Source organism: Pedococcus cremeus (genome assembly GCF_900111375.1).
Taxonomy (GTDB): Bacteria; Actinomycetota; Actinomycetes; order Actinomycetales; family Dermatophilaceae; genus Pedococcus_A; species Pedococcus_A cremeus.
The window spans coordinates 334,841-450,183 of record NZ_FOHB01000004.1; the positions used below are offsets into that span (position 1 = coordinate 334,841).

General features: G+C 71.8%; 97 protein-coding genes and 1 pseudogene (2 of these 98 running past the window's edge). 37 read left to right on the top strand and 61 right to left on the bottom strand.

Annotated features, from left to right (window positions below; genetic code table 11):
• From BMW78_RS10090 to BMW78_RS10110, 5 genes are all read right to left on the bottom strand, one after another.
• Positions 1-90 carry the 5' end (the start) of a sugar ABC transporter permease gene (locus tag BMW78_RS10090; protein ID WP_091758856.1) on the bottom strand. It extends 1,179 nt beyond the left edge of the window, so the window shows 90 of its 1,269 coding nt (coding positions 1-90); it begins with the start codon at positions 88-90; its stop codon lies off the left edge, out of view.
• A complete protein-coding gene (locus BMW78_RS10095) occupies positions 87-890 on the bottom strand; it encodes an ATP-binding cassette domain-containing protein (protein ID WP_091758858.1) in 804 nt (267 codons plus the stop codon). Before BMW78_RS10095 ends, BMW78_RS10090 begins: the two co-directional genes overlap by 4 nt.
• A 104-nt stretch (positions 891-994) precedes the next feature.
• The gene (locus BMW78_RS10100; protein ID WP_245735771.1) at positions 995-2,089 is read right to left on the bottom strand and encodes an ABC transporter substrate-binding protein; all 1,095 of its coding nucleotides are present in this window, start codon (positions 2,087-2,089) and stop codon (positions 995-997) included.
• A gap of 133 nt (positions 2,090-2,222) precedes the next feature.
• Positions 2,223-3,419, bottom strand: a complete 1,197-nt coding sequence (locus BMW78_RS10105; protein ID WP_091758860.1) for an ROK family transcriptional regulator — start codon at positions 3,417-3,419, stop codon at positions 2,223-2,225.
• 83 nt (positions 3,420-3,502) lie between these two features.
• The gene (locus tag BMW78_RS10110; RefSeq protein WP_091758862.1) at positions 3,503-4,735 is read right to left on the bottom strand and encodes an MFS transporter; all 1,233 of its coding nucleotides are present in this window, start codon (positions 4,733-4,735) and stop codon (positions 3,503-3,505) included.
• Positions 4,736-4,891: 156 nt separating this feature from the next.
• Here BMW78_RS10110 and BMW78_RS10115 point away from each other — a divergent pair, with 156 nt between their 5' ends.
• Positions 4,892-5,344, top strand: coding sequence for a MarR family winged helix-turn-helix transcriptional regulator (locus BMW78_RS10115; RefSeq protein WP_091758864.1), 453 nt, complete (start codon positions 4,892-4,894; stop codon positions 5,342-5,344).
• 129 nt (positions 5,345-5,473) lie between these two features.
• Here the strand turns inward: BMW78_RS10115 and BMW78_RS10120 are convergent, their stop codons facing one another.
• The 7 genes from BMW78_RS10120 to BMW78_RS10150 form a co-directional block, all read right to left on the bottom strand.
• Positions 5,474-7,318, bottom strand: a complete 1,845-nt coding sequence (locus tag BMW78_RS10120; RefSeq protein WP_091758866.1) for a glycoside hydrolase family 3 protein — start codon at positions 7,316-7,318, stop codon at positions 5,474-5,476.
• Entirely contained in the window at positions 7,318-8,901 is a 1,584-nt protein-coding gene (locus BMW78_RS10125; RefSeq protein ID WP_091758868.1) for a glucoamylase family protein, read from the bottom strand. Before BMW78_RS10125 ends, BMW78_RS10120 begins: the two co-directional genes overlap by 1 nt.
• Positions 8,902-8,929: 28 nt before the next feature.
• Positions 8,930-9,754 (bottom strand): carbohydrate ABC transporter permease, encoded by an 825-nt coding sequence (locus tag BMW78_RS10130; protein WP_091758870.1) that lies wholly within the window; start codon positions 9,752-9,754, stop codon positions 8,930-8,932.
• Between the two features lie 9 nt (positions 9,755-9,763).
• Entirely contained in the window at positions 9,764-10,711 is a 948-nt protein-coding gene (locus BMW78_RS10135) for a carbohydrate ABC transporter permease (protein WP_091758871.1), read from the bottom strand.
• A gap of 4 nt (positions 10,712-10,715) precedes the next feature.
• A complete protein-coding gene (locus tag BMW78_RS10140; protein WP_091758873.1) occupies positions 10,716-11,993 on the bottom strand; it encodes a sugar ABC transporter substrate-binding protein in 1,278 nt (425 codons plus the stop codon).
• A gap of 40 nt (positions 11,994-12,033) precedes the next feature.
• Positions 12,034-13,137 (bottom strand): LacI family DNA-binding transcriptional regulator, encoded by a 1,104-nt coding sequence (locus BMW78_RS10145; protein ID WP_091758875.1) that lies wholly within the window; start codon positions 13,135-13,137, stop codon positions 12,034-12,036.
• Positions 13,138-13,266: 129 nt separating this feature from the next.
• Positions 13,267-14,805: a PucR family transcriptional regulator gene (locus tag BMW78_RS10150; protein ID WP_091758877.1), complete on the bottom strand. Its 1,539-nt coding sequence runs from the start codon at positions 14,803-14,805 to the stop codon at positions 13,267-13,269.
• Between the two features lie 105 nt (positions 14,806-14,910).
• On the opposite strand from BMW78_RS10150, the gene BMW78_RS10155 reads away from it, so the two are divergent.
• From BMW78_RS10155 to BMW78_RS20795, 7 genes are all read left to right on the top strand, one after another.
• Positions 14,911-16,185 carry an NAD(P)/FAD-dependent oxidoreductase gene (locus BMW78_RS10155; RefSeq protein WP_091759182.1) on the top strand — a complete coding sequence of 425 codons (1,275 nt, stop codon included), beginning with the start codon at positions 14,911-14,913 and terminating at the stop codon, positions 16,183-16,185.
• 184 nt (positions 16,186-16,369) lie between these two features.
• Complete coding sequence (locus tag BMW78_RS10160) at positions 16,370-16,690, top strand: hypothetical protein (protein WP_143056208.1); 321 nt, start codon at positions 16,370-16,372, stop codon at positions 16,688-16,690.
• 98 nt (positions 16,691-16,788) lie between these two features.
• Positions 16,789-17,109, top strand: coding sequence for a rhodanese-like domain-containing protein (locus tag BMW78_RS10165; protein ID WP_091758881.1), 321 nt, complete (start codon positions 16,789-16,791; stop codon positions 17,107-17,109).
• A 75-nt stretch (positions 17,110-17,184) separates the two neighbouring features.
• Positions 17,185-18,543 (top strand): MBL fold metallo-hydrolase, encoded by a 1,359-nt coding sequence (locus tag BMW78_RS10170; RefSeq protein WP_091758883.1) that lies wholly within the window; start codon positions 17,185-17,187, stop codon positions 18,541-18,543.
• Between the two features lie 82 nt (positions 18,544-18,625).
• A complete protein-coding gene (locus tag BMW78_RS10175; protein WP_091758885.1) occupies positions 18,626-19,204 on the top strand; it encodes a rhodanese-like domain-containing protein in 579 nt (192 codons plus the stop codon).
• Positions 19,205-19,301: 97 nt separating this feature from the next.
• Positions 19,302-19,664 (top strand): thioredoxin, encoded by a 363-nt coding sequence (gene trxA / locus BMW78_RS10180; protein WP_091758887.1) that lies wholly within the window; start codon positions 19,302-19,304, stop codon positions 19,662-19,664.
• 100 nt (positions 19,665-19,764) lie between these two features.
• Positions 19,765-20,031: a metal-sensitive transcriptional regulator gene (locus tag BMW78_RS20795; protein ID WP_160145230.1), complete on the top strand. Its 267-nt coding sequence runs from the start codon at positions 19,765-19,767 to the stop codon at positions 20,029-20,031.
• A 72-nt stretch (positions 20,032-20,103) separates the two neighbouring features.
• On the opposite strand, the pseudogene BMW78_RS21190 reads toward BMW78_RS20795, so the two are convergent.
• From BMW78_RS21190 to BMW78_RS10195, 3 genes and pseudogenes are all read right to left on the bottom strand, one after another.
• Positions 20,104-21,081, bottom strand: a pseudogene (locus tag BMW78_RS21190) (lysylphosphatidylglycerol synthase domain-containing protein); the annotation flags it as partial.
• Between the two features lie 110 nt (positions 21,082-21,191).
• On the bottom strand, positions 21,192-22,292 hold the full coding sequence (locus BMW78_RS10190) for a lysylphosphatidylglycerol synthase transmembrane domain-containing protein (RefSeq protein ID WP_091758891.1): 1,101 nt from the start codon (positions 22,290-22,292) through the stop codon (positions 21,192-21,194).
• Between the two features lie 97 nt (positions 22,293-22,389).
• Complete coding sequence (locus BMW78_RS10195) at positions 22,390-23,352, bottom strand: hypothetical protein (protein ID WP_091758893.1); 963 nt, start codon at positions 23,350-23,352, stop codon at positions 22,390-22,392.
• Between the two features lie 61 nt (positions 23,353-23,413).
• Here BMW78_RS10195 and BMW78_RS10200 point away from each other — a divergent pair, with 61 nt between their 5' ends.
• Positions 23,414-24,403 (top strand): cation diffusion facilitator family transporter, encoded by a 990-nt coding sequence (locus tag BMW78_RS10200; protein ID WP_091758895.1) that lies wholly within the window; start codon positions 23,414-23,416, stop codon positions 24,401-24,403.
• On the opposite strand, the gene BMW78_RS10205 is transcribed toward BMW78_RS10200, so the two are convergent.
• Positions 24,369-25,238, bottom strand: coding sequence for an SMP-30/gluconolactonase/LRE family protein (locus tag BMW78_RS10205; RefSeq protein WP_091758897.1), 870 nt, complete (start codon positions 25,236-25,238; stop codon positions 24,369-24,371). The genes BMW78_RS10200 and BMW78_RS10205 overlap by 35 nt on opposite strands.
• Positions 25,238-26,284 carry a GNAT family N-acetyltransferase gene (locus BMW78_RS10210; RefSeq protein ID WP_091758899.1) on the bottom strand — a complete coding sequence of 349 codons (1,047 nt, stop codon included), beginning with the start codon at positions 26,282-26,284 and terminating at the stop codon, positions 25,238-25,240. The genes BMW78_RS10205 and BMW78_RS10210 overlap by 1 nt, the downstream gene beginning before the upstream one ends.
• Positions 26,285-26,441: 157 nt before the next feature.
• Between BMW78_RS10210 and BMW78_RS10215 the strand changes: the two genes are divergently transcribed.
• The 5 genes from BMW78_RS10215 (at position 26,442) to BMW78_RS10235 (ending at position 32,693) form a co-directional block, all read left to right on the top strand.
• Positions 26,442-26,915, top strand: a complete 474-nt coding sequence (locus BMW78_RS10215) for a VOC family protein (protein ID WP_091758901.1) — start codon at positions 26,442-26,444, stop codon at positions 26,913-26,915.
• A 107-nt stretch (positions 26,916-27,022) separates the two neighbouring features.
• A complete protein-coding gene (locus tag BMW78_RS10220; RefSeq protein WP_091758903.1) occupies positions 27,023-28,006 on the top strand; it encodes an LCP family protein in 984 nt (327 codons plus the stop codon).
• Positions 28,007-28,111: 105 nt separating this feature from the next.
• Positions 28,112-29,110, top strand: a complete 999-nt coding sequence (locus tag BMW78_RS10225; RefSeq protein WP_091758905.1) for a hypothetical protein — start codon at positions 28,112-28,114, stop codon at positions 29,108-29,110.
• Positions 29,111-29,245: 135 nt separating this feature from the next.
• Complete coding sequence (locus BMW78_RS10230) at positions 29,246-30,637, top strand: magnesium chelatase ATPase subunit I (RefSeq protein WP_091758907.1); 1,392 nt, start codon at positions 29,246-29,248, stop codon at positions 30,635-30,637.
• Positions 30,638-30,647: 10 nt separating this feature from the next.
• The gene (locus tag BMW78_RS10235) at positions 30,648-32,693 is read left to right on the top strand and encodes a vWA domain-containing protein (protein ID WP_091758909.1); all 2,046 of its coding nucleotides are present in this window, start codon (positions 30,648-30,650) and stop codon (positions 32,691-32,693) included.
• A gap of 16 nt (positions 32,694-32,709) precedes the next feature.
• On the opposite strand, the gene BMW78_RS10240 is transcribed toward BMW78_RS10235, so the two are convergent.
• The gene (locus BMW78_RS10240; protein ID WP_091758911.1) at positions 32,710-33,219 is read right to left on the bottom strand and encodes a 2'-5' RNA ligase family protein; all 510 of its coding nucleotides are present in this window, start codon (positions 33,217-33,219) and stop codon (positions 32,710-32,712) included.
• Between the two features lie 36 nt (positions 33,220-33,255).
• Here BMW78_RS10240 and BMW78_RS10245 point away from each other — a divergent pair, with 36 nt between their 5' ends.
• Positions 33,256-33,726, top strand: coding sequence for a hypothetical protein (locus BMW78_RS10245; RefSeq protein ID WP_091758912.1), 471 nt, complete (start codon positions 33,256-33,258; stop codon positions 33,724-33,726).
• 114 nt (positions 33,727-33,840) lie between these two features.
• Positions 33,841-34,236, top strand: a complete 396-nt coding sequence (locus tag BMW78_RS10250) for a hypothetical protein (RefSeq protein WP_218144309.1) — start codon at positions 33,841-33,843, stop codon at positions 34,234-34,236.
• A 44-nt stretch (positions 34,237-34,280) separates the two neighbouring features.
• On the opposite strand, the gene BMW78_RS10255 is transcribed toward BMW78_RS10250, so the two are convergent.
• The 4 genes from BMW78_RS10255 to BMW78_RS10270 form a co-directional block, all read right to left on the bottom strand.
• Positions 34,281-34,667 carry a VOC family protein gene (locus BMW78_RS10255; protein ID WP_091758916.1) on the bottom strand — a complete coding sequence of 129 codons (387 nt, stop codon included), beginning with the start codon at positions 34,665-34,667 and terminating at the stop codon, positions 34,281-34,283.
• A gap of 103 nt (positions 34,668-34,770) precedes the next feature.
• On the bottom strand, positions 34,771-35,058 hold the full coding sequence (locus tag BMW78_RS10260; RefSeq protein ID WP_091758918.1) for a DUF1905 domain-containing protein: 288 nt from the start codon (positions 35,056-35,058) through the stop codon (positions 34,771-34,773).
• 91 nt (positions 35,059-35,149) lie between these two features.
• A complete protein-coding gene (locus tag BMW78_RS10265; protein WP_091758920.1) occupies positions 35,150-35,755 on the bottom strand; it encodes a phosphatase PAP2 family protein in 606 nt (201 codons plus the stop codon).
• Between the two features lie 159 nt (positions 35,756-35,914).
• The gene (locus tag BMW78_RS10270) at positions 35,915-36,196 is read right to left on the bottom strand and encodes a hypothetical protein (protein WP_091758921.1); all 282 of its coding nucleotides are present in this window, start codon (positions 36,194-36,196) and stop codon (positions 35,915-35,917) included.
• 454 nt (positions 36,197-36,650) lie between these two features.
• Between BMW78_RS10270 and BMW78_RS10275 the strand changes: the two genes are divergently transcribed.
• On the top strand, positions 36,651-36,956 hold the full coding sequence (locus BMW78_RS10275) for a hypothetical protein (protein ID WP_218144310.1): 306 nt from the start codon (positions 36,651-36,653) through the stop codon (positions 36,954-36,956).
• Between the two features lie 497 nt (positions 36,957-37,453).
• Here the strand turns inward: BMW78_RS10275 and BMW78_RS10280 are convergent, their stop codons facing one another.
• Complete coding sequence (locus tag BMW78_RS10280) at positions 37,454-37,801, bottom strand: hypothetical protein (protein WP_091758925.1); 348 nt, start codon at positions 37,799-37,801, stop codon at positions 37,454-37,456.
• 270 nt (positions 37,802-38,071) lie between these two features.
• Between BMW78_RS10280 and BMW78_RS10285 the strand changes: the two genes are divergently transcribed.
• Complete coding sequence (locus BMW78_RS10285; RefSeq protein ID WP_218144311.1) at positions 38,072-38,494, top strand: hypothetical protein; 423 nt, start codon at positions 38,072-38,074, stop codon at positions 38,492-38,494.
• Between the two features lie 421 nt (positions 38,495-38,915).
• Here the strand turns inward: BMW78_RS10285 and dnaB are convergent, their stop codons facing one another.
• On the bottom strand, positions 38,916-40,277 hold the full coding sequence (gene dnaB / locus BMW78_RS10290) for a replicative DNA helicase (RefSeq protein WP_091759184.1): 1,362 nt from the start codon (positions 40,275-40,277) through the stop codon (positions 38,916-38,918).
• 551 nt (positions 40,278-40,828) lie between these two features.
• Here dnaB and BMW78_RS10295 point away from each other — a divergent pair.
• The gene (locus BMW78_RS10295; protein WP_091758929.1) at positions 40,829-41,101 is read left to right on the top strand and encodes a DUF2277 domain-containing protein; all 273 of its coding nucleotides are present in this window, start codon (positions 40,829-40,831) and stop codon (positions 41,099-41,101) included.
• 150 nt (positions 41,102-41,251) lie between these two features.
• Here BMW78_RS10295 and BMW78_RS10300 read toward each other — a convergent pair whose 3' ends face one another.
• Complete coding sequence (locus BMW78_RS10300; protein ID WP_091758931.1) at positions 41,252-42,619, bottom strand: fatty acid desaturase family protein; 1,368 nt, start codon at positions 42,617-42,619, stop codon at positions 41,252-41,254.
• An 8-nt stretch (positions 42,620-42,627) separates the two neighbouring features.
• Complete coding sequence (locus tag BMW78_RS10305; RefSeq protein ID WP_245735772.1) at positions 42,628-43,716, bottom strand: ferredoxin reductase; 1,089 nt, start codon at positions 43,714-43,716, stop codon at positions 42,628-42,630.
• A gap of 86 nt (positions 43,717-43,802) precedes the next feature.
• Here BMW78_RS10305 and BMW78_RS10310 point away from each other — a divergent pair, with 86 nt between their 5' ends.
• Genes BMW78_RS10310 through BMW78_RS10320 form a run of 3 tightly spaced genes read left to right on the top strand, consistent with a single transcriptional unit; the run spans position 43,803 to position 46,576 of the window.
• The gene (locus BMW78_RS10310) at positions 43,803-45,065 is read left to right on the top strand and encodes a helix-turn-helix domain-containing protein (protein ID WP_091758935.1); all 1,263 of its coding nucleotides are present in this window, start codon (positions 43,803-43,805) and stop codon (positions 45,063-45,065) included.
• Positions 45,066-45,124: 59 nt separating this feature from the next.
• Complete coding sequence (locus BMW78_RS10315; RefSeq protein WP_091758937.1) at positions 45,125-45,817, top strand: DNA alkylation repair protein; 693 nt, start codon at positions 45,125-45,127, stop codon at positions 45,815-45,817.
• A gap of 60 nt (positions 45,818-45,877) precedes the next feature.
• Positions 45,878-46,576: a cobalamin B12-binding domain-containing protein gene (locus tag BMW78_RS10320; RefSeq protein WP_091758939.1), complete on the top strand. Its 699-nt coding sequence runs from the start codon at positions 45,878-45,880 to the stop codon at positions 46,574-46,576.
• Here the strand turns inward: BMW78_RS10320 and BMW78_RS10325 are convergent.
• The gene (locus tag BMW78_RS10325) at positions 46,553-47,350 is read right to left on the bottom strand and encodes a PIG-L deacetylase family protein (RefSeq protein ID WP_091758941.1); all 798 of its coding nucleotides are present in this window, start codon (positions 47,348-47,350) and stop codon (positions 46,553-46,555) included. The two genes, BMW78_RS10320 and BMW78_RS10325, sit on opposite strands and share 24 nt — an antisense overlap.
• Positions 47,351-47,588: 238 nt before the next feature.
• On the opposite strand from BMW78_RS10325, the gene BMW78_RS10330 reads away from it, so the two are divergent.
• From BMW78_RS10330 to BMW78_RS10340, 3 genes are all read left to right on the top strand, one after another.
• Positions 47,589-48,890 (top strand): MFS transporter, encoded by a 1,302-nt coding sequence (locus BMW78_RS10330; protein ID WP_091758943.1) that lies wholly within the window; start codon positions 47,589-47,591, stop codon positions 48,888-48,890.
• 1 nt (position 48,891) lies between these two features.
• Positions 48,892-51,360: a beta-glucosidase gene (locus BMW78_RS10335; protein WP_091758945.1), complete on the top strand. Its 2,469-nt coding sequence runs from the start codon at positions 48,892-48,894 to the stop codon at positions 51,358-51,360.
• Between the two features lie 144 nt (positions 51,361-51,504).
• Complete coding sequence (locus BMW78_RS10340; protein ID WP_091758947.1) at positions 51,505-52,158, top strand: TetR/AcrR family transcriptional regulator; 654 nt, start codon at positions 51,505-51,507, stop codon at positions 52,156-52,158.
• A gap of 48 nt (positions 52,159-52,206) precedes the next feature.
• Here the strand turns inward: BMW78_RS10340 and BMW78_RS10345 are convergent, their stop codons facing one another.
• A complete protein-coding gene (locus BMW78_RS10345; protein WP_245735773.1) occupies positions 52,207-53,019 on the bottom strand; it encodes a class I SAM-dependent methyltransferase in 813 nt (270 codons plus the stop codon).
• 59 nt (positions 53,020-53,078) lie between these two features.
• Here BMW78_RS10345 and BMW78_RS10350 point away from each other — a divergent pair, with 59 nt between their 5' ends.
• On the top strand, positions 53,079-54,428 hold the full coding sequence (locus tag BMW78_RS10350) for an MATE family efflux transporter (RefSeq protein WP_425439051.1): 1,350 nt from the start codon (positions 53,079-53,081) through the stop codon (positions 54,426-54,428).
• 63 nt (positions 54,429-54,491) lie between these two features.
• Here BMW78_RS10350 and BMW78_RS10355 read toward each other — a convergent pair whose 3' ends face one another.
• Entirely contained in the window at positions 54,492-56,018 is a 1,527-nt protein-coding gene (locus tag BMW78_RS10355) for a gamma-glutamyltransferase (protein ID WP_245735775.1), read from the bottom strand.
• A gap of 59 nt (positions 56,019-56,077) precedes the next feature.
• Entirely contained in the window at positions 56,078-57,562 is a 1,485-nt protein-coding gene (locus BMW78_RS10360; RefSeq protein WP_177180348.1) for a DUF3352 domain-containing protein, read from the bottom strand.
• Positions 57,563-57,754: 192 nt separating this feature from the next.
• On the opposite strand from BMW78_RS10360, the gene BMW78_RS10365 reads away from it, so the two are divergent.
• A complete protein-coding gene (locus tag BMW78_RS10365; protein WP_091758951.1) occupies positions 57,755-58,480 on the top strand; it encodes a sulfite exporter TauE/SafE family protein in 726 nt (241 codons plus the stop codon).
• Between the two features lie 130 nt (positions 58,481-58,610).
• Here the strand turns inward: BMW78_RS10365 and BMW78_RS10370 are convergent, their stop codons facing one another.
• From BMW78_RS10370 to BMW78_RS10405, 8 genes are all read right to left on the bottom strand, one after another.
• Positions 58,611-61,298 (bottom strand): WD40/YVTN/BNR-like repeat-containing protein, encoded by a 2,688-nt coding sequence (locus BMW78_RS10370; RefSeq protein WP_091758953.1) that lies wholly within the window; start codon positions 61,296-61,298, stop codon positions 58,611-58,613.
• Between the two features lie 209 nt (positions 61,299-61,507).
• Positions 61,508-62,557 carry a Gfo/Idh/MocA family protein gene (locus tag BMW78_RS10375; protein WP_091758955.1) on the bottom strand — a complete coding sequence of 350 codons (1,050 nt, stop codon included), beginning with the start codon at positions 62,555-62,557 and terminating at the stop codon, positions 61,508-61,510.
• Positions 62,554-64,518 carry a 3D-(3,5/4)-trihydroxycyclohexane-1,2-dione acylhydrolase (decyclizing) gene (gene iolD / locus BMW78_RS10380; RefSeq protein ID WP_091758957.1) on the bottom strand — a complete coding sequence of 655 codons (1,965 nt, stop codon included), beginning with the start codon at positions 64,516-64,518 and terminating at the stop codon, positions 62,554-62,556. Before iolD ends, BMW78_RS10375 begins: the two co-directional genes overlap by 4 nt.
• Positions 64,515-65,432 (bottom strand): 5-deoxy-glucuronate isomerase, encoded by a 918-nt coding sequence (iolB, locus tag BMW78_RS10385; RefSeq protein ID WP_091758959.1) that lies wholly within the window; start codon positions 65,430-65,432, stop codon positions 64,515-64,517. Before iolB ends, iolD begins: the two co-directional genes overlap by 4 nt.
• Entirely contained in the window at positions 65,429-66,334 is a 906-nt protein-coding gene (locus BMW78_RS10390) for a Cgl0159 family (beta/alpha)8-fold protein (RefSeq protein ID WP_091758961.1), read from the bottom strand. Before BMW78_RS10390 ends, iolB begins: the two co-directional genes overlap by 4 nt.
• Complete coding sequence (gene iolC / locus BMW78_RS10395) at positions 66,334-67,329, bottom strand: 5-dehydro-2-deoxygluconokinase (protein WP_091758963.1); 996 nt, start codon at positions 67,327-67,329, stop codon at positions 66,334-66,336. Before iolC ends, BMW78_RS10390 begins: the two co-directional genes overlap by 1 nt.
• Before the next feature lie 2 nt (positions 67,330-67,331).
• Complete coding sequence (locus BMW78_RS10400; RefSeq protein WP_245735776.1) at positions 67,332-68,240, bottom strand: TIM barrel protein; 909 nt, start codon at positions 68,238-68,240, stop codon at positions 67,332-67,334.
• Complete coding sequence (locus BMW78_RS10405; RefSeq protein WP_091759193.1) at positions 68,237-69,241, bottom strand: Gfo/Idh/MocA family protein; 1,005 nt, start codon at positions 69,239-69,241, stop codon at positions 68,237-68,239. Before BMW78_RS10405 ends, BMW78_RS10400 begins: the two co-directional genes overlap by 4 nt.
• Positions 69,242-69,444: 203 nt before the next feature.
• Here BMW78_RS10405 and BMW78_RS10410 point away from each other — a divergent pair, with 203 nt between their 5' ends.
• The 6 genes from BMW78_RS10410 (at position 69,445) to BMW78_RS10435 (ending at position 76,226) form a co-directional block, all read left to right on the top strand.
• On the top strand, positions 69,445-70,185 hold the full coding sequence (locus BMW78_RS10410) for a GntR family transcriptional regulator (protein WP_091758965.1): 741 nt from the start codon (positions 69,445-69,447) through the stop codon (positions 70,183-70,185).
• Between the two features lie 188 nt (positions 70,186-70,373).
• Entirely contained in the window at positions 70,374-71,666 is a 1,293-nt protein-coding gene (locus BMW78_RS10415) for an ABC transporter substrate-binding protein (protein ID WP_091758967.1), read from the top strand.
• Between the two features lie 93 nt (positions 71,667-71,759).
• Positions 71,760-72,728 (top strand): carbohydrate ABC transporter permease, encoded by a 969-nt coding sequence (locus BMW78_RS10420; protein WP_091758969.1) that lies wholly within the window; start codon positions 71,760-71,762, stop codon positions 72,726-72,728.
• The gene (locus BMW78_RS10425; RefSeq protein ID WP_091758971.1) at positions 72,725-73,681 is read left to right on the top strand and encodes a carbohydrate ABC transporter permease; all 957 of its coding nucleotides are present in this window, start codon (positions 72,725-72,727) and stop codon (positions 73,679-73,681) included. The genes BMW78_RS10420 and BMW78_RS10425 overlap by 4 nt, the downstream gene beginning before the upstream one ends.
• Positions 73,678-75,201, top strand: a complete 1,524-nt coding sequence (locus BMW78_RS10430; RefSeq protein WP_091758973.1) for a GH1 family beta-glucosidase — start codon at positions 73,678-73,680, stop codon at positions 75,199-75,201. Before BMW78_RS10425 ends, BMW78_RS10430 begins: the two co-directional genes overlap by 4 nt.
• Positions 75,198-76,226, top strand: a complete 1,029-nt coding sequence (locus BMW78_RS10435) for a LacI family DNA-binding transcriptional regulator (protein ID WP_091758975.1) — start codon at positions 75,198-75,200, stop codon at positions 76,224-76,226. The genes BMW78_RS10430 and BMW78_RS10435 overlap by 4 nt, the downstream gene beginning before the upstream one ends.
• A gap of 92 nt (positions 76,227-76,318) precedes the next feature.
• Here BMW78_RS10435 and rplI read toward each other — a convergent pair whose 3' ends face one another.
• The 9 genes from rplI to BMW78_RS10480 all read right to left on the bottom strand — a co-directional run bounded on the left by rplI (position 76,319) and on the right by BMW78_RS10480 (position 87,043).
• Complete coding sequence (rplI, locus tag BMW78_RS10440) at positions 76,319-76,765, bottom strand: 50S ribosomal protein L9 (protein ID WP_091758977.1); 447 nt, start codon at positions 76,763-76,765, stop codon at positions 76,319-76,321.
• 23 nt (positions 76,766-76,788) lie between these two features.
• On the bottom strand, positions 76,789-77,025 hold the full coding sequence (gene rpsR / locus BMW78_RS10445) for a 30S ribosomal protein S18 (protein ID WP_013494395.1): 237 nt from the start codon (positions 77,023-77,025) through the stop codon (positions 76,789-76,791).
• Positions 77,026-77,172: 147 nt separating this feature from the next.
• Entirely contained in the window at positions 77,173-77,724 is a 552-nt protein-coding gene (locus BMW78_RS10450) for a single-stranded DNA-binding protein (protein WP_091758979.1), read from the bottom strand.
• Between the two features lie 74 nt (positions 77,725-77,798).
• Positions 77,799-78,086 carry a 30S ribosomal protein S6 gene (gene rpsF, locus BMW78_RS10455; RefSeq protein WP_091758982.1) on the bottom strand — a complete coding sequence of 96 codons (288 nt, stop codon included), beginning with the start codon at positions 78,084-78,086 and terminating at the stop codon, positions 77,799-77,801.
• A 282-nt stretch (positions 78,087-78,368) separates the two neighbouring features.
• Positions 78,369-80,543 (bottom strand): peptidoglycan-binding domain-containing protein, encoded by a 2,175-nt coding sequence (locus BMW78_RS10460; protein ID WP_091758984.1) that lies wholly within the window; start codon positions 80,541-80,543, stop codon positions 78,369-78,371.
• A gap of 108 nt (positions 80,544-80,651) precedes the next feature.
• Positions 80,652-82,139, bottom strand: coding sequence for a hypothetical protein (locus BMW78_RS10465; RefSeq protein ID WP_091758986.1), 1,488 nt, complete (start codon positions 82,137-82,139; stop codon positions 80,652-80,654).
• Positions 82,140-82,348: 209 nt separating this feature from the next.
• Positions 82,349-83,131 carry a peptidoglycan-binding domain-containing protein gene (locus tag BMW78_RS10470; protein WP_091758987.1) on the bottom strand — a complete coding sequence of 261 codons (783 nt, stop codon included), beginning with the start codon at positions 83,129-83,131 and terminating at the stop codon, positions 82,349-82,351.
• Between the two features lie 205 nt (positions 83,132-83,336).
• On the bottom strand, positions 83,337-84,824 hold the full coding sequence (locus tag BMW78_RS10475) for a glycosyltransferase 87 family protein (RefSeq protein WP_091758989.1): 1,488 nt from the start codon (positions 84,822-84,824) through the stop codon (positions 83,337-83,339).
• Positions 84,821-87,043 carry a transglycosylase domain-containing protein gene (locus BMW78_RS10480; RefSeq protein WP_091758991.1) on the bottom strand — a complete coding sequence of 741 codons (2,223 nt, stop codon included), beginning with the start codon at positions 87,041-87,043 and terminating at the stop codon, positions 84,821-84,823. Before BMW78_RS10480 ends, BMW78_RS10475 begins: the two co-directional genes overlap by 4 nt.
• 347 nt (positions 87,044-87,390) lie before the next feature.
• Between BMW78_RS10480 and BMW78_RS10485 the strand changes: the two genes are divergently transcribed.
• The 3 genes from BMW78_RS10485 (at position 87,391) to BMW78_RS10495 (ending at position 89,994) form a co-directional block, all read left to right on the top strand.
• Positions 87,391-87,990, top strand: coding sequence for a PadR family transcriptional regulator (locus tag BMW78_RS10485; protein WP_091758993.1), 600 nt, complete (start codon positions 87,391-87,393; stop codon positions 87,988-87,990).
• A gap of 17 nt (positions 87,991-88,007) precedes the next feature.
• Positions 88,008-89,099 (top strand): inositol-3-phosphate synthase, encoded by a 1,092-nt coding sequence (locus BMW78_RS10490; RefSeq protein WP_091758995.1) that lies wholly within the window; start codon positions 88,008-88,010, stop codon positions 89,097-89,099.
• 193 nt (positions 89,100-89,292) lie between these two features.
• Complete coding sequence (locus tag BMW78_RS10495) at positions 89,293-89,994, top strand: DsbA family oxidoreductase (protein ID WP_091758996.1); 702 nt, start codon at positions 89,293-89,295, stop codon at positions 89,992-89,994.
• A gap of 80 nt (positions 89,995-90,074) precedes the next feature.
• Here BMW78_RS10495 and BMW78_RS10500 read toward each other — a convergent pair whose 3' ends face one another.
• The 14 genes from BMW78_RS10500 to BMW78_RS10565 form a co-directional block, all read right to left on the bottom strand.
• Complete coding sequence (locus BMW78_RS10500) at positions 90,075-90,548, bottom strand: hypothetical protein (protein ID WP_091758998.1); 474 nt, start codon at positions 90,546-90,548, stop codon at positions 90,075-90,077.
• Between the two features lie 54 nt (positions 90,549-90,602).
• Positions 90,603-91,781 carry a WXG100 family type VII secretion target gene (locus BMW78_RS20800; RefSeq protein ID WP_091759000.1) on the bottom strand — a complete coding sequence of 393 codons (1,179 nt, stop codon included), beginning with the start codon at positions 91,779-91,781 and terminating at the stop codon, positions 90,603-90,605.
• A 154-nt stretch (positions 91,782-91,935) separates the two neighbouring features.
• The gene (locus BMW78_RS10510; RefSeq protein ID WP_091759002.1) at positions 91,936-92,235 is read right to left on the bottom strand and encodes a hypothetical protein; all 300 of its coding nucleotides are present in this window, start codon (positions 92,233-92,235) and stop codon (positions 91,936-91,938) included.
• Positions 92,236-92,341: 106 nt separating this feature from the next.
• Positions 92,342-92,611: a WXG100 family type VII secretion target gene (locus tag BMW78_RS10515; RefSeq protein WP_143056211.1), complete on the bottom strand. Its 270-nt coding sequence runs from the start codon at positions 92,609-92,611 to the stop codon at positions 92,342-92,344.
• Positions 92,612-92,776: 165 nt separating this feature from the next.
• Positions 92,777-97,291: a type VII secretion EssC family protein gene (locus tag BMW78_RS10520; RefSeq protein WP_143056212.1), complete on the bottom strand. Its 4,515-nt coding sequence runs from the start codon at positions 97,289-97,291 to the stop codon at positions 92,777-92,779.
• Positions 97,288-99,840 (bottom strand): transglutaminase TgpA family protein, encoded by a 2,553-nt coding sequence (locus BMW78_RS10525; RefSeq protein ID WP_091759007.1) that lies wholly within the window; start codon positions 99,838-99,840, stop codon positions 97,288-97,290. The genes BMW78_RS10520 and BMW78_RS10525 overlap by 4 nt, the downstream gene beginning before the upstream one ends.
• Positions 99,837-101,219, bottom strand: coding sequence for a DUF58 domain-containing protein (locus BMW78_RS10530; protein WP_091759009.1), 1,383 nt, complete (start codon positions 101,217-101,219; stop codon positions 99,837-99,839). The genes BMW78_RS10525 and BMW78_RS10530 overlap by 4 nt, the downstream gene beginning before the upstream one ends.
• Before the next feature lie 34 nt (positions 101,220-101,253).
• On the bottom strand, positions 101,254-102,222 hold the full coding sequence (locus BMW78_RS10535; protein ID WP_091759011.1) for an AAA family ATPase: 969 nt from the start codon (positions 102,220-102,222) through the stop codon (positions 101,254-101,256).
• 139 nt (positions 102,223-102,361) lie between these two features.
• Complete coding sequence (locus BMW78_RS10540; RefSeq protein ID WP_143056213.1) at positions 102,362-108,718, bottom strand: Ig-like domain-containing protein; 6,357 nt, start codon at positions 108,716-108,718, stop codon at positions 102,362-102,364.
• A gap of 3 nt (positions 108,719-108,721) precedes the next feature.
• Complete coding sequence (locus BMW78_RS10545) at positions 108,722-109,438, bottom strand: FHA domain-containing protein (protein ID WP_091759015.1); 717 nt, start codon at positions 109,436-109,438, stop codon at positions 108,722-108,724.
• A gap of 4 nt (positions 109,439-109,442) precedes the next feature.
• Positions 109,443-111,119: a serine/threonine-protein kinase gene (locus tag BMW78_RS10550; protein ID WP_091759017.1), complete on the bottom strand. Its 1,677-nt coding sequence runs from the start codon at positions 111,117-111,119 to the stop codon at positions 109,443-109,445.
• Positions 111,116-112,846 carry an FHA domain-containing protein gene (locus tag BMW78_RS10555; protein WP_091759019.1) on the bottom strand — a complete coding sequence of 577 codons (1,731 nt, stop codon included), beginning with the start codon at positions 112,844-112,846 and terminating at the stop codon, positions 111,116-111,118. Before BMW78_RS10555 ends, BMW78_RS10550 begins: the two co-directional genes overlap by 4 nt.
• Positions 112,843-113,634, bottom strand: a complete 792-nt coding sequence (locus tag BMW78_RS10560; RefSeq protein WP_091759021.1) for a PP2C family protein-serine/threonine phosphatase — start codon at positions 113,632-113,634, stop codon at positions 112,843-112,845. The genes BMW78_RS10555 and BMW78_RS10560 overlap by 4 nt, the downstream gene beginning before the upstream one ends.
• Positions 113,634-114,161, bottom strand: coding sequence for a hypothetical protein (locus BMW78_RS10565; protein ID WP_143056214.1), 528 nt, complete (start codon positions 114,159-114,161; stop codon positions 113,634-113,636). Before BMW78_RS10565 ends, BMW78_RS10560 begins: the two co-directional genes overlap by 1 nt.
• 345 nt (positions 114,162-114,506) lie before the next feature.
• Between BMW78_RS10565 and BMW78_RS10570 the strand changes: the two genes are divergently transcribed.
• On the top strand, positions 114,507-115,343 hold the start of the coding sequence (locus BMW78_RS10570) for a stealth family protein (RefSeq protein ID WP_143056215.1). 894 nt of this gene lie beyond the right edge of the window; 837 of the gene's 1,731 nt are visible here — the first part of the coding sequence; it begins with the start codon at positions 114,507-114,509; its stop codon lies off the right edge, out of view.

Here is a 115,343-nt window from a genome sequence, read left to right on the forward strand (position 1 = left end):
GCCCTGCTGGGCGATGAGCCGCTCGTCCTGGAGGTCGGCCGGCAGCGCGGCGGTGGTGTCCTGCGGCGCGTTGGGGGTGGCGGTGCTCATGACTGCTCTTCCTTCTGGACCCGGCGGGAGGCCCGCTCGGAGACGGCGTTGGTCGTCGCGCCGGTGATGGCCGCGATGATCTCCTGCGTGCTGGTCTGGCTGACGTGGAAGGTGCCGTTGTTGCGCCCGAGCCGCAGCACGTGCACGCGGTCGGCGACCGCCATGACGTCGGACATGTTGTGGCTGATGAGGATCACGCCGTGGCCGTTGTCGCGCAGGCGCTCCACGAGGTTGAGCACCTCGGCGGTCTGGGCCACGCCGAGCGCCGCGGTCGGCTCGTCGAGCATGACGACCTTGGGGTCGCCGAGCAGGGAGCGGGCGATGGCCACCGTCTGGCGCTGCCCCCCGGAGAGGCTGGCCACCGGAATGCGCACCGAGGGGATCTTGGCGCTGAGCTGGCGCAGCAGGCGCCACGACTCCTGCTCCATGCGCACCTCGTCGAGGGCGCGGCCCCGGTACAGCTCACGGCCCAGGAAGAGGTTGCCGACGACGTCGAGGTTGTCGCACAGCGCGAGGTCCTGGAAGACGGTGGCGATGCCGAGGCGCTGCGCCTCGGCCGGCGTGGAGACGGAGGTGGTCCGGCCGTCGAAGGTCATGGTGCCCTCGTCGGGCGTGTAGACGCCGGCGATGGTCTTGACGAGGGTGGACTTGCCGGCGCCGTTGTCGCCGACCAGCGCCACCACCTCCCCCGCGTTGACGTCGAAGTCGATGTCCTTGAGGGCCTGCACCGCGCCGAAGCGCTTGGAGACCCCCTTGAGCGACAGCACGGCGGTGGTCGCGGGGGCGGCGGTGGCGGTCATCTGTGTCCTCTGCTGTGCGGTCGGGCCCACGGGCCCGGGGTGGTGCGTATGCCGGGTGCGTCCGCGGGCGGGTGGCTCACCCACCCGCCCGCGGACGCGTTGGGTCAGCTCAGGCCTGCAGCCGAGCACGCCTTCGCGAACGTACCGGAGCAGATGTCCTCGACCTTGTAGAAGCCGTCCTTGACGACGGTGTCCTTGACCTTGTCCTTCGTCACGGCGATCGGGTCGAGGATCGTCGACGCGACGCCCTTGACGTCCTTCGTCGACTCGGGCTTCTTCTTGTTCGCCAACGCCAGGGCGGCCTTGGCGGCCGCCTCGGCCTCGGGCTTGATCGGCTTGTAGATCGTCATCGACTGGTCGCCGGCGATGATCCGCTGGATGGCAGCCAGCTCGGCGTCCTGGCCGGTCACCGGGGGAAGCGGGGTGACGCCGCCACCCTTGAGGGCGGTGATGGCGCCACCGGCGGTGCCGTCGTTGGCAGCGTAGACGCCGACGAGGCCCGACTTGACCGCGGTGATCTGGCTCTCCATCCACTGCTGGGCCTTGTCGGGGCTCCAGTCCGGGGTGTCGTACTCGGCCGCGACCTTGTAGCCGCTGCCGTCGATGACGCTGTGCGCGCCCTTCTTGAAGTCGGCGGCGTTCGGGTCGGTGGGCGAGCCGTTGATCATGACGAGGTTGCCCGAGGACTTGCCGCCCTTCTTGAGGAGGTCGACCAGCGTCTGGGCCTGCAGCTTGCCGACGGTCTCGTTGTCGAAGGAGACGTAGTAGTCGGCGCCGTCGATGAAGCGGTCGTAGGCGACGACCGGCACGCCCTGGCTCTTGGCGTTGTTGACGACCGCGGCAGCGGCCTTGCCGTCGACCGGGTCGAGGACGAGGACTTTGGCGCCCTGGGTCAGCGCGGCCTCCGCCTGCTGCTGCTGCTTCGAGGCGTCCTGGTCGGCGTTGCTGTAGATGATCGTGCAGTCGGAGCAGGAGGCCTTGATCGCCGACTCGAAGAGCGGGCGGTCGAAGCTCTCGTAGCGGGTGGTCTTGGACTCGGGCAGCAGCAGGGCGATCTTCTTGGCGCCGCCCCCGCCGCCGCTCCCGGTGTCCTTGCCGCTGCCAGAGGCCGCGCCGCCGCCACCACACGCGGCGAGGCTGGCCATGCCGAGGCCGGCCACGAGGGCGGCGCCGGCGAGACGGGTGAAACGAGTGGTCATGCTGAGCTCCCGAAGTGTCTTCGCCGGCAACCCCGTTGGTGCGGCTCCGCTGAGTGTGGCGGCGGTGAACTCTTGGCGTCAAGAGTTGAATTCAAGAAGTTGATCCAATTGCGATCTCGGCGCCCGGGGGGCGTCACGTCGGAGCGGCCAGGGCGGCGGTCAGCCCCTCCGCCGCCGCGTGGCGCTCCTCGGCCACGGCGATGGCACCCACCACGTCGGCGTCGGTGTCGAGCTGGGGCGGGCGCAGGCTCACCGACGCGGCCGCGCTCGGGATGGCGCACCGCTCGAGCGAGGCGAGCATGGGGGCGGTGATGACCTCGCCGACCCGGGACAGCAGCCCACCGAGGACGATGACCTCGGGGTTGACCAGGTTGACGAGGCCGGCCACGGCCACGCCGAGGTGGCGCCCGGCGTCGGAGAGGACCCGCCGGCAGCCGGGGTCGCCGTCGAGCGCCCGGGCGACGACCTCTCGCAGGCTCAGGGCGCCGTGCGTCGGGGTGAGCGCGTCGAGCAGGGCCCGCGAGCCGATGAAGGTCTCGAGGCAGCCCCGGTTGCCGCAGCGGCAGACGGGGCCGTTCTCGTCGATGGTGAGGTGGCCGATCTCCCCCGCGGTACCCGCGCTCCCCCTGAACAGCTCACCCCCGAGGATCAGCCCGGCACCGACGCCGTAGGAGAGCTTGATGTAGACACCGTGCTCGATGCCTTGCAGCGCACCGCATTTCAGCTCGCCGAGCGCCGCGAGGTTGGCCGTGTTGTCCAGCACCACCGGTGCACGGAGGTGGCCCTCCATCTCGCTCGCCACCGCGACGCCGCGCCAGCCGGGGAGGATCCCCTCGGACCCGACCTGGCCCGACACGCTGTCCACCGGGGCGGGGAGCCCGAGGCAGACGGCCTTGACGTCGGGCATGGACTTGCCGACCTTCTCGACAAGGTCGTGCACCAGGCGGGCAGCTCGTTCCATGCCCTCGTCGGCCGGGTGGTCGGCCGGCAGCGGCATCCGCTGGCTGGCGAGCACGTCCCGCGGTCCGGTGCCGATCGCGACGCGCACGTCGCGGTCGCCGAACGCGATGCCCGCGAGCAGGGTGTTGCCGGTCGCCAGGGAGACCAGCACGGCCCGCCGGCCGTTGCGGATGCTCGGCGCGAGCTCGACGGCACCCGAGGCGTCGAGCTCCTTGACCATGTTGCTGACGGTCGCCGGGCTGAGGCCGGTCTGCCCGGCGATCTCGACCTGGGTCATCGCCCCCTGCACGCGCAGGGCGTCGAGGACCCGCAGGCGGTTGGACTCGCGCAGTGACGCCTGAGACCCGGGCGCCGGCTGTCCTGAGTTCACGGCCCAAAGATAAGGGGTCGGACGGCCGATGGGTAGGAGCCGACCCGACCGGTTTCGCCTCCCGGTCGGGCCGCTCCCTGCGTTCACCGGGTGGACGCGCCCATCGGCCCGTCCACCACCACGGTCTGCCCGTCCAGGGCGTCGGCGGACTCGGCACCAGCCATGACCGGTCGGCGGCGCGCCAGCAGCTCGGCTGCCGCCAGCACCACCAGGCCCGCGGCCGACAGTGCCGCACCGACCCACAGGGTGGAGGTGTACCCGAGTCCGGCCGTGATGGTGAGGCCACCGAGCCAGGCACCCGAGGCGTTGCCCACGTTGAAGGCCGCGATGTTGGCGCCCGACGCCAGCGTCGGGGCCTGCCCGGCATACCGCATGATGCGCATCTGCAGGCCCGGCACGGTCGCGAAGCCGAACGCCCCCATGAGCACCAGCGCGGCGACGGTGGCCGGCTTCGAGGAGGCGGTGACGGCGAAGAGGCCCATCACGACGGCGAGGGCGCCGAGCACGACGGCGAGGGTGCGGGGCACCGAGCGGTCGGCGGCCCGGCCGCCGAGGTGGTTGCCGGCGAAGAGGCCGACCCCGAAGAGGACGAGCAGCCACGGCACCGCGCCCGCGGCGAAGCCGGTGACCTCGGTGAGGGTGTAGGCGATGTAGGTGAAGGCGCCGAACATGCCGCCGAAGCCGAGCACCGTGACGGCGAGCGAGAGCCAGACCTGCGGCTCCCTGAAGGCGGAGAGCTCACGGCGCAGGCCGCCCTCGGAGGTGTCGCCCGGCTGGTCGGGGACGAGCACCGCCATGCCGACCAGCGCGAGCACGCCGACCGCCGTGATCGCCCAGAAGGTGGAGCGCCAGCCGAGCTGCTGGCCCAGGAAGGTCCCGAACGGGACGCCGAGCACGTTGGCCGTCGTGAGGCCGGCGAACATGGTGGCGATGGCCCCGGCCCGGCGCTCGGGGGCCACGAGGTTGGCCGCGACGACCGAGCCGATGCCGAAGAAGGCCCCGTGGGTGAGCGCGGCGAGCACGCGGCCGGTGAGCATCACGGCATACGTCGGCGCCAGGGCGGAGACCAGGTTGCCGGCGATGAACAGCACCATGAGCGCGGTGAGGACGTGCTTGCGGTTGAGGCGGGTGACGGCCGCCGTCAGGCCGACCGCCCCCACGGCCACGCTGAGGGCGTAACCGGAGATGAGCCAGCCGGCGGCCGCCTCGTCGACGGAGAAGTCGCGGGCCACGTCGGGCAGCAGGCCGGCGATGACGAACTCCGTCAGGCCGATGCCGAAGCCGCCCGTGGCGAGGGCGAGAAGTGCGAGAGGCATGGGGGTGCCTTTCCAGAGGAGACAGTGTCGTGTCGGCGCCGATAGAGTGCGTGTGCAACTAACAGCGCATGCAGCAAAGTAGTTGCATACGCGTGTAATTGCAAAGGCGGTATGCTGGGTGTCCAGACCAGTCAACGCGCCGGGAGGAGACCAGCCGTGGGCATCGCCGACGACGCCGTGGAGGTGCGCGCCTCCGGCTGGCGCACCCTGGCCGCCCTGCACGGGCTCATCGAGACCGCCCTCGAGCGCGAGCTGCAGACCGGCCACGAGCTGTCGGTCGTGGAGTACACCGTGCTCGACGCCCTCTCGCGACAGGACGGCTGGCACATGCGCATGGCCCAGCTGGCGCGTGCGGCGGCGCTGAGCAGCAGCGCGACGACCCGGCTGGTGAACCGCCTCGAGGACCGCGGCCTGCTGCGCCGCATCCTGTGCGAGGACGACCGCCGGGGGATCTACACCGAGCTCACGCCCGCCGGCTCCAAGACCCTCGACCGGGCCCGCCCGACCCACGACCGGGTGCTGGAGTCCGCACTGCAGGAGGCAGCCGAGGTGCCCGAGCTGGCCCCCCTCGTAGCGGCGCTGACAGCACTGCCCGCGGCCACGCGCTGACGGCCGTCCGGCCCCGCCCGCCGGGCCCGCCCCGGGACCGACACCAGGCCCCGGCGAGCAGGGGGATCAACCGGGGCCTGGTGGGTTCGGGGACACACACCCAGGGGTATGGGTGCTCGGGTGGTCACATCATGACGGGTGCAGGCCCATTCCGTCACCACAGCGGAACAACGGGTCGTCGTAACCCGGGACGTCCTCGCCGTGCCGGCGCACCTGCTCCATCGACCGCGGGAGGTCGAAGGGCAGTCGGCCGCGCGGCTCGACCGTGCCCGTGAGTCCGTCGACCAGGGCGTCGTCACAGGTGCCGTAGCTGCCCACCAGGGCCGAGGCCAGGGGCAGCAGCGGGGTGAGCACCGCCGGTCGGTCGAGCACCACGTCGACCACCAAGGGGCAGCACGCGGCGATGCGTGCCAGGCGCGCCACGAGCCCGGGCGGGAAGTCGAGCGAGCCCTGGTGGAACCACGACTCGAGGAAGAGGTCGGACCGCGGCTCGAACGGCGCCGGCACCCGCACCACTGCCACGTCGGCGTCCTCCGGGCGGTCGACCCGCGTCCCCAGCCTCGCCACCGCCTCGGGCGAGACGTTCTCGGCGTAGACGCGGCGGCCGCGCTCCAGCGGCAGCACCGGCGGGCGCTGCCCACCGTTCTGCAGCACGGTCACCGACGCCGCCTGCGCGGCATACCCCTCGTCGCGGAAGTCCTGCCGTCCCACCGTCTCGACGGCGAGGTCCTCGTCGACGTACGGGTTGTCGAACAGCCCGAGCCGGAACTTCACCGCGAGGATCCGGCGGGCCGAGGCGTCGATGCGCTCCTCGGTGACCCGGCCCTGCGCCACGAGGTCGAGCAGGATGTCGACGCACTCCTCGCCGCCGAACTGGTCGGCGCCCGCCTCGAGGATCAGCTCCATGCGCCCGTGCGGGTCGAGGTGCTCGACGCCCCACGCACGCGCCGGCAGCACCTGGTCGCCGACGTGGTTGTCGTTGACGAGCTCCCAGTCGGTGACGACCACACCGTCGTAGCCCAGCTTCTCGCGCAGGAGGCCGGTGACGACCTGCCGGTTGTAGCCGAAGCCGACCTCCTCGATCTTCTCGCCGTCGACCTCCAGCCCTACCGGCATGCCGTAGTAGGGCATGATCCCCGCGGTGCCGGCCTCGATGATCGCCGGGAACGGCTTGAGGTGGTCGCCGAACCGTCCACCGGGGTAGACCTGCTCGCGCCCGTAGGGGAAGTGGGCGTCCTCGCCGTCCTTCTGCGGGCCGCCACCGGGGAAGTGCTTGCTGGTGCAGGCGACGCTCTCGGACCCGAGCTCCCCCTTCTGGAATCCCTTGAGGTAGGCCACTCCCAGCTCGGTCACGACGTCGGGGTCCTGGCCGAAGGTGCCGGCCTGCCGCGCCCACCGGGGCTCGGTGGCGAGGTCGAGCGTGGGGTGCAGGGCGGCCCGGATGCCGACCGCGACGTACTCCTGCCGGGCGACGTCGGCGAACCGGTGCACGAGCTCGGGGTCACGAAGCGCGGCCAGCCCCAGCGGCTCCGGCCACTGCGAGAACGCCTTGGCGCTGAAGGAGACCCCCGCGTTCTCGATGAACGCGTGGCGCGGGTCCGTGGAGACCGTGACCGGTATGCCGTGCGGCGTCTGCTCGGCCAGCGCCTGGAGGGCGTTGTGCCAGCGGGCGGCCATGCGCGGGTCGTCGAGGGCGTGGACGTTGAAGTGGGTGAGGTGCTTGTCGAGGACCACCACGGAGGTCGGCGACTTGCTGATCCTGCCGGGCCCCTCGAGCACGGTGCCGTCCTCGCCCGCCTCGATGACGGTCTGGAACATCAGCCCCGCCTTCTCCGGCAGCGACAGCCGCGAGAGCAGGTCGTCGACCCGGTCCTCCACGGGCAGGCGCGGGTCCTCGAACGGGTCCATCCGCCCGTTCTTGTTGAGGTCGCGGAACTCCACGCCCTCGGGACTGGTGAGCTTGACCGGCTCCATCAGGCGATCCCCGCCCCGAACTCCTCCATCCCGATCACGGGCCGCAGGGCCCGTTCGACCTCGCCGGTGCTGAAGGCACGCCGGAGCACGTTGTCGGCCGCCACGTTGCCGATGGCGCCCATGACCATCGCCTGGTCCAGCGACAGGTAGCGCTGTGCCACCTGGCCCGACTTCACGGCCACGGCATCGTAGAAACCGCCGGGGCCATAGCCGTTGAGGTCTCGCTGGATCCGCGACAGGTTGTCGTACGCCTGGGACGGTTCGTGCATCATCGCCAGGAACGCGGCGTGGGGTGTGACCACGCCGTTCTTGAAAACCGGGTTCGGGTTGGTCGCCTCGCGGCACTCCCCGAAACCCACGTCGGGGTTGGTCTTCTCCTGGTCGGAGAAGTAGCCCTCCGGGTTCATGCCGAGCAGGTCGACGCCGTACTCGCGGTACCCACCGGCGGGGTCGCTCGCAGGGGAGAACCCCCAGTAGCCGTAGCCTGCCTCGGCCATGCCGTGCTCCCGCTGGGCACGCACGTGCAGGGGGTGGTTCCGGCCCCAGGAACGCGGGGCCCAGACCTCCTCCGGGACGAAGACGTTGGGCATGAGCTCCTCGAACATCGAGCCTCCCCACCCGGGGACGATGTGCATGCCCCGGTAGGTGTAGGCGCCCTCGTAGACCTCGATGCCCAGATACGTGCGAGTCTCGCCCACCGGCTGCATCTCGTGCCAGCTCCAGTCACAGGTGGCAGGGAAGGTCCGCCACGAGGCGAAGTAGTGCTTCGCCGGCACCTGCCCGGTCATGATGCCGAGGTAGGAGGTGATCCTGGTCTCCGAGACGATGGTGTCGTAGTGGTGCGTGGTGAGCCAGACGTCCGGCGCGTCGATGTGGCTTCCGCGGTAGACGCCGCCGGGACGGTCGTGGTCGTAGGGGAAGAACCCTCCATGCATCAGTCCGCCCGGGCGTGGGCCGTCCGGGTCGTAGAAGGCATCCCACCGCATGCGGTCGAACAGCTCCGCGGCGAGGTCGGCAGCGCCGGGCACGGAGTTCCGCACCACCCACAGAGCCGCGCCCAGCCAGCCGTTGTCAACGCTGGAGACGAAGGGGTACACGGTGGTGCCCGTCACAGGCCACTTCCGCAGCGCCTCGCCGCTGGCCTCGTCGTACCAGTTGTAGTACATCCCGCTGGGCTCGTGGTGCTCCATGCCCAGCAGCGTGCGCAGGGTCTGCTCGACGCGCCGCTGGCACTCGCCGGGGGTGATGATCCGCAGCTCCCGCGCGACGACGGCCGACCAGAGGTAGCCCCCGATGTTGGTCGGCGACGTGTAGCCACTGCGTGTGGACAGGTCACCGGTGATGTTGTCGGCGGGCAGCCCCGTTGCCGGGTGGGTCATCGCCACCAGCGACCGCCAGGTGTCCTCGGCCCAGCGGGTGAGGGTGGCGCGGTCGACTCCAGGAGGCAGGACGCCCGGCTTGCGCGGGCCGATCCCCGTGTCGGCCAGCGCCTGCGGAGCGGCGGTGGCGGCGACGACTGCGGCAAGTCCCCCGGCCAGCACTGCTCGGCGTGTTGCGGGCGTGCTCAAGATGCTGTCGGACATGGTTCGCTTTCCGTTCGTCTCGATCGGTTCACTTGATGCCGGTGGTGGCGATGCCCTCGATGAAGCGGCGCTGGAAGATCAGGAAGACCAGCAGGACGGGCGCGAGGACGACTGTCGACCCGGCGAGGAGCAGCCCGTACTGCGTGCTGTTCTGGCCGACGCTGTAGAGCGCCAACGCAACGGGAAGGGTGTAGTGGTCCTCGGTCTGGGCGACGACAAGAGGCCAGAGGAAGTTGTTCCAGCTGCCGAGGAAGGTGAGGATGCCCAGGGTGGCCAGCGCCGGCCCGGCGAGTGGCAGGAAGATCTGGGCGAAGATCCGCAGCTCGCCCGCCCCGTCGACGCGCCCGGCGTCGAGCAGGTCGCGTGGCAGCCCGAGGAAGAACTGCCGCATGAGGAACACCCCGAAGGGTGTGACCAGGAACGGCAGGATCAGCCCCGGCAACGAGTTGATCAGGCCGGCGTTGGCGACGAGCACGAACAGCGGCACGAAGGTGACGACACCGGGGATCATCAGCGTGGCCATCACCACGGCGAAGAGAGGCCGCTTGCCCGGGAACTCCAGCAGCGCCAAGGCGTAGCCGAGCATCGAGCAGAACAGCAGGTTCCCCGCCACCACCACGACCGCGACGATGATCGAGTTCGTGAAGTACGTGGTGAAGTCCAGCCGGGAGAAGAGCTGGCGGTAGTTGTCCAACGAGGCGCTCTCCGGCAACCACGTGGGCGGTACCTGCCGCAGCTCGCCCTCGCTCTTGAAGCTGCCCAGGACCATCCACACGAAGGGTGCGATGACGGCGACGACAGCGACGGTGAGCACGGCATACAGCCAGAGGTGGCCCTTGCGCTTGGTGATCATCGTCGATCCTCAGGTGTTCTCGCGCAGCAGCCGGAACTGGAGGGCAGTGACCACCGCGATGACGACGAAGATGATGTAGCTCATCGCCGCGGCATAGCCGTAGTTGCCGAACCCGAACTGCTGGTACGTGTACATGGACATCGAGAGAGTGCTGTCGAGCGGACCGCCACGGGTCATGACGAAGGGCTCCTCGAAGAACTGCAGGTAGCCGATCGCGGTTGTCACCGAGACGAAGAGCAACGTGGGCCGCAGCAGGGGAAGCGTGATGTGCCGGAACCGCTGAAGCGCGTTGGCGCCGTCGATCGCCGCTGCCTCGTGCAGTGACCACGGGACGCTCTGCAGACCGGCGAGGAAGATGATCATCCCCGTGCCGAAGTTGCGCCAGGAGGCCAGCATGATGAGGGCCGGCATGGACCAGTTCGGGTCGCCCAGCCAGTTGGGTCCGTCGATGCCGAACCAGCCGAGCACCGTGTTGAACAGGCCGTAGTCGGGCTGGAGCAGGAAGCGCCACACCACCGCGACCGCCACGATCGAGGTGATGACCGGGGTGTAGAACCCCAACCGGAAGACCGAGCGGAACTTCGTGATGCCCTTGTCGAGCGCGAGAGCCGCGGCCAGCGCCATCGTGAGGGTGAGGGGCACCCCCACCAGCACGAAGTAGGCCGTGTTGCCCGCGGACGTCAGGAACTTGGCGTCACCGAAGGCACGCGTGAAGTTGTCCAGGCCGACGAAGGCCACCGCGAACGGCGTCCGCAGGTCACGGGACCGGGTGTCCGTGAAGCTCATGAAGAGCGACTGGACCACTGGCCACAGCGTGAAGGTCAGGAACAACAGGCTGAACGGCAGGGCGAGGAGCCATGCTGCCCGCCCCTCCCGCAGGCCGGACTTGCGGGCCGGCCTGCGGGGCGGTGGTTCAGCACCCTGGGACGCGGCGCGCCGGGTGGTCGTGGCGGTCATGGCTCTACTGGCCGGTTCCGATGGACTCGGCCTGGCTCTGCACCGTCTTCAGCGCAGCAGCCGGGTCGGCGCCCGTCTTGGTGACCTTCTCCATCTCGGTGTCGAAGGACGTGATGACCTGCTCCCACGTCGGGAAGGACGGCGGTGCCTTGGCGGTCTCGAGCTGCTTGCCGAACTCGGCCAGCTTCTTGTCCTGCTGCAGCGCCGGGTCGTCCCAGGCGGACTTCACCGAGGGAAGGTCGGTGGAGAGCTTGTACCACTTGACCTGGACGTCGGGCTTGGAGAGCCACTCGACGAACTTCCAGGCGCTGTCGCGGTTCTTGGTGTTCTTGAAGACGGCGAGGTCAGAGCCGCCGACGAACGACGAGGACGTCTTCTTGACCGGCATCTTCATGACGCCGTACTTGTCCTTGAATCCGGCGCCGCCGACCTTCTCGACCGCCGACATCTCCCAGGGGCCGGAGATGAACATCGGGACCTTGCCGCTGACGAAGTCCGGCTCGGTGGTCGGCGTGGCCGGAGCCGCCTTGTCCGAGATGCCGTCGGTGAAGTAGCTCTGGTAGTACTTCACGGCCTCCAGCATCTCGGGGGTGTTGAAGTTGTAGGCCTTGCCGCCGTCCTTGGTGAGCTCGGCGCCGTTGGACCACGCGAACGGCATGACCGACTGCCAGGAGCCGGTGCCGCCCGCCTGGAGGCCGATCCCCCACTTGGCGCCGGCCTTGTCCTGCATCGCCTTGGCCATCGACTTCAGGCCCGCCCAGTCGGTGGGCGGTGAGGTGATGCCCGCCTTCTCGGCGAGGTCGGTGCGGTAGTAGACCAGCCGGGTCTCGACGTACCACGGGACACCGTAGGAGGTGCCGCCGACCTCGGTCGTGCCCCACGCCCCCGGGAAGTAGGCGTCCTTCTTGATCGCCGGCGGTGTCGCGTCGAGCGCCCCCAGGCCGGCGAACTCGCCCATCCAGGTGGTGCCGACCATCGCGACGTCCGGTGTCTGGTTGGCGGTGATGGCCGTCGTGAACTTGTCGTGGGCTGCATCCCAGGGGATGGCAGTGACGTTGACCTTGACCCCCGGGTTGGCAGCCTCGAACTCCTTGGCGAGCTCGGGCAGCTTCTCGCCCTCGGCTCCCATGGCCCACACCGTGATGGAGCCGGTCGCCTTTCCGTCGCTGACGGTCTTGCCCTGCGTGGCGGCGGTGGCGGCGCCGCTGTCACGCCCGCAGGAGGAGAGGGCGAGGGCTGTGGTCGTCAGCGTGACGACGACGATGGCGGAGGTGCGTTTCATGCGGGTTCTCTTTCCTTGCGAGGGCGGTGAAGGTGGTGCTCTAGGCGGTTGTCCTCTTGGACGAGGCTTTCCTGACGGGCCTTCCGGTCGTCCGGCCGGAGGGTTTCGCGCTAGCGGTGGCCGGCTTTGCGTCCGGCGCTGCAGCGCACCCGCAGGAGCCCCGCAGCACGAGCTGGGTCGGGAGGATCTCCAGTCCTTCGCGCGCGGGCGCGCCGGCGATGCGCTCGTGGAGCCTGTCGGCGGCGAGCCTGCCCAGCTCCTTGACCGGCTGGCGCACCGTGGTCAGGCCCGGACGGACGTAGCGGGCGGCCATGACGTCGTCCCAGCCGACAACAGCCACGTCCTCGGGCACGCGCACGCCACCGTCCTGCAACCGGCTCATGATCGACAGGGCGAGCTCGTCGTTCGCGCACACGAACGCATCTGCCTCGACGTCGCCCCCGAGCACGCGGTCGGCGAACGACGCGCCGTCCGCCTCGCGGAACGGAATCCGCACCGGGTCGGGCGTGGGCTCCCCCTCGTGAGCGGCCACGAAACCCTCATAGCGATCGGCGACGTCCGGCGCACTGGCAGGATCGCCCACGAACAGCAGCCTGCGGCGGCCGTGACCGAGCAGGTGCGCCGTCAGCTCCCTGGCGCCCTGGTGGTTCTCGGCGCCTATCGCCTCGATCCCGGGCTGCGGGTGGCCGGCGATGACGAGGACGGGCTTCTTGCCGTGCAGCCCCTGGGCCACCATGTCGGTGACGCAGAGCGAGCCGAGCATGACCAGGCCGTCGACCCGCGTGGCCAGGCGGCGCACGTCGCGGGCGACGTCTCGCTTGCCGTCGGCGAGCAGCAGCACCACGCTCTGGCCGAGCTCGGCGGCTCGGGTCTCGAAGCCGATGAGCAGCTCGGAGTAGTAGGGGCCGGCGAGCTCGGGAAGCACCAGTCCGTGCGCCTCGTGGTGGCGGACCGCCAGGCTCCGCGCCGCGCCGAGGGGCACGTAGTTGAGCTCCTTCGCGGCGGCCAGCACCTTCTGCCGGGTCTTGTCCGACACCCCCCCGGAGCCCTGCATCACCCGGGAGACCGAGGCGATGGAGACGCCGGCGAGCTCGGCGACGGAGTAGATCGTCGCTCCGGGGTCACGCTGCCGGTCTTTTGCCATGCCCTCGCCATCATCCTTGAAAGCGCTTACAAGTGCTGGTTGTCGAGTGTGCCCACTTCTGTCCGGGTGACGCAACCCCTTGTGGCGCACTTTTTTCCCGGATCCGCCCCCGCAGGCGTGACGGACGTGCTAGTGCGAGGTGGCCAGCACCGCCAGCTGGAGCCGCAGGGCCAGCCGGGTCTCGGGGTCGCTGAGGTCGGTGCCCTCGAGCTCGGGGAGGGCCGTGATGCGCCCCATCCGGTAGCGGAGGGTGTTGGGGTGCACGTGCAGCAAACGGGCCGCCAGCGCAGGCTCGCCCGGGTGGTCCAGCCAGGCCGCGAGTGTGGCCAGGTAACCGGTGCCGCGCTCGGCGTCGTGGCGCCGCAGCGCCTCGACCGGACCCAGCAGGGCTCCCTCGCGCAGCGCCGCCGCCGCCCGCTCCACCGTCACCGCGGCCCAGAGCTCCTCGATGCCGGCGACCGGCAGGCGGCCGCGCGAGCGCTCCGCCTCCGCCGCCTCTGCCCGGGCCCGGGCGAGCTCACCGGCGCTGTATGCCGCGTGGCCGGCTGCCGCCGTGAGCCCCAGGCCCTCGCTCGCCGCCTCCTCCACGACCGTCCGCAGCCACACCCAGGTGCCGGGCACGGCACCGTCGGCGCGGAGCACGGCATACACGCGGCCGTCGAGCGTCGCGAGCAGCGGCTGGTGCCAGGAGTGGCGGCGGCACACCGACTCCCACAGGTCGAGGACGTTCTCGGGCGAGGCGTCGGCGGGACCACCGAGGCAGACGACGCGCCACGGCCCCTCCGGCAGCCAGTCGTCGGCGCCGGAGGAGGTGCCGCTCAGCGCCACACGCAGTCGGTCGGCCGTCAGCCTCCGGCCGAGGTCGGCCTGGGCGCGCAGCCGCAGCAGGTGCAGCGCGACCAACGACGCCGTGCGGGTCACCTCGCTCACCACCTCGGCGGGCGGGCGCTCCTCGACCAGGGCCCACACCGAGCCGAGCCACTCGCCGCCGGCCCGCACCGGGACCACCAGGCGCGGCAGCGTGCCGCTGGGGTCGGCCGGCACGAAGACGGGTTCGGAGGACCGAGCCAGGCGGCGGAAGACCCCACGGGCGCGCAGGCTGGCGAGGACCTCCTCCGGCACCCGCCGGCCGACGATGGTCGACACCCGCGCCGGGTCGGTGACGTCCTGCCGGGAGGAGTAGGCGAGCACCCGCGAGTGCGGGTCCTCGATGGTGACCGGGGCGTCGACGACGGCGGCGATGGCGTCGGCGAGCGCGAAGAGGTCGTCGTGCACCGGGGCCTCGGCCCGGCCGGGCCCGACGGCGCTGGCGGCGCGGTCGAGGACGCCGCGCAGGAGCCAGACGGTGTGGGCCCAGGAGGCGTGGTCGGCCAGCTCGAGCAGCGGCAGGCGACGGCGCTGGGCGAGGTCGCGCAGCGTGCGCCGCCGGGCCAGCGCCCGCCGCAGCACCAGGCCGCCGGCGCCGGCATCGGCGGCGGCGCGCAGCAGGTCGGCCGCCGCCTCGACCCGGTCGACCCCCACCCCGAGCACGAGGTCGCCCCGCTGGCCGACGACCCCCTGGCCGGGCTCGGCGAGGGTGAGGTCGTCCACCTCCGCCCCGGGCACGTCGACCGCGAGGCTCAGGAGGCCGCCGCCGAGGGAGGCGGCGAGGTCGGCGACACTGATCACGGGACCATGGTCGCATGGAGGTTGTTCCCCGGGCACAACCAGACCCGCATTGTCTGTCGCCCCAGCACAGTGGCTTCCGCACGAGCCGGCTTCACGATGGAGGGCATGGCTGCCGCACCCGTCACCGCATCCGGTCTCCCCGCCCCCCGCCGCGTCGCCGTCGTCGGCGCCGGCATGGTGGGCCTGTCCACCGCCTGGTTCCTCCAGGAGCACGGAGTCGAGGTGACCGTGCTCGACCGCGAGGGCGTGGCCGCCGGCTCGTCGTGGGGCAACGCCGGCTGGCTCACGCCGGGCATCGCCACGCCGCTGCCCGAGCCGGCCGTGCTGAAGTACGGGCTGCGCGCCGTGCTGAGCCCCTCCTCGCCGGTCTACGTGCCGCCGAGCGCCAACCCCGACTTCCTCCGCTTCGTCGCCGGCTTCACCCGCCACAGCACGATGAAGGCCTGGAAGACGGCCATGGGCTCGCTCGTGCCGGTCAACGACCTGTCGCTGGAGAGCTTCGACCTGCTGCGCGACGGCGGCGTGCAGGCGCCGACCCACGAGACGCAGTCCTTCCTCGCGGCCTACCGCACCGCCGACGAGCGCCGCACCCTCCTCGAGGAGATCGAGCACATCCACTCGGCCGGGCAGTCGATCGAGTTCGACGTGCTCACCGGCGAGGAGGCCCGCGCCATCGAGCCGTCGCTCTCCGACGAGATCGGTGCGGCGATCCGCCTGCGCGACCAGCGGTTCATCAACCCCGGGGCCTACGTGCACGCGCTCGCCGACTCGGTGCGCGACCGTGGCGGCAAGGTCCTCAGCGGCGCCACCGTCGTCGACCTGGTCGAGACCGGCACCGGTGTCGACGTCGTCACCGCCGAGGGCAGCCGCGAGTCGTTCGACTCGGTCGTGCTGGCCACCGGCGCATGGCTCGGCAGGCTCGCCCGCCGGTTCGGCGTGCGGCGCGTCGTGCAGGCCGGTCGCGGTTACAGCTTCAGCGTCGCCGTCGACCACGTGCCCGACGGCCCGGTCTACTTCCCGGCCCAGCGGGTGGCCTGCACGCCGATCGGCGACCGCCTTCGCGTGGCGGGGATGATGGAGTTCCGCAAGCCCGAGGCCGCCCTCGACCAGCGCCGCATCCGGGCGATCACCGACGCGGCCCGCCCGCTGCTGCGGGGCGCCGACCTCGACAACCGCCAGGACGAGTGGGTCGGCTCGCGCCCCTGCACCGCCGACGGCCTGCCGCTCATCGGCGCCACCCGCTCCAGCCGGGTGTTCGCCGCCGGCGGACACGGCATGTGGGGCATCACCCTCGGGCCGGTCACCGGCCGGCTGCTCGCCGAGCAGATGGTGACGGGCAGGCGCATCCCGCAGCTCGCCCCCTTCGACCCGATGCGCTGAGCCTCCCGCCGGCCTGAACGTCCGCCGCCCCGCACGCCAACCCCCGGTGTGCGGGGCGGCGGCGTTCCGACCCCTCGGTCCGCGCGGCACACCCCTGGCCAGGTGGTGACCGAGGTCGCCCCGGGCGGAGTCTGGTGGGTCACACCTGGCCGCCGTCGGTTCCGGGCGGGCGTAGCGTGAAATGGTGCCAACGGAGCAGCGCTCCGGCCCCCATGACGTCCGTCGTTCGCGTCGCAAGGGGGTGCTTCGCAACCCGGTGAGCTACCACGAGGGCGAGGCCGCAGCCCTGGCCGAGGCCATGCGCATCGTGGCGACAGCCGGCCCCGTGGAGGCCTTCACCGCGCTGCACGAGGCGCTGGCGCTCTGGACCCACCGGGCCAACAGCCTCTCGGCCTCCCCCAGCCCCGCCGTTCGCGCCTACCACCAGGGCGGGCGCGACGCGCTGCAGGCGTTCCTCGACGCCCAGCAGCACGACGCCGAGCAGCGGCACCTGCCGCACGGCTGAGCGGGCGGGCGCACTCCCCTCCACCTCCGGTTGGAAATACCCATGGGGGTATGTACTGTTGTCGACGACAGCCCTCGGACAACCGATCTTGGAGAGTCATGCGCGAGATCACCATCGAGCAGTTCGCCGCCGCCCAGGAGGACGACGCCGCCTTCGTCCTCGATGTGCGTGAAGGCCTGGAGTACGTGCAGGGACACGTGCCGGGCGCCGTCCTGATCCCCATGTCGCAGCTGGCCAACCGCGTCGCCGAGGTGCCGTGCGACCGTCAGGTCCACGTGATCTGCCGCAGCGGCAACCGCAGCGCCTCGATGACCACGTTCCTGGAGCGTGCCGGCGTCGACGCGGTCAACGTGGCAGGTGGCACCGACGCGTGGGCCCGCTCCGGCCGGCCGCTGGTGACCGGCCGCGACCCGCGCTGACAGCCCCCAGACCTCCCCGACTCGCTTCTGCCCCAACGCCTTCCATCCCGACGTTCCCCGGAAAGGAACCCCTTCATGGCCGTGACCATCCTCCCCGTCGAGACGCCCTCGCTGGGTGACCGCAGCTACCTCGTCCACGACGGCGAGGTCGCCTTCGTGGTCGACCCGCAGCGCGACACCGACCGGATGACCGACCTCGCCGCGAGCTGTGGCGTGCGGATCACGCACGTCTTCGAGACGCACATCCACAACGACTACGTCACCGGCGGCCTCGCGCTGGCCAAGGAGACCGGGGCGGCCTACCACGTCAACGCCGACGACGAGGTCTCCTTCGAGCACGACCCGGTGCGCGACGGCGACGTCGTCGAGGTGAGCGACGCCCTGCGCGTGCGGGTGGTGCACACCCCCGGCCACACCTTCACCCACCTGTCCTACGTGCTCGAGGGCGAGACCCCGGCGGTGTTCTCCGGCGGCTCGCTGCTGTTCGGCTCCACCGGCCGCCCCGACCTGCTCGGGCCGGAGCACACCGACGCCCTGGCCCGGCACCAGCACGCCTCCGCGCACAAGCTGGCCGACCAGCTCGCCGACGAGACCCAGGTCATGCCGACGCACGGCTTCGGCTCCTTCTGCTCCGCCACCCAGTCGGAGTCCACGTCGTCGACGATCGGCCAGGAGCGCAGGAGCAACCCCGCCCTCACCAAGGACGAGGAGGCCTACGTCGCAGAGATCGTCGCCGGCCTCGACGCCTACCCCGCCTACTACGTGCACATGGGGCCGGCCAACGCCTCGGGCCCGTCGGGCGCCGACCTGGACGCCCCGGAGCTCGCCGACAAGGAGGAGCTGCTCAAGCGCCTCGAGGCCGGCGAGTGGCTGGTCGACCTGCGCACCCGCACCGCCTTCGCCGCGGGCCACGCACCGGGCACCCTGAACTTCGGCATCGACGGCCAGTTCGCCACCTACCTGGGCTGGCTCATCCCGTGGGGCACCCCGGTGACGCTGCTGGGCGAGAACGCCGAGCAGGTCGCCGAGGCCCAACGCGAGATGGTGCGCATCGGCATCGACCACCCCGCGGCTGCCGCCACGGGCAAGCCGGAGGAGTGGACCGACGAGCCGCTCGGCTCCTTCGAGCGCGCCACCTTCGCCGACCTCTCCCAGGTGCGCCACCACCGGCCGGTGCAGGTGCTCGACGTGCGCCGCGGCCAGGAGTTCGAGGAGTCGCACATCGAGGGCGCGGTCAACGTGCCGATCCACGAGATCCTCCAGCGCCTCGACGAGGTCCCGGCCGGTGAGGTCTGGGTGCACTGCGCCGGCGGCTACCGGGCCTCGATCGTGGCGAGCATCCTGGCCGCGAACGGCCACCGCGTCGTGGCCGTCGACGACTCCTACGGCGAGCACGCCGAGGAGTCCGGCCTTCCGATCGTCAAGGCCGCCTGACCTTCCGACCCCACCCCCCATTGGTCGTGGGCGCGGCGCCGTTCCCCCGGGCGCCGCGCCCACGGCATACCGAAAGGAACCCATGACCACCGTCTCCACCATGCCCGCCCGCCTCGACGTCGCGACCCTGCGCGAGTGGCTGGACAGTGCCGACTCACCGCGCCTGCTCGACGTGCGGACCCCGGCCGAGTTCGGCACCGCCCACATCCCCGGCTCCTACAACGTCCCGCTCGACCTGCTCAAGGAGCACCGCGAGGAGCTGCGTCGCCACCTCGAGGACGACGTCGTGCTGGTATGCCGTTCGGGCAACCGGGCGGGACAGGCCGAGTCGCTGCTCGCGGCGGCCGGGCTGCCGAACCTGCACGTCCTCGACGGCGGGGTCCTGGCGTGGGAGAAGGCCGGTGCCCCGCTGCGTCGGGGTGCCGAGAAGTGGGCGCTGGAGCGCCAGGTGCGCCTGGTGGCCGGCGGCATCGTGGCAACCGGTGTCGTCACGAGCGTCGTCTTCCCGCCCGCCAAGTGGGTGGCCGGTGCGATCGGTGCCGGACTGGTGGGTGCCGCGCTGACCGACTCCTGCCTCATGGGCCAGCTGCTGTCGAAGCTGCCCTACAACCGCGACGCCAGCTGCGACCTGCAGTCGGTGCTGCGCGAGCTCGAGGACTGACCTGACCGGAACACTGGTCGGGAATATACCCCAAGGGGTATCCTGTTGACGCAGGCGAAGCGCTCCGGCGCACCACCGACCTGAAAGGACGCCAGCCATGGCCACCCGTGCCCTCACCAAGGACACCTTCATGAACACCGTCCAGGACGAAAGCATCGTGCTCGTCGACTTCTGGGCGGCCTGGTGCGGCCCGTGCCGCATGTTCGCTCCCGTCTTCGAGAAGGCGTCGGAGAACCACGAGGACATCGTCTTCGCCAAGGTCGACACCGAGGCCGAGCCCGAGCTCGCCGGTGCCCTGCAGATCTCCTCCATCCCCACGCTGATGGCCTTCCGTGACGGCATCCTCGTCTTCGCCCAGCCCGGCGCCCTGCCCGCCGCGGCGCTCGAGGACGTGATCAGCCAGGTCAGCGCCCTCGACATGGACGAGGTGCGCAAGCAGGTCGCCGCCCAGGCGAGCTGACACCCCCAGACGTGCGGCGTGGCCCGCGGATCCCCCTCCCACCGGGCCGCGCCGCACAACCCTCCACCTCCCCCACCCGACGCGACCCGAGGAGGTCCGCATGGAGACGGCCACCACCGCCGAGATGCACTCAGTGCTGAACCGGCTCAAGCGTGCCCAGGGCCAGCTCGGCGGCGTGGTGCGGATGATCGAGGAGGGCCGCGACTGCGCCGACGTCGTCACCCAGCTCTCGGCCGTGCACCGGGCGCTCGGACGAGCCGGCTTCGACGTCATCGCCCTCAACATGCGCGAGTGCCTGGCGGCCCCCGACGCGGAGCGGACGCTCGACATCGACGAGCTCCGCCGCCTCTTCCTGTCGCTGGCCTGAGCGGCCCGGTCGCCGGGTCGCCCACCACCAGAGCAGGCCGGCCCCGCCCACCGGGATCTCCAGCCCGACGGTGATGGCGCGGTAGACCACCACTCCCGCGGCCGACGTGACCGGCTCGGCTCCCAGCGCCACCAGCAGCCCCGTCATGCCGACCTCCACCAAACCCGTCGCACCGGGCGTGACGACCGCCATCGAGAGGATCCGCTCGACGGCGAAGGCCGCGAAGACGACCGGCAGCCCCGGCGCCGTGCCGATGAGGGCCAGGCAGAGCCAGAGCAGCAGTGCCTGGAAGAGCGCGTAGGCGATCTTGCCCACGGTGAGCCGACCCCACGCCGTGGTGAGGAGGTCGGCACTGTCGCGCCGCACCCGAACGGCCCACGCGGCATACCCACCGCTTTGGGGCAGCGGCCGGCCGAGCGCCCGCACGACCCGGTCGGCGACGCCACCGAGGGCGCGGGCACCGCGGTCACCCGCCATGAGTCCCCGCACGCCCAGCACGGCGAGCAGGAGCAGTCCGCCGCCCACGAGGGCCGCCTGCGACAGCACGCCCCCTCCGTCGATGCCCGCGAACGCGAGCCAGCACAGGGCCACTCCGGGCAGCACGAGCTTGGCCAGCGTGTCCCAGACGTTGGTGAGCAGGGCCCAGCGGGCGAACGACACGGAGCTGAAGCCCCACGAGCGGCTCATGGTCCAGTTCGCGACCGTGCCGGCGGCACCCCCGAAGGGCAGCAGGTTCGACACCGAGCTGCCGGTGAGGTTGAGGAACAGCGCCCGGGCGCTGCTCAGGCCGGGCATGGCGGCCGTCAGGGCGAGCGTGTGCACCCACAGGCCGGCGAGCCAGACCACCGCGAGGAGGATGAGCTGCCACGGGCCGAGGGCGGCCACCGCTGTGCCGATCTCCTGCCAGCCGACCCCACCCGCCCGGGGCAGCGCCCACACCAGGGCGGCGGCAGCGACCCCCAGTGACAGGACGCCCTTGACGAACCGGCTCAGGGGCGGCGCAGCGGTGTGCATGCCTTCGAGTCTGCGGACGCGGAGCCCCCTCGACATCGGGGCTCATACCTAGATCGACCCGGGGTCGGGCCTCAGGTTCCTCAGGGGCGCCTCAGGGTTGGGTAGGGCCTCAGGGTCTCGGGTGTGGGCTCAGGGTCTCGGGTGGCTCAGGGTGCGGGCGCGGTCGACGCCTTGGCCCGGCGCCGGCTGCGGCGGGTGCGGATGAGCCACCACAGCAGGGCGGTGCCACCGAAGGGGATCTCGAGGCCGATGATGAAGGCGCGGTAGAGCAGGACGCTCGCCGCGGCGATGGCCGGGTCGACACCGAACCACACCAGCGTGCCGGTCATGCCGATCTCCACGACCCCGGTGGCGCCCGGGGTGATCACGGCCAGTGACAGCACCCGCTCGGCGGCGAAGGCCGCGAACACGACCGGGGGCGAGGCGTCGCCGCCGAGCCAGGTGACGCACAGCCAGAGCAGGAACGCCTGGCTCGCGGCGTACGCCGCCTTGCCGACCGTCAGGCGACCCCAGGCGTGGGCGACGAGGTCGGCGAGGTCGCGCCGGAACCCGACCGCGTCGTCGGCGAAGTGCTCCTCGCGCAGGCGGCGCAGGTGCAGCGAGCGCACGAGCGTGTCGAGGAGGCGGCCGATGACCTTCATGCCGACGTCGCGGTGGAGCATGAACCAGGTGAGCGCGACGAGCAGCCCCAGGGTCACGACCCCGGCCACGGCCGCGCTCACGAGGGCGTCCGGCGAGGTCGCGTCGGCCGCCACCAGCCACAGCACGGCGAGGGCGGGCACGATGAGCTTGCCGAGCGTGTCCCAGATGTTCGTGGCGACCGCCCAGCGGAGGAACGCCGACGTGCTGAACCCCCACACCCGGGCGGTGGAGTAGTTCAGGACCGTGCCCGCCGCACCACCGAGGGGCAGGATGTTGGAGACGGCGCTGCCCGTCTGGTTCAGGAACCACGCCCGCGGGCTGCTCAGCCCGGGCAGGGCGGCGCACAGCGCGATGGTGTGGATCCACAGGCCGAACTGCCACACGAGCCCCAGCACCACGACCTGCCAAGGGCTGAGCTCTGAGAAGACGGACCCGATCGCCGACCAGTCCTCGCCCGCCACCAGGGGCAGCCCCCAGATGAGCAGGGCCGCGCCGAGGGCGATCGAGGCGATGACCTCCACCACCCGCCACCAGTCCCGGTGCTCGGCGACCGGCCCGTGCGGCGCATCACGGGCTGCCGGACGCACAGCCGGACCGGGGGCCATAACCGCAGTCTCACGCCTCCACGGGCTGGTGGGGGTGGGCCCTTCGGCCCGTTCCGCCCAGTCGGCGCGTCAGTCGTGGCAGGTCAGTCGTGGCAGGTCAGTCGGGGCGGGCGCGGGCGTCGCGCAGGGCCTTGTCGGCCCGGGCCACCTCCACCTCGGCCGAGCGCCGTGCGCGGGCTGCCTCCGTGGCGGCCTGCTCGGCGGCGCGGTGCTCGGCGCGGGCCTGCTTGAGCTGGCCCTCGAGCTCCTCCACCCGCCACCGCGTCTCGTCGGCCCGGTCGCGGGCCTGGTCCAGGGCGAGGCCAGCCTCCGTGGCCGCCTCGACCGCCGCCGCGTGGGCCTCCCGGGCGGCGTCCACCCGCTCACGGTCGGCGGCCTCGCGGGCAGCAGCCGCCTCGTCCTCGGCCGCGGTGCGGGGAGAGGTATGCCGTTCGGTGCCCTTCCGGCCCGGCTTCGCCTCGGGTGCCCCGGCCTCGGCGGCCGGCTCGTCCTGGGCGGCAGCGGGCACGACGCTGAGCACCGCGCCGGACGAGGTGCGGACCACCGCCTCCGACAGGTCCACCTCCCCGAAGCCCGAGTAGCGCAGCGCCCGCGTCAGGTGCCCCGAGAGCACCGCCTGCATCGCCTCCTCCTCGGCGAGGGCCGCGATCAGCGTGGCGCGCACCTCCTCACCGACAGCGGAGGTCAACGGACGACCGGCCCGCCTCCCGGCCGCGTCGGCGTCGTCGGCCCACGTGCCGAGGAGCTGGTCCCGTTCCGACCGGAGCTCGGTCATCGCTGCTGCGTCGAGCTGGGCCTGGGCAGCCCGCATCCGTTGCCCGAGCACCTGCAGGCGTTGGGCGTGCTCGGGGTGCTCGCGCACCACGGCGTTGACCGCCCAGGCGGCCACGGTGGGGCGGCGCGCCCGGCCGAGCTCCTTGGCGAGAGCCGTGTCCTTTGCGGCCTTCGCCTCCTGGACCAGGCGCGTCCTGGTGGTGACGAACTCGTCCGGCGCCACGGCATACAGCTGCGCCAGCGCGGCCGCGAGGGCCGCGGCACCGGAGTCGTCGGGAGGCACCACGCCCTCATGCTAGGGACGGGTGGACGCGCGGGCCCGGCGCAGCAGGAGTAGACAGAACGCCGTGACCGCGGAGACGAAGCAGGACGACAAGAAGGGCGGAGGCGGGGGCGAGAGCACCGTGACCGTCATCATCGCCTTCGCCGCCAACGCCGCGGTGGCGGTGGCCAAGAGCGTGGCCGCCCTCCTGACCGGGTCGGCCTCGATGCTGGCCGAAGCCGCGCACAGCTGGGCCGACACGGGCAACCAGGTCTTCCTCCTCGTGGCACAGAAGAAGTCGCAGCGGCCCCCGGACGAGGCGCGGCCCCTCGGCTACGGCAAGGAGGCCTACGTCTGGTCGATGTTCGCGGCCATGGGCCTGTTCGTCGCCGGCGGCGCGGTTTCGGTCTGGCACGGCATCACCGAGCTGAGCCACAAGGGCGAGGTGGAGAGCCCCCTGGTGGCGTATGCCGTGCTGGGCGTCGCGTTCATCTTCGAGAGCATCTCGTTCGCCCAGGCGTTCCGGCAGACCCACGCCGAGAGCCAGGCGCTCGACCGCGACGTCTTCGACCACGCGCTGCGCAGCTCCGACCCGACCCTGCGCGCCGTGCTCGCCGAGGACGCCGCCGCCCTGGCCGGGCTGGTGATCGCCGCGCTCGGCATCGCCCTGCACCAGCTGACCGGCTCGGCGGTGTGGGACGCCGCGGGCTCGATCCTCGTCGGGCTGCTCCTGATCGTCATCGCCGTCGTGCTGATCGAGCGCAACCGGCGCTTCCTCACCGGTCAGTCCAGCGACGAGCAGCTGCGTCAGGGCATGCTCGCCCGCGTCACCGCGCTGCCCGAGGTCGCCCGGGTGACCTACCTGCGGCTGGAGTTCGTCGGGCCGCGCCAGCTGGTGCTCTTCGCGCGGGTCGACCTCGAAGGCGACCTGCCGGAGGCCACCGTGGCCCACTCGCTGCGCCGGATCGAGGCGCGCCTCGAGCAGGACGACCGGGTGCTCGAGGCCCTCATCACCCTCGCGACTCCGGAGGAGCCGACCCTCACCCCGCGAACGGGAGCGTCGGCAGACCGCTGACCCCGGGGGTGAAGGAGAACAGCGCACCCGCCAGTGGCTCCTGCGCGCGGTCGAGGTTCTCGGCCGACGTGGTGATGAACAGCTCGCGGAGCCCCTCCCCGCCGAACGTGCACGCCGTCACCTGGCTGACCGGCAGCTCCACCACCTCGGCGAGCGTGCCGTCGGCGGTGTAGTGCCGCACCGCGGACCCGCCGAACAGGGCGACCCACACCCCGCCCTCGGCGTCGACACAGAGGCCGTCGGGACTCCCCGCCGAGGCGGGCTCGTCGCGCAGGCTGACGAAGTCGCGTCGGTTCCGCAGCTCGCCGTCGACCCAGTCGAGCCGGCTGACCGCGCGGGTCGGGGTGTCGTTGTAGTAGGCGTGGGTGCCGTCGGGGCTGAAGCCCAGCCCGTTGCTGATGGTGACGTCGCCCCAGACCCGCCCAGCGGCATACGGTTCCGACGCCTCGAGGCGGTACATCGTGCCGGCGCCGGGTGTCTCGTCGTAGGCCATGGTGCCGCACCAGAACCGGCCGTCGGGGTCGCAGGCCCCGTCGTTGAAGCGGATGCCCGGGTCTCCCCAGACGTCGGGCAGGACGCGCAGGTCGGAGAAGTCGTCCTTCTCGGCGAGCGCGAAGGCGCGCTCGGTGGCGACCACGGCACCGCCACGGGTGCGGGGGCGCAGGGCCGCCGCGACCGTGCCGACGTGGGTGCGCGTGACGCCGCCGTCATCGGCGAGGAGGAGCACGTCACCGGCCAGCATGTCGACGAAGCGCAGGCCGCCCCACGGCTCCCACCAGACGGGGCCCTCGCCGTGGTGCGCGACAGGATCGGTGCGCTGCTCCGCGCGGGGCATCAGGCTCCCGCCTCCACGGTCACGTCGCGGTGCCACGACTCCGTCTCGTACTTCGTCACCCAGCCCATCGAGCGGTAGAGGCCGTCGGCGCCGGTCGGGGAGTCGGCGTCGACCTCGAGGCCGACGCGGTTGCGCCCGCGCCGCGCCGCGTCGGCGATCACGGTGTGCAGCAGCGCCTTCGCCACGCCGCGACCGCGGGAGCGCCGGTGGACGCCGATGTAGTCGATGTAGCTGCCCTCGACGCCGTTCTCGTCGGGCGAGAGCACGGAGCCGACCAGCGCACCACCGGGCACCTGCTCGCCGTCGACGTCGATGGTGGCGATCCACCAGTGGTCCCACCGGTGGCCGGGGTCCTCACGCAGCCGCTGGACGAACTCGGGAAAGCTCTCGCGGTAGGAGTTGAAGTGGTCGGCGAACGACTCCTCCAGCATGCGGTGCACCGTCTGCAGGTCGGCGGCCACGGGCAGCCCGTCGTCGTGTGCGGCCACCCGGCGCACGGTCACGCCCTCGCGCGCCGGCGGCAGCGCCCCCGGCTCCCCCTCGGACGCGTCGACCGGACGGCTCATCTGCAGCCAGGTGCGGGTCTGCCGGTAGCCCGCGTCGGCCAGCCAGCCACGCTGACGCTCGTCGGTGGCGTAGGCGCCCGAGTCGAGCTGGGTGCCGGGCAGCCCGCGCTGCTCGGCGACCTCCAGGGCGGTCGTCGCCGCCCAGCGGAAGAGGTCGGCGGCGAGCGCGTCGGCGGCGGCCTCTTCGGGCGCGACCACGACCTCGACGACGCTGCGCCCGGCCGCGCGGTCGTGGACGCTCGCCCAGGCGCCGACCCGGCCCGAGGCGTCCTCGGCCAGCACCTGGCGCCTCGTCCAGGAGGCGGTGCCGGTGGCGGCCGAGGCGACCGCCTCCGGGTCGACGGAGCTCGACCCGCGCACCGACCGCTGGTGGGCGGCCACGAGGTCGACCAGGGCACCGTGGTCGGCCAGGGCCGGGGTTCGAGGTGTCCAGCCGGCGGGGAGGTGTGGCACGGTCGGGAGAGGGCTCGTCTCGGTCACCGGCCCAGTCTCCCAGTCTCGAGCGGTCGGCGCCGGGGGCGATGATTTCGCCGACTCCCGGACGTCGGTACGGGTGCGGGCCTTCACTGGAGGGGAGCCCGCCGAAGTGCCAGCCGGCCAACTCTGAGCCCGCCGACGAACGCGAAGGAGCGCACCGATGCCGACAACGACACCCTGCCTGTGGTTCGACACCCAGGCCGAGGACGCCGCGCAGTTCTACTGCTCGATCTTCCCCAACTCGACGATCACCACCACCAGCCGCTACGGCGAGGCCGGGCCACGACCGGCGGGCGAAGTGATGGCCGTCGAGTTCCAGCTCGACGGCCAGCCGTACTTCGCCCTGAACGGCGGCCCGGAGTTCACCTTCGACGAGGCCATCTCGTTCCGGATCGACTGCGCCGACCAGGAGGAGGCCGACCACTACTGGTACGCGCTCTCGAAGGGCGGGGAGGAGAGCCAGTGCGGCTGGCTCAAGGACCGCTTCGGCCTGTCGTGGCAGGTGGTGCCGCGTCGGCTCATCGAGCTGCTGACCGACCCGGACCCCGGCCGCGCCACCCGCGCCACCGCGGCCATGCTGAAGATGGGCAGGATCGACGTCGCCGAGGTCGAGCGCGCCGCCGAAGGTGGCTGACCGACCCCTGCGGCCACCTCAGCTCGACGTGACACGCATGGTGGACGTGACACGCATGGTGACAGCCCGGCACCGGTTGTGCCGGTCCGTGAGGGACACTGCTCCGCGTGTCCACACCCGACCACGATGCCGGCGACGCGGCGCCACCCGCGTGGCGGCGACGTCTGCACCGGGCGGCTGTCGCGGCCCTCGCGGTCGTCGGGCTCCTGGTCGCGGTCGTGGCAGCCGACACCACGGTGCTGCTGCACCGCTCGCCGACGGTGGACGTGAAGGCGCCCGGATCGGTCGACGGCACGGCATACCTGCTCCTGGCGTCTGACTCGCGGGGGCGGCTGACCGGTGAGGACGCGAAGCGCTACAAGGACGCCGCCCAGGCGGACGGCGAGCGCGCCGACCTCGTGATGGTGCTGCGCAGTCCTGCCAAGGGCGAGCCGGAACTGCTCTCGATCCCCCGCGACCTGTTCGTCGGCGCCGGCAGCGCCACCCCGCACCGCTTCGGCATGGCCCTGCAGCGCGGGCCGCAGGCCATGGTCGACAGCCTCTGCGACGACCTCGGCATCGGCGTGGACCACGTCGCGGTGCTCGACTTCACCGGCCTGGTCGACCTCGTCGACGCGGCGGGCGGGGTGACCGTGCGCACCGAGGGCCCCACCTTCGACCGGCACGCAGGCCTTTACCTCAAGCGCGGGGGCACCCACCGGCTCGACGGGCACGAGGCGCTCGCCTGGGTCCGCTCCCGGAACGCGCGGGTGCAGGTCGGCGGGAAGTGGTGGCGGCCGAAGGACTTCGACCGCACCCGCACCACCCACGCGGCCGACGTGATCGGGCAGGCGACGCGCGGCCTGCGCAGCCCGGCTCGGCTGCAGGCCGCCGCCTGGACGGTCGGACCACAGACCCGGCGCGACACACGGCTCGAGCTCCGCGGGCTCACCCAGCTGGCACTCGACCTCCGGTATGCCGTGGGGCACGGCCGGGTGCGCACCGTGCCGGTGCGGCTCACCCGCACCACCGTCCCCGTGGCCTTCCCGACCGCGCAGACCGCGGCGGCGCTCGAGCCGTTCCGGACGAGCACCTGCCGCCGACACCGCTAGTCCTTTCGGGCACTTCTCGGCGCCACCGAACCGGAGGGTCAAGTTCGCCACAATCCGCCCGATAGCGTCCGCGCGAACATCTGGGGACAACACGGAGGAACACCCATGCTCTCCACCCGCGCACGCACCACGTCGCTGGCCACCTTCCTCGCCGTTGCCGGCCTCGGCGCCGTCGCCGCGCCCGCCCACGCCGCACCCTCTCCGGCGACCATCACCGTCGGCTCGAGCCCGGTGGACCTCTTCGAGGGCCTGAAGGTGTCGGGCACCTGCCCAAACGGCAGCGGCACGGCGGTCGTCACGGTCAAGCAGGGCAGCGACGTCGTCGCCTTCGGCACCACCGATGTCGCCAAGACGGGGACGTGGGCCACCTCGGTCGACCTGTGGGAGGCCGACCCCGGGACGGCCACCGCGACGGTGAACTGCCTGAGCTACGGCACCGAGAAGCCCCTGGGTGAGGCCACGAGCGCCCCCTTCACCATCGACCTGCCCGACTTCCCGTTCGACGAGATCGAGGTCGGCGTCACGCCGCAGCGGGTCGCGGTCGGAGGAACCATCACGGTCTCGGCCACCTGCCCCGAGGGGAGCACCCTCGCCGCCGTCCTCGCCGGCAACGAGGACGCCGACGACGCCTTCGTCATCAAGGAGGTCGTGCCCGGCCCGAACGGGCGGGTCTCCGAGAAGGTGGGCATCACCGGCAACGACGGCGTCGAGCCCGAGCCTGGTCCCGCTGTGGCTGTCATCGTCTGCGGCGACGACAGCCAGCCGATGTCCCAGCTCCAGGGGGCCCGCAAGGGGGCGCGACTGCTCGCGGCCGAGAAGCCCCTCACCGCTCGCGCGCTCGAGGACATGATGCCGACGGCCCTCGGGTTCGCCGACTTCACCATCCTGCCGGCCGTCGTGCAGCCCACCCTGCCGACCGGCCCGACGAAGGCACCGGGCACCGTGACCACCCCGGCCCGCTCCGCCATCCCGGCGGCCGACCCCGCCCCCGCGACGCCGGACCGGCTGGCCATGACCGGTTCGGACCCGGCCCCGCTGGCGGCGGTCGGCGCCGTGCTGCTGGCCCTCGGCGGAGCAGCGATCCGCCGGGCCCGCCGCGCCTGAGCCGGCCACGCGGCATACCGTCACCGGACCCCGTCTCCCGCTGGGAGGCGGGGTCCGGTGCGTGGTGGGCGCGAAGGGTCATCTGGTGGACGGGGTTCGTTGGTGGACCCGCGGGAGCGGACGTAGCGTGGCCCCATGACCGCCCGACCCTCGTCGACCACCCTCGGCGCGCTGCTGGAGCAGGGCCACCGGCGCCGCACGGTGAAGCAGGAGATCCGCGACAACCTGGTGGCCCGGCTGCGCGCGGGCGAGACCGCCTTTCCCGGCATCGTCGGGTTCGACGAGACGGTGCTGCCCGAGCTCGAGAGCGCACTGCTCGCCGGCCACGACCTCGTCATGCTCGGCGAGCGCGGGCAGGGGAAGACCCGCCTGATGCGCACCATCGGCGGGCTGCTCGACGAGTGGAGCCCCGCGGTGGACGGCTGCGAGATCAACGACGACCCGCTCGAGCCGGTGTGCGGGCGCTGCGTCCGCCTGCGCGAGGAGCTCGGCGACGACCTCCCCGTCCGGTGGCGGCACCGCAGCGAGCGGTATGCCGAGAAGCTGGCCACCCCGGACACCAGCGTCGGCGACCTGGTCGGTGACGTCGACCCCGTGAAGGTCGCCCAGGGGCGCACCCTCGGCGACCCCGAGACGGTGCACTACGGCCTGGTGCCGCGCTCCAACCGAGGCGTCTTCGGCCTCAACGAGCTGCCCGACCTCGCCGAGCGGATCCAGGTGGCGCTCTTCAACGTGCTGGAGGAGCGCGACATCCAGATCCGCGGCTACTCGCTGCGGCTGCCGCTCGACCTGCTGCTGGTGGCGACGGCCAACCCCGAGGACTACACGAACCGCGGTCGCATCATCACACCGCTGAAGGACCGCTTCGGCGCGGAGATCCGCACGCACTACCCGTTCGAGGTCTCCGACGAGGTGGCGCTGATCTCCCAGGAGGCGGAGCTGGTGGCCGAGGTGCCCGAGCACCTCGTCGAGGTGGTGGCGCGCTTCACGCGCGGGCTGCGCGAGTCGGCGGCGGTCGACCAGCGGTCGGGGGTCTCGGCGCGCTTCGCCATCGCCGGGGCCGAGAGCGTGGCCGCGTCGGCGCTGCGCCGGTCGGCCCGCGCCCGCGAGACGGACGCCGTGGCGCGCATCTGCGACGTGCCCACCGTGGTGCCGACCCTGCTCGGCAAGGTCGAGTTCGAGATGGGTGAGGAGGGACGCGAGCGCGAGGTGCTCGACCACCTGCTGCGGGTGGCGGTGGCCGAGACGTTCCGCGACCGGCTCGTCGGCCTCGACCTGTCCGGGTTCACCGACCTGTTCGCCGAGGGCGCCGTCGTCGAGACCGGTGAGCTGGTGCCCGCGGCCGACCTGCTCCAGCAGATCGGCACGGTGCCGGGCCTGTCGAAGGTGCTCGACCGGCTCGGCCACGGCGACGACGCCTCACCCGGCGAGGTGGCTGCGGCCGTGGAGTTCGCGCTCGAGGGCCTGCACCTGACCCGCCGCATCGACAAGGACACGGTGGCCGGGCGCACCGTGTACGGGGCGTAGGGGTCGACGGGTGGAAGGTCACTCCCCCGGCCGCCCGGACCCCGCCCACCACGGGCGGTTCCGGTACGGGCCGTGGCGCGGTGGGCCCGACCCCCTGGCCCCGCCCTACGACGTGCGCGCCGCCCTCGACGAGGTGGGGCGCGAGGTCCTGGCCGGCGGCAGTGCCCGCGAGGCGCTGCAGGAGCTGATGCGGCGCGGCATGGACGGCCGCGGCGGCCTCGACCAGCTCGCCGACCGGATCCGCCGCATGCGCGAGGCCGCCCGTCGCCGCGGCGACCTCGGCGGCACCCTCGACCAGGTGCGGGCGATGCTCGACCAGGCCCTGGCCGCCGAGCGCGACGCCCTCGCCGCCGAGCACGGCGACGCCGCTCGGCTCGCCGAGATGGACCTCGCGACGCTGCCCGACGATGTCGCCGGCGCCGTGCGGGCGCTCGCCGACCACGACTGGCACTCTCCCGAGGCCAAGGGCATCTACGACCAGATCCAGCAGATGCTGCGGCGCGAGGTGCTCGACGCCCAGTTCGCGGGGCTCAAGCAGGCGCTCTCCGGGCAGGACCCCGAGGCGATGCAGGCGGTCAAGGACATGCTCGCCGACCTCAACGCGCTGCTGGCCGCGCACGCGCGCGGCGAGGACACCACCGACCGGTTCCGCGAGTTCATGGACCGCCATGGCGACCTCTTCCCCGAGCAGCCGAAGGATGTCGACGAGCTCATCGACGCCCTGGCCCGCCGCCAGGCCGCGGCCGCGCGGATGATGGCCTCGCTCAGCCCCGAGCAGCGTGACCAGCTGGCCCAGCTCGTCGCCGACGCCATGGGTGACGCCGACCTGGCCGCCGAGATGGCCCAGCTCCAGGACAACCTGCGAGCGCTGCGGCCCGGCCTCGACCGCTCCAGCCCCGTGCGCATGCAGGGCGGCGACTCGCTCGGCTACGGCGAGGCGGTCGAGGCAGTGGCCGAGCTCGCCGACCTCGAGGCCCTCTCCGACCAGCTGGCCCAGGGCTACGCCGGAGCCAGCCTCGACGACGTCGACGTGGAGCGGCTGGAGGAGCGGCTCGGTGCCGCCGCGGCCCGCGACTTCGAGGCGCTGCGGCAGCTCGAGCGCGAGCTGGAGAAGCAGGGCTACCTCGCCCGTGGTGACGACGGGCTCCGCCTCACGCCCCGGGCGGTGCGCCGGCTCGGCGAGACGGCCCTGCGGCGGGTCTTCGACCACCTCTCCGCCAGCGGCCGCGGCGACCACGACGACCGGCAGCCCGGTCAGGCCGACGAGCCGACCGGGCTGAGCCGGGCGTGGGAGTTCGGCGACGAGCTGCCCCTCGACCCGGTGCGCACCGTGTCGAACGCGTTGCGTCGCAACGCCTCCGCAGGTATGCCGCTGGGCGGGCTCCCAGGAGAAGCGGGGCCTGGCGGCCGGCCGGCTGAGGGGACGCGCGGCGTTTCTCTGCTCGTGGAGGACTTCGAGGTCGTCGAGACCGAGCGGCGCACCACGGCCGCGGTCGCCCTCTGCGTCGACATGTCCTTCTCGATGCTGCAGGAGGGCCGTTGGGGCCCGATGAAGCAGACCGCACTGGCGCTGTCGCACCTGGTGCAGACGCGCTTCCGACATGACGCGCTGCAGATCATCGGCTTCAACATCGCCGCCCGGCGGCTCACCCCCGTGCAGCTCGCCGAGGCCGAGCCCGAGTGGGTGCAGGGCACCAACCTGCAGCACGCCCTCATGCTGGCCGGCCGCCACCTGCGCCGGCACCCGGACGCCGAGCCGGTGGTGCTGGTGGTCACCGACGGCGAGCCGACCGCCCACCTGGGGCCGGACGGCGAGCCGCAGTTCATGTGGCCGCCCACCACCGCGACGGTGCGGGCGACCGTCGCCCAGGTCGACGAGCTGCGCCGCAGCGGGGCGGCCCTCAACGTGTTCATGCTCGGTGACGACCCCGGCCTGGCCCGGTTCGTCGACGCCGTCGCGCGTCGGGCGGGTGGCCGGGTCTTCACCCCGTCGCTGGACCGGCTGGGCGAGTACGTCGTGGCCGACTACCTGAAGGCCCGCCGCGGCCGCCGCTGACCCGACGCCCGCTTCGTCAAAGCAGCCATGCCTGGCGCTGGTCGCTGTCCCAGCGGCGCATCGCGGTGACCGCCCCGGACACGACGTCGACCTGGCCCAGGGTCTCCAGCGCGGCGGCCACCTGGGACGGCGTGAGCCCCCGCGCGAGCGTCACGTGTGGGGTCCACCGGCCGGGCACGAGGTACTGCGGCACCCCGGGGCAGTCCTGCAGGGCGGCTGCCGTCTGCTCGTGCAGGGACAGCAAGGGTGGCTGGGCGAGCACCAGGCGGGCCAGCGCGAGACGACGGCTGCCGAACACCACGAGCGCCCCGAGCTCGACCGGCAGCGGCAGTGCCTTCGAGAGGTTCGCCACGGCAGCCTCCTCCGCCTCCGGGATGGCACGGGCCACCGCAAGCGTGATGTGGGGCGCGTTGGTGCTGCCGGTGTGCAGGGCCTGGCTGGGCAGCCCGGCGTCGGCGAGCCGCTGCCACTCGCCTCGCACCGCGGCGTCGCCCAGCTCGTCGAGGAGCAGCTCGACCGTCTGCACGCGCGCTCCTTTCCGTGGGTCCCTAGCCTGCCCAGCATGACCGGCTCCGACGCTGCCCTCGTCGCCCTCGCGGTGGCCAGCGCCCTGCACCTGGGTTTCCAGCTGACGGTGACCATGGTGGTCTACCCGGCGCTGGCGCGGGTCGACGACGCCGGATGGAGTGTGGCGCACAGCCGTCACAGCCGGGCCATCACGCCGCTCGTGGTGCTGGTCTACGGCACGCTCGTGGTCTGCGGCGCGTGGGCTGTCGCCGTGGTGGTGCTGGGCGGCAACGGTTCGGCGGGGTCGGGTGGACGGACCGTCCTGTGGGTGTGGGTGTCGATCGTCGGGGCGTTGCTCGCCATGCTGACGACAGCGTTCGTGGAGGCTCCCCTCCACGGACGCCTCGGGCGCGGTCGCGACCAGGCCCTCGTCGAGCGGCTTCTGCGAGGCGACCAGGTGCGCACCGCCGGCGCACTGGTCTCCTGCGTGGCCGCGGTCCTGGCCGTGGTCACGGCAGCCGGCTGACCGGCATACCTGCGGTCGTTTTCGCCAGGACTCGGTCGTTCGGCGTCGCGAGCGGCGCACGGTCCGCTAGACAAGGGGCCACGCCGGCCGACGGGCCACAACCTAGGGGGAACCATGAGTGAGGACCGCACGATCCCGGGCGGTACGGGCTACGGGCCACCTTCGCCTCTGGAGCCTGCCGTGAGCTACCTCGGGGCACCACTCACGCGGGGGTTCGCGGCGGGCCTGGTCGTCCTCAACCTCGTGGTGCTCGGGTGGATGTCGTGGCGGCAGGAGCGTCAGCTCGCCGAGCTGCGCGCTGCCGCCAACGACACCGCCTTCGTGGACACCGACACAACGGGTGGACCGGGGAGCGCCGACCCGGAGCTGTGCTGGCTGCTCGGCGTCATCGCCGACGGCCAGGGCAAGGGCAGCGTCGTGGCCGGGATGTCGTTCGGCGCGGACTCGATGACCGACTGCCAGACGTACGCCATGCGCGGGGCGAGGGGTCAGGCACCGTCAGGCAACTGACCCGCGCGGGCGGCGAACTTCCGACCGGGTGCCTGCGCCGCGAATCAGCCGGGCTGGGCGATCTCCCAGACGTGGCCGCCGGGGTCGCGGAAGCTGGCGGTGCGGATGCCCCAGGGCCGGTCCATCGGGCCGTTCAGCAGCTCGACGCCGCGCTCGCGCAGCAGCTCGCACGTCGCGTCGACATCCGCGACGTCGAGCGTGTACTGGCAGCGGACCCCGCCGTCCGGTGAGCCCACCGGTGCGGGATCGACGAGCTCCCCGGCGGAGTCGACCTTCAACAGGTTGACCATCGTCTCGCCGAAGCGGAAGACCGCCGAGCTGTCGTCCTCATGGTGCACCGGCAGGTCGAAAACCTTGGCGTAGAAGGCCTTTGACGTGGTCAGGTCCTCGACGAACAGCGTGACGGCGCCGATCCCCGTCGGTGACGGCATACGGGTTCTCCCTCCATGACGGTGGCCGGCAGCGTAGCCGCGGGCGTCGCGAGGCGCCCTTCGAACACCGCCTGTTCGAGCGCGTGCCGTGAGTGCCGGGTGGTCAGTCCGTGTCGAGGGTCAGGTGGACGGTGACCTCGTCGCCGACGTCGAGGTTCTCGGCCCTGCGGACCACGACCTTGAGCGGCACGAGGAAGCGGCCGTCCTTGGGGATCAACGACGTCTCGAAGTCGGTGCGCCCCACACGTCCCCGAACCGGCAGGCAGCCCCAGCCGTAGCTGAGGTGGCTGAAGTCCTTGAGGAGCTCGGACTCCTCGTCGGGCACGGGCACGAAGTGGTGCGGTGCCGGTCCGCGCCAGTGCACGATCGGCCCCGAGAACTCGAGCTCCATCACGCCACCTCCCCTGTCGCGACCGTTGCGATCGGCGTCGTTCTCCCGCACACGGTATGCCGCCGGCTCCCCTTCTCGCTCAGAGTGCGCCTCACCGCATCGTCGCGTTCTGCGGCTCCGTCGTCCGTGACGTTCGCAGCGTTCGCAGGGCAGCTCGACTGGACAGGCCGCCGATGACCGCACCGAGGACCCACCCGGCGAGGACGTCGGTCGGCCAGTGCGCGCCCAGGTAGACCATGCACGCCCCGACCAGGGCCGTCGCGCCCGCCAGGACCGAGGCTCCGACGCGGCGCACCGCGGCCGAGCGGGACACGGCATCCATCGTCACGGGGACCGTGAGGATCAGCGCCACCGTGATGGCCGCGGTCTCCATGGCCTGCGTGGAGGGGAATGAGAAGCCTCCGGTGGCGACGATCGCGAGATCGGCCGGCGGGCGGGGACGCTGGAACACGGCCTTCAGCACGGCGGCGACGACAGCGGCCGCCACCAGCGCCCCTCCCGCGGCGGCGGCTGGACGCCACGCTCGCAGAGTGACGACGACGACTGCCGCCACCAGGACTCCTGCGGCGAGTGCCGCAGGGGTGGTACCCACCCACATCACGGCCTTCGCGAGCGCCGTCGCCCAGTCGGCGCGGTGCTCGACCACGAACCGCATGGTGCCGGTGTCCACGGGGTTGTCCCAGCCCTGCGGCTTCACGACGAGGAGCGGGCAGCGCCCTTGCGCCCCGTGACAAGGCCGGCCGTCCCGCTGCGTGCGCGCACCCTGCCTCCCCCTTGGTCCCACCTTCTCGCCGAAGGTGAACCGATTTTGCCAGAGGACGGTTCCTCAGATGCGAGCGACTGTGCCCCTCCGGGATCAGTTGCCGTCCATCGACTGGCCGCGTGCGCCGCGCCCGGCGTAGGTCGAACAGTCGCTCATGACGTCACCGGTCAACGCCATCTTCGCGACCTCGCTGCCCTTGCCCTGCCCAGCGGCCACCAGACCGAGGAGCCAGCACACTTGAGGCTGGGACAGATCCGCGGCCGTGCCAGAGGTGTCACCGGAGTAGGACGCTGGACTGGCGGCTTCAGCGATCCGCTTCTCCTGCCGCAGGGCCAACCACCCCGTGAACAGCAGGTTCAGGGCCAGCAGCGTCACGACCAGACCAGTCGTGGCTGGGCGTCGCAGAGCCGTCTCCAAGGGCACCGGTGGCGATGGCGGACCGTACATCGGAGCAACTGACGAGTCGCCCGCGTCACCGGCGGACTGGCCAGCAGGCTTGGCACCGCGCGAGCTTGACTCGGTCATGCTCAGGCTCCTTCACGACGTGGGTCTGCCCGTTCTAGCGGGTCCATCGGCAGGGTGTCCGTCAAACACGTCGAGAACATGCCGTCCACGACGATCAAGCGCTGCCGCGAGCCTCCGACGAATCTCGCCGAATTGACAGCTCAACCACCGCCAGTCATGCTCACAGAACGCACTATTAGCGAATCGCGCCATTCTGAGCGCGGAGAATGCTTGTGAATCAAAGCATTCAGAGAGTCCAGCAAAGCGGCCCTCGTGCGTCACGGCCAGATCGGCCACCATCTGACACACCTCTTAGGGGCTCATTTTGTCTACCACCAATACTGTCGACACGAACACCCACCGTGCGGCTCGTACCCACACCGACGAGACTCGTACCCACACCGACGAGACTCGCCCGGCCCGGAAGACCACCGAGCTGATCGCCTACGTCGCGGCCGTTCTCGCTGTGGCCCTCACCGCACTCGTCGTCGGCGACGACGGTGACAACACCGCGGACCCGTTCAGTGCCGAGCAGGCTCTTCGGTACATCACGTTCCTGACGATCGGCTACATGATCGCTCGCGGCCTGGCGAAGTCCGGCAGCCGCGGCCGTGTCGACGACAACAACTGATCCCACCCGTAGGCGCATGTCGCCTGCTCGCAGCGCCCTCGCTCACGTGTTGAGCGAGGGCGCTGTTGCGTTGCAGTAGGGGAATGTCATCTGCGCCGAGTGCGCGGACCGCGCGGCCAAGCCAGCGCCCAGTTGTGACGCTGCGGCCTACCGCTCCGTTCAGTTCATGACTCCCTCTGGCCTGCGGAGCGGTGGCGAACATCGTTGAGGAACATACGGATCGCTTCTTCCAATGTCGAGGTCGTCCCGCTCCTTTGAGCCGGTGCCTGCGACGCCGCCTTCGTAGGCGGCGACGGAGAACCCGTACGCCGAGCTCGGTCCAGAGAGCCACTCGATGTCGTACACGGGGAGAAGGCCGGGGGCGGCGGCGGACCGTGAAGCGCTCACCGTCCACGAAGAGCTGTCTCTGACCGCCACCACCGCGGCCCTGTCGCTGCCCGAAAATGGTCCTCCACTGTGGCGGCCGCCGCGTCCCTGCATGAACGGGGCATCGAACGCTAGACCCGGTGGGCGGCCGTGAGGGCACCGGAGAACGAGAAGTGGACCCGGGTCAGCATCAAGGCACCGTCACGGGTCCGGCAGACGCCGAACCAGTTGACCCACTCGTTGACGAGGTACCCCACCATGCCTGTGATCGCGAGGCCGAGCAGGATCAGTGGGTCTCCCCAGTTCGCCGCGGCGGCGAAGAACCCGACCACCAGACCGATGGCAAGCACGGCGAGGGCTGCTTGTCGCCACTGCCGGTACCGGGCCAACGCCGCAGGGTCGACGGGGACGCGTAGGTCGAACCGCTCGGAGATCAAGAAGGCTGCGGCGAGCCAGGGCAGGAACCCGAACACGATCATTGCGCCGCTGCCGACTCGCGCGGCCGCGCGGGACCTTCGCCACTGCCTTACCTGCGCCGTGGATGTTCGTATGCATCCGTGCCGAGAAAGCATCTCACCCTCCTTCACGTCCTCAGCCTCACCGCCATATCCGCGTCCCTCCTTCTCGCAGGGTGTTCACCGACGGGCCAGAGTGGTGGCGGGATGATGGGGGGCAGCTCGCGGTCGCCGAGTGGGATGATGGGCGGCGCGCAGGGCTACCACTACTCACGGCTCTCCTGCGCTCCGCCTGTGACGTTGCCGGGTGCCACGGTCCGCGTCGTACTCGCCGACATGGGCATGACGAGGATGATGGGCGGTGACGCGCCCATGGGCGCGCGGATGATGCTGCGGGTCGCACCCACCACGGTCCGCGCGGGCACGGTGAGTCTCGTGGCCAGCAACATGGGCTGGCGAACCCACGAACTTGTGGTGATGCCCTTGGCCAGCGGGTCCACCGTGGGAGAACGCGTACCCGGCCCGGACGGAAGGATCTCGGAGGCGGGCAGCGCGGGCGAGGCGTCTGGCTCATGCGCGGCGGGCTCCGGCGAGGGCATCGCCTCGGGTGCGGTTGGCTGGGTCACGCTGACCCTTGCGCCCGGCCGGTACGAGTTGGTGTGCAACCTCAAGAACCACTACGCCAACGGAATGTACGCGGAGTTGGACGTTCGCTGAAGTGCTCGGCACGGGCTCCGGTGGCGCTTCAGGCCAGCATGAAGCGTCAACGGAGAAGGCTCCATCGCACCCATCGCCGCTCACACCGAGCGGCGATGTCGAACACGCCCGCGCCGACAACACGTCGTCAACACCGAACCCCGCGAACCGTCCTCACCGGCGCCGCGCTCGAAGCCTTCCTCGCCGAACATGCCGGGCAAGACGAAGCCCCGCTCCAGCGAGTGGGGCCTTCACATGCCCTGTGCACAAACGAAACCGATCGTCACGGGTGACACACCGTGCCGCTTGTCCACTCGCAGTGGTGACACTCAGACGCCGACACTGGTGACACTCAGGCGTCGTGATCGGTGACACTGCCTGTCGCAACTGATGACACTGAGATGTCGCTAGACACACCGGTGGCGGCGCACAGACCGCGGGATCAGCCGAAGTCGTTGGCCATGTTGGCGAAGCGGCTGTAGTGGCCCTGGAACGCCAGGACGATGTCCTTGGTCGGGCCGTTACGGTGCTTGGCCACGATGACGTCGGCCTCACCCTCGCGAGACGGGTCGGACTTGTCGCGGTGGAGCAGGATGACCATGTCGGCATCTTGCTCGATGCTGCCACTTTCTCTCAGGTCAGACATCTGCGGTCGCTTGTCCGTGCGCTGCTCCGGACCACGGTTCAGCTGCGAGATGGCGATGACCGGCACTTCCAGCTCCTTGGCCAGGAGCTTCAAGGCACGGGAGAACTCCGAGACCTCCTGCTGACGCGACTCGACCTTCTTGCCCGAGCTCATGAGCTGCAGGTAGTCGATGACGACGAGCTTGAGGTTGTGCTGCTGCTTGAGCCGTCGGCACTTGGCCCGGATCTCCATCAGCGACATGTTGGGTGAGTCGTCGATGAACAGCGGCGACTCGGAGATCTGGCCCATGATCCGCGCCAGCTTCTGCCAGCCCGGGTCGCCCAGGGTGCCCTTGCGCAGGTCCTGCAGCTGGATCTGCGCCTCGGCCGAGAGCACACGCATGGTGATCTCGGTGCGGCTCATCTCGAGCGAGAAGATGGCGGTGGTCTGCTTGTGCCGGATCGCGGCGGCCCGGGCGATGTCCAAACCGATCGTACTTTTTCCCACTGCTGGTCTCGCCGCGATGACGATCATCTGGCCGGGGTGCAGGCCGTGGGTCAGCTCGTCGAGCTCGATGAAGCCGGTGGGGACACCGATCATCTCGTCGGTGCGGCCGGAGGCGACCTCGATCTCGTTGAGGGTCTCCTCGAGCACATCGCCGAGGACGTTGTAGTCCTCGCCGCCACGCTTGTCGGCCACGGCATACACCTCGGCCTGCGCGGCGTTGACGATCTCCTCGACGTCGCCGCCGCCCTGCTGGTAGCCGAGCTGGACGATGCGGGTGCCGGCCTCGACGAGCCGGCGCAGCACCGCACGCTCGGCGACGATCTGGGCGTAGTAGCCGGCGTTGGCGGCCGTCGGGACGGCCTGGATGAGCTGGTGGAGGTAGGCCTGACCGCCGATCCGCTGCAGGTCGCCACGCTTGCTCAGCTCGTCGGAGACCGTGATCGCGTCGGCCGGCTCACCGCGGCCGTAGAGGTCGAGGATCGCGTCGTAGATCAGCTCGTGCGCCGGCCGGTAGAAGTCGGTGCCCCTGAGGCTCTCGACGCAGTCGGCGATGGCGTCCTTCGACAGCAGCATGCCGCCGAGCACCGACTGCTCCGCGTGGACGTCCTGCGGGGGCACCCGCTCGTCCGGCGGGGGGCCGTCCTGGGCCTGGCCGAAAGCGCTCGTGCTCAACTCCGCGATGGACACTGGCGAAACCCCTGACAAAACAGCCGGATGTTGACGTGAGAAACAGTGAACCACCGGCCTGTGACAGCGTCCGGGAGGACCTCCTCGAAGAGGCTGGGTCGTGCCCAGCGCCCTCGGTGGAGACCAGTCCCGAGACGCGTTTCACGCCCGTGATCGCGTCACGCTATGGCCCGGCGGAGGGCTGACTCAAACCCGCCCTGTGGACAGCCGGTGGACAACCTGTGCACCACGCCGAGCGCGCTTGTGCACAGCCTCGGGAAAGTCCTGTGGATTTCCGGGTAACAGTTCCCACCCACCTACTCTGACCTGCGCAAACGCCGTCCACGGGCTGTGGAGGAAAAGAAAATGGCTGTGGGTTGGAGCCCAGTTGTCCACAAGTCTCGAAGTGTGTCCGGGTTTGGCAAAACTACGTCTTTTGGCGGAGTTCCATGGGTTAGCATCCACAGTTCCCCCGATGGTGGTTGACACCGTCCCCCTTGCCGGTCGGCGCCGATTCTCCCCGGCGCCCGGCAACCCCTCCGGCGTAGCCTGACGCCATGTGCCGCAACATCCGCCAGCTCCACAACTTCGAGCCCCCGGCGACCTCGGACGAGGTGCGGGCCGCGGCCCTGCAGTACGTCCGCAAGGTCAGCGGCAGCACGAAGCCGTCGCAGGCCAACCAGGCGGCCTTCGACGAGGCCGTGGCGGCCGTGGCCCACGCGACCCAGCACCTCCTCGACCACCTGACGACGGTGGCCCCGCCCAAGAACCGTGAGGAGGAGGCCGTCAAGGCCCGCGCCCGTGCCCAGGCGCGCTACGGCGTCGCCTGACCCCTCGGCTCGGACCCACCGGGACCGAGGATCAACCGCGGCATGCCGTCGACACGCTGGGAGTCGGCCCTTCCCTGAGTGGGGAAGGGCCCGTTGCCAGCGTGTCGACGCGGAAGTGGGTCAGGCGGAAGTGGGTCAGGCGGAAGTAGGTCAGGCGGATACGCGCGACTGCCGGCCCCGCGGCATACCGGTCACGCCGCGTAGGCGGCGACGCACTCGCTTGCCCACCGCCTCGGCGGCGATGCCGACGCGCGTCCGGCCCGGCTGCGGGTTGGGCAGCGACAGCACCACGACCTGCTTCCACGCGGAGGCGACCTGGTGCGGCAGCGAGCCGGTGGTGTAGGTGAGGCCGTAGCGGTCGCAGATCTCGCGGATCTTCGGCGCCACCTCGGCGTACCGGTTGCTCGGGAGGTCCGGGAAGAGGTGGTGCTCGATCTGGTGCGAGAGGTTGCCGGTCATGAAGTGCATGGCCTTGGAGCCGCTGATGTTGGCCGAGCCGAGCATCTGGCGCAGGTACCACTCGCCGCGGGTCTCACCCTCGATGGAGGCCTTGGCGAAGGTCTCGACGCCCTCGGGGAAGTGGCCGCACATGATCACCGAGTGCGTCCACACGTTGCGCACGAGGTTGGCCACGGCGTTGGCGGCGATGGTGTGCAGGAACGACGGGCCCGACAGCACCGGGTGGATGACGTAGTCGCGCCGCGCCTGGCGGCCGATCTTGCGCACCACCTTCATGGCGTCGCGGCGGAACGTCTCCTTGTCCTTGCCGCGGCCCTTGACGTAGGCGCCCAGCTCGAGGTCGTAGGCGGCGATGCCGTACTCGAACACGAGCATGTTCAGGAAGTTGTAGAACGGCTGGCCGAGGTAGGACGGCACCCACCGCTGGTCCTCGTCGACGCGCATGATCCCGTAGCCGAGGTCGTTGTCGCGGCCGATGACGTTCGTGTAGGTGTGGTGCAGCTGGTTGTGGCTGTGCTTCCAGAACTCCGACGGGGAGGCGTTGTCCCACTCCCACGTCGTCGAGTGGATCTTGGGGTCACGCATCCAGTCCCACTGGCCGTGCATGACGTTGTGCCCGATCTCCATGTTCTCGATGATCTTGGCGACGGACAGGCCGGCGGTGCCGACGAGCCAGGCCGGCGGGAAGATCGAGAACAGGAGCACGCCTCGGCTGCCCATCTCGAGCCAGCGCTGGGCCTTGATGACCTTGCGGATGTAGGCCGCGTCGCTGGCGCCGCGGGACCCGAGCACCTCCTGGCGGAGGGCGTCGAGCTCCCGGCCGAGCTCCTCGATGTCCTCGGCGGTCAGGTGCGCGACGGGGTCGGGCTTGCCGGACGGCTTGGGCACGTAGCGGCGCTCGGTGGTGACGACGGACAGGCGGCTGTTGGGGGTGCGCGGCGTCCGGGCGGTGCGGGCCCCGGTGGTGGCGTCGGTGGTGGCTTCGGCGGCGGGCGCCTGGGGCGTCCCGGCTCCGGAGCCGTCGATGGTGAGGTCGAACTTCTCAGCGGTGGCGGTCATGTCTCTCCTCAGAGCTCGATCTCGCAGGGGCCGGCCGCGGCCGACACGCAGGTCTGGATGGGGACAGGGTTCTCGGGGGTGGCGGTGGTGAGCTCGCCGTCGCGCAGGTCGCGGACCGCGCCGTCGCGCAGGGGCACGACGCAGCCGAAGCAGATGCCCATGCGGCAGCCCGACGGCATGAGCACGCCGGCCTCCTCGCCCGCGTCGAGGATCGGGGTGGCGCCGTCGGCCTCGACGACCTGGCCCTGCTGGGCGAAGGTGACCGTGCCACCCTCGCCGGCGGTGACCACGGTGGGACGGAAGCGCTCGGTGCGCAGCCGGTCGCCGATGCCCGCGGCGGCCCAGTGCTCCTCGGCGGCGTCGAGCAGGCCGGTGGGGCCACAGGCCCAGGTATGCCGTTCGGCCCAGTCGGGCACGCGGCTCGCCAGCTCCTCGAGGGAGAGGAGGCCGGCCGTCTCGGTGTGCTGCTCGAGCAGGGTGATCCGCCCGGTGGCGGCCAGCTCGCGCAGCTCGGCGCCGAAGACGACGTCGTCGGCGGTCGGGGCGGAGTGGAGCACGACGACGTCGGCGAGCTCGTCGAGGTGGTTGCGCAGCATGCCCATCACGGGCGTGATGCCGCTGCCGGCCGTCAGGAAGAGCACCTTCGCGGGCCGCTGCTCCGGCAGCACGAAGTCGCCCGTCGCCTGGTCGAGCATGATCAGGGTGCCCGGCTGGGTGCGGCGGACGAGGTGGTTGCTGACCTTGCCGTCGGGGATGGCCTTCACCGTGACGGAGATCAGCCCGTCGGGGGCCGAGGCGGGGCAGGTCAGCGAGTAGGCGCGCCACTGCCGCACCCCGTCGACGTCGACGCCGATCCGGATGTACTGGCCGGGGACGTGCCCGCGCCAGCCGCGTCCGGGCCGGATCACGAGCGTGACGGCGTCGACCGTCTCACGCCGGACGTCGACGATGCGGCCGCGCAGGTCGGCGCCGGCGCGCAGGGGGTTGATGAGGTCGAGGTAGTCGGCGGGCAGCAGCGGGGTGGTCACCATCTCGGCGACGCGCAGGGCCCGGGTGACGAGGGTCGCTCGTCGAGGGGCTGCGGTGGGAGTACTCACACCACCTACTATCCGCGCTTCCAGCGCTAGAATCCTGACCAGCCGATGTGAATCCGCTTGGCTTTCTTGTTCGCGGAGTGTGAAATATGGATGAGGCAGCCGACCCGGTGCCGGGCCAGACGGACCCCGCCACCGCCCAGACGGAGCGGGTGGTGGGGCAGGCCTCCCTGCTCGACCTCGACGAGGCCACGCGCGAGGCCCTGACCTCCGCCGTCGCGGCCGTCGCCGACGAGGCGGTCGAGACGATCATGGTCGAGGTGCCCAGCTACACCGGCGCCTTCAGCGGGAAGATGGGCCAGACCATCCGCCGCGCCGTGCAGCTCGCCCTCGCCAACTTCCTCAGCATGGCCGCCCGCGGCGAGGACCCGGCGGTACCCATCGCGAAGAGCACGGCCGCGGCCTACGACCTCGGCCGCGGCGAGGCCCGCAGCGGACGCTCCGTCGACGCCCTGCTCGCCGCCTACCGCATCGGCGCGCGGGTCTCGTGGCGGCACTTCTCGGAGGTGGCCGTGGCCTGCGACGTGCCGGCGGCCACGGTGGGCCGCTTCGCCGAGCTGGTCTTCGCCTACATCGACGAGCTGTCGGCCGCCAGCGTCGCGGGCCACGGCGACGAGACGGCCACCACCGGCCGGGTCCGCGAGCGCTACCTCGAGCGGCTGGCCACCCTCCTGATCCAGGGCGAGGACCAGCCCGCGCTGGAGGCCGCCGCCGAGCAGGCCGCCTGGCAACCGCCGGAGTCGCTCACCGCCGTGCTGCTCCCCCAGCGGCACGTGGCCGCGGTGCTGAGCCACCTCGGCCCGCACACCCTGCACGTCTCCGCCGAGCTGCCCGACGTGGACGACGACGACCTGAGCGTCCTGCTGGTGCCGGCCGGTGCCGGGCCCGACCGGGTGCGCCTCACCCGCCTGCTCGACCAGCGGCAGGCCGTGCTCGGGCCGGCCCGTCCGTGGGCCGAGGCGAGGCTCTCCTACGAGCGGGCGGTGCGGGCCCGGCTGCTGCACCACACCGCCCAGGTGCTCGACACCGAGTCGCACCTCGCCGAGCTCGTGCTCACCGCCGACCCCCGGGCCCTGGCCGACCTGCGGGCCGCCGCGCTGCGCCCCCTGGCCGGGCTGAAGCCCGGTCCGCGCGAGCGCCTCGAGGAGACCCTGCGCTCCTGGCTGCTGCACCACGGCCGGCGCGACCAGGTGGCAGCCGACCTGCACGTGCACCCGCAGACGGTCCGCTACCGGATGGGGCAGGTGCGCGAGGCGTTCGGCGACACCCTCGACGACCCGGCCGCCGTGCTCGACCTGACCATCGCCCTGGCCCTCGAGCCGACGCCTCGTCCCACGCCGGAGTCCGGCTGACGGCGCTGCCGTGGTGGGGCCCGTGTGGCCGACCGTGGCCGCTCCGCCATGCTGTCCACGTGGCCCGACACGACCTTGTCACCGAGATCCGCGAGGTCCTCGCGGCCGCCGGCGACCCCGAGCGTGCGAGGGCCCAGCAGGCCTACATGAAGTCGCCGATGCCGTTCCACGGCATCGGCGCCCCCGCCCTGAAGGCGCTGCTGCGCCCGCTCCTGGCCGACCCGGCATACCGGATGGGCAGCCGGGAGGAGTGGGAGGCGACCGTGCGCGAGCTCTGGGACGGCGCCACGCACCGCGAGGAGCGGTATGCCGCGCTCGCACTCACCGGGCACCGCACCTGCCGCGCCTGGCAGGACCCGCAGGCGCTGCCGCTCTACAAGCACCTGGCGACCACCGGCGCCTGGTGGGACCTCGTCGACCCGGTGGCGTCCGACCGGGTCGGCCCGATCCTGCTGCGGTTCCCCGAGGAGGTCGCTCCGGTGGTGCGCCGCTGGGCGGTCGGCGACGACCTCTGGCTGCGGCGCACTGCGATCCTCAGCCAGCTCAAGGCCCGCGAGCGCACCGACACGGGCCTCCTCCACGACTGCATCGAGCCCAACCTCGACGACGCGAGCTTCTGGATCCGCAAGGCGATCGGCTGGGCCCTGCGCTCCTACGCCCGCTCAGACCCGGCCTGGGTGCGCGCCGAGGTGGCCCGGTGCGGGTCCCGCCTGTCGGGGCTCTCACGCCGTGAGGCGCTCAAGCACCTCTGAGGGCCGCCCGGACCCGACACGTATGCTGCCTCGACGGGGGCGACGACCTGAGAGGACGCGATGCGACGTGACGGGGGCGACGAGCTGACGGGCACCGCCATGCTTGGGGCTGACCTACCGGTCGACGTGCTCGCGCTGCGCGCCGAGCTGACCGACGCGTTCCGCCACCTCGACGAGGGGCGGGCGGAGGACGTCCTCGACCAGTGCTTCGACGCGATGCCGCTCGAGGACGCCCTGCGCGACGTGGTCGTCCCCCTCATGCACGGGGTCGGTGACGACTGGGCCTCCGGCGCCTTCAGCGTCGCCCAGGAGCACTTCGCCACCCACGTCGTGCGAGGCCGCCTGACGATGTTGAGCCGCGGGTGGAGCCGGGGCGACGGTCCGGTGGCCTGGCTGGCCTGCCCACCGGGGGAGCTGCACGACCTGCCGCTGTTCCCCTTCGGCATCGTGCTGCACCAGCGGGGCTGGCGAATCCGCTTCTTCGGGGCACACACCCCGGTGCACGACCTCCTCGCCGTCGCCCGCGTCAGCCCACCCGACCTCGTCGTGCTCGCCGCGACGACACCGCACCGCTTCGCAGCCCGCCGGTGGGAGTTGACCCTGCTGGCCCAGGCCGCCCCGCTCGCGGTCGCCGGCGAGGGCGCCACCTGGCACTTCGCCGAGGCGGTGGGGGCCGAGCTGCTCGCCGGCGACCCGGTCACCGCCGCCCAGGGGGTCGCCCTGCGCCGCAGCCGCTCAGCCGTCGAGGAACCAGCCTGAGCGCATGCCCGGCTGCCGGCCGGGCTCGATGTAGTGCTCCTTGCCGAACATGAGCGCGAAGACCTCGTCAGGCATGGCCAGCATCGCGCCCACATCGGTGGTCTGGCTGGAGTGCGCCGCCAGCGCGGCTCGCCGGCGGTCGAGCCAGTCGCCGACATCGACCTGCCAGTGGATCTCCGCCTCGGGGGTGCCGAGCGGGTTGCCGTCGTCCATCGGCGCGTCGGGGTCCCAGTCGGCGCCAGGGACGCCGGCCGCCTTGGCCATGGCGAACATCTGGCGCACCACGTCGCGGTTCATCGTCGACTCCAGCACCCGCGGCCGCCGCGAGGCCAGCTCCGCGCCGCGGTGCACCAGGTGGTGGACCTTCACGTGGTCGGGGTGCCCGTAGCCGCCGTGCCAGTCGTAACCCACGAGGACGTCGGCGTCCTCCTCGTCGAGCAGCGCGGCCAGGCGCTTGGCGGCCTCGTCGAGGTCGGCCAAGAAGAAGGCGCCGTCGTGCTGGTTCTGCTCCCAGCCGGTCATCCCGGAGTCGGCGTAGCCGAGCCAGGCGACCCGGTGCAGACCGAGCACCTCCGCCGAGGCTTGCGCCTCGCGGCGGCGGCGGTCGACGACGGTCTCGCTCTCACCGAGGTCGGCAGGCGCCTCGCCGTGGTCGCCGTTGGTGGCGAACACCACCACCACGCGGTGCCCCTCGGAGACCGCCCTGGCCATCGCGCCGGAGGTCTGGGACGCCTCGTCGTCGGGGTGGGCGTGAACGAAGACGATGGTCGACATCCCGCCATCATGCCCCGCCGCGCCGACAGGCGAGGCAGCCACCGTCGGGCCGGCACCGCGGCACACCGCCCGCAGCGCGGCATACCGAGGGGTGGACGGCCCACGGCGTCGGGTCCGTTCGAAGGTCACGAAACGATAAATAGTTAATAGATGCTATTTCCAATAAGCCACGGCGGATGGTGCCCTTGACGGCAGACGTCGGGCAGCGTGGCCCGGCCCTGGACACCCGGAGTCAACGATGACCATCCCCACCCACACGACCCTGACGGACCGCCCCGCCGCGCGCCGCCGGTGCGGCGAGAAGCCCACCGAGCCCAAGTCGCCGGCCTTCGTCTTCGCCCTCGGTTTCGCGCAGTTCGGCCTCTTCGTGGCGCTGCTCGGACCGGTGATCGTGAGCATGGCGCTCAAGGTCAACACCGTCCTGGCCAACCCGACGGAGCGCACCAGCGCCCTCGGCCTCGTCCTCGGCGTCGGCGCGATCGCCGCCTTCGTCGGCAACGCGCTCTTCGGACGCCTCTCCGACCGCACCACCTCGCGCTTCGGTCGCCGTCGCCCCTGGCTCATCGGCGGGTCGCTCGTCATGGCGGCCGCTCTGCTGCTCATCTCGCAGGCCCAGTCGGTGCCGGTGCTGGCCGTGGGGTGGTTCATCGCCCAGCTCGGCGCCAACGCCGCCTTCGCCCCGTTCATCGCGACGATGGCCGACCAGCTGCCCGACAAGCAGTACGCCAAGGCATCGGCCATGGTGGGAGTCATGCAGAACGTCGGTGTCCTCGGCGCCTCGCAGATCGCCTCGCACATGACCGGCAACATGCTCGGCCTGTTCATGGTGCCCGCCGCCGTCGGCGTCGTCGGAATGGTCGTCTACGCCCTGGTGCTCGACGACCCGGTGCTGGAGGAGAAGCCGGACCGCCTCGACTGGAGGACCCTGGCCGGCACCTTCTGGGTCAGCCCGTTCCGCAACCCCGACTTCGGCTTCGCCTGGTGGTCGCGCTTCCTCATCATCCTCAGCAGCTTCCTCTTCACGACCTTCCGCCTGAACTTCCTCGTCGACCGCGTGGGCCTGAAGGACGCCGAGGCCGCCGGCGCGATCGCCACCGGCATCCTCATCTACACCGGTGTGCTCGTCGTCTCCGGCTGGGTCGCGGGCGTCGTCTCCGACCGCACCGGCAAGCGCAAGATGCTCGTCGCCTCCTCCACCCTCCTCTTCGGCGTCGGTGTCGCCCTCCTGGCCCACGCGCACACCCTCTCCGCCTTCTACGTCGTCGAGGCGATCATGGGCTTGGCCTACGGGATCTACATGAGCGTCGACATGGCGCTCGTGCTCGAGGTGCTCCCGAACCGCGACGACTCCGGCAAGGACCTCGGCGTCTTCAACATGGCCAACGCCATCCCCCAGTCCTTCGCCCCCCTCCTGGGGTCGCTCCTCCTCGGGCTCGGCGCCACCGCGACCAGCCCGAATTACACGCTCATGCTGTGGACAGCAGCCATCGTGGCGCTCATCGGCGCCGCCGTCGTCCTCCCCATCAGGAAGGTGCAGTGACATGCCCACCGACAACCCGTATGCAGCGCTGCTCGAGAAGCTCGACCTGCGCACCAAGGTGCGCCTGCTCACCGGCGAAACCGCGTTCACGCTCTGGGGTGAGGAGGGCATCGGCCTGGCGCCCATGGCCTTCTCCGACGGCCCGACCGGCGTGCGGGGCCTGAAGTTCACCGGCGGCGAGAAGGTCGCCCTCTTCCCCAACGCCACCGTGCTGGCCTCGGCCTGGAACGAGGAGACCGCCCGCGAGGTCGGCGGCATGCTCGCCGAGGAGGCGGAGCGCCAGCAGATCCACGTCGTGCTCGGCCCGACCATCAACCTGCACCGCACCCCGCTCGGCGGACGGCTCTTCGAGCAGTACTCCGAGGACCCGCTGCTCACCGGGAAGCTCGCCTCCGCCTACGTGAAGGGCTTGCAGGACAAGGGCGTCGGCGCCTGCCTGAAGCACCTGGTGGCCAACGAGTCGGAGACGCTGCGCAACTACATGGACTCGCGGCTCTCGGAGCGGGCGCTGCGCGAGGTCTACCTGCTGCCGTTCGAGATCGCGGTCGAGGAGTCGAACCCGTGGTCGATCATGGCCGCCTACAACGACGTCAACGGAGTCGCGGCCACCGAGCAGCAGCACGTCAACAACGAGGTGCTCAAGGGCGAGTGGGGCTGGGACGGCCTGCTCATGAGCGACTGGTTCGCCACCAAGACCTCCGCCCCCGCCGCCCTCGGCGGACTCGACCTCGTCATGCCCGGGCCCGACGGTCCCTGGGGCGAGGCCCTGGTGCGCGACGTCGAGTCGGGCACGGTGCCCGAGACGGTCGTCGACGAGCACGTCACCCGCCTGCTCCGCCTCGCCGAGCGCGTCGGCGCCCTCGGCGAGCACCGCCAGTGGCCGGCCACCTCGACCGCGCCGGACGCTCCCGAGCGCCGGGCCCAGCTGCGCCGGCTGGCGACCGACGGCATGGTCGTCCTCGCCAACAACGGCGCACTGCCGCTGGCCGCCGACGCGGGCACGGTCGCCCTCGTGGGCCGGCACGGCGTCGAGACCGTCTGCATGGGCGGCGGCTCAGCCCAGGTGAACCCGCCCTACCAGGTGTCGATCGCCGAGGGGCTGCGCGAGGCCATCGGCGACCGGCTCACCGTTGTCGACGGCGTCGAGGTGCGCGAGCGCCCCGTCGCGGCCGACCCGCAGTGGCTCCGCGACCCCGAGACCGGCGAGCCCGGCGTGCAGGTGCGCCACTACGACGCCGACGGCGAGCTGCTCGGCGAGGGCCACACCGACGGCGCCAGCGTCAGCGTCGGCTGGGACGACGACTTCCCGCGCCCCGTCGAGAAGGTCACCATCGCGGCCCGGGTGGCCGAGGCCGGTCGGGTGCAGCTCGGCGCGCTGGGCGTCGGCGCCTGGACCATCGCCGTGGACGGCGAGCAGGTCGCGAGCAGCACGCTCGTCGCCGAGGGCTACGACCCGGGTGAGTCGATGCTGAAGCCGCCGTCGTTCACCGAGGAGGTCGAGCTCGCCGAAGGTGCGCTGGTCGAGGCCACCGTGACCCTCGTGCGATCCGAGCCGCGGCCCGCGCCGAACGGTGAGGTCAACCAGCTCTCCCACCTCATCGCCTCCGGCATGGGCGTGAAGTCACTGGTCGCCCGCCCGGTGGCCGCCCGGGCTGAGGAGACCATCGCCGCGGCGGTGGAGGCGGCCCGCACCGCGGACGTCGCCGTGGTGGTCGTCGGCCTCACCGAGGAGCAGGAGACCGAGGCCCTCGACAAGCACACGCTCGCGCTGCCCGGGGAGCAGGACGCCCTGGTCGCCGCCGTGGCCGAGGCGGCCCGCCGCACCGTGGTCGTCGTCAACGCTGCCACCCCGGTGCTGATGCCGTGGGCCCACCTGGTCGACGCGGTCGTCGTGGTCGGGCTGCCCGGACAGGAGGGAGGCCACGCCGTGGCCGACGCCCTGCTCGGGGTGCGTGAGCCGGCGGGCCGGCTCGTCACCTCCTACCCCGCCGCCGACGGCGACGCCCCGGCCTGGGACGTCGAGCCCACCGACCTGGCGCTGGAGTACACCGACGGCACCTTCATCGGCTACCGCGGGTTCGCCGCCGGCCACGCGAAGGCCCCGGCCTGGTGGTTCGGGCACGGGCTCGGCTACGCCACCTGGGACTACGACGCCGCGCAGGTCAGCGGCAAGGGCGCAGAGGGCGCTCCCCGCGTTGAGGTCACGGTCCGCAACACCGGCGAGCGCGACTCGCGCGAGGTCGTGCAGGTCTACCTCCAGCCCGCCGAGGCCGACGAGCCGGTGCGCCTGGTGGGCTGGGCCGCCGCCGAGGTGGCCCCCGGCGACAGCGCCACCGTCACGGTCGAGTGCGACGCCCGGCTGTGGCGTCGGTGGGACGAGCAGGCCGGCAAGTGGGCGACGCTCGGCGAGGGCGGCGAGCTGCTGGTCGCACGCGGCCTGGGCGACGTCCGCCACCGGCTGGCGCTCTGAGGCCGGCCCACCCCGGGCTTCGGCAAGCCCATCGGAGAAGCACCTGACACGCAGCACCACACGCGGGGCCCGGCCCACCCGGGCCGGGTCCCGCACCAGGGGGAGGAGAGCACCGCGGTGAACACGCGGCATACAGTCACCCGCATGACCACGGCCGACGCGTCCCGCACCCCGCGCCGCCGTCCCGGCCGTCCTCGAGGCAGCGGCGGTGCCGACACCCGCGAGCGCATCCTCGCGGCGGCCGCGACGCTGTTCGCCGAGACCGGCTACCGGGGCACGTCGATGGTGGCGGTCGCCGAGGCGGCCGGCCTGAGCCAGACGGGGCTGCTGCACCACTTCCCGTCCAAGGAGCTGCTCCTCGCCGGCGTGCTGCAGCGCCGCGACGAGCAGGACCGCGCGGCCCTCGACCTCGGGCACGAGCCCCGCGGGTGGGAGGTGCTCGACCAGCTGGTCGCCCTGGTCGACCACAACACCCGCCGCGAGCCGTTCGTACGGCTGTTCACCGCCATGGCCGGCGAGGCCATCGACGCCGAGCACCCCGGCCACGCCTGGCTGGGGGAGCACCACCGCTACGCCACGGCGCTGGTCGCGGCAGGGCTGCGCCAGGCAGAGGCCGACGGCACCTGCCTTCCCGACGCCCCGCTGGAGCACATCGCCCGGGTGACGGTGGCGGTGATGGACGGCCTGCAGATCCAGTGGCTCATGGACCCGGAAGGGGTCGACATGGCCGGCGACTTCGCCGCGTTCGTCTCCACCGTCCGGGAGCGCTGGGGCACCGAGCCCCGGGACGAGGCGTAGCCGGGGCAGCCTGCTCAGGAGAGTCGTCGGCGGGGAGCAGCAGCAGGCTCAGGACGGGGCGTAGCGCTTCTTCAGGATCGAGCGCCTGCGGGTGCCCTCGGCGTTCTCACCCTTCTCCAGGATCGCCAGGTTGTGGAAGAAGTGAGCAGCCACGACGTGGCGGTCGCTGTAGGTCGGCTCGTAGCCCTCGTCGACGAACTCCTCGTAGTTGAGGCCGTCGACCAGGCGCTTGAGCATGGCCATCGAGGTGTCGGGGCTCTCGCGGTCCTCGCTGCCGTGCCACTCGGGCCAGTAGGAGGTCTGCAGGTCCTCGATGGCGTAGATGCCGTCGGGCTCGAGCAGCGGGAACAGCGTCTCGAAGGTCGTCACCACGTGCTCGCTGAGGTGGCTTCCGTCGTCGATGACGATGTCGAGCCGGCCGATGTGCCCGGCCACCGCGCGCAAGGAGTCCGGGTCGCCCTGGTCGCCGCGGAAGATCCGGATCCGGTCCTCCTCCAGCTTGGACTTGTCGTGGATGTCCATCCCGAAGATGTGGCCCCGCGGGAAGAACTCCTTCCACATCCTCAGGGAGTGGCCGCCCTTGGCCGGGTCGGAGTAGCCGCCCACGCCGATCTCGAGGAGGTTGACCGGTTCGTCGCGCAGGTGCTCGAGGTGGCGGTGGTAGTGCTGCGCGTACCGGTGGGTGCCCCACTTGTCGGTGCCGTGCTTGCGGGCCAGCGCGACGAGGTCGGGCCGCGACCGGTCGAGGTTCCGGCGTGCGTCGTCCTTGTGCTGCTCGTACTCGGTGACGACCCGGGCCAGTCGGCGTGAGTTCCGGCGAAGCGTGCGGCGGGCCGTGCTGCGGAGCGAGGCGCTGTCCATGACGCGATCCTGCCGTCCGTGTCAAGGCTTGCCGCGACTACGGTGAGCCGGTGCTGACGTTGCGGCCCGGGGAGGAGAGCCGGCGGATCCTTCGGCTGGCGGTCCCCGCGTTCCTCGCCCTCGTGGCCGAGCCGCTGTTCCTCCTGGCCGACTCGGCGATCATCGGCCACCTCGGCACGGGGCAGCTGGCCGGGCTCGGGGTCGCCAGCGCGACCCTGCTGACGGCGGCCAACCTGTTCGTGTTCCTCGCCTACGGCACGACGTCGATCGTCGCCCGCCAGGTGGGGGCCGGGTCTGAGCGGGGCGCCGTGGAGGCCGGCATCGACGGCACCTGGCTGGCCGTGGCGCTCGGTGGCGTGGTGGCCGTGGCCACAGCGCTGGCCGCCGAGCCGCTGTGCCGGCTGTTCGGCTCCTCAGAGGCCGCACTCGGCTACGCGACCACCTACCTGCGCATCTCCTCGGCCGGCATCCCGGCCATGCTCGTCGCCCTCGCGGCCACCGGCGTGCTGCGCGGCCTGCAGGACACCCGCACCCCGCTGGTGGCGTCGGTCGCCGGTTTCACGTCGAACATCGTCCTCAACCTCGCGCTCGTCTACGGCCTGGGCTGGGGCATCGCCGGCTCGGCGTGGGGCACCGTGATCGCCCAGACCGGCATGGCGACCGGGCTGGTCGTCGTGCTGGTGCGGCACGCCCGGCGGGCCGGCGCGCACCTGAGCCCCCACCCCGGCCGCGTGCTGCAGGCGGCCGTGACCGGCATACCCCTCCTGGTGCGCACGCTGGCGCTGCGCGCCATCCTCCTCGTCACCACGTGGGTCGCGGCCGGCATGGGCGACGTGCCGCTCGCGGCGCACCAGGTGGCGGCCACGGTCTGGTCGTTCCTCGTCTTCGCGCTCGACGCCCTCGCGATCGCCGCCCAGGCACTGACCGGCAAGGCGCTCGGCGCCGGCGACGTGCCGGCCGCACGGTCGGCCACCGGCACCATGGTGCGCTGGGGCGTCTGGGGCGGAGCGGTGCTCGGCGTCCTGCTGCTGTCGGTGCACACCGTGGTGCCGGCCGCGTTCACCGACGACGAGGCGGTGCGCTCGGCACTCGCCGCCGCCCTGGTGGTCGTGGCCCTCGGGCAGCCGCTCTCGGGCTTCGTGTTCGTCGTCGACGGCGTGCTCATCGGTGCCGGCGACGGCCGCTGGCTGGCCAAGGCGATGGTCGTCACCCTCGTGCTCTACCTGCCGATCGTGCTCGCTGTGCACGCCTCCGCGAGCGCGCTGCTCGGTGACGGCGGGGTGGCCGGCCAGGCGCGTGCGCTCTCGGTGCTGTGGGTGGCCTTCACCGCGTTCATGGCGATCCGTGGGGCACTGTTCTGGTGGCGGGTGCGCGGCGACCAGTGGGCCGTCACCGGCGCGGCGCGCTGAGCAGCCCAGCCCCGACGGGATGGCGCCCCCGGCACGCGCACGCGGCCGAGTCTCGGCCGAGTCTCAGCCGATGCCGGTCGCGGCCTCGCGGCGCGGGTCGGCGGCCGCGCTGAGCCGGCCGTCGCCCGACCGGTGCGCGGCGCCCACGCCACCGAAGAACATCGAGTGCATCGGGTGCTGCACCGTGTCCATCCCCGACTCGTCCGCCGCCGCCCGCATCTCCGGGTCGTCCTCGTGCTCGAGCCGGTGGGCCCCACCGTCGAGCACGCGCACGTGCAGGCGCGGCCGGTCGATCGACTCCTGGAGCCCGACACCCATGAGGCAGTAGCGCGCCAGCACCTGCATGAGGGCCGTCGTGATGCGGTCGGCTCCCGGAGTGCCGATCGCCAGCGTGCCGCCGTCGGTGCTGCGCCCCACCGAGGGCGCCATGTTGGAAGCCAGCCGGGTGCCGGGAGCGAGGGCGTGCAGGCCGAGGCGGTTGAGCTCCGGCTCGCCGAGGCAGTTGTTGAGCATCAGGCCGGTGCCCGGCACGGTCGCCCCGGCGCCGTAGCCGCTGGAGGCCGTGATGGCGCAGGCCCGTCCGTCGCTGTCCACCGCCGAGACGTGGGCGGTCGACGACGAGGTGGGCAGCCCCGGCAGGCCGTGGCGCTGCACCGTCTCGAGCAGCGCGTAGCCGTCCTCCTCGAGGTCCTGCGACAGGTCGTGCACGTGGTGGCGGTAGGACAGCACGTGACGCTGGATCTCGATGACGTCGAGCCAGGTGCGCCCCTCCCGCGCGGCGAGCTCGCCGAGCATGACGGCGAGCATGGGCCCTCCGACGGAGGGCGGCGGGTTGGTGGCCACCTCCCAGTCGCCGAGCCGCAGGGTGAGCGGCGTGCGCACGACCGCCCGGTATGCCGCGAGGTCGGCTGCCGTGAGCAGCCCACCGCGCGCGGCAGAGTCCGCTGCGATCCTTCCCGCCAGCTCACCGGTGTAGACGGTCTGGGAGCCCTGCTCGCCAATCAGGTCGAGGGTGTCGGCCAGGTCGGGCGAGCGCACCCGGTCGCCGCCCTGCAGCGGGGACCCGTCGTCACGGGTCACCAGCGGTCGGGTGTGCTCGTCCCACCCGAAGACGTTGTCGGCCGTGATCGCGAGGTAGCTCGCCGCGGCGGCGCCGATGTGGAACCCCGAGCGCAGCTCCGCGGCGGCAGGGGCCAGCACGTCACGCCAGGCAGCGCTCCCGTGGCGCTCGTGCGCCAGGCCCAGTGCCGCGAAGGCGCCGGGCGTCGCCACCGAGCCGTGGCCGGCATACAGGGTGATGCCACCGCCGTAGGCGACGCTGAACTCGCGCAGGCCGGAGCCGAAGCGCTCCGGTGGCTGGTCGCGGCCCGGCATCTCGACGTTGCCGTCGATGACCTCAGGCTCGCCGTCCGCGGGCCAGATGGTGACGTAGGCGCCGCCGAGCGCGCTCACGATGCCCGGCTCGGTGCTCATCGCCGCGACCATGGCGGCGATGGCGGCGTCGACGGCGTTGCCCCCGGCGCGGGCGGCGGCCAGTCCCGCCTCCACCGCCACGGGACCGGTCGCTGCCACCGCCACCTGTCGGCTCACCCCAGCATCCTGCCCTGCCTGGCCCGAAAGGTCTCGGGGAGAGCGGGGTGGTGCGGTGGTCAGCGGGTGGTGAGGCGCAGCGTGAACTCGGCGGTCTTTCCCTCCCCGCGGGTGCTGAAGCCGAGCGCGGAGAAGGGCTCGAGGTTCTTGCGCGTCTCGGCGCCCATCTCCTTCTGGTGGGCCTTCAGCAGGCCCGCGATGTCGAACCACGCCACCGCGCGGGCGTCCTTGGCGCCCGGGACGGCGTCGCGGAACGAGCGCTGGTCGCCCAGGCCGCCGCCCGAGGCGAGCTCGCGGGCGTAGCCGTCGGTGGTGGCGACGACCGGGTCGCCGCCGGCGGTCGACTGCCGGAGACCCGGCTCCTCCATGCCGCTCTTGCGCAGGGCCGCCACGACCCGGCTGACCGCGGCCGGGTCACCGCCGGTGCGCACGGCGACCTTCACCGTGTCACCGTCCATCCCGCCGTAGGCGACGGTGGCGTGGTCGCCCAGCGCCGCCTTCAGGTCGTCGGGCAGCTTCAGGCCGAGCTCGGAGCCGGCCTGCTTCATCTGCCGGGTGAGCTCCTTGCTGCTGGTGAGGCTGGAAGCCACCTGGTCGCCGGCGCCGTCGAGGCCGAACGCGGCCAGCGTGCCGCCGGGCAGGTCGGTGACCCCGGTGCCCCCGCCGTGCTTCTTTGGCCAGGCGAGCGGCATGTCCGTGACCCGGCCGGCGAGCTCGAGGCTGGGTCCGGCGAACCGGAGCGCCACGGCGAGGCGGCCACCCCGCGGTGCGTCGGACGCCGGGGCGGTGCCGAGCAGGCCCGTCGCGAAACCTGATGCCAGCCGGGCACTGTCCGCCATGTCGCCAACCCGCTTGAGGTCGACCCACGCCGCGGCGACGCCGTCCTCACCCAGGGCCTGCATGTCGGCCGAGAAGCCCGGGGCGTCCGCCAGGGAGGTGCCCTGGTCGGCCTCGGTGAGGAGGGTGACGGTGGTCTGGTCCTCGCTGCACACCGCGAAGTGGTCGCGCACCCCGCACGTGGTCTTGGACTTCCCCTTGAGCTGGGGCAGCGCCGCCTTGGCCTTGTCCTCGTCGGTGACCGCGAGCACCATCACGGCGATCGGCTTGTCCTTGGCAGTGGCGCCGGGCAGCAGGCCGACGCCGAACCGGTCGCCGATCCACGGGGCGACGTCGCTGTCGTAGCGCAGTCCCTTGAAGCCGCCGTCCTCCTGCATCTTCTCGAACGCCAGCTTGCGCAGGTCGGAGGTCTCGGTGACCTTGCCCTTGGCGTCGGGGAAGCGCATGGCGAACCGCACGGCCGCCAGCTTCTGCGCCCCGGACGGGTTCATGTCGACCTTGGCGAACGCGATGGTGTCGGCGGGCAGGATGCTCTCCGGCTGCGGCCCACCGCCGTTCAGCTTGCTGAAGGCCAGCCACCCGCCGCCGACCACCGCGGTGCCGCCGACGATGGCGACGAGGCCTCCGACGAGCGCCAGGGTCTTGACCCTGCTCCCGGACTTCTGTCCCGGGTCCCCGACGACATCGGGCATCACCAGCTGATCCATTGCTCCCCCTGCTTCCCCCGTGCTGCATCCCCAGCGTGGACTGCCGGGGACAGTAGCGGCCGCGAGGAGTCGGTGGCACCGAAACCGCCCAAGGGTCAGCGGTTCGGACGAGGCACCGCCAGCGCAGGACATCGGTGGCGCGGGCCACTGGCGTGGAGCGGCATGACCACGCGCGCCGCCTAGACTCGCCCGGTGACTGCCCTGCTGCTCGGTGTGGCGGCACTGCTGATCGGCTACCCCAAGACCTCGATCGGCGGCCTGGCCAGCATCTCCATCGCCATCTTCGCCAGTGTCATGCCGGCACGTGAGTCCACCGCAGCGATCCTGCTGCTCCTCATCGTCGGCGACGTGGTGGCGGTCTGGCACTACCGCAGGCACGCGGACCTCGGCCTGCTGCGGCGGCTGATCCCGGCCGTCCTGCCCGGCCTGGTGCTCGGCTCGCTGTTCCTGGCCGTCGTCGACGACGGCGTGCTGCGCCGCTCTATCGGCGTCCTGCTGCTCGCCATGGCCGCGCTGCAGCTGGTGCTGCGGTGGCGCAGCCCGGACCCCGACGCCGTCGGCACCTCGCGGACGGCCGCCGTCGGCACCGGGCTCGGGGCCGGTTTCGCCACCATGACGGCCAACGCCGCGGGCGCCGTCATGACCCTCTACCTCGTGGCGCAGGGCGTCGAGAAGCGGCGGTTCCTGGGCACCGCGGCGGTCTTCTTCTTCGGCGTCAACCTCTGCAAGGTGCCGTTCAGCGCCGGGCTGGGACTCTTCAGCTCGACGACGCTCGTGCGCACCGCGCTGCTCGCGCCGGTCGTGGTCCTCGGGGCGTGGGCCGGGCTCCACACGGCCCGGCGGCTGAGCCAGGCGCGGTTCGACCAGGCGGTGCTCGCCGCCACCGTGGTCTCGGCCCTGGCGCTCGTGCTGCGGTAGGCCCCGGGTGCGGCCGCCCGTCCCCGTCGTCCCGCCCGACGTCGGCCACGGATCATCCCCGCCGGACGTCCAGGGACACGTATGCCGTGCCCCTCACGGTGAGGGGCACGGCATACGGCGGTGTGGTCCGTCAGGGCGTCGGGATGCTCCAGATCCCGCGACCGTGCGTCCCCACGTAGAGGTTGCCGTCCGGGCCGGCCTCCACGTCCATGACCACGGTGGTGGGCAGCCCGGTTCCGAGCACCTTCCACGACGTCGCACCGGGAGCCCGGTAGAACGCCGTGAGGTCGGTGCCGAGGACGAGCCCGCCGTTGGACAGCCGCTTGACCGCGTTGGCCGGCACGTCGGGCAGGTTGCCGCTGATGTCGCTCCAGTGCGCGCCGCCGTCGGTCGTCTCGTAGACGTGGCCGACACCGGCACCCGGACCCTCGGTGAACCGACGCGAGAAGCCGTTGATCGCGGCATACGCGTGGTTCCCGTTCGCCGGGTCGACAGCCAGGCCCTGGACGAAGCGGTTCGGGAACGAGGAGTCCAGCGTCAGCTGGTGCCACGTGCCGCCGGCGTTGGTGGCGATGCCGCGGGCAAAGCCGGCGTTGTTGCACGGACCGCACCAGGACACATACGCCGCGCCGTTCTCCATCGCGACCGCGGTGGCCGAGTGCCCGGCGCCGAGGTCGAACTGCTTCTTCATGACGCTGGCGTCACGCGCCTTCCACACGTCGGACGCGGTCCAGACGTACTGGCCGCCGAAGATGGCGTTGTCCGGCTTGGACCCGTCGAGCCCGATCGGGGCGATGAACCGCGGGTTCGGGTCACTCGGGTCGAGCGACCACGACGACGCGTCGGCCTCGCTGGTCGCACCGGGGTTCTCGGCGCAGTTGTTGGTCACCTTGACCGACAGGTAGACGTACTCCTGCAGCTGGTTGCAGCCGTTGCGCGGGTCAGCGGCGCCGTCGCCACCGTCGCCACCGAAGTTGGAGCCCATCTCCGTGTCGCCGTTGCTGCCGTTCGCTGCCACCTTGCGCAGGTTGGAGACGCCGTTGTCCTGCAGGCCGCCGGAGACGACCACACCGGTCCCCGAGGGGTCCTTGCCCACCGAGGCGGAGTAGTACTGCAGGGCGCCGAGCGTGCCGTCCTTCGACACCGACACCAGGTCGGTGGCGTTGCCGTTGGCGTTGACCTGGCCGTTCACAGGACGTCGGTAGACGCCACCGTCGTTGCCGAAGAACACCACGGGGGTGCCGCCGGCGCTGCCGACCGTCACCGAGTGCTGGTCGGGGTGACCGGCCAGCGGGCAGGTGTTCTTCCCGTCGTCGATGTTCCAGCACGGGAAGTAGAAGTTCCAGTACGGCGACACGGCCGACCAGTGCGAGCCTGCGTCCTTGGTCTCGAAGACCTCTTCGAGCCCGGCCCAGACGTGGTCGGCGTTCGCCGGGTCCACCTGCAGGAACTGGTTGTACCAGGCCTGCACCCCGACGCCGTAGCCCTTGCGGTCCAGCGCCGAGCCGCTGTTGTGCAGCTGCTGCTGGTTGGCGATCTGGTTCCACGGCCCGTTCGGCGAACCCGTCTTGGAGACGAAGATGCCGGCCAGAGAGGACGACCCGGCGATCTTGCTCGGCTGCTGCACCATCGCGTAGAGCCGGTCGCCGGTCTTGCTGAACGCGAACGTGGTGTAGCCCACGTCGCTCGTGTTGGTGATGCCACCGAGGGTCACCGAGAGCTTCTGCCAGCTCGACGGGCCCTTGGTGAAGTCCTTGGTCTCGTAGAACCCGTTGTAGGTGTCACCCGAGCGCCAGCCGATGGCGGCGATCACGTGCTTGGGGTTCTTGGGGTCGACCGCGATGTCGTTGACGATGTTCTTGTAGGCCGCGTTGGTCGGCCCGGAGGCGGTGTCCCCGGACCAGTTCGACCCGGCGGGGACGAGGACCTTGCCCCCGTCGTCCTTGATCTCGGGCATCCACGACATGTTGGGCGCGAAGCCGAAGCTCCAGTCGCCCTTCGCGGAACCGGCCGCGTGGTACCAGATGCCGCGGTTCGTAGCGGCGAAGACGGTCGACCCGCCGCCCCAGCGCAGCCGTCCGATCGTGGTCGACTCCAGCTCCTTGCCACCCACCCGGTCGGAGGGGCTGAAGGACCCGGTGGTCGGGTTGCCGAGCCGGTAGACCCCGGCGCCGACGTAGGACGTGCCGCCGGTGTTGGCCTCGCCGGTGGCGAACCACAGCGAGCCGTCGCTGCCGGCCAGCTGCAGGTCTCCGCCGCTCAGGGACGGGAGCGCGTCGGCGATGGGCGTCCAGGCCCCGCCACCCTGGCTGGAGCGCCAGACGCCGCCGTCGGCACCCGCGGCATACACGTGTCCGGAGGTGTCGGCCGCCAGGCCGGTGACGCGTCCGGTGACGTGGCCTGCTCCCCCACTGGAGTTGGAGTACCAGTCACGGTAACGCGGGTCATCGGCGTTGTACGGCACCTTGGTGACCTCTTGCCACGTGCCATCGGTGTGCGGCAGGGAGGACAGCTGCGTGAACGCGGTGCCGTAGGCACCGGGCGCCACGATGCCGGGAGCTGTGCGCGCCTGGGCGAACTGCTCGGCGAGGGTGGCCGCCTCCTTGGACTCCTTCTGCGCCTCGGCGGGGTTGCCGCCGGCGATCATGAGCGCCTTCTCCATGACGGCGGCGTTGTAGCCCCGTCCCTCGAGCTGGTGCTCCATCCACTTCTCCCGGAGCTCGTAGCGTCCGAGGTAGCCGCCGGCCGCGGTGGCCGCCAGGGCCAGTCCGAGTGTTCCGGCGATGATGCTTCTTCGCGTGGTGCGCGGTACTCGCATGACGTCCCCTCCTGGGAGACCCGGTGGGGGCGAAGGCCCCCGAGTGGTGGGGCCCGCTGCTCGACCCCCTGCTGCGGCACCCCAACCCACCGGGGAGCCGAGCGGACACTACTCCTCCCAAGGCCGGCACTGGAAGATGCAGATTGGTATTCCTTTACAACCTTCCCCGTCGGAGCGCTCCTCCCCGGCGCGCTCGCCCGCCGGGCTCCTCAGCCGGTGCCGGGGAGGGCCGTGCGGTCGGCGAGGTCGACCCGCACCGGCTCGCCGGTGTGGAGCGACTCCATGCCCGCCTGGCAGACGGCCGTGGCGGCATACCCGTCCCACGCGGTGGGTCCGACGACCTCGCCGCGACGACTGGCGTCGACCCACGCCTGCACCTCGAGGTCGTATGCCGCGGCGAACCGCTCGCGGTAGTCACCGGGCACGACGCCTCCCCACAGACCCGGCCCGGCCGCCCCGTCGCCCGAGAGGCGGGTGGTCGACAGCCCGCCTCCGTTCTGGCCGACGGTGACGGTGCCGCGCTCGGCCACTGCCTCGCACCGCACCTCGTAGCCGACCTGCGAGTTGACGAAGACCTCCGTGGTGACCAGTCCGCCGCCCTCCATGCGGAAGACGGCCACCTGCGGGTCCACCACGCCCGGCTGCGCCGCCCGGGTCGGTGCCGGTGAGAGGACCGTGATCTCGGTGATCTCCTCACCGAAGAGGAACCGTGCGACGTCGACCTCGTGGACGAGCGAGTCGCGGACGATCATCTCGCTCCGGAACGACGGGTCGGGCACACTCTTGTTTCGGTGGATGTTGTGCAGCAACAGCATCCGCCCCAGGTCGCCGCTGTCGACCATGGCCTTCAGCCGCACGTAGTCCGGGTCGAACCGGCGCATGAACCCGACCTGCACCAGCGGTCGGCCGCCCTTTTGCTCGGCCTCGACCAGCCTGAGCGACGACTCGCTGTCCATGGTCAACGGCTTCTCGCACAGGGTGTACCTGCCGTGCTCGAGGCAGGCGAGCACCTGCTCCTCGTGGACGAACCCGGGCGAGGCGATGAGCACCGCGTCGATGTCGTCCGCCGCCACCAGGTGCAGCGGGTCGGCAATGCTGCGCACGCCCTCGAAGCGTGCCGCGAGCTGTTCGGCCCGGGCGGTGTCGGGGTCCGAGACCGCCACGAGCTCGGCGCCGGCGATCCGGTGTGCCAGGCGCTCGGCGTGGTCGGCGCCCATGGTGCCGACGCCGATGATGCCGACCCGCAAGGGGTTCGTCACGAGCCACCACCGGAGGTGGTGTGCGTCGGGGCGAGCAGCGGCCGCTGATGTGCCTTGTGCTCGGTGTACTCCGTGTAGGCGTTCCGCGTGCTCTCGAGCTCGGACACCTCGCTGACCGGCACGTCCCACCACGACGCGCTGTCGGGCGCGTAGACGGTGGGATCGGTCTCGACGTGGATGACGACAGGGCCGCCGTCGGCCGGCCACGCCTTGGCCTCCTTGATCGCCTGGGTCAGCTCGTCGGCGCTGTGCACCTCGATGACGTGGGCGCCGAGACTGCGCGCGTTGGCGGCGAGGTCGAGCGGCAGCTTCTCGCCCTCGAGCCGGCCGCTGGAGGCGTCGCGGTACCGGTAGCGCGTGCCGAACCTCTGCGACCCCAGCGACTCCGACAGCGAGCCGATCGAGTGGAACCCGTGGTTCTGCACCAGGACGACGACGACCTTGAGCCGCTCCTGCACCGCGGTGACCAGCTCCGTCGGCATCATCAGCCACCCACCGTCGCCCACCATCGCGAAGACGTCGCGGTCGGGCTCGGCCATCCGGATCCCGATGGACGCAGGCACCTCGTATCCCATGCAGGAGTAGCCGTACTCGACGTGGTAGCCCTTGCGGTCACGGACCCGCCACAGCTTGTGCAGGTCACCCGGCATCGAGCCGGCGGCGCACAGCACCACGTCACGTGCGTCGGTCAGCTCGTTGACGGCGCCGATCACCTGGGCCTGCGTGAGCAGTCCGGGGGCGAGGGCGCTGGTGACCAGCTCCGACGGGTGGTAGGCCGCCTCGACCCGCTCGTCCCACTCGGCCCACAGCTCGGCCTGCCGCTCGCGGTAGCCCGGCTCGACGGCATACCCCTCCAGCGCCGCACCCAGCGCGGTGAGGGCGTCGCGCGCGTCGGCCACGATGGACAGGCCACCCTGCTTTCCCGCGTCGAGCCGGGCGACGTTGATGTTGATGAACCGGACTCCGTTGTCCTGAAACGCGGTTCGCGATGCGGTGGTGAAGTCGCTCCACCGCGTGCCCACGCCGATGACGAGGTCGGCCTCGGCGGCGAGGGCGTTCGCGGCGGTCGTCCCCGTGGAGCCCATGGCCCCCATCGCCTGCGGGTGACCGTGCGGCAGCGACCCCTTGCCCGCCTGGGTCTCACCCACCGGTATGCCGGTCTGCTCGCAGAGCGCCCGCAGCGCCTCCTCGGCGCCGGAGTAGTGCACGCCGCCTCCCGCGACGACGAGCGGCCGCTTCGCGGCCCGCACCAGGGCTGCCGCGTCGTCGAGGTCGACCTGCTCGGCCGGCGGCCGGGCGATCCGCCACACCCGGTCGTCGAAGAGCTCGACCGGCCAGTCGAACGCCTCGGCCTGCACGTCCTGCGGGAGCGCGATCGTGCAGGCGCCGGTCTCGGCCGGGTCTGTCAGCACCCGCATCGCGCCGAGCAGGGCGGCGGGCAGCTGCTCGGGCCGGTTCACCCGGTCGAAGAACCTCGACAGCGGGCGGAAGGCGTCGTTGACGGTGACGTCGGCGGCGGACGGCTGCTCCAGCTCCTGCAGGACCGGAGCCGCGACGCGGCTCGCGAAGGTGCCGGAAGGCAGCAGCAGCACCGGAATCCGGTTGATGGTGGCCAGCGCGGCACCGGTGAGCATGTTGGTCGAGCCGGGGCCCACGGAGGCGGTGCAGGCCCAGGCCTGCAGCCGGTCCTTCTGCCGCGCGTAGGCGACCGCGGTGTGCACCATGGCCTGCTCGTTGCGGGAGAGCACGTAGGGCAGCGGGTTGTCGGACTCGTGCCCCTCGTGCTCGAGCTCGCTCTGCAGCAGCGCCTGCCCGAGGCCCGCGACGTTGCCGTGCCCGAAGATGCCGAGGCACCCGGCGAAGAGCTTCTGCCGCCGGCCGTCCCGTTCGCTCCACTGGTGCGAGAGGAAGCGCACCACGGCCTGGGCCACGGTCAGCCGCACCGTCTGCTGGTCAGTCATGACTGTCCTCCCAGGGGGAGTCGGGGGTCGACGTCCTGCGTCGTCCAGGTCTGGCGCACCCAGCCGTGGGCCGGGTCGTCACAGATGAGCCAGGCCCGTTGGTCACCGGGGCCGGACATGACGTTGAGGTAGTACAGGTCGTAGCCCGGCGGGGCCATCGCGGGTCCGTGCCAGCCGTGCGGCACCAGCACGACGTCACCGGTGCGCACCTCGGCCACCACGTCGATCGGCCTGTCATCGGTGCCGTAGACCCGTTGGTAGCCAACGGGATCTGCGCCCTCCGGTGCGGGAGCCCCGGCCTCGACCTGTGTCTCGAAGTAGTAGATCTCCTCGAGCTCGGTCTCGACGCCCTCGCGCTCCTCGTCGTGCTTGTGCGGCGGGTACGAGCTCCAGTTGCCGGCCGGCGTGACGACCTCGCAGGCGATGAGGGAGTCGGCGTCGAGCACCCCCGGGATGCCGAAGTTGCGCACCTCCCGGCTCGCGGTGCCGGCACCGCGCAGCTCGACCGGCACCTCGGCCGCCTCGACGTGGCGGAAAGACGGCGTGTGCGGTGCGGCCGCCTGCGCGCCACAGACGGCCACGCGAGCCGGTCCCCCGGTGGCCGTGACCGTCAGAGCCGTGTCACGGGTGACGTAGGCGACGTCGGTCGGCCCGGCGAACACCGACGGCCGGCCGGCGAGCACGGCCTTCCCGTGCCCGCACTCCACGGTCACCGACCCCGAGAGCGGCACCACCAGGTGCTCCCACTCCCCGGCCGGGACCTCGCGGCTCTCCCCCTCGGCCAGCCGCGCGGCATACAGGCTGGTGTGCCGCCAGCCCTCGATGCCGTCGTCGATGACCACGTCCCAGCCGTCCTGCCGGGTCGACCCGAACGCGCGCACCCAGCGCTCGTTGTCGGCGCCGCTGCCGTTCACCGTGCACCCCCGTGGACCAGTCGGGCAGCCAGGTCGACGGCCGCTGCCACGTCACCGTCGGGTGGGTACAGGAGGGCGCGGCCGACGACGAGCCCGCGCACGGCCGGCAGGTCGAGCGCCCGCCCCCAGGAGGCGTAGGTGTCCTTCGGGTCGCCCTGCGGGTCACCGCCCAGCAGCAGGGTCGGCAGGGTCGTCGCGTCCATCACGCGGGCCAGGTCGTCGACCACCGGCAGCTTCAGCCAGGTGTGGGCGCTGGTGGCGCCGAGGCCGGACGCGATGTGGATCGACCTGATCGTCGACTCGGGGTCGAGGAGGTTGGTCACGCGGCCGTCGCGCCGGGTCGACAGGAACGGCTCGACCATCGCCATGAGCCCGTGCTCGGCCAGCTCGCTGACCGCGGCCGCGCTGGCCTCCAGCGTCGCGACGGTGCCGGGGTCGTCGAGGTCGATCCGGGTCAGCATCTTGCCGCCGTCGAGGCCGGCGGCGGCGATGTCACGGGCCCGGTAGGCGGTGAACCGGTCGTCGAGCTCGAACGAGGAGCCCTGCAGCCCACCGCGGTTCATCGAACCGATGACCACCTTGTCCTCGAGCACCCCGAGCAGCAGCAGGTCGTCGAGCACGTCGGGGGTGCCGAGCACGCCGTCGACGCCGGGGCACGCCACCGCGGTGGCGAGCCGGGCGAGCAGGTCGCTGCGGCTGGCCATCGCGACCGGGTCGTCGCGCACGCCCAGCGAACCGCGGGCCGGGTGGTCGGCCGCCACGATGAGCAGCCGTCCGTCGGGGCCGACGAGCTCGCGGCGCCGCCGGGTGGCCCAGGCGTGGGCGATGCGGTGTGGCTCGCGCACCCGGATCTCGGTCAGGTCGGCGACCGAGACGGTCGGGCTGGTCGGACTGGTCGACATCACGCCTCCCGACTTCCCGGGGCGGCCTCGATGGGCGCGCGTGTGGCGAGGTGGTCCTCGACCTCGGCCTCGGTCGGCATGGCCGTCGAGCACTCCAGTCGGGAGGCGACGATGGCCCCGGCGACGTTGGCGAACTCGAGAACGCGGCGCAGGTCCCAGCCGTTCAGCAGGCCGTGGCAGAGCGCGCCACCGAAGGCGTCACCCGCACCGAGCCCGTTGACCACCTCCACCGGGAACGGCGGAACCTCCACCCGCTCGTCCCGGGTGGCGGCCAGCACGCCCTTGGGTCCCTGCTTCACGATCGCGAGCTCGACCCCCCGCTCGAGCAGGGCGTCGGCCGCCCGCTGCGGGTCGGTCTCGCCGACCGCGACCTCGCACTCCTCGCGGTTGCCCACCGCGACCGTCACGTGCTCGAGCGCCTTGGCCACCTGGGCGCCGGCCTCGTCGGGGTGCGGCCAGAACATCGGGCGGTAGTCGAGGTCGAGCACGGTGTGGCGGCGCCGCCCACGGGCCTCCCAGGCGGCGAAGTGGGCGGTGCGGCTCGGCTCCTGCGAGAGCCCCGTGACGGTGGCCCAGAAGATGCGCGTCTCGCGAATCGCCTGCAGCGGCAGCTCGTCGGCCTCGATCAGCAGGTCGGGCGCGATCGGGTAGCGGTAGAAGTAGAGGGGGAAGTCGTCGGGGGGGAAAGCCTCGCAGAACGTCACCGGCGTGGGCGGCCCGTCGACCTCCGTGATGAAGACCGGGTCGACGCCGAGCCGCGCGGCCTCGGCCTTCACGTAGCGCCCGAACGGGTCGTGGCCGGTGCGCGTGATGAGCGCCGCCCGGCGCCCGTAGCGGGCCGTGGCCACCGCGACGTTGGTGGCGCTCCCGCCGAGGAACTTCTGGAAGGTCTGCACGTCCTCGAGCCCCACCCCGCTCTGCAGCGGGTAGATGTCGGCGCTGATGCGCCCCATCGCCACGAGGTCGTATGCCGTGCCGGCGTCATCCGCCGCCATCGTCAGATCCCCACGCCGGAGCGCTGTGCCGCCAGCCCCAGCAGGAAGTAGAGGCTCGTGCGGACGTCGTCCACGGGACCGTCGCCGTCCGGTTCCCCGGCGAGGATGGTGTCCTGCTCCAGGACGTACCACCCGGCATACCCGTGGTCCTCGAGCGCGTTCACGATCGCGGCCACGTCGACGTCACCGTCGCCGAGCGGCACGTACATCCCGTCAGCAACCGCCTCGGTGTAGGTCGCCTCGCCGGCCTGCACCTTGCGCGCCCACTCGAGCCGCACGTCCTTGAGGTGCACGTGCGCGATGCGGTCGGGGTGCTCCTGCGCGACGCGCACCGGGTCGCCGCCGCCGATGAGGAGGTGTCCCGTGTCGAGGCAGAGACCGATGCTGCTTCCGGCCAGCACGCGGTCGGTCTCCTCCCCGCTCTCGACCATGGTGCCGACGTGCGGGTGCAGCGTCGCCACCAGGCCGCGGGCGTTGGCCGCCTCGCGCAGCCGGTCGAGGTTGGCGAGCAGCGTTGCCCAGCCTGCGTCGTCGAGCTCGGGCCGGGCGTCGTAGCCCTCCTGCCCGGTGGCCGCGGCGAGCACCACGGTCGAGGCCCGGGCAGCGACGAGGCCCTCCATCGCCTGCTCCACCTCGGGCAGCGGGTCGTGACCCGGGTCGTGCAGCACGACGGGCACGAACTGCCCGACGGCGCGAAGTCCCTTGGTGGCCAACAGGTCTGCTTTGGCGTCCGGGTCGGCGGGGAGGAAGTCCTCGGGACCGAACTCGGTCGCGGCCAGCCCGACGTCGCTCATCTGGTCGAGCACCGTGGCGGGGTCGTACTGCCAGCCCCAGCCGGGGACCTCGCAGACGCCCCAGGAGATCGGGGCGCCGGCGACGCGCTCCTCCAGCGGCAGGATCGTGGTGCTCACAGGGTCTCGATCTCCTCCAGGCGCACCGGGCGCCCCTCGTGGCGGGACAGCTCGCAGGCCTCGGCGACGCGGAACGCCTGGAGGGCGTCCTCGACGCTGCACGGGGTGGCACGGTCGCCCCTGGCGACCTCGGCGAAGGCGGTCAGCTCGGCGCGGTAGGCCGGCAGGAAGCGCTCCATGAACGACCGGTGCTGGGGCCCGTGCGGGAAGGCGACGCCCTCCTCGGCGGAGCGGAAGGCCAGGGAGTCGTCGAGGCCGACGGCCATGGCTCCCTCGCTGCCGTGGGCCTCCATGCGCACGTCGTGGCCGGCGCCGTTGTAGCGGGTGGCCGACACCAGCGCGAGGGTGTCGTCGTCGAGGGTGAGCACGGCGGCTGCGGTGTCGACGTCACCCGCCTCGCCGAAGAACGGCTCGCCCTTGTTGGCGCCGGTGGCCTGGACCGAGACCACCTCGCGGCCGGTGACGAAGCGCAGGATGTCGAAGTCGTGGACGTTGCAGTCGCGGAAGATGCCACCGCTGGTGGGCACGTATGCCGCGGGCGGCGGCGACTGGTCGTGGGTCGCCGCGCGGATGGAGTGCACGAAGCCGAGCTCACCACCCTGCACGGCCTGAGCCAGGCGCTGGTAGCCCCGGTCGAAGCGGCGCTGGAAGCCCACGTGCACCGGCACGTCGGTGCTGGCGGCGAGCTTGGCCAGGTCGATGGTCTCCGCCAGCGTGGCGGCCACCGGCTTCTCGCAGAACGTCGGCACGCCGGCCGCGATGCCCTGGCGGAGCAGGGTCGCGTGGGCGGGGGTGGCGGCGGCGATGACGAAGCCGTCGACGCCGGAGGCGAGCAGGGCGTCGACGTCCGGCGACCACTCGGCTCCCAGCCGGTTCGCGACCTCGCGGCCTGCGCCGGGGTCGGCATCGGTGACCACCAGCTCGTCCACGAAGTCCAGGCCCAGCAGGGTCTCGGCGTGGAAGGCCCCGATCCGTCCGACCCCTGCGAGCCCGATCCGCATGACCACTCCATCCACCTCGTCGTTGAGCCTCTTCGTGTGCGTCTTCGCGGGCCCATCCCGGCATGGAGGCACCGGAGGTCCGAGGGTGGCCCGAGCAGGCGTCGTCGTCGTCCAGCGTGGCCTGCGCCATGGGCGCTGTCAAGCGTATGTCCTGACATTCTCACGTCCTGTCTAACAGCGATGTCGGGCGGTACCCTGCGCCCATGGCCAAGCAGCTCGACATCCGCATCGACCGCGGATCGCCGGTGCCGCTGTACCACCAGCTGGCCGAGCAGCTGACCTCCGCGGTCACCGACGGGTCGCTGCAGCCCGGAGACCCCTTCGAGAACGAGATCGCCCTCGCCGACCGGCTCGGGCTCTCGCGCCCCACCGTGCGCCGCGCCATCCAGGAGCTGGTCGCCCAGGGCCTGCTCCTGCGCCGCCGTGGCCTCGGCACCACCGTCGCCAACCGGCAGATCCACCGCCGGGCCGAGCTCACCAGCCTCTACGACGACCTCCAGCGCGACGGCGAGGCCCGACCCAGCACCACGGTGCTCGCGCACGAGGTGGTGCACGACGAACACGCCTCTGCCGCAATGGGACTGCCCTCGGACACGCCGCTGCTGTCGATCGTGCGGCTCCGCCGCGCAGGTGACCTGCCGCTGGCCGTGATGCACAACTGGCTCCCGCCTCTGTACAGCGACATCACCCGCGAGGAGCTCGAGGAGAAGGGCCTGTATGCCGCCCTGCGCGAGCGCGGGGTGAAGCCGGTCGTGGCCCACCAGCGGATCGGGGCGCGCAACCCCACCCCCGCCGAGCGACGGCACCTGGGCCTGCGGCCCTCCCAGCCGGTGCTCACCATGACGCGCAGCGCGTTCGACGCGGTCGGCAACCCCGTCGAGTACGGCGACCACTGCTACCGCGCGCAGGACTACACGATCGAGGTCATGGTCGACCAGCGCTGAGGGACTGACCCCCGCCGGAACGGAGCCTGCCAGCCCTTCGGCTGGCAGCACGTGCCGTCAGCACGATTTCTGCGCTCCCCCTTGACGGCTCCCCTCCCCACCCTCCACCATGTGCGTCGTGAGAGCGCTCTCACGCACAAGAGAGCGCTCTCACGACAGGCAACCTGGGTGAGATCAAAGGAGTTCTCATGACCCGCGCGAAGCGCATGCACGCCCTTGCCGCTGTCACCGCTGTCTCCGTCGTGGTCACGCTCAGTGCCTGCGCCTCGGACGACAGCGCCAGCGGCTCCACCTCCGGATCCGGCAACGAGAAGGTCGAGCTGACGCTCGCGACCTTCAACCAGTTCGGCTACGACGACCTCATCACCGAATACCAGAAGCTGCACCCGAACATCACCATCAAGCACAAGAAGGCCGCGACGAGCAACGAGGCCCGCGACAACCTCAACACCCGGCTCGCGGCCGGCTCGGGCCTGAGCGACATCGAGGCCATCGAGGTCGACTGGCTGCCCGAGCTGATGCAGTACTCCTCGAAGTTCAACGACCTCGGTTCGGCCGAGGTCAAGGACCGCTGGCTGGACTGGAAGGCGGCCGCGGCCACCGACCAGAAGGGCCGTCTCATCGGCTACGGCACCGACAGCGGACCCGAGGCGATCTGCTACCGCTCAGACCTCTTCAAGAAGGCCGGGCTGCCCACCGACCGCGAGAAGGTCGCCGCCCTCCTCGGCGACTCCTGGGACAGCTACTTCGCCGCCGGCAAGAAGTTCAAGGCCGCCTCCAAGGTGCCGTGGTTCGACTCCATCGGCGCGACCTACCAGGGCATGGTCAACCAGGTCGAGACGACCTACGAGAACAAGGGCGACAACGCCGTCATCGCCACGACCAACCCCGAGGTCCGCCGCCTCTACGACACGGTCGTCAAGGCCGGCATCGACGACGGCCTGTCGGCCCACCTGCAGCAGTGGAGCGACGACTGGGTGGCGAGCTTCCAGAAGGACGGCTTCGCCACCATGCTCTGCCCCGGCTGGATGCTCGGTGTCATCGAGGGCAACGCCAAGGGCGTCAAGGGCTGGGACGTCGCCAACACCTTCCCCGGCGGTGGCGGCAACTGGGGCGGCTCGTACCTGACCGTGCCGACCCAGTCCAAGCACCCCAAGGAGGCCGAGGCCCTCGCCGCGTGGCTCACCGCCCCGGAGCAGCAGATCAAGGCCTTCAAGGCCGTCGGCGCCTTCCCCAGCCAGCAGGCGGCGCTGACCAGCCCTGAGCTCGCGTCCGTGAAGAACCCGTTCTTCGCCGACGCACCGACCGGCACGATCTTCGCCGAGCGGGCCAAGGCCGTCACGGTCACGCCCTACAAGGGCCCGAAGTACTTCCCGGTCAACGACGCCATGCAGCAGGCACTGACCCGCGTCGAGGACAAGTCGATGACGCCCGAGAAGTCGTGGGAGCGCTTCGTGGCCGACGTCAAGGCGCTGGGCTGACCCGACCCTGACCGGTCCGGACGGTCGGCGACCCGCCTCGCCGGCCGTCCGGGCCCACCAGCCGCTCCACCCGCCCCGACCCGAGGACCACCCGTGACCGCGACCACCGCCCGCCCCACCGAGGGCCGCACCGTGCCCGCCGGTGAGCGCTCGGCGTTCCGAAAAGCGCTCAGCCGCTGGGACGCCCGGGTCTCGCCGTACCTCTACGTCTCGCCGTTCTTCGTGCTCTTCGCGATCGTCGGCCTCTTCCCGCTGCTCTACACGGCCTACGTCTCGGTGCACGAGTGGAACCTCATCGGCGGCAAGGGCGAGTTCGTCGGGCTCGAGAACTTCACCACGGTGCTGCAGCAGGAGTACTTCTGGCGCGCGCTGCGCAACACCCTCAGCATCTTCCTGCTCTCGAGCGTGCCGCAGGTCGTGTTCGCGCTGCTGATCGCCGCCGCCCTCGACACCGGCCTGCGCGCCCGCACCTTCTGGCGGATGGGCGTGCTGCTGCCCTACGTCATCGCCCCGGTCGCGGTCGCCCTGATCTTCAACGACCTGTTCGGCGACCGCTACGGCCTCCTCAACGAGGTGCTCGGCTGGGTCGGGCTCGGCCCGTTCCGCTGGCACGTCGACGTCCTGCCGAGCCACCTGGCCATCGCCACCATGGTCAACTTCCGGTGGACCGGCTACAACGCGCTCATCTTCCTGGCCGCCATGCAGGCCATCCCCCGCGACTACTACGAGGCCGCCCTCATCGACGGCGCCGGGCGCGTCCGCACGTTCCTGTCCATCACGGTCCCGTTGCTGCGCAACACGATCCTGTTCGTCGTCATCACCTCCACCATCGGCGGCCTGCAGATCTTCGACGAGCCCCGCATGTTCGACCAGTACGGCCTCGGAGGCGCGGACCGCCAGTGGCAGACCCTGACGATCTACCTCTGGAACGTCGGCTGGGGCCAGCACAACTTCGGCCGCGCGGCAGCGGTGGCCTGGCTGCTGTTCCTCGTCATCGTGCTCATCGGACTGCTCAACTTCGCCCTCACCCGGCGGATCTCCTCGACCGGAGGGAAGCGATGACCCAGACCAGCCTGCCCCGTGCCCGAGCCTCCGCTGCGGACAGCACCGACCACCGGTATGCCGGTCGGCGGGCTCCCGGGCACACCTCCGGACGCGCTCGGCGCCGGGCCGAGCGGGCCGCCTCCCGCGATGAGGGCACGCGTCGCGCTGGTCCCGGCGCATACGCCTTCCTGCTCGTGGTGCTCCTCGCCTCCGTCTTCCCGCTGTGGTGGTCGTTCCTCATCGGCAGCAAGGACGCGGCCGCACTCAACGCCGACGGCATCCCCCTGCTGCCCGGAGGCAACTTCCTCAAGAACGCGCGCACGGTCGTCGACACCGTGCCGTTCTGGAAGGCCTTCACCAACAGCGTCATCGTCTCCAGCACCGTGGCGTTCTCCGTCGTGGCGCTCTCGACCCTCGCGGGCTTCGCCTTCGCCAAGCTGCGCTTCCGCGGCCGCGACGGGCTGATGGTCTTCGTCGTCGCCACCATGGCCGTGCCGACCCAGCTCGGGGTCGTGCCGCTCTTCATCGTGATGTCGAAGCTCGGGTGGGTCGGCTCCGTCGGCGCGGTGATCGTGCCCGCACTCGTCAACGCGTTCGGCGTCTTCTGGATGACGCAGTACCTGCGCGAGTCGCTGCCCGACGAGCTCGTCGAGGCCGCCCGGGTCGACGGGTGCTCGATGATCCGCACCTTCTGGCACGTGGCCCTGCCGGCCAGCCGGCCGGGAGCGGCGATGCTGGGTCTGTTCACCTTCATCGCCACGTGGACCAACTTCTTCTGGCCGTTCATCGTGCTCGAGCCGGGCAACCCGACGCTCCCCGTCGCGCTGCAGCAGCTCCAGGCTGCCCACTACGTCGACTACTCGCTCGTCCTCGCCGGCGTCGTCCTCGCCGCGATCCCGCTCATCATCGTCTTCGTCCTCGCCGGGCGGCAGCTCGTCGCCGGCATCATGCAAGGAGCAGTCAAGGGATGACCACCACCCCGACCACCGAGGCCACCCCGACCACCGAGGCCACCCCGACCACCTCGGCGACCCCGGCACCCGCGGTCGCCCCGGCCGCCAGTCTCCGCCCCTTCCCCGCCGGCTTCGTGCTGGGAGCCGCCACCGCGGCATACCAGATCGAGGGCGCGGCCCACGAGGACGGCCGACGCGACTCCATCTGGGACACCTTCTCCCGCGAGCCGGGCGCGGTGCTCGGTGGTGACACCGGCGACGTCGCCTGCGACCACTACCACCGCTACCGCGACGACGTCGCGCTCATGGCCCGGCTCGGCCTGGACAGCTACCGGTTCTCGGTGAGCATGGCCCGGGTCGTGCCCGACGGCCACACCGTCAACGCGAAGGGGCTCGACTTCTACGAGCGCCTCGTCGACGAGCTGCTCGGCGCCGGCGTCAGCCCCTGGCTCACCCTCTACCACTGGGACCTCCCGCAGGCGCTCGAGGACCGCGGCGGCTGGACCGCCCGTGAGACCGTGGACCGCTTCACCGACTACGCCCTGGCGGTGCACGACCGGCTCGGCGACCGGGTGCGCACGTGGACCACCCTCAACGAGCCGTTCTGCTCGGCCTTCCTCGGCTACACCGCGGGGGTGCACGCCCCGGGGCACACCGACCCCGCTGCCGGGCTGGCCGCAGCCCACCACCTGATGCTCGGCCACGGCCAGGTGGTGCGGGCGCTGCGCGATCGGGACGACTCCCTGTCGCTCGGTCTGACGCTCAACCTCACCGTCGCCGACCCCGTCGACCCGACCGACCCCCGCGACGTCGACGCGGCGCGGCGGGTCGACGCCCAGATGAACCGGGTCTTCCTCGACCCCATCTTCCGCGGCGCCTACCCGAGCGACCTGCTGGAGGACGTGCGCGGCCTCGGCCTCGAGCGGGTCGTCCGCGACGGCGACCTCGCGGTGATCTCGACCCCCATCGACGTGCTCGGCGTGAACTACTACCAGGGCGAGGCCCTCAGCCACCGCCCGCACCCGGACGCGCCGGTGACCGAGGCGGTGACCGCGCGCCCGGTGCGCTCGCCCTTCCCCGCCGCCGACGGCGTCTTCCGCCACCCGCGCCCGCTGGCGACCACCGCCATGGGATGGGAGGTCCAGCCCGAGGGGCTCACCCGCCTCCTCGAGCGGGTGCACGCGGAGTATGCCGCGCCCGCCGGCACCGAGCTGTACGTCACCGAGAACGGCGCCGCCTTCGCCGACGAGCCGGACGGCGACGGCCTCGTGCACGACGCCGCCCGGACCGCCTTCCTGCACGACCACCTCGGCGCCATCCTCGATGCCGTCGACGCGGGGGTGCCGGTGCGCGGATACTTCTACTGGTCCCTGCTCGACAACTACGAGTGGGCGTGGGGCTACAGCCAGCGGTTCGGTATCGTCCGCGTCGACTACGACAGCCAGGAGCGCACCATCAAGGACAGCGGCCACGCCTACGCGGCGATCATCGCGGCCCGCGGACTGCCAGGGGGCAGTCCCGCAGCGGACGGTCCGTGATCGAGACCTCGGCGACACTGCCCACCCGGCCGACGCTCGAGGCCGTGGCCAAGGAGGCCGGCGTCTCCCGGGCCACGGTCTCGCGCGTCGTCAACGGCTCGCCGAAGGTCAGCCCGGAGGTCGTCGAGGCGGTGCAGGAGGCCATCGCCCGGCTCAACTACGTGCCGAACCGCGCGGCCCGCTCGCTGGTGGCGCGCCACACGATGGCGATCGCCCTCGTCGTTCCCGAGGACGCCCACCGCTTCTTCGGTGACCCCTACTTCGCCGACGTGGTGCAGGGGATCAGCGACCGCCTCGACGACAGCGACTACGTCCTCAACCTGCAGCTGACCCACCCCAGCTCCCCGTCCGACAAGACACGCCGCTACCTGCTCGGCGGCAACGTGGACGGCGCCATCGTCGTGTCGCACCACGCGGGCGACCACTTCCTCGCGGCGCTCGACCCCGACATGCCCATCGTCTTCGGTGGCCGGCCGTTCGGCACCGTGGCACCTCCCACGCTGTGCTACGTCGACGCCGACAACCACGGCGGCGCGGTCACCGCGACCCGGCGCCTCATCGAGCGCGGTCGCACCCACATCGCCCACCTCGCCGGACCCGACGACATGCCCGCCGCCCTCGACCGCGAGCTCGGCTGGCGCGAGACCCTCGAGTCGGCCGGCCTGGGCGCGCAGCGCCTGGCCCGCGGCGACTTCACCGAGGTCGGCGGCGTGCGCGCGGCACTCGAGCTGCTGCGCGAGCACCCCGACCTCGATGCCCTCTTCGTGGCGAGCGACCTCATGGCCAGCGGCGCCCTGCTCGCACTGCAGCAGCACGGCCTGAGGGTGCCCCAGGACGTGTCGGTCATCGGCTTCGACAACAGCTCCTACGCCACCCGGGGCGAGATCGGCCTGACCACCGTCGACCAGCACTCGCGCGCGATGGGCGAGGCGATGGCCGACAAGCTGCTGCGGCGGCTGGCCGGCGAGCACGTGGAGCCGGTCACCGTGGTGCCGACGACCCTGGTCGAGCGCGAGTCGGTCTGAGGCAGCACGACTCCGGCCCCGCCCAGATGGGGCAACGCGAAGGGCCGCCACCCCTCATCGGGATGGCGGCCCTCCGCTGTCGCGAACCGGTGTCAGCCGGCGACGACCTCGAGCTTCACCGTGGCCTGCACCTCGGGGTGCAGGCGCACGAGCGCCTCGTGGGTGCCGACGACCTTGATCGGGGTCTTGATCTCGATCTTGCGGCGGTCGAGCTCCGGGCCACCGGCAGCCTTGACGGCAGCGGCGACGTCGGCGCTCGAGACGGCGCCGAAGAGGCGGCCGGACTGGCCGGCGTGCGCCTGGACGGTGACGGCCTTGTTCTCGAGGTTGCCCTTGATGGACTTGGCCTCCTCGAGCGTCTTCACCGAGCGGACCTCACGGCCCTTGGCGATCGCGTCGACCTGCTTCTGCCCGCCCTTGGTCCACGCGGTGGCCAGGCCACGGCGGAACAGGAAGTTGCGGGCGTACCCGTCCTTGACGTCGACGACGTCACCGGCGGTGCCGAGGTTCGACACGTCGTGGGTCAGGATGACCTTCATCTGCGTTCCTCCTCGTAACCGGGTCAGCGGGCGCTGCTGGAGTAGGGCAGCAGCGCCATCTCGCGGGCGTTCTTGACCGCGGTGGCGATGAGCCGCTGCTCCTGGACGGACACACCGGTCACCCGACGAGCGCGGATCTTGCCGCGGTCGGAGATGAACTTGCGCAGCAGCGCGGTGTCCTTGTAGTCGATGTTCTCGACCTTCGCCGCCTTCAGCGGGTTGGCCTTCTTCTTGGGCTTGCGCACAACGGGCTTGGCCATCGTGGTGCTCTCCTTCTGCTGAGTGCCTCAGCGGATGAGCCCTGGTGTCCCAGGGATGGTTTTCTCACATGTCTTGCTGGTGGTGCGCCGCCCGCTCGCGCGGGCGGCATACCGGAAGGTCCTGAACCGGACCGGTGACGGGACCGGTCAGAAGGGGGGCTCGTCGTAGGACGGCGCGCCGCCGCCCCAGCCACCCTGCTGGCCACCCTGCTGCGGGGCGCCCTGCTGGGCACCGGCCGGACCGGTCGCCCAGGGGTCCTCCTGCTGACCGCCCTGCTGGCCGCCGCTCCAGCCGCCGCCCTGCTGGCTGCCGCCGCCGCCGCCACCACCGCCGCGCTGCGTCTTGTTGACCTTGGCGGTCGCGTAGCGCAGCGAGGGGCCGACCTCGTCGACCTCCATCTCGATGACGGTGCGCTTCTCGCCCTCCTTGGTCTCGTAGGAACGAGACTTCAGGCGGCCGGTGACGATGACACGGGTGCCACGCTGCAGGGACTCGGCGACGTTCTCGGCCGCGTCGCGCCACACGGAGCAGCGCATGAACAGCGTCTCGCCGTCCTTCCACTCATTGCTCTGCCGGTCGAACGCCCGCGGCGTGGAGGCCACGGTGAAGTTCGCGACGGCAGCACCGGAGGGGGTGAAGCGCAGTTCCGGGTCCCCGGTGATGTTGCCGATGACGGTGATGACGGTGTCGCCAGCCATGAAGCAGATTCCCCCTGTCGGGTGGGTGGTTCAGGAGTGTCGGTTCAGGTGTAACGGTTCGGACGACTCGGCTGTCAGGCGCCGGGGCGCAGCAGCTTGGTGCGCATGACCGACTCGTTGAGGTTGAGCTGGCGGTCCAGCTCCTTGGCCGTGGCCGGCTCAGCAGTCATGTTGACGACGGCGTAGATGCCCTCGGACTTCTTCTTGATGTCGTAGGCCAGGCGGCGACGACCCCAGATGTCGACGTTGTCCACGGTGCCACCGTCCTTGGTGACGACGGTGAGGAACTTGTCGAGCGACGGGGCGACCGTCCGGTCGTCGAGCTCCGGGTCGAGGATGACCATGAGTTCGTACTGACGCATGCTTTAACCCGCCTCCTTTGGTCTTTGGCGGTCACGGTCTCTCCGTGACAGGAGGGTTGCAGTGCGATCCCCCGTCGGGCACCGCCTGTGCGTATGCCGCGGGGGAACCTGCTCAGGGTACCCGGAGCAGGCGCGCTGAGGTAATCCGTCGTCCACAGCCCCTGACCTGGCCGGCCCCCACACCATCCGACACACCATCCGACTTTGTACCCGCTGATCCGACCAACGGCCCCGAGAAGAGCGCCGGAACCGGCTCAGCGGATACGAAGTCGCTCTGAGACGTCAGGAGAACAGGGCTCGCCAGGTGGCTGGGCCGACGAGGCCGTCGGCGGTCAGCCCCCGCTTCTTCTGGAAGGCCCGGATGGCGGCGTCGCTCTGCTTCCCGAGGTGCCCGTCGACGCCGATGGCTGCACCGAGGTCGCGCAGCCGTGCCTGGAGCTGGCGGGCCGCCTTGCCGTCGGCCGCCGATGCCGTGCCGTTGTGCACCTTCGCCGAGGCCTTCGCGCCGAAGCAGTGCCCCGCGGGCAGCGGGAACGGCGTGCTGCTGCGGGTGGTGGGTACCGACGGCGTGGTGGTGGCCGTCGGAGTGGTCGGTCCTGCCGACTCGGTCGGTGCCGGCTCGTCGTCGCTCCACGGAAGAGTGGGGTCGGGGTTCGGCGCGAGCGGCACCCGGCGCACCTTGTAGGCGAGCACGATCACGCCGTCGAGGTCAACCTCCTCGACGACCTCAGTGGTCGTGGCCGGCGGTCCTGCCGGAACCCCCGGGGGAGGCGGCGGCGCGGTCGGCGGGGTGGAGGTCCCCGGCGATCCCCAGCCACCCGAGCCGGGGGAGCCGGGCGAGCCGGCACCTGGCGCACCCCACCCTCCACTGCCACCCGGCCACTGCACGGGTGGACGCGTCACCGGCGGAGGAGGAGCGGTCTGCACGGGCGAGGCGCCGTGGACCCCGCGGCCCCGCAGGATCCCGGTCACGGCCTTGACGACCGAGTCCACCGGCGCGGCAGCGCTCGTCGCGCTGGGCGCAGGCGCGGCTTGCGCGTCGACGGACACCAGGCCGACCGCAGCCGTGGCCGGCGTCGCGGCGTGCGCGAACGGCATACGGACCAGGGCCGGTCCGGTGACGACCGACGGGAGCCGCGTCACGGTGGTGCCCTGCACCTTGGCCGCGACGACGGCGTTGTCGAGCGGTCCGACCTTGGTCGACGCAGCGCGCAGCTGGGCGACCGTGGGCTCCGGCTGCACGACCTCGGCCTTGACCGCGACGTCCTGCGCCGGTCCGGAGGCGGGCTGCACGCGCCACTGCTGGTCGACGCCGCGCAGCGACTGCGCCAGCACGCCCAGGTTCTTCAGCGCCGGCCGGCTTCCCGTGGCGGGGACGGACGGCTGACCTGCCGGCACGGTGCGCTCGATGGTGACCTTGCGGGCCACGACCACGCTGCTGATGTAGCCCGGGATCCGGCCCGTCCGCGGCACCGCGCCGTTGCTGACGACGCTGCCGTCGGGCATGCGCCAGGAGCGCATCGCCAGGAAGGTGGGGTCGAACCACGGGCGCATCACGGTGATGCTCGTGTACTCGACCGTCATGGAGCGGATGTCGTCGGCCGTCGAGGTGACGAGCGCCCGCAGCTCGGCCGGTGCGTCGGCGAGCAGGCTCTTCACCTCGTCGCCGGTGAGGTGGAGCGTGTTCCAGGTCGCCGTCGGCGTGAACACGTCGCTCGGGCTGTAGAAGGTGCTCAGCACGCCGACCGGGTCGTTGGCGGCGAGGTCCGGCTCGGTGCAGAGCCCGTAGTCGGCGACCAGGGCCTGCCGCCGTACCTGCGGGTCCTTGCCCCCGAGCGAGGCGACGGTGGCCTGGGCCTTCTCCACCTCGGCGCGGTGGCCGAGCGCCGCCCAGTCCTGGTTGGCCTTCGCCAGCGCGGCCTCGAGGACCTGTCGCCGGCCGCCCTCCCAGGCCGCCTTGACCGCGGGGTCCTCCGACAGCTCGGCGGTGAGCTTCTCGTCGAGCCAGGTGCGCTCGACCTCCTCGGCCGCCTCCTTGTACTGGTAGTAGGCCGTCACGGCGGCGGAGTAGACGGTGGTCTCGCCGTCCTCGGTGGTCACCGTGTCGGTGAGGTAGTCCCGTGCCGCCGCGAGGGACTTCCGCTCGGCGGCGGTCAGCACGCTCGTGGCCATCTCGGCCTGGTCGAGCACCCGCTTGTACTCGTCCCAGAGCAGCCGGTCCTCGGCGTCCCAGCGCTGGCCGTCGACCGGCACCTGGTTCATGAGGCGGGCGAACTGCGCCTTGTGGTGGCTGCGCAGCGTCACGTCCTCCGCGCTCTCCCCCGGTCGCTGGAAGATCGCGAGCTCGGCCTTGCTGAACGCCGCGCCGGTGGTCGGGAACGCGAGGTAGGCGTCCTCACTGGGCGCGAAGATCTTGAGCATCTTGGCGGCGAGCGCCACCTCGACGTTGGACTCCATGGGTTGTGCACTCCTTCTCGTATGCCGTGCCGCGGCTGCGCGGGACCGTCCCCCTCGGCCGGCCCCGCGCAGCCTCGTTTCACGTGCAACCCGGTGTGACGTGTTGCGTCACTTGCCGCCGACGAAGTCCTCGGGCTTGAGGCCGGGGGCGGGGTTCGGGCTCTGCGGGATGACGTTGTTGACCGTGCCGATCAGCTGCATGCCGTCGATGACGAGCGTGTCGCCCTCGAAGTGGTAGCTGCTGTTGCGCTCGGTCTGCCCGTTCGAGTAGTTCCCACCGACGCTGAACGGGCCGTAGCCCACCCGGCCGCCGGCGCTGATCGACTTCGTCATGAAGTCGGAGTGGTTCTTCCAGCTGCTGGAGGTGATGCGCAGGTTGCGGACGAACAGCGCCGACGTGGCGTAGGCGACGAGGCGGCCGGTGTTGTCCTTGGCCTTGCCGTCCGAGACCGGCTTGTTGTCGTAGCTGAGGTTCCAGTTGTCGTCGAGCGTCCACGACCGCATCGAGAAGAGGCCGGGGTCGAACCACGGCCGGGAGATGGGCACCTGGGTGAACTCGAAGGTGGCCGAGAAGTTCGCGGCCGACTGGTCGTCGCTCGAGGTCGTCTTGCTGCCCTTGGCGTTCGCCCCGAAGGAGAAGAGGCCGAATCCGACGCCGGCGTCGGCGCCCCAGCCAGTGGTCTCCTGCTTGGCGTGGGTCTGGAAGTCGTTCTCGGTGAAGGAGAACTTCGTCCAGCCCTGCGACGCAGCGAAGTTCCCGGGCAGCAGGGTCGTGTAGTAGAACTCGCTGTCCCCGTCACCCCCGGACGTGATGAGCCCGTTGTGGAACTTGCGCTTCAGGTCCTCCTTGTAGAGCACCAGGTTCCGCTCGGCCACCTGCGCGATGTAGGCGTTGATGACCTCGTACTCGTTCTTGTAACCCTGCGAGACCCAGGCCATCTCGGCAGCGGCGAGGCGCTTCTTGACGTACTTCGCCTTCTCGTTCCAGTTGTAGACCCGCCGCTTGGACTCGGGGTCGTTGCCGGTGGCCGAGAGCGCGTCGATCTTCATGTCCATCAGCTCGTCGGCGATGGACAGGTAGTTGTCCATCGCGGCCGTGTAGGCCACGGTGAGCTTGCCGGGCTTGGTGACGGTCTTGACCTCGTCGGTGAGGATGTCGGTCTCCTGCACCTCGACCGAGAGCAGGTCGCGGTACTTCTTGAGCTTGGCCTCCTCCTGCTTCGACAGCGGCTTGCTCACGACCCGGCTGTACTTCAGGACGTCGCTGTAGACCGAGCTGATCCGGTCACCGGTGCCGGCGAAGATGGTCTGCTGCATCTCCGGCGTGACGAAACCGCTGCTCGTGTCAGGGATCTGGTCGAAGAGCGAGGAGAGCACGAAGGCCTGGTGGTAGGCGTTCTGGACCTCCTCGCTGCTGTTGCCGGTGAACCCGTTGGCGCAGTACTTGAAGTCCGCCGGGGCGAACGGGATGCCGGGCAGGTACCAGGACACGTACTTGTTGCGCGGGATCTTGATGGCCGGGTCGTTCCCGGTGACGGTGGCGTAGAGCTTGGCGACGAGGGCCTGCATGAGGTCGCCGTGGTGTTCCATGGGCATGGCTGTTCTCCGTGTGGTGATGAGTGGTGCTGGGTTGTGGTGGGTGGTGCGGTGTTGGTGCGGTGATGGTGGTGTCGTCGGCGTCGGGGCAGGGCGAAGCCACGGTGCGACGTGTGCCGCTGACACGAGGTCGCGGTGAGTGCCTCGACCACGTGGCCGGGCAGGGTCGGCAGCCGACCGGCTGCGGAGGTGTCGACGGGCCGGGCCCGTCAGAGCAGGACGAAGTCCTTCTTCGTCCACGAGCGGGTGCGGGCGCACACCTCGTAGCCCTCGCGGTCACCCGCGTCGTTGGTGTTGCCCTCGATGGTGGTGATCGTGTCGTCGTCGGCCTCGACGACCAGGCCGGTGTGGGTCCAGTCGCCGGCGGTGCGGCGCACCAGGAAGAGGCTGCCCGGCGTGACCGTCTCCGGTGACGCGTCGGCCTCGACGACGAGCACACCGGCCTCCTCCGCCTGGGCTGCCAGCGTGTCGCAGCTGAACGAGCCCGCGATGGGCAGCTCGGCGACCATGGAGTCGGCGGCCTGCCGCATCAGGAAGGTGACGAAGCCCGCGCACCAGGCGTACTCCGCACCCTGGCGCCCCCGCATGTAGAGGCGGACCCACGGGCCGCGGTTGGCGCCGCCGACCTCCCGAGGGGCCGACTGGAGGTGGGCCCGGGCGTAGACGAGCGTGGCCTCCCCGAGCGGCATCGAGCTGTCGAGCCGCTGCCGCAGGACCGAGGTCATCGGACTGGTCAGCTCGGCCCACGTCTCGTGGTCGACCTTGCGGCTGGGCACGAGGCCCCGACGCGTCTGGAACGCGGTGACGGCCCGCTCGGTCGCGGGACCGAAGTCGCCGTCGATGACGACTCCATGGCCGCTGAGCGTGAGCCACTCCTGGGCTCGACGAACGGCGGCGCCGCGGTCCCCGCGACCGAGAACGGCCTGCAGCTCGACCTCCGTGCGGATCCACGGTTCGAGCTCTTGGAACGACTGGCTGTAGATGGTGCTCATGAGTAGCCCCCCGGCTGGGTTGATCGGTACTCCATGAGTTTGCGATCGGTTGCCTGCGGCCGGCATCCGTAGAACTACTCAGAAACGCGTAGGTATTGCCCGGCCGAATCGCCTTGAAACACAACGAAACCGGCGCAGGCCACATCGGGCGAAACGCCCACAACGGACCAGTCCGCACGAAGCGGACGCAAGGACCTGGGTCGAGTCAGCCGATCCGCACGATGAGGTGGTCGTTCGCCCCGGCGAAGGGGCCGGCGAGCTCGTCCTGGTCCGCCCCGTCCGGCACTTCCTGTGCAGTTAAGCGAGCCCCCTGGACGGGCTCGGGCGTCGTCGGCGCGACGGGTTCCCCGGCGACGGGCTCCCCCGCCACGGGCTCCCCCGCGACGCGCTCCCCCGCGACGGGCGGCTCAGCCGCCTCGACATCAGCGTCCTCCCCGGGCTCCTCGGCCGGTCGCCGTTGCGCGGCCGTGCGCCAGACCCGCCACACGAGGTAGAGCACGGCCGCCACGCGAAGGGTGAGGAACACGGCATACCAGGGGCCGGGGAGGCCACGATCGGGCTTGGTCATGGCACCGATGTAGAGCCAGACCATGGCGTAGTGCATCGCCTCGGCGCCGGCCCAGACCAGGTGGTCGCGCCAGCGCACGGCGCACAGCGCCACCAGCGGCAGCAGCCAGAGCGAGGCCTGCACCGGGAAGCTCTTGCCGGTGACGAGGGCGATGCCCACCATGACCAGCGACACCTCGGCGACCGAGGGGCGCCGGTCGGTGCCGAGGGCGAAGAGGGCGCCGGCCACGACGGCGGCCAGCAAGCCGACGACCGCGAGCGCGGTGACGGCGCCGTTCGGCAACGGGTGGCCGAGCAGCTGGGGAAGGATCCAAGGCGAGCCGAGCCCGGCGCCGCTCTCGGCCCAGGCGGAGTAGGCAGCGGTGATCGCCCCGGGGTTGGAGACGAGGAACGGCACGAGCAACAGGACGACCGCTGCGGCGGCACCGAGCAGGGCTCGCCCGACCACCCGGAGTCGACCGCTGCGCAGGCCGAGCAGCAGCAGGGCGAGGAGCACGAGCAGGGGGTAGGTCCTCGCCGTGGCGGCGAGGCCGAGCAGGACCCCGGCGAGCAGGGGGTGGCGCCGGGCCCAGGCCCAGATGCCGGCCGAGACGAGGGCGACGCCGAAGACGTCGGAGGAGACCAGCGGCGCGATGACCAGCAGCGGGCTGGCGGCCACGGCCACGGCGTCGGCGGCGTGCCGGGGCCTGGCCGCCGCGGTGAGGAAGACGGTCACGGCGATGAGCGCTGCCGCCAGGACGGCCCAGATCAGGAAGTACCACCGCGTCTGGTCGAGCACGCTGCCGTTGGGCACGAGACCGCCCACGAGGGCCATCAGCCCGCCGGTCAGCACCGGGTGGTCGAGGGAGGCGGCGCCCGAGAGGTAGCCGCCGAGCCCGGTGTCGAGGTTGCCGATCCGGTAGAGGGCCGGCAGGTCGGAGAAGCAGCCCCGCCAGAACTGGTCGGTGCCGTTCCAGCCGTTGCGGATGCAGTGCCCGCGCTGGGCGACGCCGAGCCCGACCATGGCCGAGGACAGCACGAGCAGGGGCACGACGGTCGCCAGCCACGACCGAGCCCTCGCGGACGCGTGGCGGCCCAGTGGACCGCCGACCGCCGCGAGGGCGCCGTCACCCCCCTGACCGGTCATGGTGCCGTGGTCTGCCCGCCACCGTTGCCATTACCCCCGCCGAGCAGGGTGGTGTCGCTCGGGCTCGGCTGCACCGTGGTCAACGTCGGCTTCGGCTTTCCCCGCGTCTTGGTGATCGTCGGCAGCGGTGCCTTGGTCGTCGTCGTGGTGGTCGTCGTGGTGGTCGTCGTGGTCGTCGTAGTGCTCGACGAGGACGAGGAGGACGACGATGACGTCTGCGTCGGCGTCGGGGTCGGCACCTTGTTGTCACCCACGCCGGCACGCGGCGGGAAGTCCTGGACCGGCTGGCCCTTCAGCGCGCCCTCCATGAAGTCGGTCCAGATCTTGACCGGCACCGTGCCCCCGGTGAGCTCGCCCACCCCGGGGATGTTGTCCATCGACTGCGGGGTGCCGTTCTTGTCCTTGTAGATGCCCACGGCGGTGGCCAGCTGCGGCGTGAAGCCGTCGAACCAGGCGGCGTAGTTGCCGCTCGTCGTGCCGGTCTTGCCCGCCGCGGGACGACCCAGCTGGCTGGCGTACTGGCCGGTGCCCTCCTTGATGACCCGCGTCATGGCGTCGATGGTGTCGGCCATGACGTCCTTGTCGAAGGCCGCCTTGCGCTGCACCTTGGCCTTGTAGTTCAGGTCGCCGGGACCGCCCTTGACCGACTTGATGAGGTAGGGGGTGGCCCGGACGCCGTTCGCGGCGATCGTGGCGTAGGCGTTGGCCATGTCGATGACGCGGACGTCGTCGGTGCCGAAGACGTTGGCGTAGTTCTCGCCGAGCTTGTCGCCGGGGAGGCCGGCCGAGATGGCCGCCGCCTTGGTCTTCTTGGGCGTCACCTTGACGTTCAGCGGGAAGTAGACGGTGTTGACCGAGTGGGCGGTGGCGGTGCGCAGGTCGATGCGGCCGAAGTTCTCGCCCGCGAAGTTGCTGACCTTGCCCTGGGGGTTCTGGGCGTCCTTGGCCTCCTCGAAGTACTGCGGGCTGTGGCCGTCGAACTTCGTCTTCGTGCTGATCTCGTCCTGCAGGGCGGCGATCAGCGTGAAGATCTTGAAGGTGGACCCGGCCTGCATCTTCGCGTCGATGGCGGCGTTGAACTGCACCTTCTGGTAGTTCTCGCCGCCGTACATCGCCCTGATGGCGCCGTTGCCCGGCTGGATCGAGACCAGGCCGGCCCGCAGTCCCTCGGTGCCCTTGCCCGTCGGCATGCGGTTGTTCACCGCGTCGACCGCCGCCTGCTGGTCGCTCTTGTCGATCGTGGTGACGATCTTGTAGCCGCCGCGGTCGATGTCGGCCTGGTCCAGCTTGAGCTTGGACTTCAGCTCCTTCTTCACCTCGTTGGTGATGTAGCCGTTCGGACCGGTGGCGGCCTGGCGCGGCTTGTACTTGACGACCTTGGGGAACGTCATCTTCGCGCGCTGCTCCGGGGTGAGCCAGCCCTGCTTGACCATTCCGTCGAGCACGTAGTCGACCCGCGCCTCGGCGTTCTTCTTCTGCTCGGCACCCAGGCCCGGGTCGTAGTACGAGGGCCCGCGGATCACGGAGGCGAGCAGGGCTCCCTGCGCGGCGTTGAGCTGGGAGACGTCCTTGCCGAAGTAGGCCTTGGCGGCGGTCTGGATGCCGTAGGCGCCGCGGCCGTAGTAGATCGTGTTGAGGTAGTCCTCGAGGATCTGGTCCTTGGACTTCTGCTTGGCGATCTTGATGGAGATCAGGATCTCCTTGGCCTTGCGGCTGATCGTCTGGTCCTGGGTCAGGAAGTAGTTCTTGACGTACTGCTGCGTGATCGTCGAGCCACCCTGGGTGGCGCCGCCGCGCAGGCCGACCCAGACGGCCCGGGCGATGCCGCTCGGCGAGATGCCGGAGTTCTGGTAGAAGTTGCGGTCCTCGGCCGCGAGGTGGGCCTCCCGCACGACCGACGGGACCTGCGAGAGCTTCACCGACTCGCGGTTGACCTCGCTGATCCGGTCGATCTCGTCCTTGCCGTTGGAGTAGTAGATGACCGAGGCCTGCGCGTTCGCGAGGTCGTTCGGCTCGGGGATGTCGGTGGAGGCGTAGGCGATGAAGAAGCCGATGACGCCGAGCAGCACCGCAGCGAGGGCGGTGAGGCCGAGGCGCTTGCCCCACTTCCGGCCGTCGAAGCCCTGCTTCTTCTGCTGCTTGGCCTTCGCCTGACGGCTCTTGGCCTGCGCACGCGTCTTGGGGGCTTGGCCACGCGGCTTGGGTGGGGGAGTGCTCATCAAACCTTCTCGCTCGACACACGTGCGGACCGCCGGTCGCCGACGGTCCGCCACTCAGTATGACCGCCAATGCCGTGAACGCTCACTTTTCCGGCGTGCCGCGCAGCCACGAACGTCGGGGTGACAGGTCCTGACCTGCGACGACACCGGCGCCGGCCCCGCGGTCGCCCCGGTGCCCTCGCACGGCATACGACCTTGTCACGGGCCCGGGAGGGCCCGCACTGACCCACCCAGGCTATATCGGTCCGATATATCTGGTGCTACTGTTCCGACCTGACATAGCCAGAGTTTGTCACCACCCCGGACTCGTCCGGGGCTCGCGAACCTCATCGTGGAAGGAGAGCCGTATGCCGCGTCGTGCCGACCTGCTCGCGTTCGCCGTGCTCGGCCTGCTCCACGAGAGCCCGATGCACGGCTACGAGCTGCGCAAGCGGCTCAACGCCGCGCTCGGGGCCTTCCGAGCCCTGTCCTACGGCACCCTCTACCCCTGCCTGCGGACGCTTCTGGAGAAGGGGTGGATCGCCGAGGCCCCGCAGAGCAGCCCCGGCACCGTCGGCAGCAAGCGGGCGCGGATCGTCTACGAGCTGACCGCCGAGGGCAAGGAGCACTTCCAGACGCTGGTCCGCGAGTCGGGCCCGGCCGCCTGGGAGGACGACACCTTCGACGTGCACTTCGCCTTCTTCGCCCGCACCGAGGCGGAGGTGCGGCTGCGCATCCTCGAAGGTCGGCGCAGCCGGCTCGAGGACCGCCTCGAGAACATCCGTGCCACCGCCGCGAAGAACCGCGAGCGGCTCGACGCCTACACCGCCGAGCTGCAGCGCCACGGCCTGGACTCCGCCGAGCGCGAGGTGCGCTGGCTGACCGAGCTCATCACGGCCGAGCGCAGCCAGCCGGCCCGCGAGACCAGCAGGACCAGCACGACCACTGAAGAAACCCCCACCCCCTGAAACCGAAGGAGATTCCCATGGGATCCGTGCGCGTCGCCATTGTCGGCGTCGGCAACTGCGCCAGCTCGCTGGTGCAGGGAGTCGAGTACTACAAGGACGCTGACCCGTCGGGCACCGTCCCCGGGCTCATGCACGTCCAGCTCGGCGACTACCACGTCAACGACGTGGAGTTCGTCGCGGCGTTCGACGTCGACGACAAGAAGGTCGGCAAGGACCTCGCGGAGGCCATCAACGCCTCGGAGAACAACACCATCAAGATCGCCGACGTCCCGACCACGGGCGTCACGGTCCAGCGCGGACACACCCTCGACGGCATCGGCAAGTACTACGCCATGACCATCGAGGAGTCCGCCGCCGAGCCGGTCGACGTCGTCCAGGTGCTCAAGGACAAGCAGGTCGACGTGCTCGTCTCCTACCTGCCCGTGGGCTCGGAGGAGGCCGACAAGTTCTACGCCCAGTGCGCGATCGACGCCGGCGTGGCCTTCGTCAACGCCCTCCCCGTCTTCATCGCCTCCGACCCGGAGTGGGCGGCGAAGTTCGAGGCGGCCGGCGTGCCGATCATCGGCGACGACATCAAGAGCCAGGTCGGTGCCACCATCACCCACCGCGTCATGGCCAAGCTGTTCGAGGACCGCGGCGTCACGCTGGACCGCACCTACCAGCTGAACGTCGGCGGCAACATGGACTTCAAGAACATGCTCGAGCGCGAGCGCCTCGAGTCCAAGAAGGTCTCCAAGACCCAGGCCGTCACCTCGAACCTCACCGGCGCGCTGGCCGGCAAGACCGAGGACAAGAACGTCCACATCGGGCCGTCCGACTACGTCGCCTGGCTCGACGACCGCAAGTGGGCGTACGTGCGCCTCGAGGGCCGCGCGTTCGGTGACGTGCCGCTGAACCTGGAGTACAAGCTCGAGGTCTGGGACTCCCCCAACTCGGCCGGCATCATCATCGACGCGATCCGTGCGGCGAAGATCGCCAAGGACCGCGGCATCGGCGGCGCGCTGATCTCGGCGTCGTCCTACCTGATGAAGTCCCCGCCCGTGCAGCGCGAGGACACCGAGGGCCGCGCCAAGCTCGAGGCCTTCATCGCCGGCACCGAGGAGCGCTGACCGCGCCCTTCACGCACCACCCGGTATGCCGCCCGCTCACCTCGAGCGGGCGGCATACCGCTGTCTTGCATCCCGACTTCTGGCCACTCACTCGGCTTCCACACCCCTTTTCACGTCCGCATGCCGAGCAGGTGGCCAGAAGTCGGAAGCGTGGCGGGGGAATGGCGTGCTCGGGTAGATAGTTGAACCGTCCATGAAGGTGGACATCTGGTCAGACGTCGTGTGCCCGTTCTGCTACATCGGCAAGCGCCGGCTCGAGGAGGCGTTCGAGTCGTTCGCGCACCGCGACGACGTCGAGGTCGTGTGGCACAGCTTCCAGCTCGACCCCACCGCCCCGGCCATCGCCGAGGGCCGCACGGTCGACAAGCTCGCCGCGAAGTACGGCATGACCCTGGAGCAGGCGGTCGCCGCCCAGGAGTCGCTGGCCGCGAACGCCGCGACCGTGGGCCTGGAGTTCAACTGGCAGGAGACGAAGTCGGGCAACACCTTCGACGCCCACCGGCTCATCCACTTCGCGGCGACCCAGGGTCGCGCGGACGCCATGAAGGAGCGGCTGCTGCGCGCGTTCTTCACCGAGGGCGAGCAGATCGGCGACCGCGAGGTGCTCGTGCGCCTCGCCGGCGAGGCGGGCGTCGACGAGCAGCAGGCCCGCGAGGTGCTCGAGTCCGGTGCGCACGCCGAGGAGGTGCGGGCCGACATCGCGCAGGCGCAGGCCTACGGCATCCGCGGCGTGCCGTTCTTCGTCATCGACGACAAGTACGGCATCTCCGGCGCGCAGCCGACCGAGCTGTTCAGCCAGGCCTTGGACCAGGCGTGGACCGAGGCCCACCCGCTGCAGATGGTCACCACCGACGGTGGGGACGCGGCCTGCGAGGGCGACAACTGCGCGATCTGACCCCACTGACCCCACGGACGCCGAGGGGCGCCGCCGGCTGACGACAGCTGCGGCGCCCTTCGCTTGTCAGCAGTGAGCCCTCAGCGGGTGACGCGCACCGACTCGAGCACCTTCAGCACGACCGCCTCGTCGCCGTCGGCCTCCGGGCCACCGACCGAGCCGGTCAGGTGCACGAAGTCCTGCAGGCTGTCCTCGCGGGGCAGGCCGGTGAAGAGGTGGTGCTGCCGGATGGCGATGCCGCGCGGGTCGGTCCAGGCGACGTCGACGCGCACGAACGACAGGCCGCCGAGCTCGACGTGCTGCATCTCGCCGATCCTCGCGTCCTGGCGGCCCTCCACCGCGCCGGCCAGCTCCAGGAGCGCGTCGGCCGGCTGGTCCAGCGCGGACCGGGTGCCGAGACGCACGATGACGTTGGGCGTGAACAGCTGCTCGCCGCTCTGCTTGGTGGCGAGCGCGACGGAGGGCACCGACACGGGCTCCCAGTCGTCGGGGACGTCGACGCTCACCGACGGCGGGGCCGGGAAGCGGTCGCTCGGGTAGCTCAGGGTGGTCATCTCAGGGCCTTCCGTCCATGGGCGGTTCGGTGGGGGTCAGGGTCCGGCTGCGGGTCACCACGGCGGGTCGAAGCCGAGGTCGAACTCGAGGCCGCCGCCGATGCCGAGGGTGGCACCGATGTCGACCGAGACGCCGACGCGGTCGGCGGAGAACTCGCCGTCGACCTCGGCGTGGGCGCCGACGCCGTAGGAGATCTCCCCGCCGACACCGACGTCCATCGGGCCGAGCGACTGGTTGATCGAGCCCTCGGCCTTGCCGCCGACGAAGGCGTCGACGCCGGCGTTGCCCTTGAACCCGTCGAGCCCGAGCGAGACGCCCGCCTTGGCGTTCGCCTCACCGCCGACGTAGGCCGAGCCGCTGGCGCTCGTGCCATGGCTGTTGGACCACGCGCCGTTGACCTTGGCGAGATAGGCGCCGGCCGTCAGCGTGCCGGCCGTCGTGAGGCCGTCGCGGCCGAGGGAGAAGCTGCCCTCGCCCTTGCCCTCGGTCGAGAGCAGGTCGACGGTGGCGTGGGTGCCGTCCTCGTCACCCCAGGTCTTGTCGTAGACGGACTTGTCCCAGAACTCCTTCTCGGCGGTGCCGAGGTCCACGCTGAGGTCCACGCGCGGGTCGGCCTTGTGCTGGGCGCCGTTGTCGACCCACTCCTTCTCCCAGTTCTTGTTCCACGCCGTGGGACCGCCGGGGAGGCCGTCGGGGTCGCGCAGGTCCGGCGTCCCGTCGCCGTCGCTGTCGACCTCCTCGCCGGTGGTGTCGTCGTAGCCGTCCCGGTCGGCGTCCTCGGGGATGTCGACCCCTGCCTTGATGCCGGGGCGGTCCGGGTCCTCGGCGTCGGGGGTGCCGTCGTTGTCGTCGTCGGTGTCCCGGTCGTCGGGGGTCCCGTCGTTGTCGCTGTCGCGGTCGCGGCGGTTGGGGATGCCGTCACCGTCACGGTCACCGCCCCCTCCACCGCCCCCGACTCCCGACGTCTGCTCTTGGTCGCCGAGCTCCTCGCGCAGCCGCTTCTGCAGGCTCTCGACCTGCAGCGCTCCCGACTCGAGCGACTCCCGCAGCGCCGGCCAGGCGCCGAAGAACGTCTTCGCGTCGTCACCGGTCCAGACCGGTCGCAGCGTCCGCACCGCCGTGTCCGCCTTGCCCGCGGCCTCGGCGATGCTGCGCTGCGCGTGTGACAGCCGGTCGGCGATGGCGCGGACCTTGTCCGCGTCCATGCCCTTCCTGGCGCCCTCGCCTCCCATGCTGCCTGTCCTCTCTGAAGTGCTGTGCCTGACCGGTATGCCGCGTGGTTCCCTCCCGCGGCGGGCCTCCCCCGGGCCGCCAGCCGGCTCAGCCGGTGGGGCCGCCGGCGGCCACCTCCCCCGAGGCGGCCGCCGGCGTGAGGTGTGGAGGCGTCTAGTTCGACGCCGCGCGCTGCTCGGCGATGTCGGCGTTGAGCGACTTCACCATCGCGGTGACGTCGAGGACGCACTGGTCGATGTTGGTGGACTCCTTCTTCCACTGCCCCTGGAAGCGGGTGGCGTCCGGTCCGTGCCAGGCGCTGTGCAGCCGCTGGGCCGCCGCATCCGCGTCGGACTTGGCCGCGGCCAGGTCGGCCTTGGCCTTCTGGAGACGCCCTGCGATGTCCTTGACCCGGGCGTCGTCCATGCCCTTCTTGTCGCCGCCGCCTCCGCTGCCGCCGTCGATGGTTGCCATCTGTCGTTCCCCTCCGTGTCTGTGGGTGGTGCTGTGTGGGTCATGCTGTCTGTGGTCGGGCTCCGTGAGCCCGTGCGTGCGGGTGGCCGTGCCACCCGGCCGGCCGTCAGGCCGAGGTGCGGTCCTGCTGCTTGGCCTCGGTGCGGATCTGGTCCGCGGTCTTGGCGAGCGAGCTGGCGGCCTTGGTCAGGTCCGACGCGTACTGGCCCTGCCACCTCGACTCGAACTTCTTCTGGTCGTCGCCCCACCAGCAGGTCTTCAGCTGGTTGATGAGGTCGTCGATCTCGCTCTTGGCCTTCTTGATCTTCGCGGCCTGGTCGTCGAGCACCGCAGCCTGTGCGCGCCCCACGCTGGTGTTCATGGACAGTTCCGGCATCCCTGCATTCCCTTCGGTGTGAGGCACTGGCGTGCCTTCTGGTGCTGTGCAATGCGATCAACGTAGGGGGGTCCGTCGCCCCCCTCAATGGGGAGCACTCCCCTCCCGACTCCCCTCCCGACTCCCCGCAAGGCTCCCCTGTCGGTCAGCCCCCGCTGGTCGCGGTCACGCCGGTGCCGTCGGTTGGACGGCACGGCTCTCCGCCGGTCGCAGACCCACCTCCTCGTGCGAGAGAGGCATGGCGACCTGCATGAGCTCGGGCTCTCCCCGCCGCACGACGTAGCCACGACCCTCGAGGAGCTGGTCGCGGCTGACCCCGCGATAGTCGGAGGAGAAGGCGGTGGACTCGTCACCGGTGGGCTGCAGCGCCACACCGGACCGGGAGGCCTTGAAGGCACCGGCGAGTCCGTAGTTGGAGTTGAAGAAGCTGGCGTCCGCCTCACCGATGACCGCCTGCTCGGCGTTGACGAACTCCTTGACCAGCTCGGCGATCTCGTCCTCGGCGGTGGTGTTCTCGAAGTCCTGCACGCGCTCGACGACGAGCAGCATGGTGGCCCCACCGGAGCCGGCCTCGGTGACACCCTGGAGCAGACGGCGCGCCAGGTCGCGGGCGGCATCGGCCCCGACGGCAGCCTCCGACCACAGTCCATCGGCCCGCGTCAGCGCGGACCTGCGCGGGCTGAACAGGTAGGTCGACAGGCCGGGAACGGCCCGGAGGGCAGCCTGCGCCATCGTGAGGACCGCCCAGGTGCGGCCACTTCCGGACGGGCCGATGACGATCTGCGAGCCGCGCAGCGCGTAGCCGACCGGCTTGAGGGAGGTCGACAGCAGGCCGAACGCGGGGTTGCCGGCCTCGTCGCGGGCCGGGAGGTTCGCCAGCGGCACCAGCTCGGGCAGCGACTCGATCGGCGGAGCCTGGGGCACACCGGCCTTGCGCATGCCCTCGGCGAAACCGGTGATGGCCCGGGCCTGCACGGTGCTGTCGGCCGAGCCGCCGAGCACCGCGAGCTGCACCTCGCGGTCGTGCACGATGGCGCGCCCGGGCGGGGACGCGAGGGAGAGGACGTCCTCCGGCACGTCGAGGGAGAGGTAGTCGTCGGTGGTGGCCATGCGCAGCACCACCCGGCTCTGGATGGCCGACGACAGCCCGCCCCAGATGGCCTGGCGCTGGTCGGCCGTGACGACGAAGTGCACCCCGACCGGCCGGCCCTCGCCGGCCAGCGAGGTGAACAGGTCGAGCCAGCGCTGCCCGCCGTGGTTGTCGTAGGCCGCCTGGAAGGCCGGGAGCGCGTCGACCAGCACGATGATGCGGGGCTCGTCGGGGCGCTCGGCCAACCGCCGGTAGTCGGTGATGGTGGCCGCGCTGACCTGCGAGTAGCGCACGGCTCGCTCGTCGATCGTCTCGCGCAGCATGGTGAGCAGCCGCACCATCCGCTCGTGGTCGCCGCCGTAGACGACCGCGCCGACGTGGGGCAGTGACTCGAGCATGGCGAGCCCGCGGTTGCCGAAGTCGAGCGCGTAGACCTGGCAGGGCCCCCCGCGCACGGTGAAGCCGGCCGCGACCGCGATCGTGCGCAGCACCGCGCTCTTGCCGGAACCCGAGGCGCCGTAGACGGCGAGGTTGCCCTCGATGTCGGGCCGGAAGCTGATCGGTGGCTGGCTCTGGCTGTCGGGGTCGTCGCTGATGCCGATGACCAGGTCGTCGTCGCGCCGGCGGGTGGGGAGCTCGGCCAGCTCGTAGACCGGCTTGAGCTCGGGCAGCCAGGGCTTGCGGGGCAACGGGATCTCGGCGATGGTGCGGGCGCCCTCGACCTGCGTGACGACCCGCTGGATGTCGGTGGGGCCGAGGTCGGGCTGCACCTGCTGGTGCGCGTCCTCGGCGACCGGCACCTCCCACGGGGTGCCGGCACCGAACTCGAGCGTCGCGACGTCGAGCTCGGGCGCGGGGGCCTCCCCCGTCGTCCACCCGCCGGCATAGGCGGTCTGGAACGGCGTGAGGCGCCCCGGGCCGGACTTGGACACGGCCCGCCCCGGCAGCGCCGGGTCGAAGTAGGCCGCCACGGGCGTGCCCAGCACGTCCTCGCTGTCGGCCTCGTCGGCCATCCGCAGCGCCATGCGCAGGTTGGTGTTGGCGCGCAGGTTGTCCTTGATGACACCGGCGGGGCGCTGGGTCGCGAGGATCAGGTGCAGGCCGAGGGAGCGACCGCGCTGCGCGACGTTGACGACGCCGTCGACGAACTCGGGCACCTCCTGCACGAGGGCGGCGAACTCGTCGACGACGATGACGAGGCTGGGCGGCGCGTCGACCTCGCCGCGGCGCTCGAGCTCGGCGAGGTCCTTGGCCTTGTGCTGGGCGAGGATGTGCTCGCGGTGGCGCAGCTCGGCCGACAGCGACGAGAGCGCGCGCCGCACGAGGTGGGGCGAGAGGTCGGTGACCAGGCCGACGGTGTGCGGCAGGTTCACGCAGTCGCGGAACGCGGAGCCGCCCTTGTAGTCGACAAGCAGGAAGGTCAGCCGCTGCGGCGAGTGGGCGACCGCCATGCCGAGGATCCAGGCCTGGAGCAGCTCGGACTTGCCGGCACCGGTGGTACCCCCGACGAGCGCGTGCGGGCCGTCGGAGCGCAGGTCGATCGAGAAGGCGCCCTGCGCGCTCTGCCCCACCAGCGCCCGCAGGTTGCCGGGCTTGGGTCGCGCCACCGGGGGCGCGGCATACGGACCGGTGAGGATCGACCGGCTCTCCCCCCACCGCTCGACCACGGCGTGCGGCTGCTCGGCGATCTCGGACCCGACGAGGGTGACGAAGGAGACCCGGCCCGGCAGGTCGCTGTCGTCCTCGACCGGCACGCCGGAGTCGAGCAGCGGCGTGAGGCGGCGGGCGAGCCGGCTGACGGCGGTGGCGTCGGCGCTGTCGGCCGCGACGGGCAGGCGCAGCACGGCCTCGCCGACGTAGCCGACCACGGCGTCGCTGGCGTCGGGGCCCTGCTCGAGGAAGGTGCGGCACGCAGCCGGCAGGGCGGCGGTGGCCGGCGCCACCCAGACGACGACCACGCCACTGGCCCAACCACGCTCGGCGAGCTGCACGACGCGGCTGCGCTCGACGGGAGCGTCGTCCTCGACGACGAGGAGCACCACGGGGCGGTCAGCGGGCACCCGGGGTGGCTCGAAGTCGCCCTGGCTCGGGCCGCTAGGGGCCGTGACGGGCGCCGGCAGGTCGTCGGACGGGCGCAGCAGCTCCTCGAGCTCGGTGACGACGGCGACGCAGCCGGGACCGTTGCGGGCGAGGTGGCGCGACTCGAGCGGGCTGTGCGGGGAGTCGGTGTGCGGCAGCCACTTCAGCCAGTCCCAGTCGCGGGCGGTGCTCGGCGACGCGAGCGCGGCGACGACGAGGTCGGCCGGCGAGTGCAGCGTCACGGCCTGGGTGACCAGGGCCCGGGCGGCGTCGAGGGCGCGCTGGCGCGGGCCGGAGATGCCGATGGCCCCGGAGCGGAGCGGCTCGGCCACCACGGGCACGTCGTGCACGGTGCCGGTGCCCTCGGCCAGGTGCGAGACCTCGAGCCAGGCGTCGGCCTTGGCACGGCCGAGCTCAGGGACCTTCAGGCTGTTGCGCGAGGGCAGCGACCCGGTGCCGAGCCGGAACTCGCAGAAACCGGGGTCGCCGACCCGCCGGGACCACAGCAGCGCCGACGCGTCCTTGGCGGCGCCGAGTCCCTCTGCGGCAGTGGGGTGCTCGGCCTGGCGCCCGATGACCTCGCGCTCCTGCTCGGCCTTGAGCTCGTCGATGATGAGCCCGGCGTCCTCGCGGAACTCGGCCAGCTGCTCCTCGTAGTCCTTGCGCGCGTGCCGCTTCGACTCGAAGTAGTGGGCGAACAGCATCGCCGGGGTGAGCAGGATGAAGAGCAGGAACGTCGGGTTGTGCAGCGCCATCGCCAGCACGACACCCATGACCAGCGGCGCCGTCGCGGCGATCCACGGCGGGCGCTCCTTGCCGGGTCGCGTCGGCAGCTCGGGCAGCCCGAACTCACGGCCGACGTAGAGCGGCGCGATGCGGGGCGAGCGCGAGAACGGCACCGACGTGCCGCGCGCCGACGACAGCCCGGTGACCGTGCCGGTGAGGCTGATCTCGATCTCGGTGTCGCCCAGGCGGAACCGGTCACCCGAGCGCAGCACGGCACGGTCGACGGCCTGTCCCTCGAGGAGGATCCCGTTGGAGGAGCCGAGGTCGACGACCTCGGCCACGTCCGTGACGAGCAGCTTGGCGTGGCGGCGCGAGACCTGCGGGTCGGTCAGCTGCAGCTCGCTGCCGCGACCACGACCGACGTATGCCGTGCCCGGGCTCAGCGGCACCTGGCGCCCCGCGTCGGGCCCGGAGACCACGGCGGCGTGCGCGACGGCCCGCCCGCGGTCGGCATACGCGTCACCGCGCTGGGTGACGGCGACGTGCACCCCGGAGCGCAGGCCGCTCTCGGCGATGGTGGCCCGCGGGTCGACGGCCCGGAAGTCCTCGTCGACGAGCGAGAGGGTGAGCTGCCCCTGCACGGTGGGCAGCGGCGCCCTGCCACGCGAAGGGTCGGCGGCCACGAGGTACTCGGCCAGCTGCCCCACCGTGGTGGTGGCGTCGACCGTGGCCACGAGGTCGGTGTCGACCTCGCCGGCGGAACGGAGCGTGAACTTCAGCTTCACGAGGCGGTGGCCCTTCGGGTCGGCCGCAGGCGGCGGGTCGGGCTGGTGGAGGTCGGGCTGGTGGAGGTGGGGCCGTTCGGTGTGGGGCCGCCCGGCCTCGAGTCCTTCGGCGAGCGGGTGCTCGCGCCGCGGCTGGCGTGCCCGGGCGCGCGGGCGAACAGCGGTCGCACGTCGACGTCGGCGCGCAGCCTCCGCCACACGTCGGCGCCCGAGCGCAGGTCGCGGCGAGCGGAGCCGGTGAGCTGCCAGTAGGCGTGCGCCTCCTCGGCGCCCGGCTCGTCGGGACCGAACACGTGGGCGTTGGCGGCGGTGGCCAGGGCGTGCGTGTCGGCCCGGCCACCCAGGGCCTCGGCCTGCTCGAGCCGCGTGGCGCGCCGGGGCACCGCGTGCCCGTAGGACCGGGCCGTCGCCATGAGGTCGGCCCAGGCCCACGCGATCCGGGCGGCTGCCGGGCCGCGCGTCGCATGCCGACGGCGGCGCCAGGCCTTGAGCCCGCGGATCGCGCCGTAGACGGCCAGGAGCGCGAGCACCGGCAGCAGCACGTAGAGGACCAGCACCCGCAGCCACCACGGCCACGACGACGGGTCGAGCAGCTTCTTCGGCGGCTTCTTGAGGTTGGTGGCGTTCTGAGCCTGGTCCGGCCCCTGCAGCACGCTCGGCGGGTTGACCCCCGCCGGCGGCGGCACGACCGCGCCGACCTTCTTCTCCTCGGTGCGGGTCTGCAGCTGGTTGGGCTTCTTGTTGCGGTCGGGCACGAACTCCTTGGGCAGCACCGGCACCCACGCACCCTTGGCGTCGCGGACCTCCACCCAGGCGTGCACGTCCTTGCCCTGCACGACGCCGTCGGCGGGCGTGATGGCGCCCATCACCACGCGGGCCGGGATGTTGAGCCGGTTGGCGACCAGGGCCAGCGTGGCGGCGTACTGCTCGTCGTTGCCGGCGAGCTGGGTGGTGCCGACGAAGCGGGCGATCCGGCCGAGGTTGTGGCCGGGCAGGTAGTTGCGCTCGACGATGTTCTTCGTGCCGCCGTCGGTGTAGGCGCCGTCGGAGCTCATCGTCCGAGCGACGGCGACGAGCTGGGCCCAGGGGTCGCCGGCGTCACCGGTCCAGGCGTCGACCTTGGAGTCGAGGAACCCGAGGTCGGCCCCCTCGGTCAGCGAGCCGCTGTCGAGCGCGAGCGACTTCGGCAGGCCCGAAGGGGTCTGCGGCAGCAGGGCGCTCAACGTGTAGCTGTCGCCCGGGCCGACCCGGTCGGGCACGACGGCGGTGCTGGTGTCGACGTTGAGCCAGAGGCGCGAGGCGAGCTGCTCGGCGCGGCGTCCCTGGAACGAGACCCCGGTGACCGTGCCGGCCGTCGGGAGCCAGACGTCGCGGTAGCCGTCCTGCGGCACGGTGACCGTGGCGGTCACCGGCTTCCCCTCGCCCGCAGCGGCGACCCGCGAGCCGACCTGCTGGAACGCCGCGCCGGGCACCTGGCTGCCGTTGTTGGCCCGGTTGGACGCGCCCCACACCGATCCGTCGTAGGCGTCGAGGGTGGCGAAGCGCAGCGGCGTGCCCTCGGGCAGGCCCTGCACGCGCAGCAGGTCGCGGTTCCACAGCTGGGCGACATTGGGCTCGGTGTAGCGGCGGAAGCCGGCGAGCGGGCTCGGGAACTGCGCGACGTCGAAGGGCGGGCTCACCGCCGACCGGGCCACGAGGCGCGCGTCGGCCTGTGCCCCGGGCAGGTGCGGTCCCGCGGCGTAACCGGCCACGGCCGCGACCGCGAGCAGTCCGGTGGCCAGACCGGCGCGGGCACCCCGGCCGGCGCCGTTCTGGAGTGGCGCGCGGGTGCGCGAGGCCCGCAGCACCATCCAGCCGATGGCGAGCAGCGCGAAGACGACGCCCTGCACCAGCAGGCTCGCCGGCTCCAGCGTGCCGAGGCCGATGACCAGGGCGAGCAGCGCCAACGGCGCCGGCACCACGGCATACGGGCTGCGCCAGCGGCGGGCCACCGTGTAGGTGACCGCCGCGCCGACGAGCCCGAGGGCCAGCGGCAGCGCGTGCAGCGCACCGATGGCGTCGACCGGCGGCAGCATCGTGACGAGGCGCTTCCACCCGTGCACGAGGGCGTTGGCCAGGTCGGCGAACGTGCGGCCGGTCGGGATCACACCGGCGACGAGGTCGCCGCGCACGGCCAGCGGGCCACCGAAGAGGAAGTATGCCGCCGCGACGCCGAGCAGCGTCACGACCGCCGGGAGGCGGAACGAGGTGACGACGTGGGCGACCAGCAGGCCGAGCACCAGCCCACCGGCTGCCGCCACCACCCAGGTCCACCCGAAGAAGCTGGTGCGGAACCCGACCAGCGCCACCGCGACCAGCGCCGCGCTGAAGGCCAGGTCGACCCCGTCACCGCGTCCCGGGCGCAGCCTTGCGGCGCCACGGCCGGCCCGCTCGCGCAGGGTCGGCTGGGCCTGCACCAGTCCCTCGCGCGGCGGCGCGATCGGGTCGGCGCCGGGGCCTGAGCCAGGGTTGGAGCCTGGGGTGCGGCCGTTGCCGGGAGAGGCGCTCACGCGACCAGCCCCCCGACGAGGACCGCGCGCAGGTCCTCGAGGTCGCGGATGCTGAGCAGGGTCAGCCCGCCGATCTTCTTGATCCCGACCTCCGCGGTGGCGTCGACGGTCAGCACGACCTTGTGGACCTCCGTCTCGAACTGGCCCAGGGCGCGCTGCTCCTCGATGAAGGAACGGCGCGACCCGGTGACGAGGAACGCGATCGAGGTGTCGGGCGCCAGGGCCAGGGCGTCACCGCAGAGGGCACGCAGGTCCTGCTGGTCACTCGGTCCGGGCTCGACCCGGGCGAGGGCGTCGAGCGTGAGCGACGCCGTGGTGCGCGAGGCGCGCTGGTCGCGGCAGGCGACGGTGATGTCCTGCTCGTCCATGATCGCGCGCACCGCGAGGGAGGCCGCCGCGGAGATGGCGGTCTCGACGTCGGGCTCGCCACCGGCATACACGTCGGGGTCGGCGTCGACCACGATGCTCAGGTGCGAGCGGCGGGTGTCGAGGAACTGGCGCACCAGCAGCCGGCCGGCCTTCGCGCTCGAGCGCCAGTGGATGTAGCGGCGGTCGTCTCCGGGCTGGTACTCGCGCAGCGCGTGGAAGGCGAGGTCGGACATCGACAGGTCCTGGGTGGTCTCGCCCTCGAGGTCGCGCAGCAGGCCCGCGCCGATGCCCTCGATCGAGATGGTGCGGGGGTGGACGAAGAGCTCGGTGACGTCGGTCCAGCGCAGCGTGCGGCGGACGAGGCCGAGCGGGTCCCCCTGCACCGTCGTCGCCGGGCCGACCGGGATGACGCCGCGGCGGTGGGTGGGCACGACGAAGAGCTCCTCGTGCTCCTTGCCCGGGGCCAGGGCCGGCAGGGTGAACCGGGCGGCCGAGACGCCGACCGGCAGCTCGACGAGCAGCGGCAGCAGCGGGCGTCGGGAGGCGTTGGTGACCTCGATGCGACCCGTCGCCGGCTCGCCGACGGTGACCCGGATGGGGTCGACCTCGGTGCGGATGGCGACCTGGGTGCGCCCGATCGCGAGGAGCACCGAGAGCAGCAGCAGCACCAGGGCGGCCGCCGCGATGATGAGCCACTCGGTCCAGCCGAGCTCGACGCCGACGACCCAGGCGACCACGCCGAGGCTCAGCACCGCCCACCCGAGCGGGGACACCCAGCGGAGCACGCCGACCACCGGCCGCCACACCGGGCGGGTGGCGTCGCGCAGCCGCTCCAGGCGGCCACCGAACGCCGTGCCGGCACGGTCGCCGACCGACTGCACGCCGCGGGGCACGCGGGGGCGCGGCACGCTGATGCTCGGCAGGGCGGGCAGGCGCGGGTTGCGCCGGCCCTGCTCCCTGCGGTCGGCGCGCCGGGCCGTCGGCTCGGCGGTGGGCGTGGGGTGGCTCATGCTGGGATGCGTTCTCCGGGGGCTGTTCGTGCGGTCAGGCCACGCGCTCGGCGGGCGGCGCGATCTCGGAAAGGATCTGGTCGATCACCTGGTCGACGGTGGTGTTGGCGAACTGTGCCTCGGCGGTCAGCAGCAGGCGGTGGCAGAGCACCGGGTGCGCGATCAGCTTGATGTCGTCGGGGATGACGTGGGTGCGGCCCTGGCTGGCGGCCCAGGTCTTGGCGCAGCGCACGAAGGCCAGGCAGCCACGCATCGACAGGCCGAGCTTGAGGCTCGGGTGCCGGCGCGACTCCTCGGCGATCCGCGAGACGTAGGCCAGGATCGCCGGGTCGACGTGGATCTCGTCGGCGAGCGCGGCCATGTCGGAGACGACGTTGGAGGTTACGACCGCCTGCAGGCTCTTGGTGCGGTCGCGGGTCTTGGCGTCAGCGAGCACGGCGACGGTGGCCTCGTGGTCGGGGTAGCCGAGGGAGGTCTTCATGAGGAACCGGTCGAGCTGCGCCTCGGGGAGCCGGTAGGTGCCGGCCTGCTCGATCGGGTTCTGGGTGGCGATGACCATGAACGGGTCGCCCACCGCGTGAGCCACGCCGTCGACGGTGACGCGCCCCTCCTCCATCACCTCGAGCAGCGCCGACTGGGTCTTCGGCGAGGCCCGGTTGATCTCGTCGGCGAGCACGATGTTGGCGAAGATCGGGCCCGGGTGGAAGTCGAAGGTCGACTTCGCCGGGTCGTAGATCGTCACGCCGGTGACGTCGCTCGGCAGCAGGTCGGGGGTGAACTGGACGCGGCTGTTGCTGCCCTGCACCGTGCAGGCGATGGCCCGGGCCAGCTGCGTCTTGCCCGTGCCCGGGTAGTCCTCGAGCAGCAGGTGGCCCTCGGAGAGCATGCAGGTGAGCGCCAGGCGGATCACGTGCTGCTTGCCGAGGACGGCCTGGTCGACGTTGGCGACCATCTGGCTGAACGCCTGGGCGAACCACTGGACCTGGTCGGTGGTCACGGTCATCGGTGCGTGCTCTCTTCCTTGCTGCTGGTGGTCTTGCCGCTGGTGGAGATCGGGGTATGCCGCGGGGCTGGGTGTGCGTGAGGGCCTGGGTGGGTGCGGGGCCCGGTGGGCGCGGGGGGCTGGGGGGCGCCGGGGCGCCTCACCATCTGATGCTGTCCTTCACCCCGCCCGTACAGGAGGCGGTGACGGTATGGCCTGTGAAGCCGTAGAAGTTGTCGCTCTCCTTGTAGTTGTTCGGGCCGAGCGTGAGGTTGTACCAGCCGCTCACCGACTGGCCGTCGGCCGTGAAGGAGCAGGTGACCTGCTTCCCGCCGGGGTAGTCAGCGGTTCGTACGGCGATCCAGTAGCAGTTGGACGTGCTGCACGACCCGTTGCCGGTGTTGCACGACCGCTGCGAGCACGAGTTGCCCTTCAGCACCGTGACGCTCGGCTTCTTCGGCTCGGCCCCCGTCTTGCCGCTGAGCGTCGTGCCCGGTGAACGGCCAGCCTCCGAGAAGGCGTAGATGGTCACGCTGTAGGAGGTCGAGTAGCTGGGCCACGTGTGGCTCCAACTGCGGGCCCCGGCCGAGAGCGTCGTCAGCCTGCTGCCGCCGCGCCAGATCTCGAACTTCGTGATGGGGCGGCCGTTCGTCGTCTGGCTCCAGTTGTAGGTGATCGTCTTGCCGGAGACCGACGACGCGCGTGCACCGGGAGCCGGCGTGGAGCCGAAGGGCTGGTAGCTGTTGCTGTAGGCCGACCAGGGCGACCAGCTGACTCCGTTGTAGACCCGCACCTGCATCCGCTGCGAGGCGGTGCCCAGGCCGGTGACCGAGAACTGCTTGGTGGCGTTCTCGGCGCACCCGCACGAGACGTAGCCGCCCTGGCCGTTGTTGGTCTGCCACTGCAGGCGGGTGTAGCCGCTGCCGCGGGAGTCCTTGAGGTAGACCTTGGCGGTGGCGCCCTTGTTGGCCGAGGGCGTCGTCACGTTGGGCGCGTCCGGCTGCACCGGTGGCGCCACCGAGCGGAAGCTGGCCGAGTTGCTCTTCGCCGACTCCTTGCCCGCGCCGTTGGTCGCGGTGACGACGTAGGTGTAGGTGCGCCCGTCGTACGGGACCGAGTCGTCGGCGTTCCGGGTGCCGGGCGAGGTGGTGGTGAGCCGCGACCACGCGCCACCGTCGATCTTGCGGTAGACGGTGTACCGCGTCAGGGCCGGTCCGTTGGGCGACACCTCGTTCCACGTGATCTTCAGCGCCTCGGACGACTGTGCGGCACCGGGACCGCGGGGGCTCAGCGTCGGGGTTCCCACGGCGGGCGGGGTACCCGCGGACTGCATGGTGACGGCCGGGCCGAACGGGCCCCAGCCGAGCCGATTGCGGGCCCGCACGGCGACGTTCTGCTCGTGGTTGTTGACCAGCCCCGTGACGGTTGCGCGCAGGGCCGGCGCCGCGACGGTCTGCTGCTTGATGGAGCCCGAGGCCGCGTCGGTGACCCGCACGTTGTACTGGGTGACCTCGCTGCCCTTCTGCGCCGGCTTGTTCCACGCGATGTCGAGCCGGCCGTCGCCGCGCCCGGTCATGCGCACACCGCTCACCGGGTTGGGCAGGGTGTCGGGCTGCACGGGGCCGTACTCGGCGCTCGCCGGGCTCTCACCGACGGCGTTGGTGGCGGTGACCTTGAACCAGTAGTCCTTGCCGTCCTGGAGGCCGGTGATGGTGCAGGGCGACGCGGTGCACGGCTTCTGGTCGCTGGCAGCGCCGCGCCACGAGACGGTGTAGCTGGTGATCGGGCTGCCGCCGTCGTAGGCGGGAGGGACCCAGCGCACGCGGGCGGTGCCACCGTTGACCCGGTCGGCCACCGCCACGACGGAGGTCGGGGCGCCCGGTTTGCCGAGCATCTCGACCGTGCCGCGGCCCGGTGCGCCCCGCCCGGGACCGTCGGAGACGACCACGTCGACGGTGCCCTTCCCGCTCGCCTCACCCGAGGCGGTCACGGTGAGGTTGCAGCCGCTCCTGGAGACCGAGAGCCCCTTGCCGGAGGTGACCGCTGCGGAGTCGATGGAGCAGGCGGGCTTGTCGAGGGGGCTGTCGAGGTAGCCCCGGAGGTCGACGGTCTGGGACGACCCGGCCTTCAGGCCGGTCACGGTGAAGGGCCGCATCCGGGGCGGGGCGACCGACTGCGGGTCGTCGCGGTTGTCGGTGCCGTTGGCCGAGGCGGCCTGGGCCTGGCTCTCGAGGCCGACGACCCTGACCTTGACGTAGGAGACCTCGTCGGCACCGCGGGCCTGGATGCGGATCCGCCCGTTGGTGCTGCTCGGCGCGTCGGCGCCGGCCTTGACGGTGACCAGGCGCTGCCCGGCACCGGACTGGCGCAGGTCCACGCCCCTGGGCTCCGGCTCCCACTTCGCGTCGAAGGCGACGTCGTCGAGGGTCATGCCCGGCGGCACCCACGCGTGGCAGAGCGTGGGGATGTCGATGTCGCGCGCCCGACCGGCGGCGTTGACGGTGACGGCGTAGTCGGGGCACCGCAGCAGCGGCACCTTCGGGCCGACCTGGACGGGGATGGAGACGTATGCCGTGCGGAAGTCCTTCTGGTCCACCGTCTCCTGGTCGCTGACCTCGAGCATCACGGCGGCCGGACCGACGTAGCCGTTCGACGAGCGCAGGGTCAGCCCGTCCTTGCCGTCGGCCTCGGCGGTGAGGTTCTCGCGCGGCGAGGCGCTGATCGTCTCGCCGCTGGTGATGCCGATGACGCGGGACCGGGGCGACTTGACGTAGTCGGCGAGCCTGACGCTCTTGGTGGAGTCCTTGTCCATCTGGATCAGGGCACCGTTCACCACGAACGGCGACCCGTCGCTGCCGGTGGGCACGTAGATTAGGGCCATCGCGGTCTCGCCGTCCGCGTCCTCGATGACGTAGGGGACGGTGTGCGGGTGGTCGAGCACCTTGACCCGCACCTGGTTGCCCTCGATGGTGCCCTCGGGTGAGAGCAGCTTGACCACCTTGAGCTGGGAGCGGTCGCCGTCGAGGTCGCGGTCGTTGGCCAGCACGTCGACCAGGGCGGTGTCCTGGCCGGGCTTCGGTTTGGCCACGTCGTCGACGGCGATGGGCGGGTTCTTGTAGTTCGGGGTGGGCACGACCGTGACCGAGGCCCTGGACGGGTCGAACAGGCCGTTGGTGATGCCGTAGGTCAGGTGCTGCACCCCCTTGCCAGGGTCCTGCACCGTCGTGGAGAAGTAGGTGTTGCGCTCGTCGACCTTCCACTTCGCGAGGTCGGCCTTGTCGTTGAGGTCCTTGTACTCGAGCGAGACGGAGTCGCCGCGGGCGATGAGGTCGTTCTCGGTGACGTCGACGGTCACCCGCTTGCCGGGCGCGGCCCGCACCTCGTCCTCGACCGCCACCGGCGGCTGCGGGTCGCCGGGCTGCACGACACCGATGCGCACGAAGCCGGTGGAGGTGGCCCCGAACCGGTCGCGCACCCGGTAGTGCAGCACCTCCGTGCCGGCCGAGCGCGGGTAGGCCTCGTACTGGATGGTCGAGGCGCCGAAGGAGGTGACGCGGCCGAGGGAGAGGTCGACGCTGTCGCCGTCCTCACCGACGAGACCGTCGACGGTGACGGTGTCGCCGTCGGGGTCCACGCCGGACGTGGGCACGGTGATGGTGAGCGGCTCACCGGCCACGACACTCGCCGAGAAGCTGCGGGCCCGGGGCGCCTGGTTCTGCTGCGTCGGGGTGGGCAGCGGCTTGACCGTGACGGTGACCCGGCCGGTCTGGGCCTTCTCCCGCATGCCGATCGGGTACACGGCGTACTCGATGACGCGGACCTCTTCGGTCTTGGGGTTGCGGTCCTCGGGCACGTAGCGGATCACGTTGCCGGACGCGAAGGCGTTGTCGGCGCCGTTCAGCACCTTGACCGACCCGGGGTCGAGCACGAGCGGGATGCCCTCGGCCATGCTGTCGTTGTCCATCACCGGGATGGTCACGCTGTCCTGGGCCCGCACCGTCGCCACGTCGTCCTGCACGATGGGCAGGGCGTCGTCGAGGGCCGCCCGCTGCGTCACGGCGACCTCGCCGGTGGTGCTCTTGGTGCCGTCGCTGACGGTGTAGGAGACGGTGCCGGTGCGCGGCTTGGCGCCACGGGTGGCCGGCTCGAGCGCCTCGATGCGCACCCAGCGACCCTTGTAGATAGAGGGGCGCAGCCAGGCGCTGCTGCTGTCGACCTTGACGCTGCGGGTGACGAGCACGTCGGCGCGGGGGCTGTAGTCGTTGGCCAGCACGTCGGTCAGCACCGGCGTCTGGTCGCGCAGGGTGGCCGCGTCGGGCACGGCCACCGGCGGCGCGTCGGGGTCGGGGTCGGACACCAGGTCGATGCGGATCCGGCCGGCGGAGACACCCGCACCGACCTGCGCCCCGTAGGTGAGCTCGTAGTGGCCCGGCGCCGCACCGGTGATGGTGACGACGCCGGTGTCGAGGTTGCTGTCGACGGTGAGGGGCCCCTGCGACGGCACCTCACGGGACAGCCGCATCCTGGCGTCGGGCTCGGTGGGGTCGGCGCCGGCGATGTCGTTGCCCAGCGGCTCGATCTGCAGCGGCTTGCCGACCACCCCGCGCACGACGTCGGGCTTGGTGTCGGGGGCGCGGAACTTGTCGTCCTTGCCGAGCACCTGCAGGCTCAGCCGACCGGCGGTCTGGTCCTGCCCGTCGCTGACGGCGTACTCCACGGACTGCGGGCCGTCCTTGAGCGGCGCGAGCACGTTGAGGCGGCCGAGCCCGTCGACCGAGCTGCCCTTGGCCGTCGCCTCGACCGTCACGGTGTCGCTCTCGGGGTCGCGCCAGTCACCGATGACCTGCACCGGGAGCAGCTTGCCGGCGTTGACGGGGTAGACCGCCTTGGCGAGCTTGGCCTGCCCGGGGCGCAGGTGGGGCGGGTTGTTCTCGCTCGGGCCGGCGATGCCGACGCGGACCGTGGCCTCCGACTTCTCGGGCGAGGTGCCGTTGTTCACCTTGTACTTGAACGAGAAGGACTGCTTCTCCGGGTTGCTGGGGATGGTGACGTCGACGCTCTGGCCGTCGGCGGCAACACTGACGCTGGCCCCCGGCAGGTCCGGCTGGGTGATGTCGTCGGGGCCGATGGCGAGGATCGCGCCGGTGGAGTCGGTGTCGTTGTCGAGGACGTGCAGCTTCGACGTGCGCCCGGCCCGGGCCTTGAGGTTGTCGGGCTCGGCCTTCGGCGGCTGGGCCGTCGACGCCTCGTCGATGAGGTTCTCGTCCTTCTTCTTGTTCTTGTTCTCGCGCTGCGGCGGTGGGATCAGCGAGTCCCAGTCGTCGATCTTGATCGGCTTGCTGTCGAGGTCCCAGACCTCCCCGCCGTCGAGGTCGTTGAGCACCACGAGGCCGCGATTGGTCCGCAGCGAGACCCCGTCACGCAGTGACGCGGCACCCGTCCGCTCGATGGAGACGGCGGGCACGGCCTGTTCCTTGCCGCAGTTGACGTTGTAGTAGATCGTCGTCGCCGCGGCCCACGCCGCGTGCAGGCACGACCCGAGGCGCAGCGGCCGCGAGACCATGGCGCGCTCGGGGGCGGACCCCCCGGTGCCGGAGTCGGCGAGCGTGACGCCACCCTGGCTCGGGCCGTCGCCCAGGCCCACGACGTGCACCTGGTCGGCAGCCTGGAGCGCGACGTCGTCGGTCTTGGGACCCGGGTACTGCAACGCGGCATACGCCAGGCCGCCGGTGGTGACGGTGACGCCGCCGTTGACCGGCTTGTCGAGCCCCTCGGCGAACAGCTGGTCGCGCGAGGGGTCGTAGACGACCCACCGGTCACCGACCGCGGTGATGTCGACGGCCTTGGTGCGCGCGGAGATGGTCGTGGTGACGGGCTTGGCGAAGCCGGTGGCGGTCGGCGCGAGCGAGACGACCTTTCCGGTCGCGCCGGAGACGGCGTGCACGCCGCCGTCGACGTCGACCGCCAGCGCGGCCACCCCGCCGACCTGGGCGAGCGGCTTGGCACCCGGCGAGAGGGCCTCGAGGCTGGAGACGCCCTGGCGGGTGTCGACCCGCTCGGCCCAGACCTTCCCGGACCTGGGGTCGACCATCGCCACGGTGCCCCCGCGGAGGTCGACGGTGCGGGGCACGAAGGTCTGCAGGTTGGTGGCCGAGGCGGGGGCGGGCACGGCCACGGCCGAGGCCTCGTCGAGCCGGCCGGTGCGGGTCTCGATCGGCACGAGCTGGCTACTGGCGAGCGAGAGACCGGCGACGGCGTCGCCGTCCTGCACCACGTCGAGCGGTGAGTCGCTGGCCGTGTTGGCCTTCACGCCGGCGTCGAACTCGCTCACGGCCTTGTTGAGGCGCGCGAAGCTGGCGTTCCTCGCCGAGGAGACCCACACCCCGCCGTCGTTGAGGTCGGCCTCGTGCACGGTCTCGCCCTTGGACGTGACCGCGGCCCAGGTCAGGCTCGAGGCCACCACCGCGACCGCGGCGGCGGACGCGATGCCCACCTTCCGGCCCTGCACCGGACTCACCAGCTACTCCCCCTCGTCAGCGTCACCCGCGCCGCTGTCCAGCAGCGCGAGGTCGGCCTCAGTCACCAGCCTGGTCGACAGGGCGTGCTCGACGAGCCGCGCTTTGCGGTTGCTCGCGAGCTTCCCCGGGCCCCCGTGCAGTCCACGAGTACCAGCATCGGCCAGCTTTTGACACACGTTGTCCAGTTTTCGGTTGAATTTCGTGACCTTCCAGCCCAGCCGCGCCGCCGCGTCCGCGGACGACGGGATCTGGCCGGACCCGGCATACGTGCGCCGGAGGAAGCCCTCGCAGAGGGCGACGATGAGCAGCTTCTGGTCGGGGGTGAAGGACACCCGGCCGACCGTGGTGTCGCCGGTGCTGTCGTCGGCGGCGGGGTCGGGCGCCACGGCCGTGAACACCGGGGTGTCGACCTCGATCTCGAAGTCGTAGGTGGTCGGGCCGGCGGTGAACCAGACGGTGAAGTGCTCGAGAGCCAGCGGCACCCGGGCGCCCGGCGACAGCCACGCCTGGAAGAGGCCCTTGTGGTCGGCGACGGTGGCGGTGATGGTGGAGCCGACGTTCGCCAGCCACCACAGCCCTCCGTCGTGCACGACCTGGAGGAAGGTGCGGTGCAGGTAGGGGTTGTCGTCGATCTCGACGTCGCCGGACCGGCCGATGGTGAGCGGGCGGTCCTCGGGCGCGATGAACCGCTCACCGCAGAAGTCGACGGTGACACCCACGCCGCTACCCCGCCTTCTCGCAGGCCGGCTCCGACCAGACGGAGGACGCTCCGCTGCGCAGCACCTGCACCTGTGCGCACAGCTGACGGCCCTTGCCGGTCTTGATCGTCTGCGACGCCGACTTCGGCAGCTGGAACCTCGCGTCCGGCAGCCCGTCGGTGGTCGGCGCCACCCGCAACCGGAAGGTGTCGGCCTTCTCGGCGCCGGGGTAGGACCAGGCGAACCGCACGCCGCCGGTCACCGCCCGGGCCTCGAGCTCCGGGGTCTGCGGCACGTCGAGGGCGGCGTCGTCAGTCGGGCCGGAGAGGGTCGGCGCCGACGGGGTCGGCGTGGGGGTGGCTTCGCCGCGACCTGCGAGCGCCCAGGCTCCGACCCCGACCAGGGCGAGCACGAGCACCCCGACGACGCCGAGCACCACCGCCGGGCTGAGGGTGGTCTGCGGCCGCTCGGCCGTCCCCGAGGCCGGGGCCTCGCCGGGGGCGGGCGCGATGTTTCCCGTGGAACCAGCGGCCTGCCGGGCGCGGGAGCGGTCGACCCGCACGGTGCCCTCGTCGGCGAGGTCGTCGTTCGGGGCGGCGGTGCTGCTGCCGGAGTGGGGGGTGACCCGGCCGGCGGCAGGGATGGTGGTCGAGCCCGACAGCGGTGCCGGGTATGCCGGGGGGCTGGGTCGCGCGGGCGCCGGCGCCTGGGCCTGCACCGCCTTGGGGGCGCGCACCCGGGTGCGGTCGTCGTCGCCGTCCTCCGGTCGCGGGCCGCTGTGGTCGGCGAGCGTCGTCTGGCCCTGCTCGTCGAGCACCACGATGGCGGTCCGGGCGAAGCGCTGCTCCTGCTCGACCGCCTGCAGGGCGCGCGCGAGCTGGAGCGCGCTCGCCGGGCGGGCCGAGGGGTCCTTGGCCATCGCGAGCGCGAGCAGCCGCTCGAGCGAGACCGGCACGTCGGCACGACCGGTGGCCGGCACCGGGGTCGAGCGGATGCGGGGCATCAGCGCGTATGCCGTGTTGTCACCACCCGGGACCTCGAACGGCGAGCGCCCCACGAGGAGCTGCCAGAGGGTGGCCGCGAGCGAGTAGACGTCGGCCCGCTCGTCGCCGTTGCTCTGCCCGAACAGCACCTCCGGCGGCGCCCAGGGGACCGAGACGCCGACGTCGTCACCGTCGTCGTCCCCGCCAGCGACGTCATCGCCCACGCCACCGTGGTGGCCGAGCTGGCCGGCGATGCCGAAGTCGGTGAGGCCGGGTGCGCCGTACTGGCTGACGAGCACGTTGGCCGGCTTGATGTCGCGGTGGATGATGCCGGCCCGGTGGGCCGTCTCGACCGCGCTGGCGAGCTGGATGCCGGTGCGCAGCACCTCCTCCACCGTGAAGCGCTCGCGCCGGGCGCGGACGGCCAGGTTGGGTGGCGGGTAGTACTTCATCACCAGGTAGGGCCTGCCGTCGGCGGCGGTGTCGGCGCGGAAGACCTGGACGATGTAGGGGTGGTCGCCGAGCTGGGCCATGGTGTCGGCCTCGTCGGTGAACTGCTGGCGGATCGCCGGGGTCAGGCCCTCGCCCTTGAGCACCTTTACCGCCACGGGCATGCGCGGCATCTGCTGCTCGTAGAGGAAGACGTCGGCGTAGCCGCCGGAGCCCACCGGCTGCACGTAGACCAGGCCCGGGATCTCCGGGGGCACGGCGGTGCTCACGCGCCGACCTCGAAGGTGAGGCTGACCTCGTCGGCCATCGTGAGGATGGTGCCGGGCTCGATGACCTGCTGGTCGCCGGGGCGCAGGCGCACGGGCACCTGACCGGGCAAGGCCACGGTGGTGCCGTTGGTGGAGCCGAGGTCGCGCACCAGCACGTGCCAGCCCTCGAGCACCACCTCGAGGTGGTTGCGGGAGATGTCGTTCTCCGGGCTCGGCACCTTCACCAGGTGAGGGCGGTCGGCCGCGGGCAGGTCGGCGCGCACCTTCGGAGACCGGCCGAGCAGCACCCCGCGGTCGAGGGTCACGACGTCGCCGGTGGCCAGGCGCAGCACGCCGAGCGGGGGCCGGGCGGTCTGGAACGGCTGCTGCGGCGGGATGTCGCGTCCGCAGGTGCGGCAGGTCCCGGCGTGCGGCGGGCTGGGGTGGCCGGCCGGGCAGAGCACGGCCGGCACGAGCGGCCCGGACTCGACCTGCTGAGCGGCGAGCAGCGCGCTGCGGTCGACGGTGGCCTCGGCGTCGTCGGCGTCGTCCTCTTCAAGGGCCTCTGTCGCGGCGGGCTCCGGGACCCGGGTGGGCGGCGCCGGGTCGGCGACCGGGGCAGGCGGCGGGGCCATCGGGCGCAGGGTCGGCGCGGGTGGCGGTGTGTGCACGCCAGCGGGGCGCAGCGGCGTAGGAGCCGGAGCCTGGGTGGAGGAGGCGGACGGGGCGCCCTCCGGTGGCGCCGGGTGGGCGGGCTGGTCCACGGGGTGGGCGGGCTGGTCCGGAGGGCGGGCGGGCTCGTGCGCAGGGCGGCCGGGCTCGTGCGCCGGTTGGGGTGGCTCGGGCGGGGCGATGTTGGTGCCGCCGCTGCGCCACGGCACCGAGTCGATGAGCCCACCGGGGGTGGGCGGCGGCACGGCAGTCGGTGCGGCGGGTGGGGCCGGCGGCTGGCGCGGCGGTTCGAACGCCTGGGCCTGCGGCGGCGCAGAGGGACGAACCTGTGCAGTGTCTGTCGGCGGGGGCAGCGTCTGGTCGGAGCGCGAGGTCGGCTCGGTGAACCCTCCGGCGGCGGCCACCGGCGCCTGGCCGATGCCGGGCTCGGAGATGCTGTCCGTGTCGTGCGGTTCGATGTACCGCGGCTCGGCCGGGTCGGGGCGGCCGTGCTGGGTGGCGCCGAACAGGTGGTCGTAGCTGGGCAGCTCCTCGACCTCCTCGGCGTCGGAGCCATGGGCGGTCGATGCTGCGGGCTCGGGGTCGGCGGAACGGCCGCGGCCGAGCCGGCTCGGGAGCCGCCAGCCGGAGGGTGCCGGCTGGGCAGGGGCCGGCGTGGCAGGGGCCGGCGTGGCAGCGGGCGCCGGGACGACAGGTGCCGGCTCGGGTTCGGGCTCCCCGGTGCGCAGGTCGATGCCGGTCGCGTCCCCCGGCGCGTCCTCGTCGGCCCACGGTCCCCGGCCGGTGGCACGCACGGTGACCTCGCCGGTGGGAGCCGAGACCGCGGCATACGCGCTGCCACGCACCACGACGCGGGCCGGGGTGCCCTCCTGCACGGCCACGAAGTCGGGTGCGGAGCGGACGCCGGCGCCGGCCAGCACGTCGAGCACCTCGTCGAGGTCACCAGAGGAGGCCGCTCGCCGCAGGTCGGGCAGCTGCGGGGCTGCGGCGTCCCAGCGGACGAGGACGTGCAGGCCGGCAGCAGTGATGCTGCTCCACCCCCGCTGCTCCTGGACCGTCACCCCCGCCGTGCTCACGCCCTGGACCCCGCCCCGTTCCGCGGTGCGGTGTCGACGTCGCCGTCGTCCTCGTCACCGGCGTCGAGCGCGACGACGATGACGGTGACGTTGTCGCGACCGCCGGCCTCGACCGCGGCGCGCACCAGCGCCTCGGCAGCCTGCTGCGGGTCGTCGTGGTCGGTGACGACCTGCTCGATGCGCTCGCGGCTCAGCTCGTTGGAGAGGCCGTCGGAGCAGAGGACGAAGCGCTCGCCCGGGTGCGGTGGGAACACCCAGACGTCGGGAGTCGGGGCAGTCTCGGTGCCCAGGGAGCGGGTCACGACGTTGCGCAGGGGGTGGCGGGCCGCCTCCTGCTCGGTGATGAGGCCGGCGTCGACCATCTCCTGCACCTCGGAGTGGTCGACGGTCACGAGGCTCAGCTCGCGGCCGAGCATGCGATAGACCCGGGAGTCGCCGACGTTGAAGACGGCCCAGTGGTCGCTGCCGCCGGCCGAGACCACGGCCAGGCCGGTGGCGGTGGTGCCCATGCCGGTCTGCTCGGGGTGGCGGGCGACGGACTGCAGGATGCGGGCGTTGCACTCGGCCAGGCCCGCCACGAGGTCCTCGGGGCGCAGCCGCTCGCGGCGCAGCAGGCCGGCCATGGTCTCGACGACGATGCCGCTGGCGACCTCACCGGCCGCATGGCCGCCCATGCCGTCGGCGACCACGAAGAGCGAGTCCTCGGCGAGGAGGCTGTCCTCGTTGTGCTGGCGCACCCGACCGACGTCGGTGGCCGCGCCCGCGCGCAGCACCATGCTCGAGGCCATCAGCGTTTCACTCGCACGGTCTGCATCACCTGTTGGATCGCGGCGTACTCGGACTCGGCGTCGGGGCCGCCGACCGACCCGGTCACCTGGATGAGGTCGACGACCTGGCCGCGCCGGGCGCCGGCGAACAGGTGGGCCTGCACGACGTCGCCGATGGCCTGGTCGGTCCACGAGACGTTCACGCCGACGAAGGGCACGCGCTCGATCTCGACCTCGAAGGGGGTCTCCATCTCCCCGCCGTCCTGCCGGGCGACGTAGGCCGCCAGCTCACCGAGGGCACGGCCGATCGTGAACTGGTTGGAGCGGGTGAAGCCGCGGACCACGACGTTGGGCGCGAAGGCGCTCTCGCTGGCGGTGCGCCGGGCGGCGAGCAGGGTGCCGGCCACGCGCACGGGCGACCAGTCGGCCGGGATGTCGACGGCAACGGTCGGCGGACCGGGGAACTGGGGGCTCGGGTAGGCCAGCGTCTGCACGCCGGCGGCACTCGAGGCAGCTGCACCTGTCACGGTGCCCACGCCTGAACTCACCGCAGTGCTCCTCCCTCGCGCTGCTCGCCCAACCCGGTGGTTCCGGATACTGCCGTTCCTGTATGCGGTGCGCACTTCGTGTGAGCGCGCACGGGCGAGCCCGCCCAAGGGTATGGAAGAAGGTCCCCACCCCGACATGGGGAGCACTCCCCATCGGGCCTGCCGGCGCACAGCCTCCCACATCGGGTCAATGGGGAGAAAGTCCCGCGAAAGGGGTCGGGCACTTCAGGGGATCTGGTCGCGTGAACGGCATATGCCCGGTTTCAGGCACTGCGTCATACAGGATCCTCGAAGGTTCCATTAAGGTAGCCCGGGGTTTCTAGTGCTGTAGAGAGGGGGAACCACGTGCGAAAGGTGGTCGACGCCGTCCCGGTGTCCCTGCGACGGCAGGTGCGCAAGGCGCTCCCGGCCCCCGTGTGGCAGCAGCTGCGCGCCGCGGCATACGGCCAGACCCGCGTGCACCACGCTTGGCGCAAGAGCCGGGTGACCATGCTCCGCATGGGTTCGGGCCGGCTCTCGGACGGCACGGTCGCCCTTGAGCTGCAGGGTGAGCCGTACATCGCCCAGAAGGTGTCGCACTTCCGCTCCAGCGAGGTGCTCGCCCGCCACCTCTCCATGGTCGCGGACGCCTTCGAAGCCCACGACGTGCCCTACTTCGTGCTCGACGCCGAGCCCGAACGGCGCCGCATCGTCGTCGTCTCCCGCAAGCACCGCGGCCGCGCTCTCGAGGTTCTCGGCAAGGAGCTGCGCGGCGGACCGACCTACATCGCCCCGGTGAAGGACCGCAAGACCCGCAACCCCCGACTGGTGGGCCGGTCGCCGCTGCCCCGTCGCGCCGACGTGGTGTGTGTCTTCCAGGTGCTGGCCAGCGAGTCCGGCGGCTACCTCGGCGGCCCCGAGCTCGGCTGTGACCTGGAGTTCTGGCGCGAGACGAGCCACAGCGAGCCGGCCGCCTTCAACGGTGAGCCCGTGCCGGCCGGGTCGCTGGTGATGCCGCGACGCAACCGCTGGGCCGACGTCATCACCCCGTCCGCCCGCAAGACCGTGCTCCGCCCGGTCGACGGCACGCCGCGGCCGATGCTGGAGACCATCGACCACCCCCACCTCTTCCAGGTCACCGAGCCGATCGACGTGGTCTACACGTGGGTCGACGGCAGCGACCCGGACTGGATCCTGCGCAAG

What these genes read in the sequence shown, in the direction of transcription:
- BMW78_RS10495 (WP_091758996.1), top strand. Translation starts at nt 89,293, where the DNA reads ATGAAGGTGGACATCTGGTCAGACGTCGTGTGCCCGTTCTGCTACATC.
- BMW78_RS10345 (WP_245735773.1), bottom strand. Translation starts at nt 53,019, where the DNA reads ATGGACAGCGCCTCGCTCCGCAGCACGGCCCGCCGCACGCTTCGCCGG.
- BMW78_RS10335 (WP_091758945.1), top strand. Translation starts at nt 48,892, where the DNA reads ATGCCCACCGACAACCCGTATGCAGCGCTGCTCGAGAAGCTCGACCTG.
- BMW78_RS10515 (WP_143056211.1), bottom strand. Translation starts at nt 92,611, where the DNA reads ATGCCGGAACTGTCCATGAACACCAGCGTGGGGCGCGCACAGGCTGCG.
- BMW78_RS10450 (WP_091758979.1), bottom strand. Translation starts at nt 77,724, where the DNA reads ATGGCTGGCGACACCGTCATCACCGTCATCGGCAACATCACCGGGGAC.
- BMW78_RS20795 (WP_160145230.1), top strand. Translation starts at nt 19,765, where the DNA reads ATGGAGACGGCCACCACCGCCGAGATGCACTCAGTGCTGAACCGGCTC.
- BMW78_RS10260 (WP_091758918.1), bottom strand. Translation starts at nt 35,058, where the DNA reads ATGGAGCTCGAGTTCTCGGGGCCGATCGTGCACTGGCGCGGACCGGCA.
- BMW78_RS10175 (WP_091758885.1), top strand. Translation starts at nt 18,626, where the DNA reads ATGACCACCGTCTCCACCATGCCCGCCCGCCTCGACGTCGCGACCCTG.
- BMW78_RS10535 (WP_091759011.1), bottom strand. Translation starts at nt 102,222, where the DNA reads ATGACCGTGACCACCGACCAGGTCCAGTGGTTCGCCCAGGCGTTCAGC.
- BMW78_RS10255 (WP_091758916.1), bottom strand. Translation starts at nt 34,667, where the DNA reads ATGCCGTCACCGACGGGGATCGGCGCCGTCACGCTGTTCGTCGAGGAC.
- BMW78_RS10480 (WP_091758991.1), bottom strand. Translation starts at nt 87,043, where the DNA reads ATGAGCACTCCCCCACCCAAGCCGCGTGGCCAAGCCCCCAAGACGCGT.
- BMW78_RS10460 (WP_091758984.1), bottom strand. Translation starts at nt 80,543, where the DNA reads ATGGAGTCCAACGTCGAGGTGGCGCTCGCCGCCAAGATGCTCAAGATC.
- BMW78_RS10320 (WP_091758939.1), top strand. Translation starts at nt 45,878, where the DNA reads ATGCGACGTGACGGGGGCGACGAGCTGACGGGCACCGCCATGCTTGGG.
- rpsF (WP_091758982.1), bottom strand. Translation starts at nt 78,086, where the DNA reads ATGCGTCAGTACGAACTCATGGTCATCCTCGACCCGGAGCTCGACGAC.
- BMW78_RS10475 (WP_091758989.1), bottom strand. Translation starts at nt 84,824, where the DNA reads ATGACCGGTCAGGGGGGTGACGGCGCCCTCGCGGCGGTCGGCGGTCCA.
- BMW78_RS10225 (WP_091758905.1), top strand. Translation starts at nt 28,112, where the DNA reads ATGCTCTCCACCCGCGCACGCACCACGTCGCTGGCCACCTTCCTCGCC.
- BMW78_RS10470 (WP_091758987.1), bottom strand. Translation starts at nt 83,131, where the DNA reads ATGAGCACCATCTACAGCCAGTCGTTCCAAGAGCTCGAACCGTGGATC.
- BMW78_RS10485 (WP_091758993.1), top strand. Translation starts at nt 87,391, where the DNA reads ATGCCGCGTCGTGCCGACCTGCTCGCGTTCGCCGTGCTCGGCCTGCTC.
- BMW78_RS10390 (WP_091758961.1), bottom strand. Translation starts at nt 66,334, where the DNA reads ATGTCGACCAGTCCGACCAGCCCGACCGTCTCGGTCGCCGACCTGACC.
- BMW78_RS10560 (WP_091759021.1), bottom strand. Translation starts at nt 113,634, where the DNA reads ATGGCCTCGAGCATGGTGCTGCGCGCGGGCGCGGCCACCGACGTCGGT.
- BMW78_RS10295 (WP_091758929.1), top strand. Translation starts at nt 40,829, where the DNA reads ATGTGCCGCAACATCCGCCAGCTCCACAACTTCGAGCCCCCGGCGACC.
- iolD (WP_091758957.1), bottom strand. Translation starts at nt 64,518, where the DNA reads ATGACTGACCAGCAGACGGTGCGGCTGACCGTGGCCCAGGCCGTGGTG.
- BMW78_RS10410 (WP_091758965.1), top strand. Translation starts at nt 69,445, where the DNA reads ATGGCCAAGCAGCTCGACATCCGCATCGACCGCGGATCGCCGGTGCCG.
- BMW78_RS10405 (WP_091759193.1), bottom strand. Translation starts at nt 69,241, where the DNA reads ATGCGGATCGGGCTCGCAGGGGTCGGACGGATCGGGGCCTTCCACGCC.
- BMW78_RS20800 (WP_091759000.1), bottom strand. Translation starts at nt 91,781, where the DNA reads ATGGGAGGCGAGGGCGCCAGGAAGGGCATGGACGCGGACAAGGTCCGC.
- BMW78_RS10510 (WP_091759002.1), bottom strand. Translation starts at nt 92,235, where the DNA reads ATGGCAACCATCGACGGCGGCAGCGGAGGCGGCGGCGACAAGAAGGGC.
- rplI (WP_091758977.1), bottom strand. Translation starts at nt 76,765, where the DNA reads ATGAAGGTCATCCTGACCCACGACGTGTCGAACCTCGGCACCGCCGGT.
- BMW78_RS10135 (WP_091758871.1), bottom strand. Translation starts at nt 10,711, where the DNA reads ATGACCGCCACGACCACCCGGCGCGCCGCGTCCCAGGGTGCTGAACCA.
- BMW78_RS10425 (WP_091758971.1), top strand. Translation starts at nt 72,725, where the DNA reads ATGACCCAGACCAGCCTGCCCCGTGCCCGAGCCTCCGCTGCGGACAGC.
- BMW78_RS10140 (WP_091758873.1), bottom strand. Translation starts at nt 11,993, where the DNA reads ATGAAACGCACCTCCGCCATCGTCGTCGTCACGCTGACGACCACAGCC.
- BMW78_RS10120 (WP_091758866.1), bottom strand. Translation starts at nt 7,318, where the DNA reads ATGGAGCCGGTCAAGCTCACCAGTCCCGAGGGCGTGGAGTTCCGCGAC.
- BMW78_RS10130 (WP_091758870.1), bottom strand. Translation starts at nt 9,754, where the DNA reads ATGATCACCAAGCGCAAGGGCCACCTCTGGCTGTATGCCGTGCTCACC.
- BMW78_RS10280 (WP_091758925.1), bottom strand. Translation starts at nt 37,801, where the DNA reads ATGATCGTGTTCGGGTTCCTGCCCTGGCTCGCCGCAGCCTTCTTGATC.
- BMW78_RS10490 (WP_091758995.1), top strand. Translation starts at nt 88,008, where the DNA reads ATGGGATCCGTGCGCGTCGCCATTGTCGGCGTCGGCAACTGCGCCAGC.
- BMW78_RS10330 (WP_091758943.1), top strand. Translation starts at nt 47,589, where the DNA reads ATGACCATCCCCACCCACACGACCCTGACGGACCGCCCCGCCGCGCGC.
- BMW78_RS10530 (WP_091759009.1), bottom strand. Translation starts at nt 101,219, where the DNA reads ATGAGCCACCCCACGCCCACCGCCGAGCCGACGGCCCGGCGCGCCGAC.
- BMW78_RS10340 (WP_091758947.1), top strand. Translation starts at nt 51,505, where the DNA reads ATGACCACGGCCGACGCGTCCCGCACCCCGCGCCGCCGTCCCGGCCGT.
- BMW78_RS10500 (WP_091758998.1), bottom strand. Translation starts at nt 90,548, where the DNA reads ATGACCACCCTGAGCTACCCGAGCGACCGCTTCCCGGCCCCGCCGTCG.
- BMW78_RS10100 (WP_245735771.1), bottom strand. Translation starts at nt 2,089, where the DNA reads ATGACCACTCGTTTCACCCGTCTCGCCGGCGCCGCCCTCGTGGCCGGC.
- BMW78_RS10465 (WP_091758986.1), bottom strand. Translation starts at nt 82,139, where the DNA reads ATGCCCATGGAACACCACGGCGACCTCATGCAGGCCCTCGTCGCCAAG.
- BMW78_RS10245 (WP_091758912.1), top strand. Translation starts at nt 33,256, where the DNA reads ATGACCGGCTCCGACGCTGCCCTCGTCGCCCTCGCGGTGGCCAGCGCC.
- BMW78_RS10370 (WP_091758953.1), bottom strand. Translation starts at nt 61,298, where the DNA reads ATGCGAGTACCGCGCACCACGCGAAGAAGCATCATCGCCGGAACACTC.
- BMW78_RS10125 (WP_091758868.1), bottom strand. Translation starts at nt 8,901, where the DNA reads ATGTCCGACAGCATCTTGAGCACGCCCGCAACACGCCGAGCAGTGCTG.
- BMW78_RS10190 (WP_091758891.1), bottom strand. Translation starts at nt 22,292, where the DNA reads ATGGCCCCCGGTCCGGCTGTGCGTCCGGCAGCCCGTGATGCGCCGCAC.
- BMW78_RS10205 (WP_091758897.1), bottom strand. Translation starts at nt 25,238, where the DNA reads ATGCCCCGCGCGGAGCAGCGCACCGATCCTGTCGCGCACCACGGCGAG.
- BMW78_RS10360 (WP_177180348.1), bottom strand. Translation starts at nt 57,562, where the DNA reads ATGGATCAGCTGGTGATGCCCGATGTCGTCGGGGACCCGGGACAGAAG.
- BMW78_RS10300 (WP_091758931.1), bottom strand. Translation starts at nt 42,619, where the DNA reads ATGACCGCCACCGCTGAGAAGTTCGACCTCACCATCGACGGCTCCGGA.
- BMW78_RS10165 (WP_091758881.1), top strand. Translation starts at nt 16,789, where the DNA reads ATGCGCGAGATCACCATCGAGCAGTTCGCCGCCGCCCAGGAGGACGAC.
- BMW78_RS10215 (WP_091758901.1), top strand. Translation starts at nt 26,442, where the DNA reads ATGCCGACAACGACACCCTGCCTGTGGTTCGACACCCAGGCCGAGGAC.
- BMW78_RS10145 (WP_091758875.1), bottom strand. Translation starts at nt 13,137, where the DNA reads ATGGCAAAAGACCGGCAGCGTGACCCCGGAGCGACGATCTACTCCGTC.
- iolC (WP_091758963.1), bottom strand. Translation starts at nt 67,329, where the DNA reads ATGGCGGCGGATGACGCCGGCACGGCATACGACCTCGTGGCGATGGGG.
- BMW78_RS10325 (WP_091758941.1), bottom strand. Translation starts at nt 47,350, where the DNA reads ATGTCGACCATCGTCTTCGTTCACGCCCACCCCGACGACGAGGCGTCC.
- BMW78_RS10170 (WP_091758883.1), top strand. Translation starts at nt 17,185, where the DNA reads ATGGCCGTGACCATCCTCCCCGTCGAGACGCCCTCGCTGGGTGACCGC.
- BMW78_RS10430 (WP_091758973.1), top strand. Translation starts at nt 73,678, where the DNA reads ATGACCACCACCCCGACCACCGAGGCCACCCCGACCACCGAGGCCACC.
- BMW78_RS10155 (WP_091759182.1), top strand. Translation starts at nt 14,911, where the DNA reads ATGGCTGCCGCACCCGTCACCGCATCCGGTCTCCCCGCCCCCCGCCGC.
- BMW78_RS10310 (WP_091758935.1), top strand. Translation starts at nt 43,803, where the DNA reads ATGGATGAGGCAGCCGACCCGGTGCCGGGCCAGACGGACCCCGCCACC.
- BMW78_RS10250 (WP_218144309.1), top strand. Translation starts at nt 33,841, where the DNA reads ATGAGTGAGGACCGCACGATCCCGGGCGGTACGGGCTACGGGCCACCT.
- BMW78_RS10415 (WP_091758967.1), top strand. Translation starts at nt 70,374, where the DNA reads ATGACCCGCGCGAAGCGCATGCACGCCCTTGCCGCTGTCACCGCTGTC.
- BMW78_RS10095 (WP_091758858.1), bottom strand. Translation starts at nt 890, where the DNA reads ATGACCGCCACCGCCGCCCCCGCGACCACCGCCGTGCTGTCGCTCAAG.
- rpsR (WP_013494395.1), bottom strand. Translation starts at nt 77,025, where the DNA reads ATGGCCAAGCCCGTTGTGCGCAAGCCCAAGAAGAAGGCCAACCCGCTG.
- trxA (WP_091758887.1), top strand. Translation starts at nt 19,302, where the DNA reads ATGGCCACCCGTGCCCTCACCAAGGACACCTTCATGAACACCGTCCAG.
- BMW78_RS10110 (WP_091758862.1), bottom strand. Translation starts at nt 4,735, where the DNA reads ATGCCTCTCGCACTTCTCGCCCTCGCCACGGGCGGCTTCGGCATCGGC.
- BMW78_RS10230 (WP_091758907.1), top strand. Translation starts at nt 29,246, where the DNA reads ATGACCGCCCGACCCTCGTCGACCACCCTCGGCGCGCTGCTGGAGCAG.